The 114,996-nt window shown below is 63.7% G+C and carries 105 protein-coding genes, 4 tRNA genes and 2 pseudogenes (2 of these 111 cut by a window edge); 67 read left to right on the top strand and 44 right to left on the bottom strand.

Translation table 11 applies throughout. From position 1 onward, the window contains the following. From ABRP34_RS14245 to ABRP34_RS14230, 4 genes are all read left to right on the top strand, one after another. Positions 1-656, top strand: the 3' portion of a protein-coding gene (locus tag ABRP34_RS14245) for an MFS transporter (RefSeq protein WP_353710676.1). 625 nt of this gene lie to the left of the window's left edge; the window shows 656 of its 1,281 coding nt (coding positions 626-1,281); the start codon falls outside the window, past its left edge; the stop codon is at positions 654-656. Beyond that, positions 653-3,157, top strand: coding sequence for a glycoside hydrolase family 3 C-terminal domain-containing protein (locus ABRP34_RS14240; protein WP_353710675.1), 2,505 nt, complete (start codon positions 653-655; stop codon positions 3,155-3,157). Before ABRP34_RS14245 ends, ABRP34_RS14240 begins: the two co-directional genes overlap by 4 nt. 3 nt (positions 3,158-3,160) lie before the next feature. After that, positions 3,161-3,790, top strand: a complete 630-nt coding sequence (locus tag ABRP34_RS14235) for a TetR/AcrR family transcriptional regulator (RefSeq protein ID WP_353710674.1) — start codon at positions 3,161-3,163, stop codon at positions 3,788-3,790. A gap of 83 nt (positions 3,791-3,873) precedes the next feature. Then, positions 3,874-5,142 (top strand): MFS transporter, encoded by a 1,269-nt coding sequence (locus tag ABRP34_RS14230; RefSeq protein ID WP_353710673.1) that lies wholly within the window; start codon positions 3,874-3,876, stop codon positions 5,140-5,142. A gap of 600 nt (positions 5,143-5,742) precedes the next feature. Here ABRP34_RS14230 and ABRP34_RS14225 read toward each other — a convergent pair. Continuing rightward, on the bottom strand, positions 5,743-7,263 hold the full coding sequence (locus ABRP34_RS14225; RefSeq protein ID WP_353710672.1) for an IclR family transcriptional regulator: 1,521 nt from the start codon (positions 7,261-7,263) through the stop codon (positions 5,743-5,745). A gap of 195 nt (positions 7,264-7,458) precedes the next feature. Between ABRP34_RS14225 and ABRP34_RS14220 the strand changes: the two genes are divergently transcribed. The 5 genes from ABRP34_RS14220 (at position 7,459) to ABRP34_RS14200 (ending at position 11,778) form a co-directional block, all read left to right on the top strand. Next, a complete protein-coding gene (locus ABRP34_RS14220; protein ID WP_353710671.1) occupies positions 7,459-8,784 on the top strand; it encodes an MFS transporter in 1,326 nt (441 codons plus the stop codon). Positions 8,785-8,791: 7 nt separating this feature from the next. Then, positions 8,792-9,778, top strand: coding sequence for a hydroxyacid dehydrogenase (locus tag ABRP34_RS14215; protein ID WP_353710670.1), 987 nt, complete (start codon positions 8,792-8,794; stop codon positions 9,776-9,778). A 124-nt stretch (positions 9,779-9,902) separates the two neighbouring features. Then, the gene (locus ABRP34_RS14210; RefSeq protein ID WP_353710669.1) at positions 9,903-10,583 is read left to right on the top strand and encodes a hypothetical protein; all 681 of its coding nucleotides are present in this window, start codon (positions 9,903-9,905) and stop codon (positions 10,581-10,583) included. Positions 10,584-10,815: 232 nt separating this feature from the next. Beyond that, positions 10,816-11,094 (top strand): hypothetical protein, encoded by a 279-nt coding sequence (locus ABRP34_RS14205; RefSeq protein WP_353710668.1) that lies wholly within the window; start codon positions 10,816-10,818, stop codon positions 11,092-11,094. A gap of 144 nt (positions 11,095-11,238) precedes the next feature. Then, the gene (locus ABRP34_RS14200; RefSeq protein ID WP_353710667.1) at positions 11,239-11,778 is read left to right on the top strand and encodes a universal stress protein; all 540 of its coding nucleotides are present in this window, start codon (positions 11,239-11,241) and stop codon (positions 11,776-11,778) included. Positions 11,779-11,966: 188 nt separating this feature from the next. Here the strand turns inward: ABRP34_RS14200 and ABRP34_RS14195 are convergent, their stop codons facing one another. From ABRP34_RS14195 to ABRP34_RS14185, 3 genes are all read right to left on the bottom strand, one after another. Then, positions 11,967-12,287: an SMR family transporter gene (locus ABRP34_RS14195; RefSeq protein ID WP_353710666.1), complete on the bottom strand. Its 321-nt coding sequence runs from the start codon at positions 12,285-12,287 to the stop codon at positions 11,967-11,969. Beyond that, complete coding sequence (locus ABRP34_RS14190; protein WP_353710665.1) at positions 12,284-12,625, bottom strand: SMR family transporter; 342 nt, start codon at positions 12,623-12,625, stop codon at positions 12,284-12,286. Before ABRP34_RS14190 ends, ABRP34_RS14195 begins: the two co-directional genes overlap by 4 nt. Before the next feature lie 168 nt (positions 12,626-12,793). Further along, positions 12,794-13,432 (bottom strand): isochorismatase family protein, encoded by a 639-nt coding sequence (locus ABRP34_RS14185; protein WP_353710664.1) that lies wholly within the window; start codon positions 13,430-13,432, stop codon positions 12,794-12,796. A 135-nt stretch (positions 13,433-13,567) separates the two neighbouring features. On the opposite strand from ABRP34_RS14185, the gene ABRP34_RS14180 reads away from it, so the two are divergent. After that, positions 13,568-14,533 (top strand): helix-turn-helix domain-containing protein, encoded by a 966-nt coding sequence (locus ABRP34_RS14180; RefSeq protein WP_353710663.1) that lies wholly within the window; start codon positions 13,568-13,570, stop codon positions 14,531-14,533. A gap of 861 nt (positions 14,534-15,394) precedes the next feature. Here ABRP34_RS14180 and ABRP34_RS14175 read toward each other — a convergent pair. Next, positions 15,395-15,652, bottom strand: coding sequence for a metal-sensitive transcriptional regulator (locus ABRP34_RS14175; RefSeq protein WP_353710662.1), 258 nt, complete (start codon positions 15,650-15,652; stop codon positions 15,395-15,397). A 118-nt stretch (positions 15,653-15,770) separates the two neighbouring features. Between ABRP34_RS14175 and ABRP34_RS14170 the strand changes: the two genes are divergently transcribed. The 6 genes and pseudogenes from ABRP34_RS14170 (at position 15,771) to ABRP34_RS14145 (ending at position 20,294) form a co-directional block, all read left to right on the top strand. Further along, positions 15,771-16,409, top strand: coding sequence for a rhodanese-like domain-containing protein (locus ABRP34_RS14170; RefSeq protein ID WP_353710661.1), 639 nt, complete (start codon positions 15,771-15,773; stop codon positions 16,407-16,409). Continuing rightward, entirely contained in the window at positions 16,406-17,296 is an 891-nt protein-coding gene (locus ABRP34_RS14165) for a sulfite exporter TauE/SafE family protein (protein ID WP_353710660.1), read from the top strand. Before ABRP34_RS14170 ends, ABRP34_RS14165 begins: the two co-directional genes overlap by 4 nt. Positions 17,297-17,377: 81 nt before the next feature. Further along, positions 17,378-17,667, top strand: a pseudogene (locus ABRP34_RS14160) (rhodanese-like domain-containing protein). Positions 17,668-17,760: 93 nt separating this feature from the next. Further along, a complete protein-coding gene (locus ABRP34_RS14155; RefSeq protein ID WP_353710659.1) occupies positions 17,761-18,123 on the top strand; it encodes a thioredoxin domain-containing protein in 363 nt (120 codons plus the stop codon). 35 nt (positions 18,124-18,158) lie between these two features. Beyond that, on the top strand, positions 18,159-19,562 hold the full coding sequence (locus tag ABRP34_RS14150) for an MBL fold metallo-hydrolase (RefSeq protein ID WP_353710658.1): 1,404 nt from the start codon (positions 18,159-18,161) through the stop codon (positions 19,560-19,562). Between the two features lie 165 nt (positions 19,563-19,727). Continuing rightward, complete coding sequence (locus ABRP34_RS14145; protein ID WP_353710657.1) at positions 19,728-20,294, top strand: recombinase family protein; 567 nt, start codon at positions 19,728-19,730, stop codon at positions 20,292-20,294. Between the two features lie 38 nt (positions 20,295-20,332). Here the strand turns inward: ABRP34_RS14145 and ABRP34_RS14140 are convergent, their stop codons facing one another. Both ABRP34_RS14140 and ABRP34_RS14135 read right to left on the bottom strand, forming a co-directional pair. Next, a complete protein-coding gene (locus ABRP34_RS14140; protein ID WP_353710656.1) occupies positions 20,333-20,737 on the bottom strand; it encodes a Fic family protein in 405 nt (134 codons plus the stop codon). Next, positions 20,734-20,934 (bottom strand): ribbon-helix-helix protein, CopG family, encoded by a 201-nt coding sequence (locus tag ABRP34_RS14135; protein WP_353710655.1) that lies wholly within the window; start codon positions 20,932-20,934, stop codon positions 20,734-20,736. The genes ABRP34_RS14140 and ABRP34_RS14135 overlap by 4 nt, the downstream gene beginning before the upstream one ends. A 123-nt stretch (positions 20,935-21,057) precedes the next feature. Between ABRP34_RS14135 and ABRP34_RS14130 the strand changes: the two genes are divergently transcribed. Continuing rightward, positions 21,058-22,149, top strand: a complete 1,092-nt coding sequence (locus ABRP34_RS14130) for a tyrosine-type recombinase/integrase (RefSeq protein WP_353710654.1) — start codon at positions 21,058-21,060, stop codon at positions 22,147-22,149. 212 nt (positions 22,150-22,361) lie between these two features. On the opposite strand, the gene ABRP34_RS14125 is transcribed toward ABRP34_RS14130, so the two are convergent. After that, positions 22,362-23,564: a hypothetical protein gene (locus ABRP34_RS14125; protein ID WP_353710653.1), complete on the bottom strand. Its 1,203-nt coding sequence runs from the start codon at positions 23,562-23,564 to the stop codon at positions 22,362-22,364. A 308-nt stretch (positions 23,565-23,872) separates the two neighbouring features. Between ABRP34_RS14125 and ABRP34_RS14120 the strand changes: the two genes are divergently transcribed. The 3 genes from ABRP34_RS14120 to ABRP34_RS14110 all read left to right on the top strand — a co-directional run bounded on the left by ABRP34_RS14120 (position 23,873) and on the right by ABRP34_RS14110 (position 26,827). After that, positions 23,873-24,997 (top strand): tyrosine-type recombinase/integrase, encoded by a 1,125-nt coding sequence (locus ABRP34_RS14120; protein WP_353710652.1) that lies wholly within the window; start codon positions 23,873-23,875, stop codon positions 24,995-24,997. After that, positions 24,990-25,340 (top strand): helix-turn-helix transcriptional regulator, encoded by a 351-nt coding sequence (locus tag ABRP34_RS14115; RefSeq protein ID WP_353710651.1) that lies wholly within the window; start codon positions 24,990-24,992, stop codon positions 25,338-25,340. The genes ABRP34_RS14120 and ABRP34_RS14115 overlap by 8 nt, the downstream gene beginning before the upstream one ends. Positions 25,341-25,630: 290 nt before the next feature. Further along, positions 25,631-26,827, top strand: a complete 1,197-nt coding sequence (locus tag ABRP34_RS14110; RefSeq protein WP_353710650.1) for a Fis family transcriptional regulator — start codon at positions 25,631-25,633, stop codon at positions 26,825-26,827. 453 nt (positions 26,828-27,280) lie between these two features. Here ABRP34_RS14110 and ABRP34_RS14105 read toward each other — a convergent pair whose 3' ends face one another. Both ABRP34_RS14105 and ABRP34_RS14100 read right to left on the bottom strand, forming a co-directional pair. After that, the gene (locus ABRP34_RS14105) at positions 27,281-27,943 is read right to left on the bottom strand and encodes a DUF308 domain-containing protein (protein ID WP_353710649.1); all 663 of its coding nucleotides are present in this window, start codon (positions 27,941-27,943) and stop codon (positions 27,281-27,283) included. A gap of 289 nt (positions 27,944-28,232) precedes the next feature. Further along, a complete protein-coding gene (locus ABRP34_RS14100; RefSeq protein ID WP_353710648.1) occupies positions 28,233-28,700 on the bottom strand; it encodes an Hsp20/alpha crystallin family protein in 468 nt (155 codons plus the stop codon). Between the two features lie 1,482 nt (positions 28,701-30,182). Here ABRP34_RS14100 and ABRP34_RS14095 point away from each other — a divergent pair. The 7 genes from ABRP34_RS14095 to ABRP34_RS14065 all read left to right on the top strand — a co-directional run bounded on the left by ABRP34_RS14095 (position 30,183) and on the right by ABRP34_RS14065 (position 36,887). After that, entirely contained in the window at positions 30,183-30,677 is a 495-nt protein-coding gene (locus ABRP34_RS14095) for a proteasome activator (protein ID WP_353710647.1), read from the top strand. A gap of 74 nt (positions 30,678-30,751) precedes the next feature. Then, on the top strand, positions 30,752-30,964 hold the full coding sequence (locus ABRP34_RS14090; RefSeq protein ID WP_353710646.1) for a DUF2905 domain-containing protein: 213 nt from the start codon (positions 30,752-30,754) through the stop codon (positions 30,962-30,964). Positions 30,965-31,559: 595 nt separating this feature from the next. Further along, positions 31,560-31,850: a DUF3040 domain-containing protein gene (locus ABRP34_RS14085; protein WP_353710645.1), complete on the top strand. Its 291-nt coding sequence runs from the start codon at positions 31,560-31,562 to the stop codon at positions 31,848-31,850. 2,017 nt (positions 31,851-33,867) lie between these two features. Continuing rightward, a complete protein-coding gene (locus tag ABRP34_RS14080; protein WP_353710644.1) occupies positions 33,868-34,719 on the top strand; it encodes a trypsin-like peptidase domain-containing protein in 852 nt (283 codons plus the stop codon). Between the two features lie 179 nt (positions 34,720-34,898). After that, on the top strand, positions 34,899-35,201 hold the full coding sequence (locus ABRP34_RS14075) for a DUF4193 domain-containing protein (RefSeq protein ID WP_353710643.1): 303 nt from the start codon (positions 34,899-34,901) through the stop codon (positions 35,199-35,201). A 327-nt stretch (positions 35,202-35,528) separates the two neighbouring features. Then, the gene (locus tag ABRP34_RS14070) at positions 35,529-35,954 is read left to right on the top strand and encodes an Hsp20/alpha crystallin family protein (protein ID WP_353710642.1); all 426 of its coding nucleotides are present in this window, start codon (positions 35,529-35,531) and stop codon (positions 35,952-35,954) included. Positions 35,955-36,140: 186 nt separating this feature from the next. Further along, positions 36,141-36,887, top strand: coding sequence for a hypothetical protein (locus ABRP34_RS14065; protein WP_353710641.1), 747 nt, complete (start codon positions 36,141-36,143; stop codon positions 36,885-36,887). 167 nt (positions 36,888-37,054) lie between these two features. On the opposite strand, the gene ABRP34_RS14060 is transcribed toward ABRP34_RS14065, so the two are convergent. The 3 genes from ABRP34_RS14060 to ABRP34_RS14050 all read right to left on the bottom strand — a co-directional run bounded on the left by ABRP34_RS14060 (position 37,055) and on the right by ABRP34_RS14050 (position 38,449). Further along, positions 37,055-37,447 carry a hypothetical protein gene (locus tag ABRP34_RS14060; protein ID WP_353710640.1) on the bottom strand — a complete coding sequence of 131 codons (393 nt, stop codon included), beginning with the start codon at positions 37,445-37,447 and terminating at the stop codon, positions 37,055-37,057. Between the two features lie 37 nt (positions 37,448-37,484). After that, positions 37,485-37,898, bottom strand: coding sequence for a J domain-containing protein (locus ABRP34_RS14055; protein ID WP_353710639.1), 414 nt, complete (start codon positions 37,896-37,898; stop codon positions 37,485-37,487). A 128-nt stretch (positions 37,899-38,026) separates the two neighbouring features. Continuing rightward, positions 38,027-38,449 carry an Hsp20 family protein gene (locus ABRP34_RS14050; RefSeq protein ID WP_353713365.1) on the bottom strand — a complete coding sequence of 141 codons (423 nt, stop codon included), beginning with the start codon at positions 38,447-38,449 and terminating at the stop codon, positions 38,027-38,029. 136 nt (positions 38,450-38,585) lie between these two features. Between ABRP34_RS14050 and ABRP34_RS14045 the strand changes: the two genes are divergently transcribed. Then, positions 38,586-38,912 (top strand): MerR family transcriptional regulator, encoded by a 327-nt coding sequence (locus ABRP34_RS14045; protein ID WP_353710638.1) that lies wholly within the window; start codon positions 38,586-38,588, stop codon positions 38,910-38,912. 333 nt (positions 38,913-39,245) lie between these two features. Here the strand turns inward: ABRP34_RS14045 and ABRP34_RS14040 are convergent, their stop codons facing one another. Next, positions 39,246-39,494: a hypothetical protein gene (locus ABRP34_RS14040; RefSeq protein ID WP_353710637.1), complete on the bottom strand. Its 249-nt coding sequence runs from the start codon at positions 39,492-39,494 to the stop codon at positions 39,246-39,248. Positions 39,495-39,558: 64 nt separating this feature from the next. Further along, a tRNA-Lys gene (locus tag ABRP34_RS14035) sits at positions 39,559-39,631 on the bottom strand. A 213-nt stretch (positions 39,632-39,844) separates the two neighbouring features. Between ABRP34_RS14035 and ABRP34_RS14030 the strand changes: the two genes are divergently transcribed. The 5 genes from ABRP34_RS14030 (at position 39,845) to ABRP34_RS14010 (ending at position 44,083) form a co-directional block, all read left to right on the top strand. Next, positions 39,845-40,270, top strand: coding sequence for an Hsp20/alpha crystallin family protein (locus tag ABRP34_RS14030; RefSeq protein WP_353710636.1), 426 nt, complete (start codon positions 39,845-39,847; stop codon positions 40,268-40,270). 267 nt (positions 40,271-40,537) lie between these two features. Then, positions 40,538-40,849 carry a hypothetical protein gene (locus tag ABRP34_RS14025; RefSeq protein ID WP_353710635.1) on the top strand — a complete coding sequence of 104 codons (312 nt, stop codon included), beginning with the start codon at positions 40,538-40,540 and terminating at the stop codon, positions 40,847-40,849. Between the two features lie 25 nt (positions 40,850-40,874). Then, a complete protein-coding gene (gene ftsH, locus ABRP34_RS14020; RefSeq protein ID WP_353710634.1) occupies positions 40,875-42,980 on the top strand; it encodes an ATP-dependent zinc metalloprotease FtsH in 2,106 nt (701 codons plus the stop codon). A 174-nt stretch (positions 42,981-43,154) separates the two neighbouring features. After that, positions 43,155-43,475 carry a hypothetical protein gene (locus tag ABRP34_RS14015; protein ID WP_353710633.1) on the top strand — a complete coding sequence of 107 codons (321 nt, stop codon included), beginning with the start codon at positions 43,155-43,157 and terminating at the stop codon, positions 43,473-43,475. 50 nt (positions 43,476-43,525) lie between these two features. Further along, positions 43,526-44,083, top strand: coding sequence for an NAD(P)H-dependent oxidoreductase (locus tag ABRP34_RS14010; RefSeq protein WP_353710632.1), 558 nt, complete (start codon positions 43,526-43,528; stop codon positions 44,081-44,083). 1 nt (position 44,084) lies between these two features. Here the strand turns inward: ABRP34_RS14010 and ABRP34_RS14005 are convergent, their stop codons facing one another. Then, on the bottom strand, positions 44,085-44,492 hold the full coding sequence (locus ABRP34_RS14005; protein ID WP_353710631.1) for a DUF4913 domain-containing protein: 408 nt from the start codon (positions 44,490-44,492) through the stop codon (positions 44,085-44,087). A gap of 121 nt (positions 44,493-44,613) precedes the next feature. Further along, positions 44,614-44,910, bottom strand: a pseudogene (locus tag ABRP34_RS14000) (hypothetical protein); the annotation flags it as partial. Between the two features lie 771 nt (positions 44,911-45,681). On the opposite strand from ABRP34_RS14000, the gene ABRP34_RS13995 reads away from it, so the two are divergent. After that, complete coding sequence (locus ABRP34_RS13995; RefSeq protein WP_353713364.1) at positions 45,682-47,862, top strand: glycogen debranching N-terminal domain-containing protein; 2,181 nt, start codon at positions 45,682-45,684, stop codon at positions 47,860-47,862. 899 nt (positions 47,863-48,761) lie between these two features. Here ABRP34_RS13995 and ABRP34_RS13990 read toward each other — a convergent pair. Beyond that, entirely contained in the window at positions 48,762-49,229 is a 468-nt protein-coding gene (locus ABRP34_RS13990; RefSeq protein ID WP_353710630.1) for an Hsp20/alpha crystallin family protein, read from the bottom strand. A gap of 307 nt (positions 49,230-49,536) precedes the next feature. Here ABRP34_RS13990 and ABRP34_RS13985 point away from each other — a divergent pair, with 307 nt between their 5' ends. Further along, positions 49,537-49,626, top strand: a complete 90-nt coding sequence (locus ABRP34_RS13985; RefSeq protein WP_353713363.1) for a hypothetical protein — start codon at positions 49,537-49,539, stop codon at positions 49,624-49,626. A 23-nt stretch (positions 49,627-49,649) separates the two neighbouring features. Beyond that, positions 49,650-49,886, top strand: coding sequence for a hypothetical protein (locus ABRP34_RS13980; RefSeq protein WP_353710629.1), 237 nt, complete (start codon positions 49,650-49,652; stop codon positions 49,884-49,886). 13 nt (positions 49,887-49,899) lie between these two features. Here the strand turns inward: ABRP34_RS13980 and ABRP34_RS13975 are convergent, their stop codons facing one another. After that, entirely contained in the window at positions 49,900-50,718 is an 819-nt protein-coding gene (locus tag ABRP34_RS13975) for a universal stress protein (protein ID WP_353710628.1), read from the bottom strand. 569 nt (positions 50,719-51,287) lie between these two features. On the opposite strand from ABRP34_RS13975, the gene ABRP34_RS13970 reads away from it, so the two are divergent. Continuing rightward, a complete protein-coding gene (locus ABRP34_RS13970; RefSeq protein ID WP_353710627.1) occupies positions 51,288-51,584 on the top strand; it encodes a hypothetical protein in 297 nt (98 codons plus the stop codon). Positions 51,585-52,061: 477 nt separating this feature from the next. Here the strand turns inward: ABRP34_RS13970 and ABRP34_RS13965 are convergent, their stop codons facing one another. Both ABRP34_RS13965 and ABRP34_RS13960 read right to left on the bottom strand, forming a co-directional pair. Beyond that, complete coding sequence (locus tag ABRP34_RS13965) at positions 52,062-53,297, bottom strand: AGE family epimerase/isomerase (RefSeq protein ID WP_353710626.1); 1,236 nt, start codon at positions 53,295-53,297, stop codon at positions 52,062-52,064. 155 nt (positions 53,298-53,452) lie between these two features. Continuing rightward, positions 53,453-54,475, bottom strand: a complete 1,023-nt coding sequence (locus ABRP34_RS13960; protein ID WP_353713362.1) for a LacI family DNA-binding transcriptional regulator — start codon at positions 54,473-54,475, stop codon at positions 53,453-53,455. Between the two features lie 367 nt (positions 54,476-54,842). On the opposite strand from ABRP34_RS13960, the gene ABRP34_RS13955 reads away from it, so the two are divergent. The 11 genes from ABRP34_RS13955 to ABRP34_RS13905 all read left to right on the top strand — a co-directional run bounded on the left by ABRP34_RS13955 (position 54,843) and on the right by ABRP34_RS13905 (position 66,275). Next, entirely contained in the window at positions 54,843-55,541 is a 699-nt protein-coding gene (locus tag ABRP34_RS13955; protein ID WP_353710625.1) for a nucleoside/nucleotide kinase family protein, read from the top strand. Positions 55,542-55,643: 102 nt separating this feature from the next. Next, on the top strand, positions 55,644-56,408 hold the full coding sequence (locus ABRP34_RS13950; protein ID WP_353710624.1) for an ATP-binding cassette domain-containing protein: 765 nt from the start codon (positions 55,644-55,646) through the stop codon (positions 56,406-56,408). Next, positions 56,405-57,490: an ABC transporter permease gene (locus ABRP34_RS13945; RefSeq protein ID WP_353710623.1), complete on the top strand. Its 1,086-nt coding sequence runs from the start codon at positions 56,405-56,407 to the stop codon at positions 57,488-57,490. Before ABRP34_RS13950 ends, ABRP34_RS13945 begins: the two co-directional genes overlap by 4 nt. A gap of 64 nt (positions 57,491-57,554) precedes the next feature. Next, entirely contained in the window at positions 57,555-58,535 is a 981-nt protein-coding gene (locus ABRP34_RS13940) for an ABC transporter substrate-binding protein (protein WP_353710622.1), read from the top strand. Between the two features lie 83 nt (positions 58,536-58,618). After that, positions 58,619-60,118 carry a mannitol dehydrogenase family protein gene (locus tag ABRP34_RS13935; RefSeq protein ID WP_353710621.1) on the top strand — a complete coding sequence of 500 codons (1,500 nt, stop codon included), beginning with the start codon at positions 58,619-58,621 and terminating at the stop codon, positions 60,116-60,118. After that, positions 60,115-60,891, top strand: a complete 777-nt coding sequence (locus tag ABRP34_RS13930; protein ID WP_353710620.1) for an SDR family oxidoreductase — start codon at positions 60,115-60,117, stop codon at positions 60,889-60,891. Before ABRP34_RS13935 ends, ABRP34_RS13930 begins: the two co-directional genes overlap by 4 nt. 48 nt (positions 60,892-60,939) lie before the next feature. Further along, a complete protein-coding gene (locus tag ABRP34_RS13925) occupies positions 60,940-61,524 on the top strand; it encodes an ATP-binding protein (RefSeq protein ID WP_353710619.1) in 585 nt (194 codons plus the stop codon). Positions 61,525-61,680: 156 nt separating this feature from the next. Further along, positions 61,681-62,580, top strand: coding sequence for a hypothetical protein (locus ABRP34_RS13920; protein ID WP_353710618.1), 900 nt, complete (start codon positions 61,681-61,683; stop codon positions 62,578-62,580). Between the two features lie 299 nt (positions 62,581-62,879). Next, positions 62,880-64,007: a mandelate racemase/muconate lactonizing enzyme family protein gene (locus ABRP34_RS13915; RefSeq protein WP_353710617.1), complete on the top strand. Its 1,128-nt coding sequence runs from the start codon at positions 62,880-62,882 to the stop codon at positions 64,005-64,007. 10 nt (positions 64,008-64,017) lie between these two features. Next, on the top strand, positions 64,018-64,713 hold the full coding sequence (locus ABRP34_RS13910) for a FadR/GntR family transcriptional regulator (protein WP_353710616.1): 696 nt from the start codon (positions 64,018-64,020) through the stop codon (positions 64,711-64,713). A gap of 206 nt (positions 64,714-64,919) precedes the next feature. After that, positions 64,920-66,275: an MFS transporter gene (locus tag ABRP34_RS13905; protein ID WP_353710615.1), complete on the top strand. Its 1,356-nt coding sequence runs from the start codon at positions 64,920-64,922 to the stop codon at positions 66,273-66,275. Between the two features lie 378 nt (positions 66,276-66,653). Here ABRP34_RS13905 and ABRP34_RS13900 read toward each other — a convergent pair. Further along, positions 66,654-66,736: transfer RNA gene (locus ABRP34_RS13900), tRNA-Leu, on the bottom strand. Between the two features lie 393 nt (positions 66,737-67,129). On the opposite strand from ABRP34_RS13900, the gene ABRP34_RS13895 reads away from it, so the two are divergent. From ABRP34_RS13895 to pknB, 7 genes are read left to right on the top strand one after another with little or no spacing between them, the layout of a single operon-like run. Beyond that, entirely contained in the window at positions 67,130-67,870 is a 741-nt protein-coding gene (locus ABRP34_RS13895) for a DUF3662 and FHA domain-containing protein (protein ID WP_353710614.1), read from the top strand. Then, on the top strand, positions 67,867-68,349 hold the full coding sequence (locus tag ABRP34_RS13890; protein WP_003800263.1) for an FHA domain-containing protein: 483 nt from the start codon (positions 67,867-67,869) through the stop codon (positions 68,347-68,349). Before ABRP34_RS13895 ends, ABRP34_RS13890 begins: the two co-directional genes overlap by 4 nt. Before the next feature lie 2 nt (positions 68,350-68,351). Beyond that, positions 68,352-70,178: a PP2C family serine/threonine-protein phosphatase gene (locus tag ABRP34_RS13885; protein ID WP_353710613.1), complete on the top strand. Its 1,827-nt coding sequence runs from the start codon at positions 68,352-68,354 to the stop codon at positions 70,176-70,178. Next, positions 70,175-71,623 carry an FtsW/RodA/SpoVE family cell cycle protein gene (locus tag ABRP34_RS13880; protein WP_003800259.1) on the top strand — a complete coding sequence of 483 codons (1,449 nt, stop codon included), beginning with the start codon at positions 70,175-70,177 and terminating at the stop codon, positions 71,621-71,623. Before ABRP34_RS13885 ends, ABRP34_RS13880 begins: the two co-directional genes overlap by 4 nt. Then, positions 71,620-73,074, top strand: a complete 1,455-nt coding sequence (locus ABRP34_RS13875) for a penicillin-binding protein 2 (RefSeq protein ID WP_353710612.1) — start codon at positions 71,620-71,622, stop codon at positions 73,072-73,074. The genes ABRP34_RS13880 and ABRP34_RS13875 overlap by 4 nt, the downstream gene beginning before the upstream one ends. Further along, the gene (locus ABRP34_RS13870) at positions 73,071-74,924 is read left to right on the top strand and encodes a protein kinase (RefSeq protein ID WP_353710611.1); all 1,854 of its coding nucleotides are present in this window, start codon (positions 73,071-73,073) and stop codon (positions 74,922-74,924) included. The genes ABRP34_RS13875 and ABRP34_RS13870 overlap by 4 nt, the downstream gene beginning before the upstream one ends. 48 nt (positions 74,925-74,972) lie before the next feature. Further along, positions 74,973-76,871, top strand: coding sequence for a Stk1 family PASTA domain-containing Ser/Thr kinase (pknB, locus tag ABRP34_RS13865; RefSeq protein WP_353710610.1), 1,899 nt, complete (start codon positions 74,973-74,975; stop codon positions 76,869-76,871). Positions 76,872-76,905: 34 nt separating this feature from the next. Here the strand turns inward: pknB and ABRP34_RS13860 are convergent, their stop codons facing one another. Genes ABRP34_RS13860 through ABRP34_RS13850 form a run of 3 tightly spaced genes read right to left on the bottom strand, consistent with a single transcriptional unit; the run spans position 76,906 to position 78,517 of the window. Continuing rightward, positions 76,906-77,547, bottom strand: coding sequence for an aminodeoxychorismate/anthranilate synthase component II (locus ABRP34_RS13860; protein WP_353710609.1), 642 nt, complete (start codon positions 77,545-77,547; stop codon positions 76,906-76,908). Continuing rightward, positions 77,544-77,714, bottom strand: coding sequence for a hypothetical protein (locus ABRP34_RS13855; RefSeq protein ID WP_043418205.1), 171 nt, complete (start codon positions 77,712-77,714; stop codon positions 77,544-77,546). The genes ABRP34_RS13860 and ABRP34_RS13855 overlap by 4 nt, the downstream gene beginning before the upstream one ends. Positions 77,715-77,716: 2 nt before the next feature. Continuing rightward, a complete protein-coding gene (locus tag ABRP34_RS13850; RefSeq protein ID WP_353710608.1) occupies positions 77,717-78,517 on the bottom strand; it encodes a class E sortase in 801 nt (266 codons plus the stop codon). A gap of 172 nt (positions 78,518-78,689) precedes the next feature. Between ABRP34_RS13850 and ABRP34_RS13845 the strand changes: the two genes are divergently transcribed. Together ABRP34_RS13845 and ABRP34_RS13840 are read left to right on the top strand one after the other, a co-directional pair. Then, entirely contained in the window at positions 78,690-78,941 is a 252-nt protein-coding gene (locus tag ABRP34_RS13845; RefSeq protein WP_003800246.1) for a cell division protein CrgA, read from the top strand. Between the two features lie 10 nt (positions 78,942-78,951). After that, positions 78,952-79,548: a DNA-3-methyladenine glycosylase I gene (locus ABRP34_RS13840; RefSeq protein ID WP_353710607.1), complete on the top strand. Its 597-nt coding sequence runs from the start codon at positions 78,952-78,954 to the stop codon at positions 79,546-79,548. 206 nt (positions 79,549-79,754) lie between these two features. Here the strand turns inward: ABRP34_RS13840 and ABRP34_RS13835 are convergent, their stop codons facing one another. The 3 genes from ABRP34_RS13835 to ABRP34_RS13825 form a co-directional block, all read right to left on the bottom strand. After that, a complete protein-coding gene (locus ABRP34_RS13835) occupies positions 79,755-80,222 on the bottom strand; it encodes a carboxymuconolactone decarboxylase family protein (protein ID WP_353710606.1) in 468 nt (155 codons plus the stop codon). A 614-nt stretch (positions 80,223-80,836) separates the two neighbouring features. Beyond that, complete coding sequence (locus ABRP34_RS13830; protein WP_353710605.1) at positions 80,837-81,718, bottom strand: rhomboid family intramembrane serine protease; 882 nt, start codon at positions 81,716-81,718, stop codon at positions 80,837-80,839. A gap of 4 nt (positions 81,719-81,722) precedes the next feature. Then, entirely contained in the window at positions 81,723-82,268 is a 546-nt protein-coding gene (locus ABRP34_RS13825; RefSeq protein ID WP_003800238.1) for a peptidylprolyl isomerase, read from the bottom strand. A 156-nt stretch (positions 82,269-82,424) separates the two neighbouring features. Between ABRP34_RS13825 and ABRP34_RS13820 the strand changes: the two genes are divergently transcribed. Next, complete coding sequence (locus ABRP34_RS13820) at positions 82,425-83,387, top strand: hypothetical protein (protein WP_353710604.1); 963 nt, start codon at positions 82,425-82,427, stop codon at positions 83,385-83,387. Between the two features lie 145 nt (positions 83,388-83,532). Further along, positions 83,533-84,402 (top strand): glycosyltransferase family 2 protein, encoded by an 870-nt coding sequence (locus ABRP34_RS13815; protein WP_043418238.1) that lies wholly within the window; start codon positions 83,533-83,535, stop codon positions 84,400-84,402. A gap of 22 nt (positions 84,403-84,424) precedes the next feature. On the opposite strand, the gene ABRP34_RS13810 is transcribed toward ABRP34_RS13815, so the two are convergent. The 12 genes from ABRP34_RS13810 to dnaA all read right to left on the bottom strand — a co-directional run bounded on the left by ABRP34_RS13810 (position 84,425) and on the right by dnaA (position 97,833). Beyond that, positions 84,425-85,348 carry a DMT family transporter gene (locus ABRP34_RS13810; protein ID WP_353710603.1) on the bottom strand — a complete coding sequence of 308 codons (924 nt, stop codon included), beginning with the start codon at positions 85,346-85,348 and terminating at the stop codon, positions 84,425-84,427. Between the two features lie 117 nt (positions 85,349-85,465). Further along, positions 85,466-85,541 (bottom strand) — tRNA-Ala (locus tag ABRP34_RS13805). A 71-nt stretch (positions 85,542-85,612) separates the two neighbouring features. Beyond that, positions 85,613-85,732, bottom strand: a complete 120-nt coding sequence (locus tag ABRP34_RS13800) for a DLW-39 family protein (protein WP_217491532.1) — start codon at positions 85,730-85,732, stop codon at positions 85,613-85,615. 70 nt (positions 85,733-85,802) lie between these two features. Further along, positions 85,803-85,876: transfer RNA gene (locus ABRP34_RS13795), tRNA-Ile, on the bottom strand. Between the two features lie 97 nt (positions 85,877-85,973). Then, the gene (locus ABRP34_RS13790; protein WP_003800229.1) at positions 85,974-86,630 is read right to left on the bottom strand and encodes a DUF3566 domain-containing protein; all 657 of its coding nucleotides are present in this window, start codon (positions 86,628-86,630) and stop codon (positions 85,974-85,976) included. After that, a complete protein-coding gene (gene gyrA, locus ABRP34_RS13785) occupies positions 86,627-89,362 on the bottom strand; it encodes a DNA gyrase subunit A (RefSeq protein WP_003800228.1) in 2,736 nt (911 codons plus the stop codon). The genes ABRP34_RS13790 and gyrA overlap by 4 nt, the downstream gene beginning before the upstream one ends. Before the next feature lie 58 nt (positions 89,363-89,420). Next, entirely contained in the window at positions 89,421-91,511 is a 2,091-nt protein-coding gene (gyrB, locus tag ABRP34_RS13780; protein ID WP_353710602.1) for a DNA topoisomerase (ATP-hydrolyzing) subunit B, read from the bottom strand. Between the two features lie 429 nt (positions 91,512-91,940). Beyond that, the gene (locus ABRP34_RS13775; RefSeq protein ID WP_353710601.1) at positions 91,941-92,498 is read right to left on the bottom strand and encodes a DciA family protein; all 558 of its coding nucleotides are present in this window, start codon (positions 92,496-92,498) and stop codon (positions 91,941-91,943) included. Further along, positions 92,485-93,687 carry a DNA replication/repair protein RecF gene (gene recF / locus ABRP34_RS13770; protein ID WP_353710600.1) on the bottom strand — a complete coding sequence of 401 codons (1,203 nt, stop codon included), beginning with the start codon at positions 93,685-93,687 and terminating at the stop codon, positions 92,485-92,487. Before recF ends, ABRP34_RS13775 begins: the two co-directional genes overlap by 14 nt. A gap of 60 nt (positions 93,688-93,747) precedes the next feature. After that, positions 93,748-94,632 (bottom strand): phosphogluconate dehydrogenase (NAD(+)-dependent, decarboxylating), encoded by an 885-nt coding sequence (gene gnd / locus ABRP34_RS13765; RefSeq protein WP_003800220.1) that lies wholly within the window; start codon positions 94,630-94,632, stop codon positions 93,748-93,750. Between the two features lie 117 nt (positions 94,633-94,749). Next, entirely contained in the window at positions 94,750-95,874 is a 1,125-nt protein-coding gene (dnaN, locus tag ABRP34_RS13760; protein ID WP_003800218.1) for a DNA polymerase III subunit beta, read from the bottom strand. Between the two features lie 537 nt (positions 95,875-96,411). Next, positions 96,412-97,833 carry a chromosomal replication initiator protein DnaA gene (gene dnaA / locus ABRP34_RS13755; RefSeq protein WP_003800214.1) on the bottom strand — a complete coding sequence of 474 codons (1,422 nt, stop codon included), beginning with the start codon at positions 97,831-97,833 and terminating at the stop codon, positions 96,412-96,414. A 471-nt stretch (positions 97,834-98,304) separates the two neighbouring features. On the opposite strand from dnaA, the gene rpmH reads away from it, so the two are divergent. The 8 genes from rpmH to ABRP34_RS13715 all read left to right on the top strand — a co-directional run bounded on the left by rpmH (position 98,305) and on the right by ABRP34_RS13715 (position 104,069). Further along, complete coding sequence (rpmH, locus tag ABRP34_RS13750) at positions 98,305-98,442, top strand: 50S ribosomal protein L34 (protein ID WP_003800212.1); 138 nt, start codon at positions 98,305-98,307, stop codon at positions 98,440-98,442. 40 nt (positions 98,443-98,482) lie between these two features. Further along, entirely contained in the window at positions 98,483-98,908 is a 426-nt protein-coding gene (gene rnpA / locus ABRP34_RS13745; protein ID WP_083839604.1) for a ribonuclease P protein component, read from the top strand. Then, on the top strand, positions 98,901-99,296 hold the full coding sequence (gene yidD, locus ABRP34_RS13740; protein ID WP_003800208.1) for a membrane protein insertion efficiency factor YidD: 396 nt from the start codon (positions 98,901-98,903) through the stop codon (positions 99,294-99,296). The genes rnpA and yidD overlap by 8 nt, the downstream gene beginning before the upstream one ends. A 16-nt stretch (positions 99,297-99,312) precedes the next feature. Next, positions 99,313-100,293 carry a membrane protein insertase YidC gene (gene yidC / locus ABRP34_RS13735; protein WP_353710599.1) on the top strand — a complete coding sequence of 327 codons (981 nt, stop codon included), beginning with the start codon at positions 99,313-99,315 and terminating at the stop codon, positions 100,291-100,293. Then, on the top strand, positions 100,293-100,856 hold the full coding sequence (locus ABRP34_RS13730; protein ID WP_353710598.1) for a R3H domain-containing nucleic acid-binding protein: 564 nt from the start codon (positions 100,293-100,295) through the stop codon (positions 100,854-100,856). Before yidC ends, ABRP34_RS13730 begins: the two co-directional genes overlap by 1 nt. A 19-nt stretch (positions 100,857-100,875) precedes the next feature. Beyond that, a complete protein-coding gene (gene rsmG, locus ABRP34_RS13725; protein WP_043418200.1) occupies positions 100,876-101,526 on the top strand; it encodes a 16S rRNA (guanine(527)-N(7))-methyltransferase RsmG in 651 nt (216 codons plus the stop codon). Positions 101,527-101,611: 85 nt separating this feature from the next. Continuing rightward, positions 101,612-102,664 carry a ParA family protein gene (locus tag ABRP34_RS13720; RefSeq protein WP_353710597.1) on the top strand — a complete coding sequence of 351 codons (1,053 nt, stop codon included), beginning with the start codon at positions 101,612-101,614 and terminating at the stop codon, positions 102,662-102,664. Between the two features lie 67 nt (positions 102,665-102,731). Continuing rightward, complete coding sequence (locus tag ABRP34_RS13715; protein WP_353710596.1) at positions 102,732-104,069, top strand: ParB/RepB/Spo0J family partition protein; 1,338 nt, start codon at positions 102,732-102,734, stop codon at positions 104,067-104,069. Between the two features lie 6,964 nt (positions 104,070-111,033). On the opposite strand, the gene trxA is transcribed toward ABRP34_RS13715, so the two are convergent. The 4 genes from trxA to murJ all read right to left on the bottom strand — a co-directional run. Further along, positions 111,034-111,360, bottom strand: coding sequence for a thioredoxin (gene trxA, locus ABRP34_RS13710; RefSeq protein WP_003800194.1), 327 nt, complete (start codon positions 111,358-111,360; stop codon positions 111,034-111,036). 38 nt (positions 111,361-111,398) lie between these two features. Further along, positions 111,399-112,355, bottom strand: coding sequence for a thioredoxin-disulfide reductase (gene trxB, locus ABRP34_RS13705; protein ID WP_003800192.1), 957 nt, complete (start codon positions 112,353-112,355; stop codon positions 111,399-111,401). Positions 112,356-112,583: 228 nt separating this feature from the next. Continuing rightward, positions 112,584-114,323 (bottom strand): ABC transporter substrate-binding protein, encoded by a 1,740-nt coding sequence (locus ABRP34_RS13700; RefSeq protein ID WP_353710595.1) that lies wholly within the window; start codon positions 114,321-114,323, stop codon positions 112,584-112,586. Between the two features lie 172 nt (positions 114,324-114,495). Further along, a protein-coding gene (gene murJ, locus ABRP34_RS13695) for a murein biosynthesis integral membrane protein MurJ (RefSeq protein ID WP_353710594.1) crosses the window boundary here: on the bottom strand, positions 114,496-114,996 show its final stretch. 1,614 nt of this gene lie beyond the right edge of the window; 501 of the gene's 2,115 nt are visible here — the last part of the coding sequence; the start codon falls outside the window, past its right edge; it ends in the stop codon at positions 114,496-114,498.

Raw genomic sequence — 114,996 nt, 5'->3', positions numbered from 1 at the left:
TGCCGGACCAGCCCATGAAACGCCGACCTGCATCCGAAGGTGGCTTCCGCACCGCCTTGAAGACCTTCTGGGTCAATCCGGTCAAGCACCCGGACTTCGCCTTCGCCTGGATCTCACGCTTTCTCGTCGTCCTGGCACTGTTCATGTTCGTCACGTTCCGCCTCCTCTACCTGCAGCAGGACCTGGGCCTCTCCAAACAGGACGCAGCAGGTGCTTTGGCGACCGGTGTCCTGATTTATACCCTCGCGCTCGTTACGGCGGGCCAAATCGCCGGATGGATCTCGGACAGGCTCGGGCGTCGAAAGGTCTTCATCTGGATCTCAGCCATAATCTTCGGCCTAGGCACATGGATGCTCAGCCTGGCAGACACCACTAGCGGGTTCTACTGGGCGGAACTGGTCATCGGCATCGGCTTCGGCACCTACATCGCCGTTGACCTTGCCCTCGTCATCGATGTCCTCCCCAACCCGGATGACACAGCGAAGGACCTCGGCGTCTTCAACATCGCCATGGCCGGTCCCCAGACCCTTGCACCGGCAGTATCAGCAGCACTGCTGACAATGGGTGGAGGGAGCTACGACCTTTTGCTGGCCGTAGCAGCCGTGATCGCCCTGCTCGGTGCGCTGACCATCCTCCCGGTAAAGAAGGTCCGATGAGCGAATATCACACCCTCACGAGCACAGACAGGCAGGAGACCGCAGCAATGGACCAGGACACTGTCGGCGCCATCGAACAGGCACTTGCCACTTTGGACCTTCCTTCGAAGGTAAAGCTCCTCTCCGGGGCAAGGATGTTCAGCTTGTCCGATGAACCCGCGATCGGCCTGCGGGAGATCGTCATGTCCGATGGGCCCTCAGGGGTACGGGGGCCGCTGGTGGTCGGGGGGCGGGTCGCTTGCCTGCTGCCCAACGCAACGCTCATCGCCCAAAGCTGGGACCTGGACGTGATGCGCGAGGTCGGGAAAATCCTTGCAGACGAAGCAGAGGACCAAGAAACCCATGTGGTCCTGGGGCCCACGGTAAACCTTCACCGGACCCCTCTGGGCGGACGCCTGTTCGAATGCTTCAGCGAAGACCCTGTCCTCACGGGCCACCTCGGGGCGGCCTACGTACAATCCCTGCAGGAACGGGGGATCGCGGCGACGCCCAAACACTTCCTGGCCAACGAAGCCGAAACCGAGCGCACCACCGTGGACTCGGTGGTTCCGGAAGAGGCCCTACGGGAGTTGTATCTGCTTCCCTTCCAGATCATGGTCGAAGACGCCCGGCCCTGGACGATCATGGCCTCCTACAACAAGATCAACGGGACCACGGCCACCGAGCACGACGAACTCCTGAACCAGATCCTCAAAGAGGAATGGGGCTTTGACGGGCTGGTGATCTCCGATTGGCTCGCCACCAAAACAGCCGTGGAAAGCGCCAACGGCGGACTGGACCTCGTCATGCCCGGACCGGACACTCCCTGGAGCCGGTCCCTGGCTGCCGCCGTCCAAAAAGGTGACGTCTCCGAGGACACCATCGATGACCACCTCCGCAGACTTCTCAGGCTCGCCTCGCGGGTGGGCGCCTTCGCCGGCGGCCGAACCTGGACAAAGCATCTGCCCCGGCCCGACAGCCCGGAACGCCGCGAACAGCTGCGCCGGCTCGCCGCCCGCAGCATGGCCGTCCTTGTCAACCGCGACAACACGCTTCCACTCCGCAAGGACTCCATCGAAAGCGTCGTGGTCATCGGCCGTCACGCTATCGATACCGTGGCGCAAGGCGGCGGCTCAGCCATCGTGCGCCCGCCCCACGTAGTCAGCGCCGCCACGGGAATAGCGCGGGCCCTCGGCGAGGACCGCGTAACTGTCGTCGACGGGGTCCAGACCCGCACGCAATGGCTCGCAGCGAATCCAGAACTCCTCCGCGACCCGGAAACCGGGACCCGCGGTGCACGCGCCCGCATCTACGACAAACAAGGGAATCTGCTCGGCACCCGCCATCTTGAAGTCCCGGAGCTTGAAGTCAGTGGCGAAAGCTGGGCCTCGGGAGCGTCGTCCATCGAACTCTCAGCCGAGCTGGTACTCGATAAGCCCGCCAGGATGATGGTCGGCACCCGCGGGGCCGGCAACTGGGACATAACTGCACCCGGCAACCGCGAATCGGTACGGACCCCCTTCCACGACGGCCCCGGCGGCGGATTCTTCCGCCCCAAGAGCTACGCCTCAGCACGGGACGTCGCTCCGGGCGCGCGGATCACGGCGATCACTGATGCGGAGGACGAGAACCGCCTCATCGGCTTGGTCGCAGAACCTGCGCTGAAAAACAGCGCCGCCGCCATCCGGGACGCTGTGGCGGCCGCCGCTGACGCCGACGTTGCCGTCGTGGTCGTCGGTTACACGCAGGAACAGGAAACGGAAGGCCAGGACAAGAGCACCCTCGCCCTGCCCGGGGACCAGGATGCCCTCGTGGCAGCGGTGGCAGCCGTGGCGAAGCGGACCGTCGTGGTCCTGAACGCCGCTACACCTGTTCTCATGCCCTGGATCGCGGACGTGGACGCCGTGCTGTTTGCCGGCCTGCCGGGGCAGGAAGCGGGCGACGCCATCGCCGCGGCACTGACCGGCGATGTCGAACCTGCAGGACGCCTGGTGACCACCTTCCCTGCCCGGGACGGCCAAGGCCCGGCATGGTCAGTGACACCACGGGGCGGCAAGCTCCCGTACTCGGAGGGAACAGGAGTGGGATACCGCGGATGGAGCACCTCCGGCGAGCGGCCTCTGTTCTGGTTCGGACATGGCCTCGGCTACACCGAATGGGACTACAAGGCCGCCAAGATCACGTCCATGGAGCGGGAAGCCGTGAAGTCCGTACGCGTGACAATCCGGAACGTCGGCAACCGCGGAGGAACAGAAACCGTGCAGGTCTACCGCTTCCCCGAGCACCCCTCCGTTCCTCCACGCCTCATCGGCTGGGCGCAGCTTCACCTGGGACCCGGCGGGCAGGCAAGCATCGACGTCAGCTGCGACCCCCGCGCGCAACGGCTCTGGAACAGTACCGCGCGTCGCTGGGACGACATCGCCGGAGGCCGGATCGTCGTCGCGCGTGGACTTGGCGATGTCAGACTGGAACTGCCTCCCACAGGGCGCGAGGCCATGGCGGCCGGAACAAGCAAGGAGTAAACCATGTCGTATCCAGCCGGATACCGGATAGAGCGGGAGCACCCCCGGCGCCGCCGCAACGGCGAAACCGCAAGGCTGAAGGCAATCCAGGCCGCGATTGAGCTCTTCGCAGTGGGCGGTTACGGTGGAACGTCCATCGCCGATGTCGCGGCGAAGACCGGACTCTCGCAATCCGGCCTGCTCCATCATTTTCCGTCCAAAACGGCCCTGCTGTCGGCAGTGCTCGAACACCGCTCCAAGGAAGACGCAGACTTCCTTTTCGACGGAGAGCAGGCTCCACTGGGCTGGGCAGCCTTCGATGCCCTGGTGTCCCTGGTTGCGAGGAACTCCACCCGGCCCGACTGGGTGGGACTTTTCGTGCGGCTCTCCGCCGAGGCCACCGAACCGGGACATCCCGCGCATCAATGGCTTCTGGACCACTATTCGAGCCTGCGCCGTTGGCTTGGCGAAGCGTTGGAAGACGGGAAGGCCCAGGGGGACGTCGCACAAGACGCACCCGTGGCGGCAATCGTCAACAACACCATCGCAGTCCTTGACGGCATGCAGCAGCAATGGCTCTGCGCTCCCGGAAGTTTCTCCATGGTGGCGCAGTTCAGAACGTTCATCGAAAGCATCAAGACCACCTGGGGCTAAGGCCCGGCAGAGGGGAAGTTCCGCTTGATCCGCGGACCTTCCCCTCTGTTGCCGTGCCCGGTTCACGGAGAAAGTCGGAAAACATGGAAACTCCTGCCACACAGCAACTAGCGGTTGAAACGGACACCCCGGACCGGCACGAAAGCCAGCGGCGCACCATCGGCGTTCTTATCGCAGGACAAATCCTCGGCGGACTAGGAATGGGAGCCTCGCTCTCGCTCGGTTCCCTTCTTGCCGTCCAGGTTTCCGGTTCGACGGCCTGGTCCGGAATGGCCGCCACGATGAACACACTCGGGGCCGCCGCCTTTGCCATCCCCCTGGCCCGCGCGGCCGTAAAACGCGGACGGAGAGTCTCGCTCGCGGCCGGATCACTGACCTCCGGATTCGGTGCAGCCATCGCCATCGCTTCGGCGGCACTGTCCTCCTTCCCGGCCTTGCTGATTGGGCTCATCCTGCTTGGTGCGGGAACCGCTGTGAGCTTCCAGGCCCGCTTCGCTGCCACGGATCTGTCAACGCCAAAGACCCGTGGCCGCGACCTTTCCATCGTCGTATGGTCAACCACCATTGGGGCAGTCTCGGGCCCCAACCTCTTCGAACCCGGAGAGGCCTTCGGCGCACTGCTCCACTTACCGACGCTGACGGGCGCGTTCGCGTTCACAGTGGCAGCCCAGTTACTTGCCGCCCTGGTCTTTTATGCAGGCCTCCGGGTCAAGCCTCCAGTCGAGGGGCCCCCACCGGGAGACGACAGCGGCATCACCACCAAACCTGATTCCGGCTTCTCAATCCTTCGCCGTATTCCCGCCGCCCGTTACGCCGTTACGGCGGTGGCGCTCAGCCACGGCACCATGGTGGCACTCATGTCGATGACCCCGGTGCATCTGCACGACAACGGGGCAAGCCTCGCCGTCGTCGGCATGACCATCAGCCTCCATATTGCGGGGATGTTCGGCCTTTCGCCGCTGTTCGGATGGCTCTCAGACCGCCTTGGCCGGATTCCCGTGCTACTGACGGGGCAGGCAATGCTGCTGTCTTCCTTAGTGCTCGCCTGGCTCGCCCCGCACACCATGGTGACTCCAAGCCTGATCCTCCTGGGTCTGGGCTGGTCGGCATCAATCGTTTCCGGTTCGGCCCTGGTGGGCGACTCGGTGTCCGCAGCAGAACGGGGTCCCCTACAAGGTGTTTCAGACCTCCTCATGAACCTCACCGGAGCAACTTGCGGAGCCCTGGCAGGACCCGTCCTCGCCGCCGTTGGCTATTCCGGGCTTGGCACCGGAGCCATGGCACTGGTCGGCGCCGTCACCGTGTGGACCCTTTGGCGGTTGCTCACGGGCCGTCAGGCTCCAGCCGCCTGACCTGAGGACTGTCAGCTGTGCACCACAGGCTGAAGCAGTTGCCGGGATATTCGCAGCAGCCCAACATGATAAGGAGTTCCAATCACGCAACCTGAAAACCTGATTGCCGGTTTCTCTGCCACGGTAGCCGCCGCAGATTCTGAAGGGCTGGCGTCACTCCTTCGGGGAGCCCGCCAACGCGGAAGAACACGACGGCGGGCGGCGTCTTATTTCGCCGGACGAGGCCCTTGGCCGGCTTGCCCCCGGAGGGCGGCACGTCGTCTTCACCACAAGCAATCTCAGCCTTATGTACATCGGGCAGACGTCGAATACACGGGCACATACCAGTGCTGGACGCCGGAGACGGAACCGGAGTGCGTGCGCCTTGGCACCTTCGGCGGGCGCTTTGTTACCGGGCCTCAGGTCTGGAGATGGTCAGAGCACCTGTTTCGTTTTCCGTTCCAGTATGGCGCGCCTGGAGAGCTGTTAGGATCCCATCTGACATTCCCCTCACGGGTGGTGAGGAGTTCGTCTGGTTGAAGCACACCCCACCGTGGCATCGAACCTCTGCGCTGGCTGTTCGCTCTCGCCGTCCCCTTCTTGGGTGCCGCAGGGCAGGAATTAGGGTACGGAGAGAAGCAGCGTGAGCCGCTGGGCAGCCCGCTGGACCATATGAGCGAGTGCCTCGACGTCCAGATCGGGCAGTCGTAGCCGTGACACTGTCGCTGTGATGGAGCCAGCAATAGCGCCGTTGATGAAGTAGGGGGCACTGACGCCGAAGGCGTCTGGGATACGCTCCCCGTTGCCGGTCGCCCACCCGCGCTCCCGAATGGACCGGAGGTCGTCGGCGAGGGCATCACGGTTCGTTTGGGTGCGTTCGGTGAGGGGTTCCAGCGCGAGTTTGTCCAGTTCATCGGGCGGGCAGTGGGCGAGGATGGCCTTCCCGCCGGCACCGGCATGGAGGGGAATGGCAACGCCTGATGCAAGCCCGTAGTGCAGCGGCTGGACACCGTCTATCACCGTCGTCATCACAGCGTGTTTGGTGTCGGTGTGAAATTGGATCAGCCCGATGGTCTCACCGGATTCTTGGGCGAGGTCATGGAGGATCGGTTGTGCTGCGGAGGGGACATCGACTGTGGCACCTAGACGGGCGGCCCAGTGGAACAGGCGCGGGCCAGGGTGCAGGGTGTCCCCCTGGGCCAAAGCCAGGCCGGTGGCGACCGCGGTGGAGACCAGACGGTTGGTGGTGGCTATGTTGGCCCCGATCCGGCGCGCCAGGGCCGGCCCCATGGTGATCCCTGATGGTCCGGCGACCAGCGCCGTTACGAGCTTGATTATGCGCACCAAGGCGGTGGAGCCGGCAGGGTTTCCGATGGGCTCCGGATTCTCCGGCGACTGGGGTAATGCGCATTTGGCTTCTATTGCGTGAGCTGCGTCCTGGACCATCGGTCCGAAGCGGACCAGGTCTTCATCACTGGTGAGGAAGCGCGGACGCGTAATTGAAACAGACCCGGTCAGACCCTCGCAGTAAAAGGATGCGGCGACGCCGGCAGCCAGCGGGAACTGCTGTCCCACGCTGATCGTATATCCGGCCTTTCTGTCCTCCTGGAGCAGCTTCTCCAGTTCCGCCCGATTAATGACGGTGTCGGGAGTCGCGGCCGTGAGCGGGCGGTCGCCCAAGGCATTGATCCCAAGCCGGCCCAGGATTGCACGGCCGGTCGCTCCTGCGTGGAGGGGCAAAACCGTTCCGGGTTCAAGAAGATACTTGATGGGCCCAGGCCGGCGCCGGCAGGCGACGACGACGACACTGGGTCGGGGTGCGTCGTGCACTGCGACGAGGACCGTGGCATCGGATTCTTCGCCCAGGCGTTCGATGATGGTTTCAGCATTGCGCAGCAGCGGGTGGCGTGCGTGGAGTGCCGCAGCCAGGACGCGCAGCCGCGGTCCGACCTGATAGTTTCCGCTGCCGGTGACCGCGGCCAGCCCGTGCTCCTGCAGCCCCAGCAGGATGCGGTTTACCGTGCTGCGGCTGGCGTCCAGGGCATGAGCGAGTTCCCGTACGCCGGTCGCCTCTGCGCGGGACGCCAGGGCGTGCAGGACGTCAACAATGCGCTCGTTTCCTGCTACTGCGCTCTCGCTCACTACGGTTCCACCACTTCCTTGATATTCCGCTTCACCTCAAAGGCCCGGACTGCTTTCACCACGCTACCGTCCGCACACCACCAGTCTGAGGACCAGGACATGCGTGCACAGCGAAGCTCGCTTGACAGAAACCATGGTCCACATCACACTTAACTTACATTCTAGGACAGTGTCCCACTTTTTATAGGAGCGAAGATGCCCCAAGTCAGTCAGACCGTCCCCCCGGCGACGGATGCCCTCCATCTGAAAAAGGCGAAGAAGGCCACCGGTGTTGCAGCGTTCGGTACTTTTATCGAGTACTACGACTTCAGTGTCTTCGGCTATGTAGCCGCGACCATCGCTGTGGTGTTCTTCCCCAGCGGGGATCCTGTAGCGGGGCTGCTGAACACTTTCCTTGTGTTCGGCACGGCCTTCCTGGTACGGCCGCTGGGCGCGATTTTCTTCGGGCGGATCGGCGACCGTTACGGCCGGCGCGCCAGCCTCATCGGTTCCGTGATCCTGATGAGTGGTGCGGCCGGGCTGACCGCGCTGCTGCCGACATACGCTCAGATCGGTATCTGGGCGCCCATCCTGTTGGGCCTGCTGAGGATGCTCCAAGGCCTTTCTGCAGGCGGGGAAATCGGTGGCGCCGCGACCTACATCCGTGAGTGGGCCCCGGTGGAACGCCGGAACCTCTACATCTCCTTCATCCCCAGCGTCGGCGTGCTGGGTAAGGCAGGCGCTGCAGGAATTGCTGCACTGGCTGCCACCCTTGTGCCAGCTGCGGAAATGGAGTCCTGGGGCTGGCGGGTCCCGTTCCTCCTCGCGATCCCGCTGGGCATCCTGTGCCTGGTCATGCGGTTGAAGATCGAGGACAGCCCGGAGTTCACCCAGAGCGCGAACAAAGGACAGACGACCCGCGCCCCGATCGTTGAACTGTTCCGTAACCACCGCTCACGGTTGACGAAGGTCTTCTTCATCGCCCTCGTACAGAACATCGGCACGTACATCGGCACGGTCTACGTCGCCGTCTACTTCAGCACCGTCCTGGACTTCACCAAGGCCGAGGCAGCAACCATCGTCCTCATCGCCGTCACCGCAGCGGCACTGCTGATCCCCCTGGCCGGTCAGCTGGGCAGCCGCATTGGCAGCAAGCGCCTGCTGACGGCCTCCTACATCGCCTACATCGCGCTCACGTTCCCTTCCTTCATGCTCATGAACGCAGGCTCCCTGTCGCTGGCAATCTTCGGCCTGCTTCTTGGCATGGTGCCCTACGCCCTCTGCCAGGCAGGCACCTACGCCGCCATGCCCGAGTTCTTCCCCGTCGAGGTCCGGCACAGCGGAGTCGCATTCGGCCACAGCGTCGGAGCAGTGCTCGGCGGCGCCGGCGCCCCCTATGTCGCCACCTGGCTCATCGAGAACACCGGCAACACCATGATTCCCGCCTACATGCTGATGATCTTCGGCGCCCTGGGCCTGGCCGTGCTGCTGGGCACGGTCCGCAAAAACACCCTGACCGCTGCTTCCCATCTCTACCGCTAGGAACACCATGCCAACCTTCTACGTCTCCGACGAGATCCACGCCGACGTACTGGCAGAACTAAACACCCTAGGACAGGTCCACCTGGGCTACGGCACGGACGCCGTCCGCTACGAAGACGTCCGCACCGATATCGACGCCGTCCTGCTCCGGGCCGAACGATTCGACCGGGAAAAGATTGAAGCTTCCCCAAGGCTGCGCATCATCGCCCGCCACGGTGTCGGAACCGACAACGTCGACATCCAGGCGGCCACCGACGCAAGTGTCTGGGTGACCACAACTCCGGGCAGCAACAGCCGCGCCGTCGCAGAGCACGTCTTCGCCCTCCTGCTCTCACTGGCCAGGAAAGTCCCCTACGGAACAGCCCAAACCACCGCCGGGCACTGGGCAGCAGCCAAACCCAACATGAACGGCTTCGAACTGCACAGCCGCACCTTGGGACTCCTCGGCTTTGGCAACATCGCCCGCATGGTCGCCACCATCGCCCAAGGCTTCGGCATGCACGTCCTGGTACATGACCCCTTCGTCCAGGGCTCCATCATCCAGGCTGCCGGTGCTGCACCCGCAACACTCGATCAGGTTATTGCCGGCTCGGACGTCCTAAGCCTGCACATGCCGCTGACCGACCAAACCGCGCGGATCATCGGTACGGACGCCCTGGCCAGGATGAAGAGGGGAGCGGTGCTGATCAACACCTCCCGCGGAGGACTCATCGACGAACTCGCACTGGCCCAGGCACTGCAGAACGGGCACCTGGCCGGAGCAGGACTCGATGTCCTTGAAGGAGAGTCCATGGACATGAAAGACCCCATCGCCTATTCCAAGATCCAGATCGCCGAGGTGCCGAACCTGATCGTGACCCCGCACGTCGCAGGGCAAAGCAAAGAGGCCTTCTTCGCCGCCGGCACAGGCGCCCCGCAGGCCATCCAGCAGGCCCTCGCCGGACAGCGGCCAGACCACGCAGTCAACAACATCGCCGCCCCCGCCCCGGCATAACCAGCGGAACAAACCCCGTACCGGCTACCCCGCCCGCCGCCCCTGCCCGCAGCAACACAACACACCACCCGCAGGTGTGATGAAGCGGCACAAATACACACACTACGAGCCTCTGAAAGACAACATGTTTATCGACGCAGCAACTACTTCACTCACCGTCGGCCACCGTCCAACCAACTCCGGCATGGAGTTCGTGGAGGGTCTGAAGCAGTACCCCACAGCCAATGTCGGGGACGCCATGGACAGGCTCAACCTCATGGACACGGGCATCGCATCACAATGGGCCACCGGCCGGTGCGTCGGACCGGCACTGACAGTACTCACCCGAGAAGGCGACAACCTCGCCATCCACCGCGCCCTCGACGACGCAGAACCCGGCGACATCCTTGTCATCAACGCGCTCGGGGGAACAACCAGGGCTGTATTCGGTGACCTTTTGGCCGAAATTTGCCTCGCCGCCGGCATCGCAGGCGTCGTCATTGACGGACTGACACGGGACCGGGCAGCCATCAAGGAACTCGGCCTGCCCGTCTGGGCCCGCGGCGTATCGCCCGCCGGACCCGCCAAATACGGCCCAGGTTCCGTTTCAGTGCCCGTCGCCTGCGGCGGCACGGTCGTCAACCCCGGCGACCTCATCACCGCCGACGACGACGGCGTCGCCGTCATACCCATTCAACGCGCCGAAAGCGTGCTCCGCAGGCTCGCGGACATCGATAAATTCGAAGAGGACCTCCGCGCAAAGATCAGAAACTCCACGACGGCAACTGCCGTTGGAGCCGTGAAGCACCTGGCAAGCAGTATCTAAGAACAGGCAGAGGACGCCTGCGCCAAGTCACCATTAGTGCCACGACCAACGGATAAACGGTGACAATGCAGGCGGCAGCCGTCAGTCACTGATTCACGCAGCCCTCGCGTCCCACCGGACATGAAACGCCGCCGCCCCTGCCGGCTGGTGTGCCGTTGCCAAGCCCGATCCCCTATGGCGTCCCGATGTCCTCCGGCGCCGCTTCCGCGACTACTACTCGAGAGAACGAGAGATGATCAAGTACCGTCATGACGACTGGGACCGGCTCATCGGTGCCCCGGTTGAGATCCGAAAAGACGGCAACGTCATCAGATCCGGCAGAGTCGACGGGGCGATGCCCGACTCTTCTGTGATTTGGCTGGCGTCTGACGAGTGGGCACCCAGGGCTCTCTTTGAGGCCGCTCTGGGCTTTGAAGTGTGGGTCGAACCCCGGCAACTTGAAGGAAAGCTCTCCTACCGCATGACCACCGCCGCCCTTCATAAGGAAGACGAACGATCGGTGTGCGCTTGAACACTTCGCCTTCAAGGTCTCGTCAGGAGCGACCGCCAGGAACCGGCGGCCTAAGGCAGGCAGGCCATCGCCCGTGGTCAACTCCGTGAGGCCGCGCGGGCGGGTATCGCCAACCAGCTCAAGATCCGCTTTCAAAGGAGAAGGATGATGGACACGAAAGGAAAAGTGGTCGTCGGCGTCGACGGCTCTGAATCTTCGGTACAGGCGCTGCGGCTTGCGGCCAGATTAGCGCCTGCACTGGAAGCCGCGATTCACGCCATAGCCGTCTGGGAACTCCCGCCGGTGTACGCGGATGAGACTGGCTACGTACCGCCGGACTTCGACGTGATCGAAGCGATCGAAGCGGCTGAAGCAGCTGAAGCGAAGATCCTGGCCGAAACCGTCGCCAAGGCCTTCGGGCTGGACGTACCCAGGAATCTCAGCCAGGAACTGATCCGTGGCCCTGCACGGGACCAACTGGTGGAAGCCGGCGCCGGCGCCGCGTTGCTGGTGGTTGGGCGGCGTGGTCACGGAGGCTTTCTGGGCATGCATCTTGGGTCCGTAAGCTCGGCCTGCGTTTCCCACGCTGACTGCCCTGTGCTCGTGGTGCGTTCGGATGGTGAGGTGCACGCCGAGGGCAGCCCCCGTACACACCATCTCTGGAAGGGATCCAAGACCAAGGGCCAGAACCCGTCTACGGCATAGCTCCCAGGCGTTGTGCCTCTCACGGAACCGCCACCCGAAGTTCCAGCGGGTGGCCGTTACTTATACACATGATCAACCGACCCAGATGTCGGCCTGAGGCACACCCCAAGCTGACAGCGGAAACCACTTAGGTTGACGGAAGACCGGTTATGGGAGCTCAAGGTCGGGCCTAAACGGCTGCGGTTCTCCTAGTGGGCCGCGCCCAGTTCAATGAGTAGGACGCCGGCAATGATGAGGCCAAGACCGGCGATCATGACGGGGGTCAGGTGTTCTTTGAAGAGGATGCGGCTGGCGATCGCGGTAAGGGCGACGCCTGCGGCAGCCCAGGTGCCATATGCGACTCCGAGGTTCATGCCCTGATCCAGGGTCAGGCTGAGGAGTGTGAACGCCAGCAGGTATCCGGCGCCGACAGCGATGTACCAGATGCTTTTCCCCTGGGAGGCGAGGCGCAGGCACAGGGTGGCGCTCAGCTCGGTGAGGATTGCCGCCGTTAGTAGCAGCCACATCATGGGCCAACCTCCTTTTGGGGTTGTTTGTGGGAACAGAGTTCGACGCAGAGCACGCCGCCGATGACCAGGGTTACCCCCATGAGCATCAGTGGCGTCAGTGGTTCGCCGAAGATGGCTGCTGCCAGCAGCACGGTGAGAATCACGCCGAGAGCGGCCCAGATACCGTAGGCAACCCCCAAGGCCAGACCTGCCCGGAGGACTCCTGCAAGGAAGGCGAAAGAGGCGATGTATCCGGCCACCACGATGATGAAGAAAGCCGGATCATTCAGGGCAGCTTTCAGGGAGAGGGACGCGGCCACTTCGCTGGTGATCGCGCCGGCCAGAAGTATCCACTTCATACATTTAGTCCTTGGAAGGTCGTGGGGTAGGCAGGCTGGGAGCGCTTGCTGCGCCTTAGCGCTGCCACGGCAACAGCACCATGCCGTTAAGAGGCTGCAGGATGGTGGCTTCGGTGGCCGGCGTAGCCGGGTTCTCGGCTCCCCCGATGGAGGAGCCGGGAAAGCCGGTTACGCCCGTGCCAGGCGTGCGGCCCCGGCTATTGCCGAGCTTCCAAGATCGCTCTTTGTCAGGGCCTGCCGGGTTTCAAGGGCATCGGTCCAGGCGTCGGTGGTGCTGACGGCGGCCCAGTTTGAGTTCAACAGTGTGAGCAGGGTGGTGTGCACAGTTTTGGCCTCGGCGAAACCTGCGTCGTTGGCGAGGTTGATCGCCCCGGTGGCATCCGAGAGGACTTCGGTATTGAAGCCGAGGAATTCGGCTTCCACGGCTGAGGCGAGGACGCAGTTGTTGGTCATGTAGCCGACGAGGGTGACGGTATCGATGTCATGCTGGCGCAGCCAACCGGCGAGGTCAGTGTCTGCGTAGACGGAGCCGTACTGCTTGATGACACCCTTCCATGCATCGGTCCTGCGGCGTTCGATCTCGGGGTGAAGCTCGAAATCCGGTGTGCCGGGTGCGAAGACCGGAGCGCCCTCGCCTGCGCTGTGCTGTACGGCCACAATGGGGATGCCTGCGGCGGCCGCAGCGTCAATAGCCCGCGCGATCATCGGCAGGGACTCCTGGTGCGGCGGGTACTGGATCTCCAGAGGTCCATTGAAGTACTGCTGCTGGACGTCGATGAGGATAAGGGCGCGACGAGGGGTGTTCATGATGTTCTCCCGGATAGTGGTTCACTGGCCGCCTGCTGGCAACCCTTCCATCTTTCGCGCTGCAGCTATCGTCCACCAGTGGCACGTATGCCTGTGTACGATTGATTCAGGCCAAACTATGAAGGAGGGGGCAGGATGCGCATCGCGGTGTACGCCTTCGACGACGCGACGATGTTTCACCTTGCTGTTCCGCAGATGGTGTTTGACGAGGTCACGCGCCAGGGCCTCGCCGAATGGAAGACCGTTCTTTTCTCCGACCAGGCGGGCCAGGTTCGAACGACAGAGGGCTATCTGCTGGGAGAGGTGCAGGGACCCAAGGCCGCGGAGGAAGCGGATGTCGTCGTGGTGCCCTCCTGGTTCGATGACGGGCGCGCTCCTAGTGAATCACTGCGCCTGGTGCTTCAAATGGCACACCAGCGGGGCGCGGCTATCCTGGGGCTCTGTCTTGGCGCTATCCCCGTCGCCGATGCTGGACTGCTTTCCGGGCGCCGGGCAGTCACGCACTGGCAAGCCTTCGATTCCCTCGCTTCCCGGCACCCTGATGTTTCCCTCGATAAAACCGTGCTCTACATCGATCATGGTGACGTGCTGACCTCGGCCGGGACGGCATCGGCGCTGGATGCCTGCCTGCATCTTGTGCGGGCCCGTCTCGGGGCGGACGCGGCGAATAAGGTGGCACGCAGTCTCGTCATCGCCCCGCATCGGGAAGGCGGACAGGCCCAGTACATCGAACACCCCGTTCCCCCGCGCTCCTCAGAGGACCCGATCGCGCGCCTGCTCGAATGGGCGTTGGGCCGTCTGGGTGAGCCCCTCAGTATCGATCGCCTCGCCACCCAAGCGCACATGAGTCGTCGAACCTTCATCCGCGCCTTCCGTGCTTCAACAGGAACAACGCCGTCGGCCTGGATCCGAACCCAACGGCTCGACGCTGCCCGGCGACTGCTGGAAACCACCGACCTGTCCGTTGAGCAGGTTGCAGCTGACTGCGGCTTCGGCAGCGCGGTGACCCTCCGACAAAGCTTCGCAACAGCCTTTTCGACCAATCCGACGGAATACAGACGCCACTTCGACGCACGGCTCAGGCAGGGACCCGCACGCTGATTCACCTGAGTCCCCAGCCCGTTGCCCATCCATGCAAGCCGACACTTTGAGCTTCAATATGTCCGCTCCAGGGCTAAGAGTTAGTCAGAAAAACAGTGCTTGGATGACAGCTTCGATAACGAAGGCGGAACTGTGGCCGTCAACGCTCGCCGTCGCTTTTCATAGTGACGCTGCTGCCGCTCCCAGCCGAGGATCCGCAGCGGTGTCCGGTACGCTGCGGCGTTGGGTTTGTGTGGAGCGCGGCCGCTCAGCCTGCACGAACCGTTTCCTGTTTGCGGGCGTAGGCGCGGTCGGCCCGCTGCCTGGCGCCGCATCGGGTGGAGCACCACTGCCGCCTTGCATGTGTGCGAACCATAAATCTGTCGCACGGAGCGGACCGCGTCGAACGCCCGCTGGCCGGGCCGGGCTGCCCTCGCCCTGCCTGCCAGCTGGTGGAGTTTGGCCGCCGGGGCGTTCCCTGCGCGGGCAATGACCGAAGAGAGGGCTTGCCCGGCATCATCCAGTTGCCGGGCCCGGGCGATCGAGTGCAGGACAGTCTCGAACGTCCCTGAGGTGCTGCCCCGGTCAAGCTTGGAGTCGTACTCGACGCTGATATCGGCAAGGCATCGCCACCTCCGCCCGGCCGCAGCCCTGCCACGCATGGATTGTGCCGATGCCCGGCACCCGCCGTGAACGTCTCGCAGAGAATCAGACGTGGCCACCGCCGTGCTCGTCCGCCGATGAAACCGCCGGCCTCAATGCTGTCGCCAGCCGCGTCGGCGTGCAGGGAAACCGCTACTACAAGCTGCACAAAGGTGTCGCGGGACGATGGGGCCGCTGCCCTGCCCCTCCTCAACCGACTCTGGCAGTCAGGCGCTCGCGTCAGGCAAGGGAGAGGAAGAGCTTTTCCAACTCTTTCCTGTCCAGACTGGTGTCCTCGCGCACGATGCACTGCTCCAAACCGCTGGCAATGATAGCGAAGCCCGCCCTGTCCAGAGCTTTCGAAACAGCTGCCAGCTGCGTGACGATGTCTTTGCAGTCGCGCCCTTCCTCCAGCATGCGGGTAACAGCGGCGAGCTGACCCTGGGCACGCTTAAGGCGGTTGACCACCGGCGTCAGTTCAGTGGAATCCAGTTGCATGTGCTCTCCAATGAAGTCATTTACCCTTCCATGGTATACCCCCCGGGGTGTTTGACTACCCCCCGGGGTATCAGTAATACTCGGTGGGGTATCCAGTAGCCCATCCCGAGAGGCCCCCATGACTTCCCCTTCCACGCCCGCAGCCGCTGTTACCACCCTCGCTCCGGAGACTTTGCGGAGCTGGATCCTGGAGCATCAAGACCTCGTCGTCATCGATGTCCGCTCCGCTGCGGAGTTTGAAAGCATGCATATCCGTGGCTCCTACAACGTGCCGCTGCCGCTGCTGTCTGAGCACACGAATGACCTTGCGGCACGCCTGGGCGGCCGGGTGGTCCTGGCCTGCCAGTCAGGAGCGCGCGCCGAGCAGGCGCGCCAGCGCCTGGCCAGGGCCGGCATCGAGACCGCGTACGTTCTCACCGGCGGGGTGCCTGCTTTCGCCGCTGCCGGAGGCGACGTCGTGAAAGGCAAGAACCGCTGGGATATAGAGCGCCAGGTCCGCCTCGCCGCCGGATCCCTGGTGGTTCTGGGCCTGGCCGGAGGCAAGTTCGTCTCGCCCAAGATCCGGACGCTGGCAGGCATCATTGGCACCGGACTGACCTTCTCCGCGGCCACCAACACCTGCGCCATGGGCAAGGCGATCTCGGCAATGCCGTGGAACAGGGTCGCGAAGGAACCCACCCGCGAAAGCATGATCTTGGCCCTGCCGGTCAGCGGCGGGGCAAACACCGGAGCGAAGGCAGGAACCAAGGCGCCGTGACCGCCACGCTGATCCTTGTTCTGGCACTGTCGGTGGTCATCGGACTCTCGCTCGGTGTCCTGGGCGGCGGCGGCTCGATCCTGACTGTGCCGACCCTGGTCTACGTGGCCGGGTTCGAGGCCAAGGAAGCCATCGCGGCATCACTGTTCGTCGTCGGCATCACCTCCGCGGTGAGCATGCTCAGCCACGCCCGCGGCGGCCGCGTCATGTGGCGGACGGGCCTGATCTTCGGCGCAGCAGGCATGGCCGGCGCTTTCATCGGCGGCCTGCTCGGCGGGCACATCCCGGGCCAGATCCTGCTCATCGCCTTCGCCATCATGATGGTGGCCACCTCCGTGGCCATGCTCCGCGGGCGGAAGAAAACGGACGACGGCGCAGTGGCGGTCAAGCATGAACTACCGCTCGGCCGGGTGCTGCTGGACGGCGCCTCCGTCGGGCTCGTGACCGGTCTCGTCGGAGCGGGCGGCGGATTCCTGGTTGTCCCGGCCCTGGCACTCTTGGGGGGCCTGCCGATGTCCGTCGCGGTGGGAACCTCCCTGGTGATCATCTCCATGAAGTCCTCTGCAGGGCTCGCCGGATACCTCACGACCGTCCAGCTCGACTGGGGTATCACTCTCGGGGTGACCGCCGCCGCCATCACCGGCACCCTGGTTGGCTCCCAGCTTGCAGGACGCATCCCGGAAGCCGCCCTAAGGAAGGCCTTTGGATGGTTTGTCCTGGCGATGGGAACCTTCGTCCTGCTCCAGCAGGCTCCGGCCGACCTGCGCTGGTTCATCGCTGTCGGCACTGCGGTCCTGGCAGCAGCCACAGCCGGCATCTGTTGGTTCTTCGTCAGCTCCTGTCCGCTGCGCAACAGCTGGCACGGCAATCTGCACTCGACAGCCTGAACCTACTAGCACCGCTAAAAGGAGAACACCATGGGCCTCATCAGTTCCCCGAAGAAAGCCTTCAAGAAGCCCTGAAAATCCATCTCGGTAAGTGGGGCGAAGGAACTTCTGGCCTCAGGCGCTGCCCTGATCGATGTCCGCTCCACCCGGGAATGGCACTCCGGCCACGCATCACAGGCCAAGCACATCCCACTGGACCGGCTCCAAACCGGCACTGCCGGATCCAGAAAACCCGGCCCGTGATCGCAAAATGTGAGTCCGGAGTCCGCTCAGCCATCGCCGCCCGGCTCCTCGCCGGTCAGGGCGATCAGGCCTACTCAGTCCAAGGCGGCATGAGCGCCTGGCGCGACGCCGACGAACCCGTCAGCTAAACCACACGGCCAACAGCCAGGTAAACCCGGCTCTGATCAGACAGCACAGCCACCCCAGCATCACCGAACCCCTGGAAGGAACCCAACGAAAACATGGCAACCATCGACATCATCGGACAAAGCCTCGCTGAAACCTTGGAGAGCAACGACATAGTCTTCATAGACTTCTGGGCAGCCTGGTGCGGCCCCTGCCGAACATTCGCCCCCACCTACGGTGCCGCCTCTGACAGGCACCCGGACATCACCTTCGCCAAAGTCGACACCGAAGCAGAGCAAACCCTCGCCGCAGCGGCCGGCATCACCTCCATCCCCACCCTGATGGCCTTCCGGGATAAAACCCTGGTGTTCTCCCAGCCCGGTGCCCTTAATGCCACCGGGCTGGAGGAAGTCATCCAGAGCGTAAGAAGCCTGGACATGGAGAAGCTCCACGTCCATGGCGCAACTCAGCAGGACTAGACCGCACACACCAACCTTCAAAGAGGAGAACCCCAATGCTCATCGAGCGCATTTACGACGAAGACCTCGCCCAAGCCAGCTACCTGATCGGCTGCCAGGCCAAGGGCGAAGCGTTAGTGGTCGACGCCCGCCGCGACATTGCCGTCTACCGCGACCTCGCCGCAAAGAACGGCATGAAGATCGTCGCTGTCACCGAAACCCACATCCACGCCGACTACCTCTCCGGCACCCGCGAACTGGCCGCCGCGACCGGCGCCAAGACCTACGTCTCCGGCGAGGGCGGGCCGGACTGGCAGTACGAATTCGACGGCGAGCGGCTCTACGACGGCGATACGATCACCTTGGGCAACATCAGCATCCAGGCCCTGCACACCCCCGGCCACACCCCGGAACACCTGTCCTTCCTGGTCACCGACGGCGCATTCAGCTACCAGCCCGGCTACCTGCTCTCCGGCGACTTCGTCTTCTCCGGCGACCTGGGCCGCCCAGACCTGCTGGATGAGGCAGCCGGTGGCATCGACACCCGCATCGAGGGCGCCAAGCAGCTCTTCGCCAGCCTGCGGAACAAGTTCCTGGCCCTGCCTGACTACGTCCAGATCCACCCCGCCCACGGCGCCGGCAGCGCCTGCGGCAAGGCCCTCGGCGCCATCCCCTCCTCCACCGTCGGCTACGAACGCCTCTACGCCTGGTGGGGCCCCTACCTCGCCGCCAAGGACGAGCAGGGCTTCATCGCCGAACTCCTCGACGGCCAGCCCGACGCCCACGCCTACTTCGGCCGGATGAAGCGCGAAAACCGTGAAGGCCCGGCCATTCTGGGCGAACGCGCCCCGCTGAGGGAACTGGACCCCTCCAACGTCGCCAAGGACCTCGCCGAGGACAATCTCACCTTCATCGACACCCGCAACCACACCGACGTTCACAAGGGCACGGTGGTCCGCTCCCTGAACGTTCCCGCCGGCAAGTCCGTTGCCAGCTATGGCGCCTGGGTCGTCAACCCCGAAACCGACACGAACCCCCTGGTGCTCCTGGCTGCTGATCAGGAGGCCGCTCAGGAAATGTGGGCCCACCTCGTCCGCGTCGGCATCGATAACGTCGCCGGCTACGTCACTGGCACCGACGGTCTTCCCACTTTCACTCCCAAGCTGATCCAGCCAGCCGACCTGGCCGGTTTCGATGCCGCCATGGTGCTGGATGTCCGCAACCGCACCGAGCACACCGCCGGGCACATCCCAGGATCCCACCAGCTCAGCGGCGGCCGCGCCATGTGGCACCTCGACGAACTGCCCGCCGAAGGCACCATATTGACCTACTGCCAGTCCGGTGTCCGGAACTCTGTCACCGCCAGCGCCCTTCGCCGCGCCGGGTACGACATTGCCGAACTCGACGGCAGCTATGCCGGATGGTCCGACTGGAAGCAAGGAGCGGGAGCCGTTGAGTAACTAAACGATGCAGAAATGACGGCTGGACCACGCGCTGGCACTTCTATCTTCAGTTGTCCGGCTGAAGCACGCCCCAGCCTGACACGTAAACCCTTCGTCTCTTGACGTTTGTCTGGGAAGGCCCTAGAACTCAATCCCACGTGTGTAAGAGGGTTGGAGGCGGCGGTGGCGGGTCAACGGATTGGGTACGTGCGGGTGAGCACGCTGGACCAGAATGAGAAACGCCAGCTCGACGGGCTGGTGCTGGATCGGGTCTTCACGGACAGGGCCTCCGGCAGGGACACGGCGCGGCCGCAATTGGCAGAACTGCTGGCCTTCGCCCGGGACGGGGACACCGTCGTGGTGCACAGCATGGACCGATTAGCACGGAACCTCGATGACTTGCGCGCCCTTGTGCAACGGCTGACCCGGAAAGGCGTGCGTGTGGAGTTCGTCAAGGAGCATCTGCTCTTCACGGGCGAGGACTCCCCCATGGCAAACCTCATGCTGTCGGTCATGGGCGCCTTCGCTGAATTCGAACGCGCCCTTATCAGGGAACGCCAGCGCGAAGGCATCGCCTTGGCCAAGCAGCGAGGCGCTTACAAGGGGCGAAAGAAGATCCTCACCCCGGAACGGGCAGCGGAGCTGGTCCGGCGGGCGGCTAGCGGCATCCCGAAATCTGTTCTTGCCGGCGAGTATGGCATCAGTCGGGAGACGGTATACCAGTACCTGCGGCAGGCCACACTGTCGTAGACGTCCGAAAACCCTTGCCGGTTCCCAGACAGCTTCGGTCAGTGTCCCGGCGCCGCAGCCTGGCCTCGGTTGTCCTGCCGCGGGACCAGGTGTTCGGAGATGACGATGGCGCAGTCCTGCAATTCGATACTGCCAGCGGCGACGCCGAGGACGAGGTCAAATGCCTCGTCGGCGCTGAAGTCATGGCGATACCCGTTGATCCACAAGGTCAGCACCATGAGCGTCCAGCCAGTGCGTTTGTTGCCGTCGATGAGCGGATGAAAACGTGTGACGGATTCGAGGACAACCGCAGCCTTCAGTGCGAGCCCTGGATAGGCTTCGCCCCCCATCACCGTTGTCGCCGGCCTAGCCAGCGCCGAAGCGAGCAGGCCGACATCACGGATGTGGAACCCATAACGGTCGATCACCTGCAAAGCGTCCTCGATGTCGAGGTACGCCGTCATGCGTCTTCGAGGCGCTTCAGAAGCTCCGCGTCGTGGCCCAGCACAAAGTCCATACCTTCACGGATCTCGCGGCCCCGTGCACGCCGCTGCAACAGCAGCTCGGCGCCCTGCAATAGTAGCGCCGACTTTGACGTGTGTTCTTCCGCGGCAAGCTCGTCCAGCCTGCGATCCAGATCCGCCGGGAGACGAAGATTCATAGCCATAACCCAATGGTACCAACTTGGTACCGACTCATGGATAGGGTCATTGAGAGGCGGACGGGTCGGGCATAGCCTGTTGTGGTGGCCAGCATCACCAGTCGGCCCCGCGTGGACGGGACAATGTCGTGCATGGTCCGGTGGCGGGACCCGGAGACGCGGCACCAGCATGGACTGACCTTCCGGTCTGAGGATGAGGCGTCCGAGCTGATGCGGGCGCTCAACGCCAGCAAACAATCGCTGGCCGAGGCGTTCCGGATCATCAGGCGGCAGAAGTCGGTCGCATCAACAGTTGGTGAGGTGGTTCAGGAGCACATCGACCTTCTTGTCCGCCCTTCGCCCGGGAGCATCCGAACGTATCAGCGGATGCTGGAGCTACATATCCGAGGCACGATCGGCGCCATCGCAGTGGACGCCTTGGGTTACCGGGACATCATGCGCTGGGTCCAATCGCTGCTCCGAAAAGGGGTTGCCCCGAAAACCATTCATAACGTGCACGGCCTGCTGTCAGCAGCCATGACTACCGCGGAGATGCTCGGATACATCTCACGCAACCCCTGCCGCGGTGTCCGGCTACCCACCATCGAGCACGTCGAGGACAGCACGAGGTTCCTCACCCACGCCGAATTCTTCCTCGTCCTGAACGGCATGGATGACCAATACAAACCCTTCATCAGCTTCCTGGTGATGACAGGAACCCGGTTCGGGGAAGCCACAGCCCTGACAGTGGCCGATATCGATTTGATGTCCCAGCCATCAGCGGCTCGCATCAACAAGGCATGGAAACGCGACGGCCACTCCCAGTACTACCTGGGAGCGACAAAGACAGGGGCCGGCAAGCGCATCATCGGCCTGAACCCCACACTGGTCGAACTCCTCATCCCGATAGTGGCCAGCCGGACAGGAACCGACCTCCTGTTCACCACACCCGCCGGCAACCGCATCGCCGAAAAGCCATTCTGGGAACACTACTGGCGACCCGCCGTCCGCGCCGCCCAATCGCGAGGACTAACCAAGTCCCCACGCATCCACGACCTGCGGCACACACACGCCTCTTGGCTTATCCAGGACGGAAAAGTGCCCATATTCATCATCTCCCGACGGCTTGGCCACGCCTCGACCCGAACTACAGAAGACACTTACGGCCACCTCATGCCACAGGCGCTCCAAGATGGTGCCGACGCCATCGAACGCGCCCTCCACGGCTTCCTCTGACCACGCAAAAATCCAGACCGCCAGCAAAGAGAAGCCCAGCGCACAGGTTGACCAAAGAGAAGCCCAGCGCACAGGTTGACGGAATATCCGTTATCGGCAATCGAGGAGCCCACGCTTTGGCCCTGCAACCTCGAGTAGCCACTCACGTTTCAACACCCCTCACTGAGCAAGCTAGCGAGGGAGACCATGTACCGATCTTGATCAGCTAACCTTCAGCCTTTTTTGGGTGGAATGTCTTGCCGGTTTTCTATGTCACGAAACACGCTGGGTCGTGAGTAGATAATGGAAACATCCTTCCTAAGTCCCACTAGCGCGAGGGCAAGATAAGATTTTACGTTGGCACCGTCGAACGCTTTTCGAAGCGCATCGCTGTTAGGTAAATCAGCGATCTTCGATTCCGACACTGCAAGGAAAGTAAAAGACGATCCAGGTGCGATTGCCTCGGCACCGGCCACCGGCTGTTCTTGCCACGTTCCAGTAAAGCGAAGCCAGACGTCAACGTCATTCTCAATCTGGCCTGCTTCCCTTTTCTCCGTTACAACAGGGTGTCCCTTCAGTTGGATGAAAAGCTTGCACCGCGGCAAAGCTGAAAGCGCCCGTGCACCGGAGTTAGTGATGATCCCTTCCACCACAATTTTCTCAAATGGAATGAGGGCTGAAGTTATGGCAAGTTCAAGTTTGGAGCAGACGTCCCTCTGCTCGGATACAAGCGAACCTGCGTATGTAGCCATCTTGGATAAACCAGTTTTGTTGTCACTCCAAAGGAGTCGGCAAAGACCCACAGCTAGAACTTCGAGGTTGTCCCAGTGGTTTGGGGCCCACGATTTTGATATGGAAAAGCTGATGCTTCTGGGGCCAGGAGTGGTACGGACAACGGTTAGGCGTGGATTTGGCTTCTCCCCCTTGAAGATCTGGATGCCCTCATCAGGCTGGAGAGAGGGTTTTCCAAGCTCCAGAATTGTGGTGAGCTGGCCACCGCCATAAATGAGATGCCCCGCCAGGGCATGAAACACCCCTTCGTCAATGTCCGCGAATATGACCCGTGCATTCTCTAGCCTGCCACCGTCTACGTGGTTTTGGAAATCCTTGAGGCAGAGGCCTAGGTGTTCATAACTTGTGATCGACCTCTTTACTTGATCACGTGTTTCCATAAGTGCTCGTACGTATTCCGTCTCCGTGGGGACGGGTGGGATGCGACTCAAGGCGCTCCACTCGTACCACTTCTGCACATAATTCATCAGTTCCGGGTTGGGTTGGACGGACCCTTCGGGATCCGGGTAATCCGGCCGAAAGCTCTGAGAGTACAAAATGGCCTGCGGGCGAGCCCTTTGTAGCCAGAAGGTCAAGGTAGCGCCTATCAGTGCACCGATGACTGCGCCGGTGATTGCTGTTGTGGCTGCCTCTTGAAATGTCATGGCATCCCCCATGAATACGGGCAATGGGCCTGCGACTGGTTAGGTCATTGCACTTCATGTCACTGCGGCTGTCAAGGTCCTATTGCAATCCGACAGGTTGACAGAATCCCGGTTATCGGCTCTTAAACAACGGGAGTAGAAGTAGCTGCGAGAACTCCCGGCCCTGGACGTATTGGATGTTTTCCCAGGTCAGATGCGGTTTTGTTTTGTGGGCGAATCCAAGCGATGCTACCCAGATTTGCGGCGTTGAGCGCAGAAGCTATAGGTTTCCTGCATCTAATGCATGTTTCCATGGTTTAGGGGTTGCAGTGAGTGGTGCCGTTCCGGGTTTCGTTCCGCGGATGCTGGTGGACCCGGACATCGGGCTGTTCAGGGCCGATGAGCGTGCTTTTACGGCCATGCTGGACGGCTGGCGCGCGCAGATGCTGGCCCGTGGGCTGACGACACAGACCATCAAACAGCGCTGCCAGCTGCTGGAACGGTTCCAGAGGTTCACGGGTGAGTTTCCGTGGCAATGGGGTCCGGCCGACATCGAAGACTTCCTGGACGATCTGCGTTCTGGCGAGAAGCCGATCAGCCTGAAGACCTTGCGCTCATACAGCAACGCTGTGGCGATGTTCTGCTCCTACCTGACCCATCCGGGCTATGGGTGGGGCGAGTTCTGCGAACGGACTTTCGGTGATATTCCGAGCCAGATCTGCTTCGAGTGGAACATGCCACGGCACACCACCAATGATGCCGTCCCGGCGAAGAAGCGCTCGTTCACCAAGGCGGAACTGCAGCGGTTATTCGACTACATCGATGACCTCGTCGACCGGGAATACGCCGCCGGCAGTAAGCGCTGGCTGCCCCTGTTCCGCGACTCGGTGGCGTTCAAGGTCTGTTATGCCTACGGGCTTCGCCGGCGTGAAATGACCATGCTGGACCTGGAGGACTTCGGCCCGAACCCTCACGTCAGCGACTACGGCCGGTTCGGGGCAGTCCAGGTTCGGTTTGCCAAGGGCACCGCGGGCTCAGGACCCAGACGGCGCACCGTGTTGACCGTGCCGGAGTTCGACGGGGTCGTGGACCAGCTCAAGACATGGACATCCGGTGGATTGCGGCAGCAGTTCCCGACCGCAGAACGGTCCTCGGCGCTTTGGCCGAGTGAGCGTGGCGCCCGGATGTCCCTGGGCTCGTTCGGGGATGCGTTCGCCGCTGCGCGGGATGCCGTCGGCCTGCCCCAAGAGCTGGGCCTGCATTGCCTCAGGCATTCCTACGTGACCCACCTGATCGAAGCCGGTTACGACGCGGCCTTCGTGCAGACTCAGGTTGGCCACTCCTACGCCTCGACCACCGGGCTCTACACATCGGTATCGTCGGACTTCAAGCAGAAAACCGTGCAGCAGATGATTGCACGTCGCATCGCGAACTTGGAGGACCCAGATGCCTGAACAGCGCCGGATTGGCTACCGCTGGAACCTGCGAGCCTTGATGGCAAAACAGAACCTCTGGAAGACCACCGAATTGATGCCGCTCCTGAAATCCCGTGGCATCAACCTCTCCGAAAGCCAGGTTTACAGGCTGGTCACCTCCACGCCGGAGCGCATTCCGGCCAGGACATTCGCCGCGCTCTGCGACATCCTGGACTGCACACCAAACGACTTGTTCGAACCTTTCGTGGAAATGCGCGCAGCGGCGACAGCCAACGCCCTCAAGCGCAGCGAAGACCTCGGCATCCAACCAGGCAACCCGGTCGCTCGACGCGTCCGACTCGTTGCTCCCGAAGACGGGTGAGTAGGCCACGCAAAGCAGAGGACCCCATCCGCTGGCCGGTCCCCTGCGGCCGCTGCGGCCAGCACCACCAAACCGTCGCGCGCTGGCCCGACGGCGGAGTCTGCGGCTACTGCTACCAGCAAGCCAAACGCACTCGTGGCACCTGCGCCTGCGGCCACGAAGGCGTCCTGCCCGGAATTATCGATGACCAACCTGCCTGCCGTCGATGCTCAGGCATCCGACTCAACGTCGACTGCGAGAGCTGCGGAGCAGAAGACGAACTTCACAGCGGCGGCCGCTGCTGGAGCTGTGTGTTGGCCACCGTTGTTGATGACCTGCTCACGGACCCGTCGCGGGGAGTCATGGCGCCCGAATTGATTCCGCTTGCTGCAGCATTGAAGTCGATGAAACGCGCCAACAGCGGCATCACCTGGATCCAGCAAAAGCACGTCACCGCTTTCCTTCGAAACCTCGCCGTCACGCCAGAAATCACGCATGAAAGCTTCGATGGATTGCCCGACTCGCGGACCCGCGAATACGTCCGCGGCCTCCTCACCGAACACGGGGTGCTGCCCCGCCGCGATGAACTCCGCACGCGTTACGAGAACTGGGCAGCACAGGCCGTAGACCGGGTCAGCAACCCTGAGGACCGTGACATCATCCGCCGCTACATCCGCTGGCATCACCTACGCAGGATGAACCAGATGGACGAAGTCACCCGCGGCACCTTCCTGCGCGCCAAGCAGCAAGTGACCGTCGCCATCGACCTGCTCAACTGGCTCACCGGCCACGGCACCAGCCTTGCCGGGCTGACCCAGACTCATCTCGACCTCTGGCAGGCAGAAGGCCCCACCACCAGACGGATCGCTGAACACTTCCTGAAATGGGCCATCAAGACCAAGGCCGCTCCTGCAGGACTGGCTATCATCCCGCATCGTCGGGGAACGAGCCCCAAACTCGACAAGACAGGACAGGATGAAGCACTCAACCGCGTGTTCCAGGCCGGCGGACAAATTGAAGCACGAGATCAGGCCGCCGCGATCCTCATCCTCGTCTTCGGGCAACAGGCCGAAAACCTTGCGCGCCTAACCTGGGATGACGTGACCGTCACTGAAGAACTGGTCACCATCCAGCTGGGAACGATCCAGATCGCACTGCCTGGCCCCTTAGATGCGCCCTGGCGGGAACTCGCCGCAAACCCCGGCCACAACCTAACCGCCTCGCACCCCAACACCAACTGGGTATTCCGCGGAACCTCACCCGGCCGGCACATCCACCCAGGGCACCTCACAACACGCCTCAGCAAGCTATTCAGCACCCGAGCCGCGCGACTCGGAACTCTCCACGAGCTCACCAAACTTGCACCCGTGGCCATCATCGCCGAAACCCTCGGCTACTCCCCCACAACCATCGAACGCCACGCCACCGACTCAGCAGCCGCCTACGCCCAATACATCGCAGCAACGCGTGTATCCAGGCAGCAAGTAGCGAGCAACGCACCCGTTTAAACATCCCTGCAGGGCCGCTCGTCATTCGGCGATGCGATTGCGATCTTCCTCCCCGGGACATCCGTGAGCCGCGGATGTATGCTCCGAACATGTCAGACGCCACGGGGTCAGAGGCAGCACGCCACAAAAAGCGTCAGTTCCCAACTCTTGGGGGCGTATTTGCTGGGGTCCTCGTTTTAGTCATGGGCATCATTGCCCACTTCTCGAACCCACAACCATTCTGGGCCACAGTGAACGCTGTGGTGATCGTCCTCAGCACCGCGTTGATTCTGGCAAACCTGATTGGGATATTCGTGCTGCGAAAGCGCAAGCAAAGCTAACGACCACTCTGTCAGGGTGCCGCTGCAACTCCCGTACTGGCTGCCTACTCCCGGCCCACGAATAACCGTGCATGCCAGTTTCCAGGTATTTACGGCAGGGAGCAAAATCCTCCGCGGACGTCCTCGGGAATAATCACCGGAGCTTGCTCGATAGGAACCCGCGCCCCGAACCGCCTGTTTTACCGATACGGAGCAGCCAAAGTCCGGACACGATGATCAGTATTCCGGTAATGATAGCCATGGCCGAGAGCAGACCAAGGATGCTCAGGATGCCAAGACCCGGAAAGATCACCAGGTGCAGCCCAAACAAAGCGGTGATGACTCCGGTAATAAACCAGAGCCACCAGGGCCGGTACATTCTCCGCAAGTGAGAGCCGAATCCAATCTGGGAGACACCAAGCAGTACGGCCCAGCACCCGATCAGGAAAGTCAGCGCCAGGGCGGTGATCCCGGGCCAAAGCACGGCCACGATCCCGGCGATGATCGAGATGGCGTTTCCGGCCAGCGCCCACGGAGAACGGCGCCTGCGGCGGAACCAGTCAACGGTGCCGGCAACGCCATCGATGAGAGCGTACACGCCGAACAAGAGCACCAGCGCCAAGACGGGTACATCGGGCAAGAGTAGGACGAGGATACCGAACAGGACTGCGGCGATTCCGCGGATGATCAGGGCTGTGGCCGAGCCCCTGAAAACCTCCTCGAACAAACGGTTGGACATTTGCTCACCTCCACCTGTGGTAAGGGCCAGCGTCGCGAGAATTCTCGTCAGATTGTCCTCTGCATTAGAAAGTGTCACCCCGGTTGAGTTCGTTGGCCGCCTGGAAGTAGAGGCCATCACCGCAAGTTCCTCGCCCTCCAGCCGTAGAGGAACTGCGAAAAGGAACGGGCGTTCTGCCGGACGGCTGTGAACGGCTGATTGAGGAAGAGTTCTTTAGGCCGGTCCCGGCCGCGGTGCAGGAACCGGAGGCAGCCTTCGTAAACCACGCCCCGCCGGAGCCGGCGCTTCGGCAACCTTCATGACCTTTCTGCAGGCAGGGCAGGGTGCAACTACCCCCTACCCTGCCGCTTCATCGGGTGTCGGCAGTCTATGTTTGCGCGGCCGAGGCCCTTTCGCCCGTGCCCGAACCCGCAGCCCCCGTTGCGTTCCCGCGGGTGATCGGTATCTTCCGCGACGCCGCCTCGGCACCCTCGGGAATGGGTATCCGCACTTCAAGGACTCCGTCGTTATAGGAAGCCCGGATGTCTTTCTCGTCCACGGGCCCGGGAACCGTTACGGTCCGCGAAAAGGTGCCGTACCGGAATTCCGAACGGTATCCGCGCTTGTCCTTGTGCTCGTTCTTCTCTTCGTGGCGGACATCGATCTGCAGTTCGTTCCCGACCAAGGTGATGTCGACGTCCTTCTCAGGATTGATGCCCGGTACCTCCGCCTTGACCACCAAGGTCCCGTCCTCGCGGTATTCCTCCACCCGCAGCCAAGACCCCGGGTCCCCCTCCAGCAAACGGCGCAACGGCTCGGTGAGGTCAGAGCCTGCCCGGCGAATGATGCTGTTCATCTTTGCCACCCCTTTGTACTACCCGGTCCCCGGGAAGAGACTCCCCGGGGACCGGGAATCGGATTTCCAGCACCACCAAGATACGGCCGCAGTCCCGCGATGTTAAGGCCTTCCGGCAGAGGGCAAGGGGGCGGGGGCAGCCTTGGTCGAACCGCCCGTTGGTGCCTCAATGCTGCTGCCTGGGAGCCATTCAACGCGACTCTGCCGAGAATCCTGCCAGTGAGCCGAAAACGGCAGGAACCGACCAGAAGCCCGGTACGTTGGGCCCGACCTGGGGCGGGGAGCCAGGGAAACCATTCCCGGGCATAGTTGACGTGCCAAACTTGCGTGCGGGGCGCTCCGGGAAACAGGATGGGGAGGGACGGTCACCGAAACAGGCGGTAGCCTCTTCGGGAGGCGGAGGCCCAGTGGATCTGCGCTGCGCCCCCGGCTTCCACTTTTACCGGCTACGGGAAATGGGACTGATGGACATTCCTGATGTGGTACCCGACCGTCACCGGAACCCTCGCGCTGCTGGTCTTTGATTCCATTCTCCCCCCGCTGTGCGCATATTCCGTCCTGCAGGAAGCGGCGGTGTTCCTCCGCGTCTGGGGGGATCGGTGTGCCTCGGCCAGGGCCTTCTCGTCTTCTGCGGAAGCATCCTGGTGCGCACTGTGCGCTGGGTTCTCAGTCAGTGCCCCCAGCCCAGCAAAAGAGGTGCTGTTGTTTTGACAGTCTTGCGCTCGCGCACGCACTCTTCTCTTCTGCAGGGGCGCGTTCCCCGAAATGAGGGTCCTTGCAAGGGAATAGTAAGCCCGTTTATCTTGATGTATCGCCCGGTTCCCTGCCGTCCGGGAGGGGAACGGGGAGTTTGCTTGTGCTGGAGCCAGTGCCCTTTGGATTGGAGGAACAGCAATGACGACGGGACCCGAACCTGTAACCGGCTCCCCGGCCGGGCCCCGCAGCTCTGCTGTGCTCCGGGAGTTCGATGACTATGCCGATGCCGAGCGTGTGGTGGACAGTCTCTCGGATGTGGGCTTTCCCGTTGAACATGTCATCGTCGGGACCGGCACTGCACCGTCGCACAGGTCACGGAGTCCATGGCAACTGGTAAGGCTACCCTCGACGGTGCCGGGAGCGGGGCCTTAATGGGGCGTGTTGATCGGGATGATCTTAGAGTTGCTGACCAAAGGACCGGCTTGGATTGTCGTGTTGCTGATCCGTCTGGCAGTGGGTGCTTTCTGCGGTGCCCCTGTTCGGCTCGCGGCACACCCGGATGACCAGAGGCCAGCGTGACTTCAGCTGCATCAAGCCCTGGACGCCGAACACTACGCGGTGCTGGTTGACGACGTGCACTTGAGCGAGGCACTGCGGCTGTCCCGCGGCCGGCTCTGACCAGGAGAGAAAACAATGTGGAGGGGTAATGCCATGAGGCGGAACCGGGAACCCGAAAACCAGGCATTGGCCAATGACATTTGTGACAGCAGAGCAGGTGAGGCAGCCATGGCTAATCTGGTGGAGGAGCCGGTGAAGGTAATCCGTATCGGAAGGATGCTCCTTCAGCTTTTGGACGAAGTCCGCAGCGCCTCCCTTGATGATGCTGCCAGGGCGCGCCTGTCGGAAATCCATGAACGCTCTGTCAAAGAACTCCAGGACAGCCTCCCGCCGGAGCTGGCCGAAGAACTCTGCCGGATCTGGGTGCCCGTATCCGGTGGCTCACAGGCGTCAGGCGAAGAAGTGCGGGTCGGCCACGCCCAGCTGGCAGGGTGGCTGGAAGGACTTGTTCACAACATCCAGGCCACCATCGCCCAACAGCAGGCACTGACACGGTACCTGAGCCCGGGCATTGCTGGCAGAGTGTTCCCGGCGAACGCCGTCATCATCCCGGGATCCATACTCAGCAACAATGCCCTTCAGCACGGGATCGCAGGTCTAAAAGACCCCTGCGCCGGCGCAAGTCCCGCCGGCGCAGATGCTCCGCCGGGTCAATATCTCTGAAGATGGGGTGTTGCCAAGGGCCGCCCCTCAAGCCGTTGTGCGGGCGGGCCACGGGAGTGTAAAGGGGGCGTGTGATGGGCCGGGACTTCGGTCCGCTGTTTGTTGGTGTCGGGCTCCTGGTGGTCCTGGTGGGTGTACTGGCCTGGAATGGCTGGCTGTCCTGGTTCGGCCACCTGCCAGGGGATGTCCGAATCGATCGGGAGAACGTGCGCGTTTACTTCCCCTGGGTCTCCATGATCGTCGTTTCGGTTGTAGTCAGCCTCGTGGTTTCCCTGTTCCACCGCTGAGCCCGACAACTGTCTGCACGATCACGGCAGTTTGCCGTGGTCGGCCCCACGCAGCTGCGCACCGTGCTGATCGCCGCCTCGGACGAGGACCGTCTGACCGTGCGGCAGGGGCGGATCTACAAGTCCGCCTCGAATGACATGCATGCGACCTCAGCGGGGGCCGGAGAGGAGCGCAGGCTGTGGAGAAGAACTCCTTCACGCTGCCACGAGTGGACCGTACTGAGCAGTGCCGGCGGCAAATCCGGTTCCCCTGAACATCAGGGTTACTTCAGGTGGGACCTATCCGAGCCTGACAACCAAGGTACCCATCCTGGACGCCACAGTCGCGAACTCGGCACCGTAGCTTCCCGGCGGAAGCCTACCTCCGAGACCCAACGCGGCCAGCGTAGGGAGAGCCCTGGCCCCGCGGTAGGTCACAGACGGTGTCACCACTACTACCCCACCAACGAGCCCATCACCGGTCTGAAAACCGGTAAAATTTGGTACAACATCCGTCGAACATCTGCAGGAGACAGGGTGCGTTCGCCATCGAGGCAGCTTTGGGACGTCCCGAACGCTCATCCCCCACTGCACTTTCCCGCGCACGAAGGTACCGATGGCGCTGTCTGATGAAGAACGCAGGCGCCTCGAACAACTCGAAAAGGAACTGGCAGCGGCGCATCCGGAACTGGCCCGGAAACTGCAGTCCGGCTTCACTCACAGCAGGCCCACGTCCCGTATGATCTGCGGCATCCTAGCCGCGTTAGCCGGCTTGGCAGCACTCATTGCCGGGATCATCACTAAGCTCACAATCATCGGCGCCGCCGGCTTCGCGTTGATGGTGGCAGGCGGTTACTGGCTCCTTAACGGCATCCAGGCACAAACAGGACGCCAGCATCAGTCATGAGCATCAGCGGCGGTCAGAATGCAGAAATCTATGGCGGTGCAAACGGGGGGCAAGGCCCTCCGAGGGGACAACAGCTCGTGTTGTAAGGCCGAACTGCGTAGAAGATTCCGGGCCGCGGATCCTCGGCCCAGGATTCCTCGACGATGACGGTAGCGCTCACTCCTCGATTTTTCGCGTCTCAGGGCAGGGTTCCTTGATCCGGTCATCTCTCATAGTCCCGGAACGAAAGCCGCAAACAGGGTGGGGTCTGCCCTTCCGCTGGCTTCGTCATGGATCCCGACTAGGGCTTCCTGAATCTGCCCAACACGATAGATACGTGTGCAGACCTGATGATTACCAGCCGGATCCCCTTCTTCAGCAGGGTGGAGAATGCCGGTCGCGTCGCTAGCCTTGAGCCGGGCACCACCTGTTTGATGGTGACCCAACACCAGGTTGTACTGGTATTTAGCCTCAGATTCACGCGTCGCCGTCCGCAGGAAATCCCGCCCGAAAAGGCGCTGGTACCCCAGAGCAATGCCGTCGAATCATGCAACTGGCAGTCCCTAACTGTAGTCGCTGGATACTGAGGACATCGAAGAGCCGACGTACCCTGCCCTCGCGCTTATGTGTCCTTGTCCTTCACGTCCGCGGCCGTCCTCACTGATAGCGGTCATTCACCAGGGCCGGATGACCAGCGTGTTTGCAACGATACCTTCTATACGCAGGTGCCGGAGACTGAGGCGTGCGGTCCTTTCCTCTTAGTCCATCCGTGCGTTCCCCCGTCTGGCTAACGCAGTCTCATCAGCAGGATCAGAGCTCTTGTGGACCTGCCCGATGGTTAAACCACACACCGCCATCACCGGTGACTGGGCTTCGATGCGCGTCCGGCGCCGATCGAGCAATAGCACCCGGTTCGTTCTCTGACGTGTCCGTGTCATGAATGCCTTTGCCTTCCAGGGGCAATCCTGATTAGACCGGGTGCTGTGCAAACTATGTGTTCCGCCGGCCGGTTCCGCGCCGATTTCAGCTGATTGTGCAGACACTGTCTGCACAGAGTCTCCGGTTTCGGGTGAGCGGTTGTTCGAGGTCCGGTGCGGAGACAATCGCAGCTGATGAGGGCAGCATTCGATGCTCCCGCCACGCGCAGGGCCTCGTAGGTGTAGGAGGCGACGGCGAGAGGGGTGGGCAGCATCGTCCAGAGCGTAGCGAACCGTGCGCCCATTTTTGATTTGCAAATCAATATTAACCGACCTGACCAGTCGCCGAGGGGAGAACGCAGGCTCCGAAGTATTCGTCCGAAGCTGGGGGCGCTTGCCGGACGGTATCTTGTCAGCGGCCGAAACGGGTGCTATTAAATCTATGTCAGTGGATATAGATCGATTTGTTCATGGGCCAAGCCGGGAAGGCACCATCCTTCACATCACAAGCCATGTTGTCCACTTAGTCAGGACAGTGGCGCCGCCCTGATTCCAAACGGAGGCAAGACGAAGACGATCCAGTACATGAACAACGGTTTCGCTCCCCGTGTTGACAGGGCTTGGAACGGCAAGGTCGCGTCTTGACTCCAGCGCCGTGGGGCAGGACCCAGGGCGGGGGCGGAGAAGCACTCCACGGCTCTGGTCGAGCATATTCTCGCCTTTGGAACCTGCACGCGTCCCCGCCGTAACGGCTGACCAGCGTCTGCCGGGGCGGCCGGACACGGGGGCGCCGACCTCGGCGGATGCTTCTCGTGCCGGGGTGCGCCGCCGGCACAGGCCACATAACAGGAAAGGAAGTTCCGATGCACCCCCGGAAGCCAACACCGCCCCGTATCTCCCGCATGGGCGGGGGCATGTGTGCGGCGGCGCTACTCGCAACAATCCTATCGGGGTGCACGGCGCCCGGGCAGGTACCGGTTCCGTCATCACCGCAGTCTTCGGGCAGTGCCGAAGCCGGCGCATCAGGGAGTGCTTCGGGCGGTGCACCAGACGGCCAGATCACACCGGGCCAAGGGCAGGTCGATATTCCCACAATTGTCAGCAACGTCCAGCCCTCTGTTGTGACTGTCTTTACCGATGGCGGGCTGGGAAGCGGCGTGGTGTATTCGAAGGACGGTTTGATCCTCACCAACGAGCACGTGGTGCGCGGAAACAGCAGTGTGGAGGTGGGCTTCGCCGATGGCCGCCGGGTGGCCGGAACGGTACGGGCAACGGACCCGGTCTCGGATCTTGCCTTGGTGGAGGCAAAGCGGACGGGCCTCCCGGCCGCCAAATTCCAGTCTGCCCTGCCCCGGATCGGTGAACTGGCCGTGGTGATCGGTTCGCCGCTCGGTTTTGAGAACACCGCCACGGCGGGCATCATCTCGGGCCTGCACCGGCAGATACCGGGGTCGTCGTCCAGCAGCCAGTCCCTCGTCGACCTCATCCAGACCGATGCGGCAATCAGCCCCGGCAACTCCGGCGGCGCCGTCGTGAACAGCAGGGGCGAAGTGGTCGGAATCAGTGAGGCCTACATACCCCCGCAGTCCGGGGCTGTGGCACTCGGCTTCGCCATCCCGGCCGCCACCGCGGTGAAGGTGGCAGACCAGCTCCGCGCGGACGGAACTGCCGAGCACTCCTTCATAGGCTTGGGACTGGGCGAGATCAGCCAGCAAATCGCCGAAGAACTGGGGCTGCCGGACACCCGCGGGGCGCTGGCACTCACGGTCCAGGAAGGCGGACCCGCAGACAAGGCCGGTATCCGGCCCGGTGACGTCCTCACGAGGCTCGACGGCGCCGAGCTCGCAACCCCTGAGGACCTGCTCGCCGCGCTCAGAGGCAAGAGCCCCGGGCAGACGGTGACCGTCGAATTCCGCCGAGGAACGACCCGACAGGAGGTCAAAGTTCCGCTGGCCGCCCGCCCAGCCTCATAGGGTACACGCCTGCCTAATGGGCCGGAACGGCAATCCCAGGAACGGGCATTGCGCGGGCTGTACTGCCCGCCCCGCGTTACCGCCTGGAACGTCCCGTCCACGGGGAATAAGGCCCTTGCCCTTGAGGTTGGAACTTGGTTACGAAGCTTTGCCCATGACCAGAGGAAGGAGCATCAGGGGTGTCCATCGATTACGATGCTCCGCGGGCGACACAGGACGACGAGGCCACGGAACCGCTCGAGGAACTGAAAACCGACAAAACCGGCGCCGCAGGCGGGGCGCCCATCGACCCGGACGAGGCAGACCTCGCCGAATCCTTCGAACTGCCCGGCGCGGACCTCTCCAACGAGGAACTGCTCGTACACGTCGTGCCGGTCCAGTCCGACGAATTCACGTGCATGTCCTGCTTCCTCGTCCACCACAGAAGCCAACTGGCCCGTGAAAAAGGCGGTAAAAAGTACTGCACCGAATGCGAAGGCTGACCTTCCGGGCCGGAGTGTCCACCGGACGCACCGGCGTGACAGGTCCGTCCCGCCTGTCCGCCCGGCGACGCGCCGGCCGCGCCGCCAGCGACAACGCGTCGTTAAGACGCGGATGTCGCCCTAGCCTCCACAGGGCAACCTACACAGAGGGGAGCTCCCCTCCGCCGCCGAACGAGGTGGGACGCAACCACGCCACCCTCCTTTCCTCATTACGGGACGGAGTTTCACCCGTCCAGGCCCTTGCCAGAGGTTAACGGAAGTGGTAAATAATCTATATCAGCGGATACATATCCGCGCCCGTGAAACACGTGAACAAGGAGGTATGTGATGTTGATGATGAGCGATCCGCTCCGCCAGCTGGACCGGTTTGCCCAGCAGGTGTTCGGCACGGCCGCGCACCCGGCCGCCATGCCGTTGGATGCCTGGCGGGCGGACTCCGAGTTTGTAGTCGCGGTCGACCTGCCCGGCGTGGATGTTGACTCGATCGACGTCGACGTCGAGCGGAACGTCCTGACCGTGAAAGCCGAGCGGAAGAACACAGCTCCCGAAGGTGCCGAGCTGGTGGCAGCTGAGCGGCCCCAGGGCGTCTTCAGCCGGCAACTGGTCCTCGGCGACGCGTTGGATGCCGAAAGCGTGACGGCCAGGTATGACGGCGGGGTGCTGACCCTGCGGATCCCGGTCGCGGCCAAGGCACAGCCGCGGAAGATCGAAATCACCAGCGGCCAGGGCGCCCAACAGCAGATCAGCGCTTAGCCGACAGGGAGGAGCGCCGGACGCCATACCTCTCTGCCTGGCAGGCAGCAATAGCGGCCAGGTGCCCCTCCCCCGGCGCGGTCCCCGGTACCCGTGACCCGGGGACCGCGCCCTAGAAGACGAAGGAGACACACGACCCCGGGACCAGAAAGTTCCTGGAGTATGAGGAGGACGGGGTTCGCTGCAATGCCAGTCACACGCAATGTTGCCTGGGACAGGCGTTTGGAGTCGTTCAAAGGCAGGGACACGGTTGACTACGTGCTCACGGCTGCCTCGATGGCCAGCGCGTGCGCCGCGTGCCGGGCGCCCCTGGAACCCGGTGAGCCGCTCTCGCTGCTGGTGAACGTCACGGAAAGCACCGGGCCGGACGGCACCAATTACGTCACGTTCACCGACTGTGTGTGCCACCGCGGCTGTAGCGGTCCCGGTCTGAGTGTCCAGCGGGGCCGTTGGGCTCCCAGCGAGCTCACCCCTGTGGCGGCCCGGTTGGTCCTGACGCATCGGTCCGTTAACGGAGAGGAACGGTTGGTGCCGGTGCTGGCCTACACGCTGGTCCCGGTCGTGACGTTCCGGGAGAACGACGGCGACCTGACCTCCGCCCTCGTCTCGGTTCTGCTCTTCCATGGCTTCCAGCTGGCTCTGAGCCCGGATTTGGGCGACATCCTGGAAGGGGCCACCGCAACGTCTGCGAGCTGCAGCTTCGCCGTGACACCACAGGGCCTCATCACCCTCAGCATCCGCGGCAAAAACCTCTTCCGGGACCAGCTCCGCACGGAGCAGCCTGCCGACGCGCTGTGGCTCGAAGCCGCCCGCGGCGGCCACGTCCTGGTCATCAGCGGGGACAACCTCATCATCACACCCAATGGCCTCGACCTCCGCCACGCCGCTGCCCAGGGCACACTGGTCATCGGCACCGTCCCCGTCCACGCATAGGCCGTGAACTGCTGCCCGGTCCTGCACTGTGGACACCCGGCGCTCCTTCTCCTTCCCGCGGTGGAATAACGCCCCCGGCAACCACTATTTTTTCCGGATCGAAGACAGCCACTGCTTGTCCGGACCGAAGCTCTTCGGCTTGAACCCTGCAGGCCGGAAAACTAAGGTCACTCCACGAGCGGTGGCGGGCCGAAGAGGAATTCGTTGGCGTGGGACACGGCCTTGCGGAATGCGTCGTTGCGGAGGGCCACCAGGTGCTCGAAGTCGTCAACGCCGGGTTCAAGGAACCCGGTGAACCCTGGTCGGAGCATCCAGATGTCCCCTGCCGGTGGCAGGTAGAACACGCCAAAGGAACGGTGCTGGCTGTCCTCTTTGTCGGTCCAGATGGGGACCACGGCGAGGGCGGCACCGGTGGCGGGGTTGATCCATTGTGCGCGGGGCAGTGGCTCCTCGTGGGCCTCGGGGTCCAGGAACGGTGCTGTGCCCTTGCCCCAGCGCTGCTCGAACCGCTCGTGGAAGGCCGGGATCAGGTGTGAGTCGTAGCGGCGCCAGTCGCTCATCGTGGTGGTTCTCCTCTGGGGTCTGGTGCATGTGCGGTTACGCCCACGGTCCGCTCTCCCACCTGACCGGAGTGGCGCGAAATGGCGGTTCCCGGCGCCGGACCATCCGGACCGGAATGACCTGCGGGCGGCCGTTCCGCCTTTCTGCCCGTGGGCGCGCCCCCTGAGCGTCCGCTTCAGGATGTTCCTGAGGCCCGGTCGCCCTGGCGGGTGGAACAGATTTCCTGGTGCGGGCGGCTTCACGGTCATAGGCGCGGCGGCGCTGGGGGTCCCGGAGCACGGAGAACGCCTGCATGATGAGCTGCAGTTCGGCGGGCGCGGACTCACCGCCGGCGACATCGGGGTGGTGCCGGCGCATGAGGGCGCGGTAGGCGCGGGCGATTTCCCGTGACGTTGCGTCAGCGGAAACGTGCAGGACTGCGTAGTGGTCCGGGACAGGTCTGGTCATCATGAAGCCTGTTGCTGCTGGCAGGATTCTTTTGCGTATTGCGGTTGCAGTGGCAGCAGTAGGGGGCAGGCCTCCGGTCCCGCGCCTGGACGCGGGATTCCGGATGCCGCCCCTTCGCGTGCATCGAAGCGTTATGTTCCGATCTGTTGCTGCTGGCCTTTGCTTTCGATTTCGATCTTCCGCGGCTTTGCCTGTTCGGCAACGGGGATCCGCAGTGTCAGCACACCGACGTCGTAGCTGGCCTTGATGTTCTCGGTGTCCAGCGTGTCGCCAAGGATGAGCTGGCGGCTGAAGACGCCGCGCGGCCGCTCGGAGACCACCAGCTCGACGTTGGGCTGGGTGGCGTCCCGGCGCTCTGCCCGGACGGTAAGGACGTTCCGTTCAACGTTCAGATCCACGGCGTCGGGCGAAATCCCGGGCAGGTCAAACGCCACCACGAATTCCCCGTCCTCCTGCCACGCGTCCATTGGCATGGCCGCCGGACGGGCTGCTGTTCCGAAGACCTGCTGCGTGAGCCGGTCCAGCTCACGGAACGGGTCAGTACGGATAAGCATCATTTCCCACTCCCTTCAGCATCTAGATTCCATGGCTACCCACCGCCGGGTATCTGTGACAGTGGATATAGATTTCTTATAGCACTGGTGACAAACTGGTGCAAGAGGACGATCCATGGAAATTGACGGGAAACTCATGGCAAACCAACGCAGCAGCGGGCGCCGGCTGTACGCCATTTCAGTGGTGGCGGAACTGCTGGGGACGGGCCAGCAGAACATCCGGCTCTATGAGCGCCGCGGCCTGCTCACCCCGAAACGAACAGAGGGAGGCACCCGCCAGTACAGTGAATCCGACCTCGCGGTCCTCCGCCGCATCGGAGAACTCCTCGATGAGGGGCTCAACCTGGCGGGCGTGGCCAAGGTGCTGGAACTGGAAATGGACAACACCCGGCTCCGGCGCCAACTAAAGCGCGCCCGCACCTCCCGCCCGATCAAGGACAACGACAACAGTGACGGCGTATAAGGCAAGCAGGGGCAGGGACGGCCGGCGTACAGCCGACGGGCGCCGGCGAAGCTTCTCCAGCACGAACGCCCGAACGGCCCGGGGCTCCGGCCCCGGACGGACCGCCGGGCGGGAAGGTCAGCGACCCGCCGGCGACGGCAGAGCTCCCGCCCGGCATTCCGGCTCACTGTTCCGTGCAGAAGCGTTCCGTTCAGCGGCCAAGGATTCGAACCCGGAGCGGATAGATGACACCGTCCCGGGATTCGTCCCTGGCGGCCGCGGCTTCCATGCTCGCGCACCGGCGGGCAGCCATCTTATGGGTCTGGCTTCGGCCCGGGAGCTGAACGTCTGTCTCTAGGACAGTCCTGCGATCCCGGGTTGCTTCCAGGACGGTTCCCGTCCTGGAAGGTTCCGGCTGAGCAGCTCCAGCAGTTCACCCTGGTCCAGGCCGGTGGCCTCACTGACCTCGGCAAGGGTGGCATCTCCGGTGCGCAGCAATGCCGTGGCGGACTCCCTAAGGGTCCGGCATGCCACGTCCAGCGTGGCTTCGGCGGTTGCTATGACTGCAGCCAGCGCCCTCAGCCCCTGGAGCTCCGGATTCATCTCGTATCACCGCCCTTTCATCTGGATCCACACCGGACTGGGAGTCCGGTGCGCTGTTCAGGTGTGCACCCGGTGGGGATCGAACCCACGACCCGAGGATTAAAAGTCCCCTGCTCTTCCAGCTGAGCTACGGGTGCCCGCCGCCCTGAGCAATATCCGTCGCCTTCTCTCCCTCTCCTCATCAGGATCTATATCACCAACCATAGATTTAGTAGCACTTCCACGCCGCAGGCGCAAGATTTTTTGGGCATAAGAGCCCCCGGAAACTCTTGCACGGGGCGGCGGCCGGTGCTATTTAAATCTATGTCAGCGGATGCAGATCCGGTCGAAGATGATCAAGGAGGCATGTCATGTTGATGCTCGATCCGTTCCGTCAGCTGGACCGCCTCGCCGAACAGGTGCTGGGCACCGTGGCCCATCCCGCCGCCATGCCGATGGACGCGTGGCGGGAAGGTGAGGAATACGTCATTGCTCTCGACCTGCCCGGAGTCGAGGTCGATTCCATTGACCTGGGCGTTGACAGGAACGTCCTGACTGTCCGCGCCGAACGGAAGGACCCGGTCGGCGAAGGCACCGAGATGGTGGCAGCAGAACGCCCCCGCGGGGTCTTCAGCCGACAGCTCATCCTGGGGGACGCCATGGAGACGGAGAACATCAAGGCAGGCTACGACGCCGGCGTTCTGACCCTGCGCATTCCCGTGGCCGCCCAGGCCGCACCGCGAAAGATCGAAATCGAAACCAAGGGAGGCCAGCAGCCCCAGATCAACGCGGCTTAACAGACCGGCACGGGACGCCCGTTACACGCTAACGCTGCCTCATCGGGCGGTAGGCATTCAGAAATGCAACGCCACCGCGCCTTGTAGCGCACATGCAGCAGCAGCGCACGGGCTGTCCTAAACCGGCGGTCCCAGGTCGCGCGAGCGGCCGGGGACCGTTCCATTGGTGTCCGGCCGCAGGCGGCCGGGGACCACACAGGGATCGCCGCCCCTGTTGACCCAACCATTTCCGGCTTCACGACTGCCGACCAATGTTCCAGGAAGGGGGTGACAGCGGTGAATGATGAGGGCCGGCCGGTTGCCTACACAGCCCTGGCGAGGGGGACGCCGGTTATCTCCCGCTCCGGACGGGCGTTTGGAACGCTGGAGCGGGTCCTGGATGACAGAGGGGACATTTTCCACGGCATCGTCGTCGCCACCGGGGCGGGCCCGAGGTTCGTGCCCCGGGACTCGATTGAGCGGATGACAACCACGCAGATCCGTTGCGCCCTCACCGACGAACAAGCCGCGGAACTGCCACCGGCCACGTCTGACCGGCGCACCAGGACCAAACCATGGTTCGCCCGGAGGGTCCAGTGACGGTCAAGCCCCTCCGTTGGCGGCCATGCCAGGAAAAGTTCCTTTCCAAACAGAAGAAGTGGAGGTGTGCAGGGCTATGCCGGATCGTTCCCCGGTTGTTGATCAAAAGACCGAAGCTGATGGCCGGCCGGGTAGCGGGGCCGGTGCGGGTGCGGTTCCCTGGCGGACGGAGGGTCTGCCGGGTGGTGAGAGCGGCGCAGGCTCCCCAAAGGGTTCCAGGGGCTGGGGAGCCTGGCAGAAGTGGGCACTGTGGGCCACCCTGCTATACGTTGCTGTCTTTGCCGCGCTCTCGATTCAGGATCAGTCAGCCCGTCCCCAGCCCGTACCATACACAGAATTCAAGGCACAGGTGGCGTCCAACAACGTCTCCGAAATCTTCGCCCGGGGAAACACGATTGAGGGAACCCTGAGGCAGGAACGGCCCCTGCCCGGAGCGACAGCCAATTATCAGCAATTCACCACCGAGCGGCCGGCCTTCGCTGCCGATGACCTTCTCGGCGTTCTGGAGCGAAACAAGGTCGCAGTGCGCGCCACCCCTGCTATCCAGGAACGGGGACTGCTGCTCAACCTGCTGCTCTCCGTGGCGCCCATAGGGCTGCTCGTCCTGTTCTACCTGTGGCTGCTCAAGCGGCAATCCGGGCTGTTCGGCATGGGGGGAGGGAAGAAATTCCAGCCGGTGGACCCTGGGAAGATCCGGGTGACCTTCAAGGACGTGGCCGGTATCGATGAAGTCGAGGCCGAGATCTCCGAGGTCGTTGACTACCTGAAAGCACCCGACAAGTACCGGTTGATTGGAGCCAAACCACCAAAGGGCGTTCTGCTGAGCGGCCCGCCCGGAACAGGAAAAACACTGCTGGCCCGGGCGACGGCGGGAGAAGCCGGGGTCCCGTTCTTCCACGCCAGTTCCTCCGAATTCGTCGAAATGATCGTCGGGGTGGGAGCCAGCAGGGTCCGCGAACTCTTCCAGGCCGCCCGCGATGCGGCGCCGTCGATCATCTTCATCGACGAGATCGACGCGATCGGGCGGAAACGCAGCGGTTCCCTTGCCGTGGGCGGCCACGATGAACGGGAACAAACCCTGAACCAGATCCTGACCGAAATGGACGGGTTCTCCTCCTCCGAAGGCGTCGTCGTCCTCGCCGCCACCAACAGACCGGACGTCCTGGACCCGGCCCTGCTGCGCCCGGGCCGTTTTGACCGCTCCATCACCGTCCACGCCCCGGACCAGAAAGGCCGGGCACAAATCCTGCAGGTCCACTCCCGGACCGTCCGTCTGGGACAGGACACCGACCTCGACGCCCTGAGCCGGATCACCCCGGGCATGACAGGGGCCGAACTTGCAAACCTCATCAACGAAGCGGCCTTGCTCGCCGTCAAACGTGAACATTCCGCCGTCAGTCACCGGGACCTGCTCGACGCGCTCGAGAAGGTGCAGCTTGGCACCGTCCGCAACGTCGTCATGCCCGCGGAGGAGCGCCGGAGAACAGCCTTCCACGAGTCCGGGCACGCCCTGCTGGGCATGCTGGAGCCAGGAGCGGACCCGGTACGGAAAATCTCCATCATCCCCCGCGGCCGGTCCCTCGGGGTGACCCTGTCCACTCCCGACACGGACAGGTACGGCTACGACGAGCACTACCTTAAGGGCAGAATCGTGGGTGCCCTGGGTGGGATGGCCGCCGAGGAACTCGTCTTCGGCGTCGTCACCACCGGCGCGGAAAGCGACCTTGAAACCAGCACCCACCTGGCCCGCATGATGGTCGGGCGCTGGGGCATGTCCGAACGGATCGGCCCGGTCCAGGTCCTTCCGGAAGAAGGTGATCCACGCACCGCCGGTGTCTCCGAGGGCATGCTCGACGCCGTGGCCGATGAAGTCAGAACCTTGGTGGCCGAGTGTTACCAGCGCGCGCGCACCCTTTTGCAGGACAACCGGCGGCGGCTGGACTCTCTGGCGGAACGGCTCCTGGAAGCGGAGACCTTGGATGAACAGGAGATCTACGCTGCCGCGGGCATCGAACGGACCGGAACACCCGACGGAGCGGAACCGCGCCGGCACATGCCGGATGCGGGTCTGCCGGCCAGTGGGCCTGGTACGCAAGGATCCGGCGCCGGTGCTGCAGCAAGACAATCGTGAGGTCCAGGTCCCAGGAGGAATGAATACCAGGCTCCTGAACTTGCCCTGGCCGCCCGATGAATCCCTTGTCACCATTTGACGCCAGTGCTATTAAATCTGTGCCAACTGATGTAGATCCTTGGGAAATCGCATCGGGACGATTCCCGAAATGGAACTAGATTTGAGGAGAGAACCATGACAATCCAGTACATGGACGACGGTTTTGCCCCCCACGTGGACCGGGGAATCACCACGGCAAGGAGCCGCCTGGAGCCCAGCCGTCTGAGCCGGGATCAGGGCGGGGAGACCGAGAAGCATTCCCGGGCGATGGTCGAACACATCCTCGCCCTCGAACCCGAACGGGTGCCGGCCGTCACCGCCGAACTCTTTACGGAAGCCATCGCTATTGCCAACGCTGTCCGGAAAGCCCAGGGACGAGGACCGGTTACCTCTTTCCGGGCCAGGGACTTCTGGGAAATCCTCAAAGACCTCATCGACAGCGTTCTTGAAAAATGACCCCGGTGACATGACGCCGGGTATACCCGTTACCGGAAGGAGTGGTTCGTGTGGTGAAGATCGCCGTGGTGGTCGGCAGTACCCGGCCGGGGCGCCGAAGCAGGCAGGTGGCAGACTGGGTGATGGCCAGGGCAACCTCTCGGGGAGGTGCCGAGTTTGAGATGCTCGACCTGGCCGACTACAGCCTGCCGCTGCTGGATGAGCCCATGCCGCCGTCGCTGGGCAACTACCAGCACGAGCACACCAAGGCCTGGGCGAGGGCTGTCTCGCGATTCGACGGGTTCATTTTTGTCACGGCCGAATACAACCACTCCGTTCCCGGCGTCCTGAAGAACGCTTTGGATTTCCTTTATGCGGAATGGAATAACAAGGCCGCCGGCTTCGTCTCCTACGGAAGCGCCGGCGGCGTCCGCGCCGCCGAAAACCTGCGCCTGATCGCCGGTGAACTGCAGATGGCCGACGTCCGGGCCCAGGTGGCACTCTCCTTCGCCACCGACTTCGAAAACTTCACGAGCTTCACTCCAAGCCAAGCCGCAGAAGATGCCCTGGAGCCGCTGCTGGACCAGCTCATTTCCTGGGCAACGGCGCTCAAGTCCCTCCGCACATAAATTACGGGCGGTTCTTCGCAGGGTACAGGGGCAAGTTTGGACCGTGTCCGTCGTCCGTTGTGCAGCCCTTGAACGGCCCATCAGTGGAGAGCAGAACGGACATGTGGTGGTCTGCGTGGTCGCTCCACCACACGCTCATCCCCGCTGTGCCCTCCAGACGCAGGAACTCCCAGGCACGCCAGAGCGCTTCGAGGGGCTGATCGCTTCGGCGTGCTTTCACCACTGCGGGCACCAGGTCACACCGCCTTGCACGTTGAGCTGGCGGCGGTAAGGTGTTTGCACGCTTTTTGCTGATGAACTCGGCGACGTTGGATAGAACAGCTCGGGAGCATCCTCGCCGTTTCCTTCCCCGTTCCCCGAGATGCTCGGGACGATCTGCTGGTGAACGCCGTCCAGCTCGTCGTCGCACTCCCCAACGCCTTCACTTATCTGAGGCTCCAGCAGTGACCCACCCGGTTACGGGCGGATTCAGCGCGGTTTGCCGGGTCATGTTCTGCGATCGGTACCGGACTACTTCGGCGTGGGGGCGCTCATCCCGGCACTTCTCCAGCAGCGCGGCTGGAGCGCCGGAGGCGAACATGATCGCGCGGCCAGCGGGGGAAAGCGGCAAGATCCGAGACGTCCACCTTGCGGAATGCGTCGTTGCGGAGGGCCACCAGGCGCTCGAAGTCGTCAACGCCGGGTTCAAGGAACCCGGTGAACCCTGGTTGGAGCATCCAGATGTCCCCTGCCGGTGGCAGGTAGAACACGCCAAAGGAACGGTGCTGGCTGTCCTCTTTGTCGGTCCAGATGGGGACCACGGCGAGGGCGGCACCGGTGGCGGGGTTAGTCGTAGCGGCGCCACTCGCTCATCGTGGTGGTTCTCCTCTGGGGTCTGGTGCATGTGCTGTTACGCCCACGGTCCGCTCTCCCACCTGACCGGAGTGGCGCGAAATGGCGGTTCCCGGCGCCGAACCATCCGGACCGGAATGACCTGCGGGCGGCCGTTCCGCCTTTCTGCCCGTGGGCGGGACAGGCGGGTGCGGCCTTTGTGCTGATTCCCTGTGAGTGTGCTGCCGCCGGTGCGCGCGGGCGGGTCCTTTCAGGTTCCTTTTGAAGAAGATGCCGGTTGCATCCGGTTGCATCCGGGTCTGGCCGGGCCCACGAAAACCTGTACCAGGACCAGATCAAGTAGGGCTTGCCGTCATCTCCGGAATCGAATATCGTCCGGACTTTGAAGATCTGGCAGGCTCTCCACCCCGGATTCCGTCACTCCTGCTGGAGAGACCGCCCAGGACATGGAGTTGTACATCCCCTGAACAGTTCAGCAGGCAGGTAATTCCCCTATCACTGGCCCGTACGCTCGCCATGTGAAGGCCAGGGTACGGCTGTGGCCCGCTGCGCACGCACTGGGGGCGCTGCCAGAAGCCTGCCCTCAGGAGGGGTTCCTTGCGTAAGATTGAGTTCAGGCAGGCAGCGACCCCGGATCTTGTTTTTGGCATCCTGTTCAAGAAGACAGGGCCGCTGCGTGCAGTTCAAGAGAGCAACCCGTGAAAGAGCATCCTCCCACCCCTGAATCCTCGGACACCCGGACAGCACCCTCCCTGCAGTCACCACTCGTGGGTGGCTGGAACGCCGGTCCAGCGGCGGGACCGCCGGGCGCCGGCGCTGTTACGGTCGTTGAAGGATCCTCCTTCTGCATTTCTTCAGCCGGCGGGGACATCCTTGCCGACCTCACACAGGGCCTCTTTTACCAGGACACGCGCATCCTCTCCTGCTGGTGCCTGACCGTCAACGGCCTTCCGCTCGAGCCCCTGTTGCCCCGTGTTCTGGAACCGTACCGGGCCGTCTTCATCGGGCGGGCCCGGAGCGCACGCGGGCACGCGGACTCGCCGCTGGTGGTGGAGCGCGAACGGCTGGTCGGGGCAGGTCTGCGGGAGGACATTGTGATCCGCAACTACTCGGCGCAGCCGGTCGAGTGCGTGCTGGAGCTGCAGGTGGCGTCGGATTTCGCGGATCTCTTCGACGTGAAAATCGGCCGGACGATGTCTGATGCGCAGCCGGTACGGCGGGTCCAGGGCGATGAGCTGCTCCTCGAAGCGGTCCGTCACCGCCGCCGGCGCGGCATCCTCGTGCACGGCCGGGGTGCCGACGTGGGCGAAGGCCTGCTCCGCTTCGAAGCGCTCATTCCGGCGCGCGGAAAATGGTCCACGAACATCATTGTCACCCCGCTGGTGGAACAGGGCCTGCCCGCGGACCGGTTCGTCGCATCGACCTCCCCGTTCGAACTGGAAGCGGCACGCCGGCATCGGGCCTGGGGAGAATCAGCTCCCCAGCTGGATCTGGCCAATGACGAGATCGCACGGGTGCTGCGGCGCAGCCACGAAGACCTCGGCTCGCTGCGGATCTTCGACCCCGCCCATCCGGGGCGCGCAGTTGTCGCCGCCGGCGCGCCCTGGTTCATGGCCCTGTTTGGCCGCGACTCCCTCCTGACGGCCTACATGTCACTGCCCGTGGACCCCTCCCTGGCGCTCGGCACGCTGCAGACCCTCGCAGAACTGCAAGGCACCTCGGTCAACCCGGAGACCGAGGAGGAACCCGGACGAATCCTTCACGAGGTGCGCCTGGGCGTCGCCGCCGGAGCTGCCCTCGGTGACCACAGCGTCTACTACGGCACGGCAGACGCAACCGCCCTGTTCGTCATCCTGCTGTCCGAACTGAACCGCTGGGGAATGGAACTGGATGTCCTCCAGTCGCTGCTGCCGCACGCGGACCGGGCGCTGGAGTGGATCCGGGACTACGGGGACCGGGACGGCGACGGTTTCGTCGAATACCACAGTGCCACCCCGCACGGCCTGGCCAACCAAGGCTGGAAGGACTCCTGGGACGCAATCACCTTCGCCGGCGGAAGGCTGGCTGAGCCGCCGATTGCCCTGTGCGAGGTTCAGGGCTACGTCTACGCCGCCTACCTTGGCCGCGGCCTGCTGGCTGCCGCCGCCGGCAGGCGGGACGAGGCCGCTGAATGGGGAGTCCGTGCCACAAGATTGAAGGAGGAATTCAACAGGCGCTTTTGGCTGCCGGACAAGGGATACTACGCACTGGCTCTGGATGGCAACAAGCGCCCCGTTGACGCGTGCGCCTCGAACATGGGGCACTGCCTCTGGACCGGAATTGTGGATGAGGACAAGGCCAGCCAGGTCGCCGCACGGCTGATGTCCCCCGAAATGTTCACAGGCTGGGGAATCCGGACCCTGGCATCGGACATGGTTGCCTACAACCCGGTCAGCTACCACAACGGCTCCGTCTGGCCCCACGACAGCACCCTCGCCGCCACCGGGCTGATGCGCTACGGCTTCGTGGAAGAGGCCCGGAGACTGGCCACCGGACTCTTCGACGCAGCCATCCGCTTCGGCGGACGGCTACCCGAACTGTTCTGCGGCTTCGACCGGGACGAGTACGACCTGCCCGTCCCCTACCCGACCTCCTGCTCCCCCCAGGCCTGGGCCGCCGCCTCGCCCGTGCAGTTAATGCGCATACTTCTGCGCCTGGACCCATATCTCCCAGGCGACGAGCTATGGCTGGATCCTGTCATTCCGGCGGGTTTCGGTTCCTTGCGCGCGCAGAACCTGCTCCTGGGCAACTCCCGCATATCACTGACCGTCACAGGGGAAAACCTCAAAGTGGAGGGCCTGGCCCCCGACGTGAGACTCCGTCAGCAGCCACGGCCGGTTGTCTCGGAACTGCTGATGCTCACCGGCCGGGAAGGCGCCGACGGGACAAGCTCCTCAGATAGCAACTAGCCGATACACCGTGCGGGCTGTGATGGGATGCAACCCATCACACTCCTGCTGCTCCGCCCAAACATCAAGCGCAGACGGTGAAATCAGCCCTGATCGTCATGCCGCCCCGGGCGATCCGCGGAACCCGTACGCACACGTTGCATCAAGAGGTTCACGGTGCGACTGCCGTCAACCAGAAGTCTCTTGCACTCCAGCGCCGCCGTCAAAGGGCGTAAAACCGAGCGCTCCGGGTGTGGCCGCATCTGCAGGTGAAGACCCATGCACCGCAGATCCATCAGCCCGTCTCCCGGCCTGCGTTCTAGTCCTATCCGGTATTGATAGTCACGGTGCAGGAGACAGGGGTGCGTTCGCCATCGCAGCAGGTTGGGACTTCCGAGCCTTCAGTCACTGCTGCACTTATCGAGCGACGAATATTCCCGTGGCACTGTCAGATGAAGAGCGCAGGCGCTTGGAATAGCTCGAACGGGAACTCGCAGCAACGCATCCCGACCTGGGACGGGAATTCCAGCCCGCATTCACCCGTCAAGGAGATGCGCCGGCATGATCTACGGCGTCCTCGCCGCTTTGGCCGGGCTCGGGAGTAGTCATGTGGGAGCCGCCATGGGGCCGACCATCATCGACGCCATCGGCTTCCTAGTTCTGGTGGCAGACGGCAACCCATTCCTCAGCTGCATCCGCCGGGAACCAGACGTTTCATTGCCCCTTGTCGACCATGACGTAGGCGGCCAGCGACGGCGGGCTCATGCAGGCGGTTTCCCGCCGCCGGTACGCGTCCGACCTGTCGGAACCTCGCACCGCGCCAGCCGGAATGCTGAGGAAACCTCGTGAGCTTTACCGACAGCAAGGCAGGGCAGGTCGCGGTTCTGCCCTGCCTGCTGCTCCGCCCGGAGTTTGGGCGTCTACGTTTGCGCCGTAGACGCCTCCGTTCCGGTGCCGGAACCTGTGGCCCCGGTTCCAGTACCGCGGGTGATCGGTATCTTCCGGGCCGCTGCCTGGGCATCATCGGGAACGGGTATGCGAACTTCAAGGACCCCGTCGTCATAGGAAGCCCGGATGTCTTTCTCGTCCACGGGCCCGGGAACCGTTACGGTCCGCGAAAAGGTGCCGTACCGGAATTCCGAACGGTATCCGCGCTTATCCTTGTGCTCGCTCTTTTCCTCATGACGGACCTCGATCTGCAGTTCATTCCCGACCAAGGTGATGTCGACGTCCTTTGCAGGATCGATGCCCGGTACCTCGGCCTTGACCACCAAGGTCCCGTCCTCGCGGTATTCCTCCACCCGCAACCAGGACCCCAGGTCCCCTTCAAGGAAACGGCGCCACTGTTCGGTGATGTCAGAACCTGCCCGACGGATAATGCTGTTCATCGTTGCCACCCCCTTGTTTACTGCCCGGCCCCTACGACGGATGCGGGGACCGGGGATCGCATTTCCAGCACCACTAAGAATTCCCAGCACCATTAAGATAGGACCGGGAGGCTGCAATGTTAAGGTCTCCACGGCGGTTGCCGACACGAAATGAACGACCGCCCTTGCGGTTTCTGGCAGGGTCCCCCCACCAGCGGCGAGATGATGAGCCCCTGGCTGTTTCCGGCATGATGGCCACCGGGCAGGCCCGAAGAAAGCCTAAGAAGCACACGAAGGAGTCCTCGCGGCCACCAACAGGCCGGACGTTCTGGACCCGGTCCTGCTGCGCCCCGGCCGTTTTGACCGCTCCATCGTCTTTGTCACGGCCGAATGCAACCACTCCGTGCCCGGGTCCTGAAGAACACATTGGGATTTCCTATTATGCGGAATGGAACAATCACGCTCCGCCCAAAAACCTGCCCGATCGCCGATGAACTGCAGAAGGCCGATGTCAGCGCCACGGCGTTCTCCTTCGCCGCAGACTTCAAAAACGTCACTACCTTCACCCCCAGACAGGCCGCAGAAGATGCCCGGGACCAGCTCATTTCCTGGGCAACAGCACTCAGGTCCATCTGCACGTCATGGCCTGCCTGCGCTTTCCCGGGCTTGCTGTCCTGACGCTCATCCAGTGTCACCTGGCGATCATGACGTTGCAGCGAGCATGCGCCAGAACGGTTGTAAGTGTTCCCGGGTGCCCCTCGCGCCCATGAGCGCCCAAGACTAACAGTTCCGCCTCTCCCCCGGCAGCGATCAAGGCGCTGGTCACGGATTGTCCAGTCAGAAGCTGTTCCGTCACGGCCAGGTTGGGGTCCATCTCCTGCGCCCAGAGCATGGCGTTTCGCAGTACGTCGCGGCTGTGCGACTGTGACGTACGGTGGGGCTTCCACCGCGGCCCGGCATGCTCCACATGAACGATCCGCAGTTCGGTCTGGAGCGTTTGCGCTACACGGATCGACTGCTCCAGAACCTTGCTGCTGCGCAGGTGCCCGTCCACGCAGGCCACCACCGGCCTGCCTTCCTCCCGTTGCGCCCGCACCACGACGAGGGGGCAAGGGCATCCTCCGGCCAGGTCAAGGGATACCGAACCGACCAGTTTCCCGAGGAAACTCCCCAGCCCGCGGCTGCCAACGACAAGCAGGCTGGCATCGAGGGACTCCTGCCGCAGGATCACCCCGGGCAGGCCGGCAACCATGCGGGCATCCACCTTCAGGTCCGGTGAAATCTCTGCAGCGATATCGCACCCCTCTTTGACAATGACCTCAGCGGCGTGGCGCAGACCGCTGTCCGCTACGCCCTCTACCGGTCCAACATCCTGAGTGAAAAGCGGCCAGATCCACGCATGAACCACCCGCAGCCGGGCCCCGGAAGCGGTCGCGAAGTCCGCGGCCCACTTCAGCGCGAGCTGAGAGTGTTCGGAACCGTCATAACCCACCGCTACCATCGCTGCCATAACTACCTCCTTTCGATCGAGGGCGCCCTGATGTGCAGCAGGCCGTCACCTCCCGGTTTAATCAGAACGACAGTATTGCCCCACCCAATATTCCCCGGCGCGGCCAGACGAGACATGATGGCTCCTGAGCTGACGGGCACGGCATCACAGCTGCTCTCCCTATGCCCTACCGCGGTTCGGTGTCATCTGCAGAAGGCGTTACAAAATCCCTCGGGCGAGGCTTTCGCCGCGTTCCTCAACGCCGGCACGCGCCCGTTCGATGCCATCAACTACCGGGGCGCCCGTGGCGCAGCCCTGTTTTACAACAAACGACGGGTGGCCCGGAAACTCGAGACAACCATCAAGGCCATCACCCGCAGACTTGAACGAGGACCCAGGCGTCACTCTCACGAGCGAATGCGGGCTTGGCTGCTGCTCGGAGGCCTGGCGTGCGAGTGGGAAAGGTGCCTAATTGATCTCATCCAGCCAAACTTACTGCCCGGTAAGGCTTACTTTGGCCTGATGCAAGGAACTACCCTTTCGGGGGTGGCCCGAGGCAATAAATTGGGCCGGGAGCAGAGGATCGGTTCATGGCCAAGGCAGTGACATTTTCCATGACGGCGGTGCCCAAAAACGGTGCGCAGGGCAGCTTCCGCAACACCGTTTTGAGCCTGGAGACAGCTAACCTCAAGGACTGCTTCCTGTCCGTGTTCCACATTGGCGACTCGTACGCACTGCTCAGTGGCGAAGCCCTCCCCGCCTCACACACGACCACAAACGCCGCGCTCCGCGCGTACCTGCTCCGCGGGCTCGTAGGAAACGCCTCCGACTTGGACTTCGACGTAAAAATCGACCGGCGTTCAGAATCCACCCGCTCCCGCTCCTGATCTGATGCTCCGGCCATCGTAACGGGTGTCTGCCCCTCCTAAGAGGGCAGGCAAACCCAATAAGCGATGAGAGGCGGCTATAGCCGCTACCGTCGGCAAGCCGTTCACCGATACGGCGCGCATCCGCCCGGCAAACCGGCAGCACTCTCTTCTGAATGTCCGAGTGGCAGGTTCACGTCCGGTTGAACTACACCCTAACCTGACACCAGGGGCGATAGGTTTGAAGGACCGTTATCTGTTGTTGGAAGGGGCTCTGATTGCTCAGCCTTAAAAGCAGCCGAAAAACCCCTAAGTCTTGGGTTTCCTCTCCGTCTTGGGACGGTGTCTGGTCCTCAGGAATCGTGCTGATTGCAGGGGGCGCCGGCCACGGGGGTAAGAGCGGGCTGAGTCGCGTCGATACCGCGTAAAGCCCGGCGGCCGGAGCCGCACCCTCGGTGGAATTGTCGGTCTTCACGGGGAATCCTACTGATACGGCAATCAGCTGAAACTCGGACAGTTGTCGTTTCGAGCGGTCATGATCGCTCGCGCTGTGCTCTCAGCGACTGGCAGTTGCGGTAGGAGAATCGCTTGAAGCGTGTGGTAGATGTCTGGCTTCCCGGACCACATTGTGTAGCTTGGGCGGTTGTTGGGGTCGAGAAGGGGGTGCCAGCTGCCGTGTTCGGTGTCGATGAAGTGCATTTGGGCGAAGGTGGCCCATTGCTGCAGGTGGCCTGCGTAGCGTGCGGAGCCCGTCAGCCGTGTCCAGGTCGCTGCCGCGGAGATCGCTTCCGCTGTTACCCAGTGCGGGCGGTCACGAATGACCGGTTGCCCGTCCCAGTCCACCGTATATACGAATCCCCCTTTGCTGTCTGCAGCCCATCCGTGCTTCACGGCTGTTTCGTAAAGGCCTGCAGCTGCTTCGCGCAGCCAGGCCGGCGGCCGCTCAAATGTTGACTCCAGCTGCAGCAGGAGGCGGCTCCACTCGAACAGGTGACCGGGCGTCATTCCGTAGGGGTGGAATTCGTGGCGGGGATTGTCGGCGTTGAACTCGGGCATCGCTGTCCAGTCCGGCCCATAGTGTTCGTTAAGCCACCACTTGGCCGACCTTGCCCGGGTGTTGATGAAAGTCTCGGCGATGCGCAGCCCGAGTTCCCGCCACTCGGCGTTTCGGGTGTAACCGTAGAGTGCGAGCAGGGCTTCCAGCCCGTGCATGTTGGCGTTGGCGCCCCAGTAGGGTTCGGGTTCGGCGAACTCCCGGTCCCAGGATTCGAAGAACGCGCCAGCTTCATTCGACCAGAATCGGGCCTGGAGCACGTCTGAGACGTCCGCCGTCAGTGCTTTGGAGCCTGGAATGCCGGCGGTGGCGGCGCTGGATGCTGCCAGTGCGACGAAGCATGTGTCGTATGCTCGTTTCCGTTGCGCGGCCGGTGTCCCGTCAAGGGAGCTCACATAGCCGCCAAATGTTTCGTCCCGGAATGTGCCGGAAAGGCTGGCAACACCGTGGGTCGCGTAGCGTTCGACGTCGGGCATGCCGAGCAGGGCGGCGATGCTGAAGCAGTAGGTCATTCGGGCAGTGACAAAGCTAGCGGGTGATCGGTTCTTTTCCACGGCTCCGAAACGGTCAAGGAATCCGAAGCCGCCAGGAACGGCTGAAGCCTTGGCGAAGTCAATCAGGCGTGCCAGTTCGCGATGGCTGGTGACAGTCGTTGAGTGGGGATGGAGGAGCAAGGTCACCTCTCTGTGCTGGATATAGCCCCTAGGTGGAAGGGTTGTATCGGCGGGCGGAGTGCGGCCCCCATCTCCGGGCCCGACCAAAACGCGGTTACCGCCACTTTGGCGGCCCAGCCGTCGGGTTTGCAACGGGCCGGTCAGGGCACGAGACGGCGCAGTTAGCCAACCGTCATGAGGCTTGGTTCAGGGGGAGTCAGCGCCGGGCTGGACTGGCACGACTGCCGTTCGATGAGCTTAACGGAGAGAACGTTTTTGCGTCGGAACCTCTTGGTAGGGGCGGAAATCCGGGCAAGGACGCGTTCGGCCGCTACGCGTCCAACGTGGCGGGGGTCCTGGTCGATGACGGTCACCGAAGGGCGGAGAACATCCGCCATGGTGAAGTCGCCATAGCTGATGAGGGCGATATCGGTTCGGTTCAGTGTTTGAAGGGCTGGAAAAACGCCGATCGAAAAGCGCGCGTTGGACGAGAAGATCGCGGTTGGGGGCTCGGGCAAGGCGAGCAGCGTTTTGCAGGCCGCAGCGGCACAGTCCGCGTCGTGGGAACCGAGCATGACCAGGTCTTTGTCGACGTTCAGGCCTGCGCTGTCAAGGGCAGCCAGGTATCCTTCCAGGCGAAGCCTTGTGGTGGGCACCTCGGTGGAATCTCCGACGATGGCGATGCGCGTGTGCCCGTGTGAAATGAGGTGCTGGGTGGCTTCACGCGCTCCCCCGAAGTCGTCCTCCACAAAGTAGTCGGCGTTGAACTTCGAAGGCGTCCGGTCAATGAAGACGATCGGGAAGCTGTCCTGCCAACGCGCGAGGTAGGACTGGTCTGCGGAGATCGGGGCAATAATGAGGCCTCCGATCTGGTGGCGGACAGTTGTTTCGATGATGCTCCGCTCCAGGGATGGATCATCCCCCAGGCTGGTCACAACTATTGCCATGTCCTGTTCACGCGCAGCCAGTTCGATTTCCTTTGTGACGGCTGCAAAGAAGGGATCGGCGACGTCGGGAACTGCGATGCCTATGACAGCTGACTTGCCTTCGCGGAAGGTCCGCGCCAGCATGTTCGGCACGTACTTGAGTTCCCGCATGGCCGCCTGCACGCGTTCGCGGGTGTCTTCCGTGACATGCGGGTCGTCATTGAAAACCCTGGAAACCGTTTTGGCGCTCACGCCGGCGCGCGTGGCCACGTCCTGCATGGTAGTCACTGTTCGGCTCCTTCACCGTCCGCTTCAAACAGCCGCGTCACCCTGGCTGCCGTGACGCGGGAAATGTCTTCGCGAGCACCCTGATCATGTCATCGGTGACAATCGCCTGCGCCTCCATCCTGCCCCATGGCGGACGGAACTTCAAGCAATGGATGTCATCGATGACATGAATTTCTGCTTTTTTCTTGACATCGATGACATGAGGAATCTAGATTGCTGTCAGGCAGGTCACAACGAGCCCTCCGTCAAGCAGGCGGAGCGCGGACTTCGGTGGCCTTCCGCACTTGATTTAGACAGCGCTTCAATGGTGTAGCAGCACAGCTTCTTCACCGTGGCAGGACCATCGGAGGAGACAGCGATGACTACCGCTGAAGACCAGACGCATGCCCCGTATCGACGGGGAGAACGGCTGACCTGCACGCTGGAGGAGCTGGTGGAGCGCGCCAGGTCCCTGGCTGCCGGAGGAAACCGCTTCGTGCTGGGAATTACAGGGGCGCCCGGGGCAGGCAAATCCACGGCGGCACTAGCCATCGTCAAGGCTCTGGGTGACCAGGCAGCACTGGTGGGCATGGACGCATTCCATTTGGCCAACGGAGTCCTCGCCGGCCATGGTTCGCTTGACCGCAAGGGCGCACCGGACACCTTTGATTCCTGGGGTTACGCCCATTTGCTTTGGCGGCTGAAGTCCAACCGGGAGCCGGTGGTTTATGCCCCGGTATTCGACCGCAGCCTCGAGGAATCCATTGGCTGCGCGGTCCCCGTGGGCTGCGACGTTCCGCTGGTCATCACGGAAGGAAACTACCTTCTGCTGGATGCCGAGGGCTGGCGGGAGGGCAGGGAAGTCATAGACCAGGTCTGGTACCTGGACACAGGAAACGACGAGCGGCAGCGGCGGCTGATACGGCGCCACGAAGCCTTCGGGAAACCTGCCGCGGAGGCGGAGGCGTGGGCGCTGGGCAGCGACCAACGCAATGCCGACATTGTCGAAAGCACCCTGGAGCGGGCCGACCTGATCATCAACCTGACCGGCATCCACCGGCCGCAACCAAGCGCATGAGTGTGAAACGAGGGAGCCAAGAATGACAGCACAACGAAGTGTCCCCGGCCCGCTGGCCGCCGGGACTGAGACGACCGACCACCATCTGACAGGTACCAGACCATGACTACCATTCCGGTTCTTGAAGCACGCGGCCTGACCCGCAGTTTCGGCAACGTCCGGGCCCTCGACGGGGCCGACTTTGACGTCAACGCCGGCGAGGTCGTTGCCCTGATCGGCGACAACGGCGCCGGAAAATCGACGCTGGTCAAGGCACTCTCGGGCAATCTCGCCCTAGACTCAGGCCAGATCCTCTTCGCCGGCGGCAAAGTCGAACTCACCTCCCCCAGCCACGCCAACAGCCTGGGCATCGAAACCGTCTATCAGGACCTTGCCCTGGCACCACATCTGAACGCGGCCCAGAACATGTTCCTCGGACGCGAGATCCCCAAGCCCGGCCTTCAGGGCCGCCTCGGATTCATGGACAACAAGGCCATGCGGCTGAAGTCCCGGGAGGCGTTTGACGAACTGGGCGCCACAGTGCGCAGCCTCTCGGACCCGGTCGGCAGCATGTCCGGGGGACAGAAGCAGGCCATCGCCATCGCCCGCGCCGTAGCCTGGGCCAAAGGCGTCATTTTCCTGGACGAACCGACGGCCGCACTGGGCGTCGTGCAAACCAGGAACGTCCTCGACACCATCCGCCGTGTCCGCGACAAGGGCGTGGGCGTCGTCTTCATCAGCCACTCCATGCCACACGTCATCGACGTCGCCGACCGGGTCCAAGTCCTCCGCCTAGGGCGCCGAGTCGCGACCTACGAGGCAAAGAAAACGTCTGTGGAAGAACTAGTCGGCGCCATGACCGGCGCCCTTGACGGAGCACACTCATGACCACCACCACCGCCACACCCCGCACAGCAGGGACCGCCAGCGCCCTCACGCGCACCCATTCCCTTCGGCAGGTACTGCAGGTTCAGTCATTCCAGATCCTGCTCGTCCTGCTCGTCATCTTCCTGATCTTCGCCGCCATGGCTCCGGAGGTCTTCCCGACCTGGGGCAACGTCCGCCAGATTATCCAGAACGTCTCCATCCTCGGCGTCCTGGGCATTGGCATGACGTTTGTTATCGTCACCTCGGGCATCGACCTGTCAGTCGGTTCCAACCTCGTCTTCTCCGGCGTCGTAGCTGCCAAAGTCATGCAGTCCATGGGCGATACAGGATGGGGAACGGCCTTCGTGGGCATCATTGTTTCCGTCAGCTGCGGACTCGGATGGGGCCTGCTCAACGGCGTCCTTATCGCAAAGGCCAAGGTGCCGCCCCTGATCGTCACGCTGGGCACCCTCGGTGGAGCGCTCGGGCTCGCCCAGGTCATCACCGGAGGCGTGGACATCCGGGAAGTTCCCGCGGTTCTGCAGGACACCATCGGCTACGGCAACGTCCCCGGGACCACGCTGCCGACGATTTCCCTCATCGCGATGGTGCTCATCGTGATCTTCGGAATCGTGCTGCACCGGACCCGGTTCGGCCTCTACACCTTCGCCGTCGGCTCCAACGAAGAGTCTGCCCGTCGGGTGGGCGTGAAAGTGGACCGCCAACTGATTTCCATCTATGCACTCTCCGGGGCCCTGGCCGGCGTGGCAGGGATCCTCTCACTGGCCCAGTACGGCACTACGGCCATCGCTGGGCAGTCCGCAACGAACCTGAACGTGATCGCCGCGGTCGTGATCGGCGGAACCTCACTCTTCGGCGGAGTCGGCACCATTTTTGGAACCGTCGTCGGGCTCTTCATCCCCGCAGTCCTGCAAAACGGGTTTGTGATCGTCGGCGTCCAGCCGTTCTGGCAGCAGGTCGCCGTCGGCGCAGTCCTCGTCGCCGCCGTCTACGTCGACCAGCGGCGCCGGGCCGCGGCGGCCCGCGGCCATACCGCCAAGGACGAAGGCAAGAAATGGCTGTTCGGGCGCCGGTCCAACTGAAGTACCGGTCCAACTGATTTCACCTACACCCCCAACAGATCAAAGCAATTAGAGGAGCTAGACAATGAAGTTGACCCCTAAGATCACCCTGCTCGCTGCGGGCGTGCTCGCAGCATCGTCCCTTTCGGCCTGCGCCGGCGGCAACGCCTCCGCGGGAGCCTCCGGTTCGGCGCAGCCGAAGCTGGCGTTCATCCAGGGTGTCGCCGGCGATGAGTTTTACGTCAGCATGCAGTGCGGCATTGATGCTGCTGCCAAGTCGGCGGGGGCTGTCATCAACACCCAGGGGCCGGCCAAGTTCGACCCGACGCTGCAAAAGCCCATCGTTGATTCCGTTGTGGCCTCGAAGCCGGACGCGATTCTCATCGCACCCACGGACGTGGCGGCAATGCAGGCGCCGCTGAAGGCAGCTGCCGCGGCCGGAATCAAGGTCGTGCTGGTTGACACGACGGTCCAGGACCCGTCCTTCGCCGCGTCATCAGTCGCTTCAGATAACAAAGGCGGCGGCTTGGAAGCCTTTAAGGCGATCAAGAACCTCAACCCCAAGGGCGGCAAAGTGCTCGTGATCTCCACCGATCCCGGCGTCTCCACGGCCGATGCCCGGGTCGCAGGTTTCGAGGAGGGAGCAAAAGCGGATCCGGCATTCGAGTACCTGGGCGTGCAGTACAGCCACAACGACCCCTCCGAAGCAGCCAAGCTCGTGTCCGCGGCCTTGGCCAAAGACCCTGACATTGTCGGCGTCTTCGCAGCCAACACGTTCGCTGCCGAGGGAACAGCCACCGGTATTCGCCAGGCCGGCAAGCAGGACCAGGTGAAGATCGTCGGATTCGATGCCGGACCGGCACAGGTCAAGCAGCTCAAGGACGGTGTCGTGCAGGCACTGATCGCCCAGGAACCGGCGTCCATCGGCACCCAGGGCGTCGAGCAGGCGCTCAAAGCGGTCAAGGGCGAATCCACGCAGAAGGACATCCAGACCGGGTTCAAGCAGATCACTGCCGACAACATCAGCGGCGAGGGTGCGCAGTACGTCTACAAGTCCTCCTGCTAGCAGCCTGAAGGCCGGTGCTGTTGCCCGCACTCCAAATGGGCAACAGCACCGGCCCAAAACCTCCCATTGAAGGAAAGAATGACATGACGTCCCTGAACGAGGTGGCCCTTCCAGGACTTGCCCGGAGACTGCCGGTTCCAACGTACAACCGCTCGGCAGTCAAGACCGGCATCGTCCATTTCGGAGTCGGAGGATTCCACCGTTCCCACGAGGCCATGTTCATCGACAGGCTCCTGAACCGCGGCGGCCCGCAGGACTGGGGAATCTGCGGCGTGGGCGTCCTGCCCTCGGACGCACAGATGCGCGATGCCCTCAAAGAGCAGGACGGCCTCTACACCCTGGTGCTGAGGGCCCCCGACGGCACCGAAACCGCCCGCGTCATCGGCTCCATCACCGAATACCTGTTTGCCCCCGATGACCCCGGCGCGGTCATAGCCAAACTCGCTGATCCTGATACCCGCATCGTCTCGCTGACCGTTACAGAGGGCGGCTACAGCATCAACGACAGCACTGGGGAATTCGAGCCCCGGGTGCCGGAGGTCGTCCACGACTTGCAGCCCGACGCCGTCCCCTGCTCGGTATTCGGCCTCATCACCGCAGCCCTGGCCCTGCGGCGGGAGAAGGGCATTCCCTGCTTCACCGTCATGTCCTGCGACAACATCCAGGGAAACGGCGACACCGCCCGCAAAGCCCTGGTGTCCTTCGCCCGGCTCAAGGACGCAACCCTCGCCGGCTGGATCAACGAGAACGTCGCCTTTCCAAACTCCATGGTCGACCGCATCACCCCCGCCACAACTGACGCCGATCGCGAAGCCGTCTCCACCAACTACCACCTGACGGACGCATGGCCAGTCGTGGCCGAACCTTTCGAACAGTGGGTCCTGGAAGACACCTTCGCCAACGGCCGCCCGCCCCTGCAAGACGTGGGCGTGCAAATCGTCAACAACGTTGAACCCTACGAATTGATGAAGCTTCGGCTGCTCAACGCCAGCCACCAGGTCATGAGCTACCTCGGCTACCTCGCCGGCTACCGGTACGTCCACGAGGTCTGCTCCGACCCACACTTCGCCGAATTCATCCTCGGCTACATGGCAGAAGAAGCCACACCGACGCTGCAGCCCGTACCCGGCATTGATCTGGACGCCTACCGGACAGAACTGCTCCACCGCTTCTCCAACCCAGCCATCCAAGACACCCTCGCACGCCAAATGGTCGACGCCTCCGAAAGGATTCCCAAGTTCCTTCTGCCCGTCATCCGTGAACAGCTCCAACTCGGCGGGCCCATCGACCGTGCCGTCCTCGTCATCGCCGCCTGGTCACGGTTCCTGGAAGGCACCGACGAACACGGCGCCCCAATCGACATCACCGACCGGCGGCTCCACCAACTGCAGACAGCTGCCCATGCCGGCCAGGCCGAACCGGACGCATTCCTGAACCTGACCGAAGTCTTCGGCGAACTGGGACAGAACCCACGCTTCACCGCCGCCTACCGTCAGGCCCGCGCAGCCCTGAAACGCTCCGGCACGCTCAGCGCCGTCCGAGACCTCACTGACCAATCCGTATCAACAAGGAGAACTTCGTGAACCACCCGCCAACATCCAGCACCAGCTCCGAAGCACGTACGGCAGCGATCGACTTCAACGGCCGCACCATCCTCGTCACGGGAGCAAGCGGCGGCATCGGGGCCGCGACGGTCAGGCAGCTCACCTCCGCCGGGGCAAAGGTCATCGCCAGCGCGCGGACGCTCGACTCGCTCGCCGCCCTCTGCGACGAAACAGGCGCACAACCCCTGGCTTTCGACCTCACCGACGAGGACGGCATCAGGGACGCCATCGAAGGCCTTGACCTGTGGGGCGTCGTGAACTGTGGCGGGTTTGGCGGCGAAATTGCTACCCCGCAGGACACCGATATCGACGTTTTCGACAAGGTCATCAGTATCAACGCCCGCGGCGCCCTCCTTGTCATCAAGTACGCCGTGCCCTCCATGATCCGACAGGGCAACGGAGGCGCCATCGTCAACGTCTCCAGCCAGGCCAGCCTCGTGGCCCTCCCCGGGCACATCTCCTACGGTTCCTCCAAAGCCGCCTTGGATAACATCACGCGTGTTTCAGCGCTGGAACTGGGCAAGCACAACATCCGCGTCAACAGCGTGAACCCCACCGTTGTCATGACGCCGATGTCCGCATGGTACTGGGGAAAGCCTGAAATTGAGGGCCCCTTCCTCGACCAGATGCCTCTGGGACGCTGGGCAACCGTCGAGGAAATCGCCGCACCCATCGTCTTCCTGCTCAGTGACGCAGCCTCGATGATCACCGGTGTCTCCCTGCCCATCGACGGCGGATACTCCAACCGCTGACCGCCGCCGCCGGCAACGCAAGGCTGCAACCTGGAACGGATAACACACATGACAGAAGAAACCACTTCCGAAGCAATTATCGTCTGCGGAGTACCCGCCAGTGGCAAGACAACATTCGCCCAGGGACTCGCCCGCGAACTCCGCTGGACCTACCTCGACCTCGACACCCTGACCAATCCGTTGTTTGAATACATGGGCGGCGAGTTCCTGGTCGACGTACCCACATCGGAACCCCCCGCACGCGCAAGCGTGAACGACATCCGCTACACCTGCCTCTTCGACACAACACGGGAAAATCTTGGTCTGGGCAACAGCGTCGTAGTTGTCGCCCCGTTCACGTCCGAGCGCACCTACCCGGCGGCCTGGGCGCGACTTGTTGAACGTCTGGCAATTCCGGCCTCCCGCGTTCACCTCGCCTGGATGGACACCCCGGCGGACGAAGTCGTGGTCCGTATGCAGCTCCGAGGTGCCGCGCGCGACCTCGAAAAGGTCAAAGAACCGGAACGCTTCCTCTCCCCCGACGTGACACGTCCTCCCGGTGTCGAACACATCCGGATTGACGGGCTGCTCGCCCCGCACGACCAGATCAACCACTTCCTGCAGGACTTTGAAGTGCGCGAGGCCGTGCACTAAAAACCCGTCCCAAGCCGCCTAACTGTTCCACCAACAAAGGGGCATGCCTTAGAAAAGGCCCTCCGGTGAGCCGGCGCGCCCAAAAACAGCGCTGCGGACCGTTTTTTCGGCTCAGCCACTGCCCCACAAGACCATAACCACCAATAGGAGAACCCAGTGAACGAACTTACGACCCTTGAACGCCGTGGGATGGCAGCGATCTCGACGCCGGGCGGCAAGATGCTGATCGTCGCCGCCGATCAGCGCAACGGCATGAAGGCCGTCATGAACGACGCGCCGGACGGACCGAGCTCGATCACCGCCCAGCAGCTCTCCGACGCGAAGGCAGACTTGGTCCGCTACCTGGGCAACGCCGCACCGGCAATTCTGCTCGACCCCGAAGTCGCACTCCCCCGGGTAGCAGACGAGGGAGTCCTCTCCCGCGACACCGCACTCGTCGTCGGCCTCGACGCCTCCGGCTTCGAGACCGTCGACGGGCTTCGCTACACGAAGTTCGTCCCCGGCATGACGCCACGGAAAGTGCGCGAACTTGGCGGTGACGTCGCCAAAATGCTCTGGTACATGCGGCCCGACCGTCAGGACGCCACCTCCCGCGTCGCAGACGAAATCCGCGAACTCGTCGCCGAATGCTCCGCGGAAGGCCTCCTCCTCATCGTAGAAATCCTGGTCTACCGACTCGAGGGCGAAAGCGAACAGGACTACGCCGCAGCCTTTCCCCGGCTGGTCGCCGACGCCGCACGACTCTCCGTAGAATGCGGCGCTAAAGTCCTCAAGCTCCAGTACCCGGGATCAGCAGAAGCCAGCGCATCCGTCACCGAAGCCGCCCACGGCGTACCCTGGGCCGTCCTCTCCGCCGGCGTCGACCACGAAACCTTCATCAAGCAGGTCGAAATCGCCGTCGCAAACGGCGCAGGCGGCGCCATGGCCGGCCGCTCACTGTGGAAGGACAGCCTGGCCATCTCGGCAGAAGTCCGCGAGCAGCTGCTAACCACACGGGCGCTGCCCCGCCTGCACGAACTCGAAGCAGTAGTGGACGGCACCCTCGTCAGCTCCTAACGACCCATAGGTGCCGGCAGCTACCTAAAATACAGCAGCTGCCGGCGCCGGATTGCTTTCCCAAGAATGCCCGCTGTGCAGCCTCGGAAGCTGAACTACACCCCAACCTGACGTCAGGACAAAGCCCAAAAGGCGTCAGGATAGGGTCCGAATTCCAATTCCTTGCCACCCATTGGTCAAGGTCTAAGAGCCAAAGCTGACACTCAAGGAGGCGGACCGCGGAAGCTACTTGTACTACAAGTAGCTAACTTATATCCTAGGCGAGCGGGCGATGTTGCCCCTGATCCCCAAGGAGAACCATGAGTACCGTCGATCTCATCCGGCACGTCAAACTGTCTACCGCCCGCCTTCCGCTGGCTGTCCCGGTCAGCGACGCCAAGGTGTTCACCGGCCGCCAGAAGCCCATGACGGAGGTTGTCTTCCTCTTCGCCGAGATCACCACCGAACAGGGCCACACCGGCCTCGGCTTCAGCTACTCCAAGCGCGCCGGCGGCCCCGCCCAATACGCCCACGCCAAGGAAGTTGCCGAAGGCATCATCGGCGAGGACCCCAACGACATCGGCAAGCTCTACACCAAACTGCTCTGGGCCGGTGCCTCCGTGGGACGCTCCGGCGTCGCCACCCAGGCCCTTGCCGCCATCGACATCGCCCTGTACGACCTCAAGGCCAAGCGCGCCGGGCTCCCCCTGGCCAAGCTCCTGGGCTCTTACCGCGACTCCGTCCAGACCTACAACACCTCCGGCGGCTTCCTCAACGCCACCCTCGACGAGGTGAAGGCCCGCGCCACGCAGTCCGTCGAAGAGGGTATCGGCGGCATCAAAATCAAGGTCGGACTCCCGGACACCAAGGAGGACCTGCGCCGCGTAGCCGGCATCCGCGAACACATCGGCTGGGATGTGCCGCTCATGGTGGACGCCAACCAGCAGTGGGACCGCGCCACCGCACTGCGCATGGGCCGCCAGCTCGAAGAATTCAACCTCGTCTGGATCGAAGAGCCGCTGGACGCCTACGACTTCGAGGGCCACGCCCACCTCGCGCAGGTCCTGGACACCCCCATCGCCACCGGCGAAATGCTCGCCTCCGTAGCCGAGCACAAGGGCCTCATCGCCGCCAACGGCTGCGACATCATCCAGCCGGACGCCCCGCGCGTCGGCGGCATCACCCAGTTCCTCCGGCTGGCAGCCCTCGCCGACGAACGCGGCCTGGGCCTGGCCCCGCACTTCGCGATGGAAATCCACCTGCACCTGGCCGCCGCCTACCCGCGCGAACCGTGGGTGGAGCACTTCGACTGGCTGGACCCGCTGTTCAACGAACGCCTCGAAACCAAGGACGGCCGCATGATCGTTCCGGACCGCCCGGGCCTCGGCGTCAGCCTCAGCGACCAGGCCCGGGCGTGGACCACCGAGACGACGGAATTCGGCGCGTAACCTTGAATCCATGAGCCGGAACCTGACCGCGGACCTCGCCGCCGATCTTCGCACCCGCATTGTCGACGGCGTCATCCAGCCCGGCGAAAAGCTTCCGAGCGAAAACACCCTCATTGGCGAGTTCGGCGTCAGCCGGACGGTCGTCCGGTCCGCCCTCACCCGGCTCCAAGCCGAAGGACTCGTGGAAACCGAACGCGGGAGGGGCAGCTTTGCGCTGACCCCTCCCCCGGGAAGTCCGACGTCGGGCCAGCCCACCAGGGCTGTGGTCACCGCCGAGGACCGTCTGCATCTGCTGGAATTCCGGATCGGCGTCGAAACCGAAGCGGCAGCGCTTGCCGCCGGAAACCGGACGGAGCGGCAGCTGAACGCCATGCGGCAGGCACTGGGGGAATTCACGGACAGCGGCGAGCACCCTGCGCACGCGATGAAGGCGGATTTTGAGTTCCACAAAGCCATTGCCGCTGCCTCGGGAAACCCCTTCTACACGGACTGCCTCTCCTCGCTGGGCCAGACGATGATCGCCATGCCGCGCACCCGGCTGATGACCGGCGTCGAGCATTACGCCCGGGACCACTTCGAACAGGTGGTCCACGAACACGGGTCCATTTTTGCCGCCATCGCGGACGGTGACGGAGCCGCAGCGTCCGCGGCGATGCGCAACCACCTGGCCAACTCGCGGCGCAGGCTCCGGGCCGGTCGCGAGTAGGCGCCTCGAATCACGCCCCTCTGGACAAACTACTCTGCGAGGATGCGACAGTAGTTCCCTGCGGGTATCACGCCATGCAATATGCGTGTTGGACGGGCATGAATCCGACTGCTTACAGTTAATACGTGCTGTGGTGAGGACCACAACGGCCTGCCCCGTAGTCCCCACAGCGCGATGTTGCTGCTCTATCAAAGAGGATTCCCCCCATGCAGTCTGTAGACACCGCTGTCACGGATCTGGCTTCGGCCACGAAGAAGTTTTTCCGGCGCGTGCTGCCCATCATGCTGGTCATGCTCGTGTGCAACCAGCTGAACCGGTCCAACATTGGTTACGCCCAGGACCATCTGCAGGCTGACGTCGGCATTGGCGCCGCGGCTTACGGCTTCGGCGCCGGGCTGTTCTTCATCGCCTACGCCATTTTCGAGCTTCCGAGCAACGTCATGATGGAAAAGTACGGCGCCAAGATCTGGCTGACCCGGATCATGGTCAGCTGGGGCATCGTGTCCTTCCTCATGGCGTTCGTTCAGAACGAGATGATGTTCTACGTTCTGCGGTTCCTGCTGGGTGCCGCCGAAGCCGGTTTCTTCCCCGCCGTCATCTTCTACTTCGCCCGCTGGGTGCCCGCCGGGCAGCGCGGCAAGGCGACCGCTGTCTTCATCGCCGGATCATCGGTGGCAGCCGCCCTGTCCGGCCCCATCGCCGGCCTGCTCCTGAGCCTGCACGACGTCCTGGGCCTGCGCGGCTGGCAGTGGCTGTTCGGCTTCGAAGGCGCGCTCTCCGTCGCCGTCGGCATCACCGTGTTCTTCTTCCTCGACGCAAAGATCCAGGACGCCAAGTGGCTCACAGCCGGCGAGAAGGCGGCTCTCACCGCAACAATCGACCAGGAGGACGCCCAGCACACCAAGGCCGACGGCGGCAAGGCCAACCGCTGGAAGATGCTCCTGAACCCGCAGATTCTCCTGCTGTGCGGCATCTACTTCTCGGTACAGCTCTCCATCTACGCGAACACGTTCTGGCTGCCGACCATCGTCAAGCAGATCCCCGGCACCACGGACCTGAGCGTCGGCTTCCTTTCCTCCATCCCCTGGGTGTGCGCCGTCTTCGCCATGTACTTCGCGGCCAAATGGCAGGACAAGGCGAAGTCCAAGCGCCCGCTGCTGGTCGCAGCACTCCTCGTGGCCGCCGTCGGCACCCTCGCCGCGGCTGTCGCCACCCCGGTCCTTGCCCTGGTGTTCCTGGCCGTCGCGGCCATGGGCTTCAAGAGCGCATCACCGCTGTTCTGGACCATCCCGCAGTCGGCCCTGCACCCGCTGGTCCTCGCTCCCGCCATCGCCATCATCAACTCCCTGGGCAACCTCGGCGGCTTTGTGGCACCCTTCGGTTTTGGCATCATCAAGGAGCAGACCGGAAGCGTGGTGCCCGGCCTGTTCGCCCTGGCTGCGGCATCCACGGTGGCAGCCATCCTCGTGTACTTCCTCAAGGAACGGAAGCCGGCCCCCGACGTCGCGGAGCAGTCACCAGCCGCGGGCACAACACGGTTGGAGCCGTCAACGGCGAAGTAAGCCATCGACAGTGATCTGATCGTCCCGCCGTATTGGGACCGGATTAATCGGACGGAGCGGGGCGGGTGCCGGAATTCCGGCACCCGCCCCGGGGCGTTGCTGAAAGTCTCTGCCGTTTGCCGGGCTTCCGGGACAGGCCAGCGAAAACCCGCGGGTCAGCCGGCACAGGGAACGGGGATCCACTCGAATTGAAGGGGCAGAAAATCACGAGTGCATTGAAGCTGGTCGACGTCGCGGTGGAGGCTGACAAGTCGGTAAGTGCCCTGCAAACCCAGACCTCCCCACCGGAGAGCAGGATTTTGTGCAATAACCCGGGCGACAGCCGCTGAAACAAGAAAGAACCCCGGGAAATCATTGATTTCCCGGGGTTCTGATGCGTGCGCGAGGGGGGATTTGAACCCCCACGCCCTTTCGGACACTGGCACCTGAAGCCAGCGCGTCTGCCGTTCCGCCACTCGCGCGCAACTTCTCCCACTTGGCCCCACCGGAATCCGGTTTGCGACCTTGTAAAAGCAGCGAGATCAAGCATAACGGACACTCGCCGCAAATTCCTAATCGGCGCATCGCGGCCACTTTGCGGCACGGTTTTCCCCGGCGCCGACACGGATGACAGGATCCCCGAGGCCGCGGCCGAGGGGCGATCCCAGCTTGTGACTGCGCCCACAATAGCCAGCGGAACGTGAACGAATCGGGTTCCCGGCGCGTTGTGGATTAAGGTCTTTCGCAGACGTGGCAAGTAGTATCGGATACATAGGGGCCCGCTTCCGGCGGGCACGGTGTTTTGTTGTGACTGCGTTGCCAGAATGACTTCCACGGGACGTGCTGTCCCTCAGCAGCAAGGAAAGGAGAAGACCATGGGTTTGCTGGACAAGGTCGAGCGCGGCATTGAAAAGGCCGTCCGCGGCGTCTTCTCCACCGGCTCCAAAGCCCAGGTTGAGCCCGTGGAAATCGCGAGCCGCCTCCGCCGCGAAGTGGACCACAAGGCCATCACCATCGCGGCCGGCCGCACCCTGGTGCCCAACGTCTTCGATGTTCTCCTGAGCGACGAGGATTTCCAGCGCGCCCAGGAATGGGGAACGCCGCTTGCCGAGGAACTCTGCGACGTCGTGATCAACCACGTCCGCAGCCAGGGGTACATCCTCCAGGGACCTGTCCGCATTTCATTCCGCCGGGACGAATCCCACCGGGCTGGCGACTTTGAGATCACCTCAAAGACCGAAAAGTCCTCCGGTCCTGCGCCGGCCGCCCCGCGGGCAAACGTGCCGGCAGCGCCAAGCCGCCAGCCAGTCCGGCTGCAGCCTGTCCTGGACATCGACGGACAACGGTATTCACTCAATGCGCCCTCAGTCGTCCTGGGCCGTTCATCAGAGGCTGACATCCTGGTGGACGACACCGGAGTCTCCCGCCGGCATCTGGAAATCCAGACCCACGGCGGAACCGCCACCGCCGTCGACCTGGGATCCACCAACGGCAGCTACGTCAACGGACATAAAGTGGCCGGCAGCATGGAGCTCACCGACGGCTCCACCATCACGATGGGACGGACCAAAATCATTTTCCGCCTCCTGCCCGCCAACAATGGCGGCCGCCCATGAGCGAACTGACCATCACGGCCCTGCGCTTCGGTTTCCTGCTTCTACTCTGGGTCCTCATCTTCAGCATCGTCTCGGCCATGAGGCGTGACCTCATGATCGGCCGCAAGGCCGCCACGGGAGCCCCCACGGCACGGCAGGTGCGGAAGAATCCCGAACTCGCCGAACCGGCTCCCGCGCCGGCCAAGCAGCAGGCCCGCCAACTGGTGGTCACCGAAGGCCCGCTCAAGGGCCGTACTGTCCCCCTGGCTGCCAGTCCCATCCTGCTGGGGCGCGCACAGGAGGCCACGCTGGTACTCGAAGATGACTACGCTTCCGGCAGGCACGCCCGGCTCTTTCCACAGGGCAGCCGCTGGTTCATCGAGGACCTCGGCTCCACCAACGGCACCTATCTGGCCGACCAGCAGCTCACCAGGGCCCTGCCCGTGGACCTTGGTGTACCCGTGAGAATCGGCAAGACGGTCATTGAATTGAGGCCGTAGCCATGGCCGCTCCGGACATGCCCGCGGGCGAGGTTCCAGCCTCGCCCCGGCCCCTCATCCTGCGCTATGCGGCGCGCTCCGATGTTGGCCGCATCCGTGCGAAGAACGACGACTCCGCCTACGTGGGCCGGCACCTGGCCGTCGTGGCGGACGGCATGGGTGGCCATGCCGGCGGCGATGTTGCTTCCGCCGCCACTGTCCTGGACATGATCCATCTGGACACCGACGACTACGACGACGCCGGCACGGTCCTGGCCGACGAAATCCAGACCGCAAACTCGCTGCTCTCGGAGCTCGTCCACATCAATCCCAAGCTGGCGGGCATGGGCACCACCGTGACCGCCCTGCTGCTGGCCGGGGGCAAGCTGCATTTCGCCCACATCGGCGATTCCCGCGCCTACCGCCTGCGCGACGGCGAGTTCGAACAGATCAGCATTGACCACACGTTCGTTCAGCGCCTCATCGACGAGGGCCGGCTGCGCCCCGAAGAAGCGGAAACCCATCCCCACAAGAACGTCCTGATGCGCGTCCTCGGTGACGTCGATGCCAGCCCCGAGCTGGACCTCGCCACGATCGAGGTGAAGCCCGGGGAGCGCTGGCTGCTCTGCTCCGACGGTCTGAACTACGTGGCCGGCCACGTCGTGGAGCGCACCGTGCGGGAAACACCGGATCTCCGCGAATGCGTCGAGACACTCGTTGACCTCACCCTGGAGGCAGGCGCACCGGACAACGTCACCGTTGTCATGGCAGAAATCGTGGAGGAAACGCCCGACGACGTCAGTACCGCCGCCGTCGACATCGTCCCTGACGCCGGACAACCGGAAGCAATTACCGGAACGAAGGCTGCGGCCCCGGCTGTCGCTTCCGACGCTCCTGCCGGCGAGCCCGCCGCCGGGGCACCGGGTGCTGTGCCTGGCGCCGCGCCAGCAGCTTCGGGACCGGCAGATTCGGTGCCCGGCTCCGCGCCTCCTCCCACCCCGCCGGCCGCGGCACCCGCGTCCGCCGGCTCCCCGCCCGACCGGACAGCCGGGACCGAGGCGGCAGGAGAGGGTGCCGGCAAGCCGGACAACGAGCCGGCGACCAGCACCGATCCCCATCTGGGCGAACATCTTTCCGCGGAGGTGCTGCGCGAGGAGCTTTCCTCCCGGCCGCACATCCTCGTCGGCGCGGCCGTTGCTGCGGCCGAAACCGGTTCCATCCCCACCATTGCCGGCCGCACCGTCGCGCGCCGCGCGGCCACGGTCCTGACCCACAAGTCGGACCAGGCCCGCGAGGAAACTGAGGAATTCACGACGGCGGGGCGTCCACGCCGCTGGCTCACCCTGGGAATCGCGGGTGCGGCACTCCTGGTCCTCGCCGTCGGTCTCTGGCTCGGTTACGCCTGGACCCAGACGCGCTACTACATCGGCGAGTTCGACCAGCGGGTGGCCATCTTCAACGGGGTATCCCAGCGCCTCGGGCCCATCCAGCTGTCCACGCTGGAAGCGGTCACCGACATCAAGATGGACTCGCTGCCCCAGTTCTCGCAGCAGCGGGTCCGCCAGACGGTCCCCGCGCGGGATCTCTATGACGCCCAGCGGATCGTGAAGAACCTCGAGCGCACGGGAAGCACGGCGCCTTCGGATGAGTGCCTGACTCCGTCGCCGACAGCAACGGCTTCGGCCACAACAAAGGCGACAGCCACGGCTAAGGCCTCTGCCACCCCGAAGCCAACGGCCACGGCGTCCCCGAAGGCGACCTCAACCACCAAACCGACGGCATCACCGACCGCAACAGCCGGAGCCTCGGCCGTACCCACCCCAACCGCAACCTGTGAGGGGGGCCAATGAGCCACGCCGACACTATGCCCAAACCCCGGCGCAACGTGGAACTGCTGTTGCTCGTGCTCGCCCTGTCGGTCAGCATCGGCGCCAACGCACTGACCAGCATCGACGAACAGACGTCACTGGACACCGACTTCTGGTTCCAGTCCAGCCTGCTCGCCGTGGCATCCCTCGTATTCCACGTGGTTCTCCGGCTCCGCGCCAAATATGCCGATCCGGTAATACTTCCGCTGGTGGTTGCCCTCAACGGCCTGGGCCTGGCCATGATCCACCGCCTCGATGCCCCGGGCGACGACACCGGCAACAACCAGCTTCGCTGGACGGTCATTGCCATGGCCGTGGCCATCGCCGTGATCTGGTTCCTCAAGGACCACCGCGTGCTGCGCCGCTTCACGTACATTTCCCTGGCCGTCAGCGCCCTGCTCCTGATCCTCCCGCTGGTCCCCGGCATCTCCGCCGGCGAAATCCTCGGCGCCCGGGTCTGGATCCGGCTCGGTCCGATGACGTTCCAGCCTGGCGAGGTCGCCAAGATCACCCTCGCCATATTCTTTGCCGGGTATCTGTCCTCGAACCGTGACCTGATCATGCTGGCCGGGCGCAAGATCGGGCCTATGCAGTTCCCGCGCTTCAAGGACATGGGACCGATGATCACCGCCTGGCTCGTGAGCATCGGCGTGCTCATCTTCCAGCGCGACCTCGGATCGTCCGTGCTGTTCTTCGGCCTGTTCATCGTGATGATCTACGTGGCCACCAGCCGCATCAGCTGGGTGGTCATCGGCCTCACCCTGATCCTGGGCGGCGGCTTCGTGGCGTCCAAGGTCTTCTCGCACGTTGCGCTGCGCGTCGACAGCTGGCTCAATGCCTTCACCGAGGAAGTCTTCGGGCGGTCACCCGGCGGCAGCGGCCAGATCGTGGAAGGCCTGTTCGGCATGGCCAGCGGCGGACTCGTGGGCACCGGCCTCGGACAGGGCCGGCCCAACCTGGTCCCGTTCGCCAACAGCGACATGATCATCGCCTCCTTCGGCGAGGAGCTGGGCCTGATCGGCCTCTTCGCCATCGTGATGATGTACCTGCTGCTCTTCACCCGCGGTTTCCGCGCGGCCCTCGGCACCCGCGACGCCTTCGGCAAACTCCTGGCCTGCGGCCTGTCCTTCGCGGTGGCGCTGCAGTGCTTCGTGGTGATCGGCGGCGTCACGCGGCTGATCCCGCTGACCGGCCTCACCACGCCGTTCCTGGCCGCGGGTGGCTCCTCCCTGCTGGCCAACTGGATCATCGTGGGCCTGCTGCTGATGATCTCGCACACGGCCCGCGGCCCGGTGGACACGTCACCGATGCAGCCCGGCCGGACGCCGGAGGCCCAGAAGCCGGCGGCCCCCGCAGGAGGCCGGCAGGACCGGAACGCCACCCAGACCCTCCCAGACGCTCCCACCGAGGCGGTGAAACACCTGTGAACCAGGCCATTCGACATTCATGGATCGCCGCGATCGCCATGTTCGCCCTGATTTTCGGTGCGATCAGCTACGTCCAGGTGGTGGGCGCGGACGAGCTCAAGGCCAACGCGTGGAACAGGCGGGCCATCCTGCAGAACTACTGCAATGACCGCGGTGCGATCCTCGTGGGCGGCTCTGCCATCGCCGAGTCCGTGCCGGGCAATGAATCCTGCAAGTTCCAGCGCAAGTACAACCAGCCCGAGCTGTATGCCGGGCTGACCGGATACTTCTCCCGGAGCTACGGAGTCACCGGCCTCGAAGGCGCCATGGATGCCCAGCTGGCCGGAAGTTCGGACCAGCTGTTCTTCGACCGGATCGGGCAGCTCTTCCTGGGCAACCAGCCCAAGGGCGCGTCCGTCGAGCTGACCATTGACCCCACGATCCAGAAACTGGCGTACGACCTCATCCCGGACGGCCAGCGGGGGTCGATCGTGGTGACCGATCCCAAGACGGGCAACATCCTGGCCATGGTCAGCAAGCCGTCCTATGATCCCAACTCCATCGCTACCCAGGACATCGCCAAGGAACAGGCTGCCTACAACGAGGCCATCAAGATCCCGGGCGTCAACCTGAATCCCTCGGTCAGCGGCCCCACGGGCGCCCTGCTGGCGCCGGGCTCGGTGTTCAAGCTGGTGGACACGGCAGCAGCCCTGAACTCCGGCAAGTACAACGCCGACAGCGTGCTGCCCAACCCGGCGCAGATGAGCTTCCCGGGCATCCAGTACCAGCTGCCCAATTACGCCGGCGGCAACTGCTACACCCGGACCACGGCCAGCTTCGCGTTCGCGTTGCAGCAGTCCTGCAACACGCCCTTCGCCAGTATTGCCCGCGACCTCGGGGAAAATGCGATAGCCCAGCAGGCCAGCAAGTTCGGCTTCGGCCAGGAGCTCGGCGACCAGCTCAAGCTGGACTACGCCAAGAGCGTTTTCCCGTCGGATCTCGACGCGGCAGGACTGGCGCAGTCCGCCATCGGCCAGCGCGACGTCCGTGCGACGCCGCTCCAGATCGCACTGATGACCTCGGCCATTGCCAACGGCGGAGTGCAGATGGCTCCGAACCTCATCAAGGCAGTCCGTTCCCCGGACCTGAGGGTCATCGACGAACCGAAGCCGGTGGCTTTGCGGACCTCGACGACGCCGGAGATCGCCGGACAGATCACCGACTGGATGACCAGTGTGGTCAGCGAGGGCATCGGCTCCGGCGCCGCCGTACCCGGTGTCCAGGTCGCCGGCAAGACCGGCACCGCCGAGCTCGGGGACGGCCTGAACAACTCCTGGTTTACGGGGTTCGCCCCGGCCAACGATCCGCAAGTGTCCGTCACCGTTGTCATGCAGGGCGTGGACATCACCACCGGAGCACAGCTAACCAGTCCGAACGCAAAGAAGATTTTTGAGGCGGTGTTGAATAAGTGAGGCCTACATCGGGAATCACCCTCGGCGGCAGATTCCAGTTGACCACGCGTATTGCGATCGGCGGCATGGGTGAAGTCTGGAAGGCCAAGGACCAAATCCTGGGCCGGATCGTGGCCATCAAGGTACTCAAAGAGGAGTACACGGGCGACCCCGGCTTCCTCCAGCGGTTCCGCGCCGAAGCCCGCCACACCGCCCTCCTCAACCACGTGGGCATCGCCAACGTCTTCGATTACGGCGAGGAGGAGGGCTCCGCCTACCTGGTCATGGAGCTGGTCCCCGGCCAACCGCTGAGCAGCATCATCGAGCACGAGCAGGTCCTCTCACCGGACCGCACGCTGTCCATCATGGCGCAAACGGCGCGGGCCCTGTCCGTGGCCCACGCCCAGGGCCTGGTGCACCGTGACATCAAGCCCGGAAACCTTCTGATCATGCCGGACGGGCGGGTCAAGGTCACCGACTTCGGCATCGCGCGCCTGGCGGACCAGGTGCCGCTGACCCAGACCGGCCAGGTCATGGGTACCGCCCAGTACCTCGCCCCCGAACAGGCCACCGGCCAAACCGCCACAGGCGCCTCGGACATCTACTCGCTCGGCGTGATCGGCTACGAGTGCCTCACCGGGCACCGGCCGTTCTCCGGCGAATCCCAGATCGCCATCGCCCTGGCCCAGGTCAACGACGCGCCGCCGCCCCTGCCGGAGACGCTGCCCAAGCCGGTCCGTGCGCTCCTGATGTCCATGCTGGCCAAGGACCCGAAGAACCGTCCGGCCAACGCCATCAAGCTGTCCGAGGCCGCAGAGGCGATCCGTAACGGTGACATCTCAGCAGCCCACGCCGCTGTCCCGGGCATGCTCCTGTACGAAGGCGGCACGGGCGCCATGACGGCCCCCGTTAATATCGCCACGGCACCAACCGGCGTGATCGGTTCGGAGAAGAGCTCGACGTCGGCAACCTCCGCCCTGCCTGTGCTGGGCGCGGCGGCCGCGGGTGCTGCTGCCGGCGGAGCGGCGGCTGCAGCCGCCGGAGACCCGGATGCCGCCCCCACACGGGCGGGGAGCACGCTGTCGCGTGCCGACGCCTTGGCGGCCGAGCGCAGTTGGGACCAGGAACCGGAACAGTACGACGACGAACCCGAGGATGAGCCCGAGCGGCGGAAACGCAGCCCGTGGACGTGGCCGCTGATCGCCCTGATCCTGCTGGTACTGTTCGCCGTCGTTGGCATCCTGCTGAGCCAGGCGGGCTTCCTGTTCCCGGGCCAGGGCCCTGCGGCCACCACCTCGAGCACACCGAGCCGCAGCGTAAGCACCAGTTCCACGCCCTCACCGACCCAGACCTCGGAGACGCCGACGCCGACCCCCACACCGACTCCCACCACGGCCGCGGCCATCAACCTGATTCCGGACGCATACCTCGGCAGGCAGTACAGCGAGGTCCGCGCCGAGCTGATCGCGCTTGGCCTCCAGGTGGACGGCAAGGAAGTGTTCGACCCTGCCACTCCCGGCACGGTTACGGACCTGAATCCGACAGGCCCGGTGCAGGCGGGTCGCACCATCACGGTCACCTATTCCAAGGGACCGAAACAGATCAGAGTCCCGGACATCAGCACAGGCAGCAGCGAGGCCGAAGTCCAGTCAGCAATCGAGAAGGCCGGTCTGCGCTGGCAAAAGGGCGCCGACGAGGCCGGCGAACCCGGTCAGGACGCCGGAACGTTTGTCCGCTCCGAGCCCGAAAGCGGCCAGGAGGTCGCCGCCGGGTCGGTGGTGACCTATCACCTGTCCCAGGCGCTGATCCCCACACCATCGGACACGCCGTCAGCCACGCCAACGCCAAGCGGCTCACCGACCGGACCGTAAGCCGTGACCACGCCACGAACTCCGTCACACCGGGAAGACAACATCCCGGTGACAAGTCAGCGCGTCCTCAGCGGACGCTACGAACTTGGCGAAGTCATCGGCCGCGGCGGCATGGCCGACGTGCACCGTGGGCTGGATACCCGCCTGGGCCGGACGGTCGCGATCAAGCTGCTCCGCCCCGACCTGGCCCGGGACCCCCAGCTGCAGGCCAGGTTCAAGCGCGAGGCGCAGGCTGTCGCAGCCCTGAACCATCCCTCGATCGTAGCCATTTACGACACGGGCGAGCACGCTGTGCCAGGCGACGCGCACGACCAGGTCCGTGTTCCCTACATCGTCATGGAGTTCGTGGCCGGCAAGACCCTCCGGGACCTGATCAGGGCCAGTGACATCACCATTGACCAGGCGGTGGAGTACACGCTGGGTGTCCTGTCTGCACTGGAATACAGCCACAAGGCCGGAATCGTGCACCGGGACATCAAGCCGGCGAACGTGATGTACTGCGAGAACTCGGACATGGTCAAGGTCATGGACTTCGGCATCGCCCGCGCGGTTGCCGATTCCTCCGCGACGATGACCCAGACCCAGGCCGTGGTGGGCACCGCCCAGTACCTTTCGCCGGAGCAGGCGCGCGGCGAGGCCGTGGATGCCCGCAGCGACCTGTATTCGGCAGGCTGCCTGCTGTACGAAACGCTGACCGGCCGCCCGCCATTCGTGGGTGAAAGCCCCGTATCCGTGGCGTACCAGCACGTGCGCGAGAAGCCCGAACCGCCCAGCAGTTACAATCCGGACATCTCCGAGGCGCTGGACAGCGTGCTGGAAAAGGCGCTGCAGAAGAACCGCGCGGACCGTTTCCAGGACGCCGCGGCTTTCCGCCGTGCGCTGCGGGCGGCAAAGAACGGGATCGCTGTTCCGGCGCTGTCGCCCAGCGAAGCGCCGACGGACCCGAATGACATTCCTGAGCCGCACCGCACGCCGCCCACGGAAGCATTTTCCATGACCGGGGCCAGCTTCCTCGACGACGCTCCCGCCGGCCGCCTGCGCCGCAGTTGGGGCACTGACGATGATGAATCCGTGCTGCCGGCCGAAGCCGCGGCGGTCTACGAGACGGCCGAGCACGATGAACTTCCGCTGGGGCTTCCCCGCGAACGGGAGCGGTCGGGCCTTCAGAAGTCCCGCCGTCGGGCCTGGATCACGACCTTTGTGATCTTTACCCTCCTGGTGCTGGCCGGCGGCGGCCTGTGGTTCTACAACTTCCTCAACCAGCCGCCGGCCGAACCGGCGCGCGTCGCCATTCCCTCGGTGGAGAAGCTGTCCGAATCAGAGGCGCTGCAGACGCTCTACGACGCCAAGCTGCGTCCACAGATCAAGCGGGTCCAGCACGATTCGATCGCCAAAGGCACTGCCATTGGCACCGCGCCGCCCGCGGGATCCTCGCTGGAACCGAACTCGGAAGTGGTCCTGAACATCTCGTCGGGCCCCAGCGCCGTCAAGATCCCGGAGACGCTGCCGGGACGGACGGAGGCGGCAGCCCGCGACATCCTGCGGCAAGCGGGCCTGGTGGGCGCGCCGTCTACCACCATGGCCAACAGTTCCACTGTTCCGGCGGGCCTGGTAATCACCACCAAGCCGGCGCCAGGCCAGCAGGTGGCGGTGGGCAGCACCGTCGAGATCCTGGTGTCCACGGGCAAGGTGTCCATGCCGGAGCTTCGCGGCATGACCCGTGCCGAAGCCGAGGCGGCGCTCAAGGAACTCGGCCTGGTTGCCGTCATCCGTGAGATCGAGAACTCCCAGGTCCAGCCCGGCAAGGTGACCGGCCAGAGCGATCCGCTGAATTCGCTGGTGGAACAGGGCAAGGCCATCACCGTGACGGTGGCCACGGCCCCGGCGCCCCCGCCGGAGCCCACACCAACCCCGACGCCGACGCCGAGCGCCACCAAGGGCAAATAGAGCCCGCCGGCTCCGGGCCAGTGCCGGACCCGGGCTAGTGCTGGATGAGGGGGCTGAGCTTGGCTGCCCGTTCGGCCGCACCCTTCATGCCCAGCGACTCGAGCCAGTTGCCCAGCATCTGGTAGCCGCCCTCGGTCAGCACGGATTCGGGGTGGAACTGGACGCCGCACAGCGGTGCGGTGCGGTGCTGCAGCCCCATGATGACGCCGCTGGCGGTTTCCGCCGTGACCTCGAGGATATCCGGAATCGTGTCGCGGACAGCGGCCAGTGAGTGGTAGCGCGTGGCCGTCACGGGGGAGGGCAGACCGGCAAAAACGCTGGTCCCGTCATGCTGGACCAGGGAGGTCTTCCCGTGCATGAGCTCCGGGGCGTGGGTCACCGTTCCGCCGTACGCCTCAGCCAGGGCCTGGTGACCAAGGCAGACGCCGAACATCGGCTTCGTCTTCTCGCCGCACCAGCGGATCAGCTCGACGCAGACCCCCGCTTCGGACGGCGAACCCGGGCCGGGCGAGATGAGTACGCCGTCGCGCGTTTCCGCCATTTCGATCGCTTCGGCGAGGGTCACATCATCGTTGCGGACCACTGTTGTCTCGGCGCCCAGCTCCTGAAGGTAGCCCACCAGGGTGTAGACGAAGCTGTCGTAGTTGTCCACGACGAGAATCTTTGCTGTGCTCATGGGTTTTTTGGCGCACCAATCGTTGAGTCGGTGAATTGGGTGAACTGGGACATCCAGGGGAAAAGGAACTCGACCATCAGGAACAAGGCACCGGCAACCAGCACCAGTGACGTGAGGACGCGCAGCCAGAGCGGGCCGGGGAGATGGCGGAATATCCAGCCGTACATGCCTAGCCTTCCCCTCGTGCGCGTGCCACCTGGGCTGCGATCTCGTCGGGTGGCCCCGCCGAGGCCGGCTGCCAGTGGTCCAGCACCGAGTACGCGATAATCCGTTCCTCGGAGCCGAAGCGGGGATTGCAGCTGGTCATGGTGAGAAGTCTTTCGGTGGGGCGCACTCCGGGCTGGTTGGGCACCGGCAGGAGGACATCGGCTTCGGTCGGCAGAACGATGCGGTTGTTGCGGAAGACGTAGACGTAGTAGCCGTCCCGCGTCTGGACGTAGATCTTGTCCCCGGGGACCAGCGTGTGGATATTGTCCAGCACCGCGCCGTGCGTCTGCCGGTGGCCTGCCACGGCGAAGTTGCCCACGGCCCCGGGCATGGCGGTGTTGCCGTAGTGGCCGAGGCCCAGGGTGTCCAGGACATCCGCGCTGGTGCCTTCGACGATGGGCCGGGTGTAGTTCTCGCCGAACCGGGGGATGAAGATGATCCCGATGGTGCCGCCGTGCCCGGGAGCCTCTCCAACAACAGGCGCTCCGTAGTCCTTCGGGACGGCAGCGGCCGTGCCGCCTGTCGCAGTGGGCGTGGGTCCGGGGGTCACGGGTCCGCCCAGATCCCGGACAAAGTCCTTGACCGCGGCGGTTTGCTTGGCATCGGATTCCACGTTGGTCCACCAGAGCTGCCACGCGACAAACAGGAGCAGCACTATGCCGGCGGTGATGAGCAGCTCGCCGAAGATCTGCACGGCTTTCCGCAGGATTACGACGCCGGTCGCCGGCTTGGCGGTGGCCGTCACCTTCTCCTGCACTACCACGCGATCTCCTCCAAGGCGGTTGCGGGGCACCGGCGCGGACTGAACTACAGCTAGAATTGGCTGCTAGTAAGACTTCAGACCTGACCAAGAGCGTGCAGACCGCCGGCAATCCCCTCACAGCAGGATATCAAGCCCCGGTCCCTCCTCTTGATTCAGCCGCCAAGGAGGACATGTGCCCGAGTCAAAGCCACGTAAGAAGCCTGCCCGCCCGGCCGAGCCCGTTTCCACTCAGGCCTACAAGCCGAACCCCGTCTGGTTCAAGCCCGTCATGTTCGGCCTGATGATCATCGGCCTGCTCTGGATCATCACGTTCTACATCAGTGAGGGCCAGCTGCCTGTTCAGGCGTGGGAGTCGTGGAACATCCTGGCCGGGTTTGGCATTGCGATCGTCGGCTTCCTGATGACCACGCGCTGGCGCTCCTGAGCCGACGCCCATGACCGCAGAAGGCATCGTCATCGGCGAGGATGGCCTGGCCCGACCGCTGTGGGCTTCCTCGGATCCCCTTCTGCGCGAGTATTACGACACCGAGTGGGGCCTGCCCGTCAGGGACGAGCAGGGCCTCTACGAACGGATCAGCCTCGAGGCGTTCCAGGCGGGCCTGTCGTGGGCAACGATCCTGCGCAAGCGCCCCGCGTTCCGTGCGGCCTTCGACAACTTCCATCCCGAAACCGTGGCCGCCTTTACCGAGGCCGACGTCGAGCGCCTCCTTCAGGACCCCGGCATCGTGCGCAACCGCCTCAAGATCCGGGCCGCCATCACGAATGCCAACGCCACCATCGCGCTGCGGGACGAGGGCGGGCTCGTTGACTTTGTCTGGAAGTTCCAGCCAACCTCCACCCCTGCCCCCACCACGTACGCCGACGTGCCCACCACGTCCCCTGAGTCCATCGCCCTTTCCAAGGCGCTCAGGAAGAAGGGCTTCGCCTTCGTGGGGCCGACCACCATGTTCGCGCTGATGGAAGCCATCGGCATGGTGGACACTCATCTTGTGGACAGCCACCGCCGGGGAACCTCAGGCGTCTGGTCCTGACAACTGCCGGGCACTCTGCCGTCCCGCACGCACCGGTCCACACGTGTTGGTAAAGATATCCACAGTGTTGATAACTTTGCCGGTTGCGCACCGCGGAAAAGGCCCTGTGTGCCCGGTTGGCGCCCCCGGATGCCAGAAACTTGCATTTTCCAAGTTATTAACAGTTGTGGAAATGACTGTGGAAAACCCCCGGCATCCAGCCATGTTTACCCCTGTTCAGCCCGGACGGGATGCTGGCTGGTGATGGAAACGCGATTGAAGGCGTTCATTGCGATGGCCAGCCAGCTCACCGCCGAGTACTGCTCGTCCGTAAGGTGCTCCCGCGCGTAGGCGTCTTCCAGGCCCCGCGTGCGGGCTTCGGGGAGAACCGTGATGCTCTCGGCCAGGGCCAGCGCGGCCCGCTCGTGGTCCTCGAACACCGCAGTGTCCCGCCAGGCTGGCAGGACGGCCAGTCGCTGTGTGGATTCACCACCCTTGACCGCGTCCGTGACGTGCATGTCGAGGCAATAGGCGCAGCCGTTGATCTGCGATATCCGGACGTTGAGCAGTTCGATGAGCTTCTCATCCAGGCCTGCCTCAATCACCGCTTCCTTGGCCTTTAGCCCCAGCCCGTTCAGCGCCCGCCAGGCTGCTGGGTGGTGCTTGTCGAGGAAGATATGGCTGTGGGTACTCACGTAATTGCTCCTTGGGGGTCCGGACGGGCTCACCTCGCGGCTGTCAGTCAGAGACTACACGGGGACGCTGTGGACAGGGTGAGGGTTATCCACTTAGCAACAGGCGACTGCCCACAATTTATCCACAGGTGGGGAAAACTTGTGGGCATCGGCGGCCTGAACGGCATGATCTAGGCCTTGTGAGGCATCCGAACGGTGGAATGACGCCTCTGTGAGTTATTAACAGTGTGAATAACCCTGTTGAAACGGCACCCTCAAAACCCCCGCTCGCTCCCTCAAGTGTCCGTTTACGCCCAGAACACCCGGTCAGGGTGAAATTTGGGTGAAGTTGTCCACTTAACCACAGCGGCAGGTCCGAAAGTTATCCACAGGTGTGGACGGAAGCGTGCATATTGATCGCGAGTGGCCCAGCGGCCCGGTATCTCGGGGTCCGACCAGTGAGTTACAGCTGTGTAAGTTATTAACAGTGTGGATAACCGCTGTGGAAAACCCAACCGCTGGGTGCGATCCCGTCACCTCGTGAGGGAACTTCGCGGGGGCACAAAAATGGCCCCCGCTTCGGAAAGCGGGGGCAACGGGGGAGGGGACCGCCGGCTAGTTGCCGGACACCAGCGTCAGGCGGCTGCGAGCACCCGGTACCAGGAAGCAACCGCCAGGAGGGCCAGAACGAGCGCCAGCCCTCCGGCCTGCAGGGTGGTGCGTCGCGGGCCGCGCGGGACGTAGGCGATGGCGGCCGCGCACAGGGCGCCCGTGATGAAACCGCCCAGATGGGCCTGCCAGGCAATCTGCGGCACCATGAAGCCGATCACGCCGTTGATTGCTATCAGTACCCAGAGCTGCCTCGTCTCCCCGCCACGGTGGCGCTGCACCACGAGCATGGCGCCGAACAGCCCGAAAATAGCGCCGGAAGCACCAACCAGGCCCACGGGGCCGCCCTCGGGCAGGATCGGTGTCAACAGCAGGTAGCCCACCGACCCGCCGATGGCGGACAGCAGGTACACGGCAAGGAAACGGATCCGGCCCAGCAGCGGTTCGAGCGCCTGGCCAAAAATCCACAGCGTGTACATGTTCAGGACGATGTGGAGCAGGAAACCCTGGGAGTGCAGAAAAGCCGAGGTGAGCATGCGCCAAGGCTGGAACACCCCGTACTCGGGCGTGGCGTAAACCGACGCGTAGGCGAGGGTCCGGAACACCGCGTTTCCGGGAAGCACCCACTGCAAAACAAACAGCAGGGCGCACGCGGCGATGATTGCGTACGTCACCACAGGCTTGCCGGACGCAACGGCACCGCCGTAAACGGTCCGTGCTGTCGGCGTCGTACGCCTTGCTTCGTTGACGCAGTCAACGCACTGGAACCCGACGGCGGCCGCGCGCTGGCACTCGGGGCATGCCGGCCGCCCACAACGCTGGCAGCTGACATACGAGGGCCGGTCCGGGTGCCGGGGGCACACCGGTACCTGCGCTGACGGCTCCGCCGCCGGAGTTCCGTAGCTCATGCGGCTAGAGCTGCTCGATATCGATGCTGTTGATGGTCACATCTTCAACCGGGCGGTCGCCCATTCCGGTGCGGACACCTTCAATGGCGTCCACAACCTTCTTGGACTCGTCGTCGGCAACCTCACCGAAGATGCTGTGCTTGCCCTGCAGCCAGTCGGTGGGGATGGTGGTGATGAAGAACTGTGAACCGTTGGTTCCCTTGCCCATCTGGATGCCGGCGTTGGCCATGGCCAGCTTGTACGGAGCGCTGAAGCTCAGCTCGGGGTGGATCTCGTCGTCGAACCGGTAGCCCGGTCCGCCGGTGCCGCGGCCCAGCGGGTCGCCGGCCTGGATCATGAAGTCTTTGATGATGCGGTGGAAGATGGTGCCGTTGTACAGCGGCGTGCCGGTCTTGTCCTCGCCGGTCTCCGGGTGGGTCCAGGCCTGTTCGCCCGTGGCCAGTCCGATGAAGTTCTTGACAGTCTTGGGCGCGTGGTTGCCGAAGAGGTTCACAACGATGTCGCCGAGGCTGGTGTGGATGGTTGCTTTTGCAGTTGCTGAGGCAGTCATAGGGTCATTCTTTCACGGCGGGTCAACGCGAACCCGAGCGGAAAAGACAGTTCCGCGCTCGGTGAAATCCACCGTGAATCCGCCGGAACGATAGCAGCCCGGCTGTTCGTACACGTAGGCTAACAACAGAACCGTCACATTAATCGGGAGGTAGTTGTGAAGAAATCGGATCGTATTGCCCGCGAACTGGAGTTGTCGGTCAGTTCTGCAGTCGAGAACGCAAAAGACCGCGTGGAAGCAGCAGTGGACTGGGCAGTTCCGCGCCTGCAGCACGGCATTGATACCGCTTCCCCCAAGATCCAGGAGGGGCTCAAGGTGGCGGCACACAACCTTGCCGACGGCGTCGCCACGGTCACGCCGCGCCTCCAGGACGGCCTGGCGCAGCTTGCCCCCAAAATCCACGACGTCGTGGAGGGCGCCCCGCCGCGGCTGCACGAGGCCCTGGACAAGGCAACTCCCGTCATTGCCCAGGCCCGCGACCGTGTAGTGGTTGAGTACCTGCCCCGGCTCTCGGACCAGATCGGGACCGCCTCCGAGGCTGTCCACAGGACGCTCGAGAGCACCCCGGCCCGTGTTGACGCCGTGGCCCAGAGACTCGGCGACGTCGGCATCATCCACACCATCCAGGAACAGGCTCATGTGGCCGGCGGCCACCTGAAGTCAGCCGCCAACGAGGCCAGCCGGGCAGTGACGGGCAAGGCGCTGGTGGTGGAGCCCCAGAAGCCGAAGAAGCGCGGGCTCCTCATTGTCGGTGTGATCGCCGCGGCCGTGGCCGCCGGCGTTGCCGCGTGGAAGGCATCAAAGCCGGTTGAGGATCCCTGGAAGACCCCCGCACCCGTGACCCCCGCTCCGTCGACGCCGGCCGCAACCACCCCGGCAGCGTCCGGCACCGGTGTTGGATCGGCCGCCGCGACGCCGGCTCCGGTTCCGGCGGCAACCACGTCGACTTCCCTGGAAGAGCTGGCTTCCCTGGAAGAGGACAACGCCGAAGGCTCTGACAAGGCTAAGCACGTTGCCGAGGACACCGATACCGTTGCCGGCGAAGTCTCCACCGATGCAAAGACCGCGGTGAAGAACATCGCGTCCAACATTGAGAACGGTGCCGACAAGAAGGCTTAATTAGGGCCCCGTCAGGGCTGGTTACAGGAGGGGTTCCGCTTCGGTGGAGCCCCTCCTGCCGTCTCTGCCGGATTATCAGGACCCCTCTCCGCCTGACAGGCACGGTGCCGCCGGGATGGAAAGCATCGATGCTAAGTTTGAGGTGATGTCACCCGATAGATCCGACGAGGATGCCTTGACTGACACTGAGCCGCGCGTATCGATTGTTATTCCGGCCTACAACGAGGAAAGTGTCATCCGGCAGTGCCTGATCGCGGCGGTGTACCAGTCGGTTCCGGCGCACGAGATCATCGTGGTGGACAACATGTCCAAGGACCGCACAGCGTCGATTGTTACGCAGATGCAGCAGGAGTACCCGGAGAGCCCCATCATCCTGCTCCGCCAGGACAGGGAACAGGGACTCATCCCTACCCGCAATTTCGGCCTGGACAACGCCACCGGGGACATCCTTGGCCGGATCGACGCCGACTCCGTGGTCGAACCTGACTGGGTGGAGCAGGTGCAGAAGGCCTTCGAGGACCTGTCCACGTCGGCGGCCACCGGGCCCGTGGTCTACTACGACATGCCGATGCGGCGCTTCGGCCTCAAGGCAGATGACAAGATGCGCCAGCTGATGCTCAAGCTGGCCAAGCACCAATACCACTTCCTGTTCGGCTCCAACATGGCCCTCCGCCGCTCTGCGTGGGAGACCATCCGCAGCGAAACCTGCCGGGACGAAAGGGACGAGATGCACGAGGACATCGACCTGTCCCTGCATCTCGCGGACCACGACCTCAAGGTCCAGTACTGGCCGCAGATGGTCTCCGGGATGTCGGCCCGCCGGCTCGAGGACTCACCCCGTGACTACCGGTATTACGTGACACGCTTCGACCGTACCTACAAGGCCCACAACGTGAAGAAGATGGCCCTTAAGGCACCCATGGTGGTGTTCTTCTCGGTATATTTCCCAGCCAAGCTGCTGCGCGCCATCCACACCGTCAACACCAGCCAGCCGGTCCGCCGCGGCGGGCAGTGACCCCGGCGGGCGGCCGCCGTCGTCAGTCAGCCCCCAGCTCCGCCACCGGGCGTTCCCCGGCCGGTTTGTCCCGCCTGCCCTTGCCGTTCCGCTGTCCGGCCACCACGACGGCGAGGCCCACGAGGATGAGCGACAGTCCGGCATAGGTGCCTGCCGGCAGTGTCTCGTTCAGGAACACGGCGGCCAGCAGGGCCGCACCCGGTATTTCAAGCAGGATGATCATGGACACCAGCAGCGGGCTCATCGTGGCCAGCAGGTGGTTGAATGCCGTATGTCCCACGAGCTGGGCGCACACGGTGATGGCCAGAATTCCCAGCCAGCCACCGGCGTCGAACCCGGTCAGGGGCTGGTGGGTGAAGGCTGCCAGCACCGCTACCAGGACAGCACACATGCTGTAGCAGAGGGCCGTGTAGGTCCCGGTGGTCATGCTCTGCCGGGCCCGGCCTCCGGCCAGAGTGTAGATTCCCGCAAGGAGTCCGCCGGCCATGGCCAGGACGTCACCCAGCAGGGCGTCCGGGGAGGTGCCCATGTCGAAACCTGTGATGGCCACTACACCGCCGAAGGAGACGCCAAGGCCAACCAGGACCTGCCAGCGGTGCCGCACACCGCGGAACAGCTGGATGATGGCGATCCAGGCGGACTGCAGGCAGACGAGTGCCGTGGCGGCAGCCACGGAGGTCAGCTGCAGGGACGTGATGAAGCAGGCGAAGTGCAGGGCCAGGGCTACGGCCGCAACGAGCGACCAGCGGAACTCATAGCGCCCGATGCGGCCGAAGAGGCGCGGCTCCCGGATCAGGGTGGGGGTGGCCATGACGGCTGCCGCGATGGCATTGCGCCAGAAGGCGATGGCGAGGGCCGTGACAGTGGTGGCGCCGAGGGTGGCGGCGATGAGCGGTCCTGACGAAGCCACGCCCAGGACGCCCAGGGCTGCAAGGAAGAGATTCACGCTCCCACAGTAATGTGCAGACCGTGCCCCGCTGGTTGAGCCTGTCGAAACCAGGGTCCGAACTATGTTCCGGCAACGCGAAAGGTCCCGGCCGTTTCCGACCGGGACCTTTTCTTATGGTGGAGGCACGGGGACTCGAACCCCGAACCCCCTGCTTGCAAAGCAGGTGCGCTACCAATTGCGCCATGCCCCCATAAGAAGCAACCCGTCCATCATACCCTAGTTCCGGATCCTGGCTGACCAGCATCCGTACCGCTAACCGGGCTATTCAACCTTGTCGGTTGATTCGCTCCAGACAGTTTTCCGGGCTTCGGATTCCTGCACCTTCTTCTTGTAGAAGAGGACGCCTGCGACCGCAGCTGCAATAACCAGCAACTTCTTCACACGCACCCCGTTCCGGCTTGATTCCAGTGGAATCCAGCCTAAACCTCTACTTGAACCTGTGCAGGTTCCGTGGGCGTACCAGGACTTGAACCTGGGACCTCTTCGTTATCAGCGAAGCGCTCTAACCGCCTGAGCTATACGCCCCGATGCCTCATCGGGCCGAGACAAGACTCTACAGCACATCCCGGCCCGATCTCAAATCGAGGCATTCCTGCGGGGTTTTCCGCGGAAAGACAGGGTTTTAATCGTCCGTCAGGGTCACGCCGATGCCGCCAACAAGGGTTGCCGAAATGTTGTACAGCACGGCTGACAGCATGGACAGGGCCGTCAGCAGCACAACATTCACGACGGCGATGATCGTAGCGAACGATGCCACCTGGCCGAGCGACGCGACCTTCTTCAGTTCGAAGCCGCCGCCCTCAGACCCGGCGAGCGTTCCCAGCAGGCTGTCCACCTGGTCGAAGATGCCGGTCAGGTCCAGCACGGTCCACAGCACAATGGCGGCCACCACCGTGACGATGCCAAGCGCGACGGACAGCAGGAACGCCATTTTCAGGACGGACCAGGGGTCAACCTTGCTGACCAAGAGCCGGGCGCGGCGCACCTTGGCCTTGGGAGCCGGCTTGACCAGTCCGGGCGCACCCTGTGCGGCCTGGGGCCGCTGTCCGGGGACTGCCGGGCGCTGTGCCGGCGCGGCCGGCCTCTGTCCCTGCGGGCGCTGCCCTGCGGGCGCCGGGCGCTGTCCCGCAGCTGCAGGACGCTGTCCCGGAACGCCCGACGGCGTGGCCGGGCTCTGCTGGGGACGCACCGGGGCATTCACCCGGGGAGCGGATGCCGGCTGACGCATCCCGCCGGGACCATTACTGCTCGGCTTGGGAAATGAGTCGGAATTGCTCACTCGTTACCTCCGGTGTTGTCTTCGTTCGCCTCAGCATCGCCGGACGTTCCTTCTGCTTCATCGGCCAGTCCTGAAGCCTCCTCGGCGGATTCCTCGTCTGGTCCGGCATCTTCAGCCAACGTTACGTCATCAGCGGCGATAGCCAAGATTTCTGACGCACTGGGTTCATCGGTGTGGTCGGCCTCTGACTCCCGCTCGGCGCTGGCTTCAACTTCCTCTTCCAGGCCGCGTTCGGTATTGCGGGCAACCTCGATGATGCGGTCGTTCTTGTCCGGCTTCGCGAAGATGACGCCCATGGTGTCCCGGCCCTTGGCAGGGACGCCGGCCACGGATGACCGGACCACCTTGCCGCCGCCCATGACCACCAGGACCTCGTCTTCCTCCTGGACCACCAGGGCACCCACAAGATCCCCGCGTTCCTCGGCGAGCTTGGCTACCTTGATGCCCAGGCCGCCGCGGCCCTGCAGCCGGTATTCCTCGACGGCGGTGCGCTTGGCGTAGCCGCCTTCGGTCACGACGAACACGTAGGAGCCCTCGGCCACCACGTTCATGGCGAGCAGTTCGTCGTCCTCGCGGAACTTCATGCCTGTCACGCCGGACGTGGCGCGGCCCATGGGGCGCAGCGCGTCATCGGTGGCCGTGAACCGGATCGACTGGCCCTTGCGGGACACCAGCATGAGGTCATCCGTCTCGGAAACGAGCTGCGCGGAGACCAGTTCGTCCTCGTCCCGGAGGTTGATGGCGATGACGCCGGCGGACCGGTTGGTGTCGTAGTCCTCCAGCCGGGTCTTCTTGACCAGGCCACGCTTGGTGGCCAGCACCAGGTAGGGCGCGTGTTGGTAGTCCTTCAGGTCCAGCACCTGGGCGATGTGCTCGTCCGGCTGGAAGGCCAGCAGGTTGGCCACATGCTGGCCCTTGGTGTCGCGCCCGCCCTCGGCAAGTTCGTAGGCCTTGGCCCGGTACACGCGGCCGAAGTTGGTGAAGAACAGCAGCCAGTGGTGGGTGGTGGTGACGAAGAAGTGCTCCACCACGTCATCGCCGCGCAGCTGGGCACCCTTGATGCCTTTGCCGCCGCGCTGCTGCGAACGGTAGTTGTCACTCCGCGTCCGCTTGACGTAGCCGCCGCGGGTGATGGTGACCACCACTTCCTCTTCGGGAATGAGGTCTTCCATGGACATGTCGCCGTCGTAGCCCATCAGGATCTGGGTGCGGCGGTCGTCCCCGTGCTTGGCCACGATCTCGGCGAGTTCCTCGCTGATGATCGAGCGCTGGCGTTCCTCCGAGGCCAGGATCGCGTTGTATTCGGCGATCATCGCTTCGAGTTCGGCGTGGCGGTCCTGGATCTTCTGGCGTTCCAGGGCAGCGAGCCGGCGCAGCTGCATGTCGAGGATGGCGCGGGCCTGGATCTCGTCGATGTCCAGCAACTGCATGAGGCCATCCCGGGCTGCCTCAGTGGTGCTCGAGGCCCGGATCAGGGCGATGACCTCGTCCAGCATGTCCAGGGCCTTAAGCAGCGCACGCAGGATGTGCGCTTCTTCCTCGGCCTTCCGCAGGCGGTAGCGGGTGCGCCGGGCGATGACATCCAGCTGGTGGGTGACCCAGTGCCGGATGAAGGCGTCAAGGCTGAGAGTGCGCGGCACTCCGTCCACGATCGCCAGCATGTTCGCGCCGAAGTTCTCCTGCAGCTGGGTGTGCTTGTAGAGGTTGTTCAGCACCACCTTGGCGACGGCGTCGCGCTTCAGGACGATGACCAGGCGCTGGCCGGTGCGGCCGGACGTCTCGTCGCGGAGGTCGGCGATGCCCTGGACCTTGCCGTCCTTGACCAGTTCGGCGATCTTGATGGCCAGGTTGTCCGGGTTCGCCTGGTAGGGCAGCTCGGTGACGACGAGGCAGGTCCGTCCCTGCAGCTCCTCGACATTGACCACGGCGCGCATGGTGATGGAACCGCGGCCGGTGCGGTAGGCGTCCTCGATGCCCTTGTGGCCCAGGATGGTGGCGCCGGTGGGGAAATCGGGTCCCTTGATGCGCTTGAGCAGTTCTTCGAGGAGCTGCTCGCGGCTGGCGGTCGGGTTGGCCAGGTACCACTGGACGCCATCGGCAACTTCGCGGAGGTTGTGCGGCGGGATGTTGGTGGCCATGCCGACGGCGATGCCTGAGGACCCGTTGACCAGCAGGTTGGGGAACCGCGCCGGGAGGATCGTGGGTTCCTGGTTCTTGCCGTCATAGTTGTCCTGGAAGTCGACGGTCTCCTCGTCGATGTCCCGGACCATTTCCATGGCCAGCGGTGCCATCTTGGTTTCCGTGTACCTCGGAGCCGCAGCGCCGTCGTTGCCGGGCGAGCCGAAGTTGCCCTGGCCGAGCGCCAGCGGGTACCGCATGGTCCAGTCCTGGATCAGGCGTACCAGCGCATCGTAGATGGCCGTGTCACCGTGCGGGTGGTACTGGCCCATGACCTCGCCGACCACACGAGCACACTTGTTGAAGGCGCGGTCCGGGCGGTAGCCGCCGTCGAACATCGCATACAGCACGCGGCGGTGGACGGGCTTCAGCCCGTCCCGTACGTCCGGCAGCGCACGGCCGACGATAACGGCCATCGCATAGTCGAGGTAGGAGCGCTGCATCTCCGTCTGCAGGTCCACCTGCTCCACGCGGTCGACCAGCACGTCGCCCTCCAGCACCGGCTCCGTGCCGTCCGGAGACTCCGCCGGGACCTCGGGTGTTTCGTCACTCATAGTCTGTATTTTCCGTTTCAGGTATATGTCAGTTCGGGAATATCAAGTGCGGAATCCGCTAGATATCGAGGAACCTGACGTCCTTGGCGTTCTGCTGGATGAAGTTTCGGCGCGACTCGACGTCCTCGCCCATCAGCACGGCGAAAATCTGGTCTGCGGCGGCTGCGTCCTCCATGGTCACTTGCAGGAGGGTGCGCCGGTCCGGGTCCATGGTGGTGTCCCAGAGCTCTGTGTAATCCATCTCGCCCAGACCCTTGTAGCGCTGGATGCCGTTTTCCTTCGGAATGCGGCGGCCTGCTGCCTGACCGGAAACCAGGACGGCGTCGCGCTCACGGTCGCTGAAGACGTAGTCATGCGGTGCGTTGGACCACTTGATCCGGTACAGCGGCGGCTGCGCGAGGTAGACGTAGCCGTTCTCGATCAGGGGGCGCATGTAGCGGAACAGCAGCGTCATCAGCAGCGTGGTGATGTGCTGGCCGTCGACGTCGGCATCGGCCATCAGCACGATCTTGTGGTAGCGCAGCTTGCTGAGGTCGAAGTCCTCGCCAATGCCGGTCCCGAATGCTGTGATCATGGACTGCACCTCGTTGTTGCCCAGGGCCTTGTCCAGGCGGGCACGCTCCACGTTCAGGATCTTGCCGCGGAGCGGAAGGATGGCCTGCGTTTCGGGGTTGCGCCCGCGCTTGGCCGAACCGCCTGCCGAGTCACCCTCCACCAGGTAGACCTCGCACTTGGAGGGATCCTTCGAGGAGCAGTCCGAGAGCTTGCCAGGCATGCCGAAGGACTCCAGCGGGCTCTTCCGGCGCGCGTTGTCGCGGGCCTTGCGCGCGGCCATGCGGGCCTGGGCCGCCGAAATGGCTTTGCGGATGACGTCCTTGGCGGGGCCGGGGTTGCGCTCCAGCCAGTCGCCGAGCTGGTCGGTGACCACGCGCTGCACAAAGCCCTTGACCTCGGAGTTGCCCAGCTTGGTTTTGGTCTGGCCCTCGAACTGTGGTTCGGACAGCTTCACGGAGATGACGGCCGTCAGGCCCTCGCGGATGTCGTCACCGGTAAGGTTCTCATCTTTTTCCTTGATGATGGCCTTCTCGCGCGCATAGCGGTTGATGAGCGACGTCATCGCGGCGCGGAACCCCTCTTCGTGGGTGCCGCCCTCGTGGGTGTTGATCGTGTTGGCGTACGTGTGGACGCTTTCGGAGTACGCCGTGGTCCACTGCATCGCCATTTCGACGGCGATATGCCGCTCGGTGTCCTCAGTCTCGAAGGCGATGACGTCCTCGTGGACAACATCCACCTTCTTGCTGGAGTTCAGGTGCTTTACGTAGTCGAGGAGGCCGTCGTTGTACTGGTACACCACGGTGCGGTGCTCGGCGAGGACCTCGCCCTCGGTGAGCACGCCGTCAAGGTCCAGGTCGCCGGCGTCGTCCGTGCCGGCAGCCGTTTGGCGCTCGTCCGTCAGGGTGATTTTCAGCCCCTTGTTGAGGAAGGCCATCTGCTGGAAACGCGCGCGGAGCGTCTCGAAGTCGAACTCGGTGGATTCGAAGATGCTCGGATCCGGGTAGAAGGTCTGGGTGGTTCCGGTCTCGGCCGTTTCCTCGCCCTGGACCAGGGCACCCTGCGGCTTGCCCCCGTCGGCAAAGGACATGCGCCAGACGTGGCCCTGCCTGCGGACTTCCGTGTTCACGCGGGTGGAGAGGGCGTTGACCACGGAAATGCCCACGCCGTGGAGGCCACCGGACACGGCGTAGCCGCCGCCGCCGAACTTGCCGCCGGCGTGCAGGATGGTCATGACCACCTCAACCGTGGGCTTGCCCTCGGTGGGGTGGATGTCCACCGGAATCCCGCGGCCGTCGTCGGATACCTTGACACCGCCGTCCGCCTGCAGAACAACTTCGATGTGCGTACAGTAGCCTGCGAGGGCCTCATCCACGGAGTTGTCCACCACTTCGTACACCAGGTGGTGCAGGCCGCGCAGACCGGTGGAGCCGATGTACATGCCGGGCCGTTTCCGTACGGCCTCGAGTCCCTCAAGAACGGTGATGTCGCTGGCGCCGTACTCCCGCGGTGTGGCAGCCTCAGCCGGGGCGCCGGACGTCCGGGCATCCTCCGTTACAGGCTCCACTGCCTCGATATCTGCATTGTCGTTAGCCACAGGCGCTTTCGACTCCTCTATGTTCGATGATGGCCGGCCTCCGCCGTCCGCCGGGAAAAAGGGCGTCCGCCAAAAGGCACGTCACTGCCAGCGCCAGCTGCTGAGTTGACGCGCAGAACCGTTTTCCCGCACGGAAAAAGCGCGGGAAAACGGACTCAGTCAACGTTTCACCGGCGCCCAGTTATCTAGAGGAATTCTATCGTGAAACACGGTCGATCCCTGCATTGGCGGGGCGATGAGGCGGCTCAATGTGCCTCTCGCTGGCCATTGGCCCCGCCTGCAAGGCTCCAGCAGTCCCCTTTTTGGACTCCTATACGGCCGACGGCGGTTTGAGCGCCCTGCACGCCGTTTGGGCTTTGTTCCCGGCAGGCAGAATCGGAAGGAGACGCACCCGGCGGATCCAGTCCCGGCAGTCCCTGGTTGTGGCCGCTATCCGTAGGTGTCCCTGGGCCCGCGTCCGTTGACGGTGCGTCCACCCTTGCGCCAGCTGGGTGCTGACGGGCCCAGCACCTGGATGCTGGTGACCACGCCGTCACCGAGTTCGGTGCGGAACTTTTCGAGCAGGCTTATGCTGAGCAGCCGCAGCTGCGTGGCCCAGGCCGTGGAGTCGCACCGGACATGAAGGGTGGTGTCCGTGAAGCTTTCCGGGGTGCAGTGGGCAGCGATTTCAGGGCCCACGAGCGCCGGCCACTCGGCCATGACCGAGCCGACGGCCACCGGGGAGGTCCAGCCTCGCTCGGCAACCAGCCGGCCCACGACTTTCCCCAGTCCCAGGGGGTCGCGTCCGGTGGAGTGGAACTGGCTGAAGCCCCGCGTTCCCTGGGCTGCGGTGCGCGGTTTTTGGCTGGCGCCTGCCCGCGGCGCCTTGCGGCGGACCTCTCCACGGGCGGCCGCTGCGTCACGCATCCTGTTCAGCGCAGCCTGGGCGGCATCGATTTCATCGGGATCGCGGCCTGGCTGCAGGCCGCCGTCCTTATCCCTGTTCATCGATTCCTCCCGGGATTACCTTCACCCGCCGGCCCGCAAGCTCGTCCGGAATATCGGCGTCGACGGCGGCGGTCACCAGCACCTGCTCGGCGCCGGCAACTATTGCGGCCAGTTTACGCCGCCGCTGGACATCAAGTTCGGCGAAAACGTCGTCCAGGATGAGGATCGGCGCCGATCCTCCGGTGCGGGCGTCGTCAAGCATGACGTAGTAGGACGCCAGCCGCAGGGACAGGCACATGGACCACGTTTCACCGTGCGAGGCGTAGCCCTTGGCCGGGGCCTGCCCCAGCACCAGTTCCAGCTCGTCCCGGTGCGGACCCACCAGCGAGATGCCGCGTTCGAGTTCCTTGCGGCGGGACGCCGCGAAGGCCTGCACGTAGCGTTCGGCAAGGTCGTCCACGGACAGCGGGCGGAGATCCTCCGCCTGCTGTCCTGGCTCTGACGGTGCGGTCGAAGCGCCGGCCGGCTCGCCGTCGTCGTCCATCATGTTCTGCAGAGTTGAGCGGTAGACCGCATCCGCGGCCTTCGAGCCATCGGTGAGTTGGGCATAGGCACTGTTGAGGTGCGGCCGCAGGCGCTCTACGAGTTCCAGCCTGGCATGGAGCAGCTCCGCTCCGGCGCGAGCCATGTGCTGGTCCCAGACATCGAGGGTGGCTTCGTGGCCGGCGGTGAACTTTCCGGCCCGTGCTGACTTCAGCAGTGCGTTCCGTTGTTTAAGCACGCGGTCATAGTCGCTGCGGGTGGCGGCGTGCCGGGGAACCAGGCTCACCAGGAGCTCGTCCAGGAAGCGGCGGCGGTTCGAGGGATCGCCTTTGACCAGCGCCAGGTCCTCCGGAGCGAACAGGACCGTGTGGCAGATGCCCAGCAGATCGCGCGCACGGACGGGGTTGCTGCGGTTGATGCGGCCCCGGTTTGCCCGGCCGCCGTTGATCTCCAGCTCCAGGATGGTGGACTGTTCGCCCCGGACCAGCTTTGCCCGGATCAGGGCGCGGTCGGTTCCGAAGCGGAGCAACGGGCCGTCGGCACTGACCCGGTGTGAGCTGAGGGTTGCCAGGTAGCCGATGGCTTCCATCAGGTTGGTCTTGCCGATTCCGTTGGAGCCGACCAGAACCGTGACGCCCGGGTCAAACCGGAGATCAACCTGGGCGTAACTGCGGAAGTCGGTCAGGGACAGGTGTTCTAGGTACACGCGATCTTCGAATTCTCGGGAACCGCCGGTCCGGAAGACGGCCGGAACCCGGACACGGACTTACTTGGCCGGACGGGTGGCATGTCCGCCGAACTGGTGGCGCAGCGCGGACACCATTTTCATCGCCGGCGAGTTGTCCTCGCGGGAGGCGAAACGGGCAAAGAGTGCTGCGGTAATGGCGGGGGCCGGCACGGCATTGGCGATGGCCTCTTCCACGGTCCAGCGGCCTTCACCGGAGTCCTCGACGTAGTCGTCGATCGAGGCCAGTCCGGGATCCTCGTCCAGGGCCTTCACCATGAGGTCCAGCAGCCAGGACCGGACGACGGTTCCCTTCTGCCAGGCCCGGAAGGTTCCCGGGAGGTCCGTAACGATTTCCTTGGCGGCGAGGAGTTCGTAGCCTTCCGCGTAAGCCTGCATCAGGCCGTACTCGATGCCGTTGTGCACCATCTTGGCGTAGTGGCCTGCGCCGACGCCGCCCACGTGGACGAAGCTGTCCGCGCGGTCGCCTTCGGGTCGGAGCGCATCAAAGACGGGAAGGGCGCGCTCGATATCCTCGGCGTCGCCCCCGGCCATGAGCCCGTAGCCGTTCTGAAGGCCCCAGACTCCGCCGGAGACGCCGCAGTCAGCGAAGCGGATTCCCTTTTCGGCCAGGGCCGCCGCGTGCTTCTGGTCCTCGGTGAAGCGGGAGTTGCCGCCGTCGATCACCATGTCGCCGGGCTCCAGTTTGGCACCGAGCTCGGTGATGACGGCGTCGGTGATTTCACCGGACGGAACCATAACCCAGATGAGGCGGGGCGCAGGAAGGGCGGCGATGAGTTCGTCCGTGGTGGCGACATCGGTAACCTCGGGGTTGCGGTCGAACCCAGTGACTTCGATCCCGCCTTTGCGCAGCCGTTCGCGCATGTTGAAACCCATTTTTCCAAGGCCGATCAGTCCGATATGCACCGTGTGAACTCTTTTCTGCGCGGATGGTTAGGGATGGGCGGTCCACCCAACTAGGTAGCAGCTCAGGGCGTTCTGAACGCTGGGAAGCCCCTCAGCTGCTACCTAGTTGGGTGTGGGTTAGTTGGGGAGGCGCACCGGCATCACGAGGTAGCGGTAGTCGTCCTGGTCTTCGCCTTCGATGTCGTTCTGCGCTGTGATCATGGCGGGCTTCGGTGCCGTGGTGAAGGAAAAGCGCACAAACTTGGTTTCAATGACGCTGAGGCCTTCAACCAGGTAGTGCGGGTTGAAGGCAACGGTGATGTCTTCGCCGGACAGCTGTGCTTCGAGCTCTTCGGAGGCCTGGGCGTCCTCGCCGGTGCCGGCGTCGAGGTGCAGCTGGCCCTGGGTGAACGCGAGCCGGACCGGGGTGTTGCGTTCCGCCACGAGCGAGACGCGCCGGACGGCCTCGACGAGCTCCTGGGTCTGAACGGTGGCGTGAATCGGCGTGGAATCCGGGAACAGCGAGCGGATCTTGGGGTAATCGCCGTCGACCAGCAGCGACGTGGTGGTGCGGCCGCCGCTCTCAAAGCCGATAAGGCGGCTGTCGTCGTCGGCAATGGCGAGGTTGATGTCACCGCTGCCGCCCAAAGTCTTGGCAACCTCGTTCAGCGTCTTGGCTTTGACCAAGGCACTGGTGGAGATGCCCGGTGTGACGGGCTTCCAGGGAACTTCCCGCATGGCGAGCCGGTAACGGTCCGTAGCCAGGAGGGTGATGAGGTCGTCCTCGATCTCCATCCGCACGCCAGTGAGGATCGGAAGGGTGTCGTCCTTGCTCGCGGCGATGATCACCTGGGAGACAGCCTGGGCGAACGCGTCACCTGCGACGGTTCCGGTGATGGTGGGCAGGGCAGGCAACGGCGGGTACTCGGCCTCGGGCATGGTTGCCAGGTGGAAGCTGCTTCGGCGGCAGGTGAGCGTCACCTTGTTGCCGTCGGTTTCGATGTCCACCGGCGCTGAGGGCAGGCTGCGGCAGATGTCCGCCAGGAGGCGGCCGGAGACCAGGATGGTGCCTTCCTCCCTGATGTCGGCAGGAATTTCAAGCCTAGCGGAGGTCTCGTAATCGAAGCTGGACAGGCTGACTGTCCCGGATTCGGCCTTGAGAAGGAGGCCGGAGAGCACGGGTACGGGCGGCCGCGGAGACAACGACCGGGCTGTCCATGTGACGGCTTCTGCCAGGACGTCCCGTTCGACTCTGAACTTCACGGAAGGGTGCCGCCTTTCATTGCTGCTGCCATTTTCTGAACGGGAACTCGCAAGGAGCCCATAAGACCGTTGCCCCCAAAGCCCTTGACCTGCATGGTCCACGCATGGCCGACCGCAAACAAACCCAGGGATGGGAGCGCTGCAGACAGCTTAGCCGGAACTACAAGGATTTCCCCATCCCCGCCAGTGACGCCGGCTCTGCCAGCGGCCAAGTGGCCGGTGCTTTGGCCGGTGCGGGGAGGTCGGGGATGGAGATTGTTGTTTGAGGGACTTCAACTTTTTGGGATTAGTAGTGTTAATAACTGCTGTGGAAACTGTGGATAACCCGGTTTCGCGGTGCAGATCCGCGGTTAAGCCCTGTTCATGGACTGTGGGTTCGGCACGTTTTAAACAGGCTGTGGATGGGGACAACATTTTTGGCCCGTTGCGGTGATCCACAGACGGCTTAAGGGTTTTAAGCCCATTAACCGCGGTTGTCCCCTTAACTGTCCACAGGGTTATCCACACGCGCCTGTTAATAAGGTTAAGAACCTCGGCTCAGGAGTCGCGCTGCTGCTGCTTGATGCGGTTGGTGAGCTCAGTAACCTGGTTGTAAATCACACGCCGCTCAGCCATGAGCTCACGGATTTTGCGGTCAGCGTGGATCACGGTGGTGTGGTCGCGGCCGCCGAGTTCCTGGCCGATCTTGGGCAGTGACATGTCGGTCAGCTCGCGGCACAGGTACATGGCGATCTGCCGTGCGGTCACCAGCGTCCGGGTCCGGGACTTGCTGCAGAGCTCCTCCATGCTGAGCTTGAAGTAGTCGGCCGTCTGCTGCAGGATCTGGCCCGACGTGATTTCCTGGGCGCCGTCGTCGGTGATGAGGTCCTTGAGCACCATCTCTGCCAGGGCCACATCCACCGGCTGGCGGTTGAGGCTGGCGAATGCCGTCACCCGGATGAGGGCGCCTTCGAGCTCGCGGATGTTGCTGGCGATCTTCGAAGCGATGTACTCCAGCGCGTCGTCCGGCGCGGAGAGGCCTTCGCTGAGCGCCTTCTTCCGGAGGATGGCGATGCGGGTTTCCAGTTCAGGCGGCTGGATGTCCGTCAGCAGACCCCACTCGAAGCGGGATTTCATCCGGTCCTCGAAGCCTGCCAGCAGCTTGGGCGGCTGGTCCGAGGTGATGACCACCTGCTTGTTGTTGTTGTGCAGCGAGTTGAATGTGTGGAAGAACTCCTCCAGCGTCCGGTCCTTGCCGGCCAGGAACTGGATGTCGTCGATCAGCAGGACGTCGACGTTGCGGTACGTCGTCTTGAAGCTGGCGCCTTCATCGTCACGGATCGAGTTGATGAAGTCGTTGGTGAATTCCTCGGAGTTGACGTACCTGACGCGGATCCCGCTGTACAGGCGGCGGGCGTAGTGGCCGATGGCGTGCAGCAGGTGCGTTTTGCCCAGGCCGGAGTCACCGTAAATGAACAGCGGGTTGTAGGCCTTGGCAGGGGCTTCCGCCACGGCGACGGCGGCGGCATGGGCAAACCGGTTGGAGGATCCGATCACGAAGGTGTCGAAAACGTACTTGGGGTTGAGGCGGCCGAATTCGTGTGAGGTGCTCGGCAGCATGGGCTGCGGCTTCTGCTCAATGGACGGATCGTTTGCGAGGGAAAGCTCGACGGCGGGTTCCGGCTCCTCGTGGATGGGCACCAGATCGGTGTCCACGTCGATCGCGCAGCGGATGTCGTCCGAGAAGACGTTGCGGAGCGCGTCATCGAGAGCGTCCTTGACCTGCGTCTGGAGCACTTCCCGGGTCAGCTCGTTCGGGACTGCGACGAGAAGGGTGGAACCGATGAGGCCCTGGGCCTGCGCGAGGATGACAAAGCCGCGCTGCCGGGGCGAAACGCGGTCGTCCTGTTCGAGAAGGGTCACCACGCGCCGCCAGGAACTTCCGACAGTGTTGGCGTGGTTGGCTTCGTCTACTGTCATCAAATTTGGTTCCTCAAAGCTTGCTGCCTGCATTACATGCAGCCGCAAGCCTGGAACCAGGGTGCTGGCCCGGCTTAATCCACAGGGTTATGCACAGTCCGTGGATAATCGGCTACTGAGACACTCTAGGGGATGAAAAGCCTAGAAGATAGCTGGGAAGTGCCTTGTGGATAATTACACCGTTGTGGTTCGAAAACAGCGGTTGTGAGCCGCTTCATCCACAGGTTCTCAACGCCGTTAGCCACAGCTGGGGAAACACGCCGGGCAGCCGGCTGGTTTGACTCCCGGCGGCGTTTTGCCCTAACGTTGTGGAGTCCTTTGTGCCTGCTTTCTGACCCTATTTTGAACTTCCGGACACTCCGTGTGTTCCGGGAAATTCAGGGGAAGCAGACACATACAAAACTTAGCGTCGGCCAGTTCTTCCCCTTACTGATCGGGTGGGCGCACCTTTGATCCACTGGAGTAACTAACGTGAGCAAGCGGACTTTTCAGCCGAATAACCGCCGTCGGGCCAAGAAGCACGGCTTCCGCCTTCGTATGCGCACCCGTGCCGGCCGTGCCATTCTGGCCGCCCGCCGTGGCAAGGGCCGCACCGAACTGTCGGCCTAAATACTGACTTGTCGGTCTTCTTCCTTCTGCGAGATTAGCGGTGCTTGCCACCAGGAACCGCCTGAGGACTTCAACCGATTTTTCAACAACTGTACGTTCCGGCGTCCGCAATGGACGCCGGAACGTAGTGTTATATACGGCAACTATTGGAGCCGACGAGCCCAGCCGCATCGGGTTCATCGTTTCCAAGGCTGTCGGGAACGCTGTTGCCAGGAACCTCGTTAAGAGGAGACTTAGAGAAGCCGGCGCTGTCTCGCTGCACGAGTACGGCACCGGATTCGCTATTGTGGTGCGTGCTTTGCCCGCCTCCGCAACAGCCAGCTGGGATGAACTCCTGGCGGATTACAACGCCGCCTTGGAAAACACCATGAGGCGGCTGGCTGGCCGCCTTCCGGCGGTGACCGGAAAACGGCCAGCTGGAACGCCAACGGACGCAACAACACAGGAAGGGACACAGCGTGCTTGACCCGACTGCCGCCGTCGTCCATTCCCCCAAGTCCGCAGCAGCGGCCGCTGGCAGCTTCATCTGGAACCTGCCCCGCAATATCCTCATTCTTCTGCTTCTGGCCTACCGCAAGGTGGTTTCGCCCTTGTACGGCCAGGTCTGCCGCTTCTTTCCCTCCTGCTCGGCCTACGCGCTTGAAGCAGTCACAGTCCACGGCGCCGTTAAAGGCAGCTGGCTGGCGGCCAGGCGCCTGGCACGCTGCCATCCGTGGAACGCCGGTGGCGTGGACCATGTCCCCGCCGGCCACCGGGAATGGCCTGAAAACCGGACCCCCAGAATTGTTGTGCTGAATAACCCGGACAAGTACCTGGCTGCTCAGACTGATGGAGAAGGCCGCACTGCGGCCTGACGAATAGGGATATCGTATGGACTTCTTTGAAACAATCATGTTTCCGTTCAAGTGGCTTGTGTCCATCATCATGGTGGGCTTCCATGAGGGCCTGACTGCCATCGGGCTGCCTGCGGCCTCCGGCTGGACCTGGACCCTGTCCATCATCGGGCTCGTGCTCGTGATCCGGGCCGCCCTGATCCCCGTGTTCGTCAAGCAGATCAAGGCCCAGCGCGGCATGCAGCTGCTGCAGCCGGACCTGAAGAAGCTGCAGGACAAGTACAAGGGCAAGACCGACCAGCTCTCCCGCCAGGCCATGGCGCAGGAGCAGATGGCCATGTACAAGAAGCACGGGACCAACCCGTTCTCGGCCTGCCTGCCGATGCTGATTCAGATGCCGTTCTTCTTTGCACTGTTCCAGGTGCTGTCCGGCGTTTCGAATGCCAGCTCCAGCGGTCAGGGCATTGGTGCCATGAGCGCGAACCAGGTCCAGCAGTTCGACAAGTCCAGCATTTTCGGCGCCCCGCTGTCTGCGACCCTGCTCCACGGCACGCCCCCGGGCGGCAACGAGGTGGCCGTGTGGGTCCTGTCCATTCTGATGATCCTGGCGATGACGGCGTCCCAGTTCATCACCCAGAAGCAGATCATGGCCAAGAACATGTCCGAAGAGGCCATGGCCAGCCCGTTCATGCGCCAGCAGAAGATGATGCTGTACATCCTGCCCATCGTTTTCGGTGTGGGCGGCATTAACTTCCCCATCGGTGTCCTGATCTACTGGACCACCACCAACCTGTGGACCATGGGCCAGCAGTTCTTTGTCATTCGCCGCATGCCGACGCCGGGATCCCCCGCCGCCAAGGCCCTCGCCGAGCGCCGTGCCGCCAAGGGCCTTCCGGCCCTCCCCATCCTCGGCGGCAAGAAGGTCGACGCCGAAGCGGAAGCAGCTGCCGCCGCTGCGGTTGCGCAGGCCCGGACGCAGCGCATTCAGCCACAACGTAAGAACAGGAAGAAGAAGTAATGTCTGTTGAGAGCTCTGAACACGCACTTTCCGCTGAGGCCAGCGAAGACCAGGACTCCGTTGCCGGCACCGTGAACGCGGGCAAGGGCACGTCGGCAAGCCGCCTGGAAGAAGAGGGCGACGTGGCCGCCGACTACCTTGAGGAACTGCTGGACATTGCCGATATCGACGGCGACATCGACATTGAGGTCCGGAACGGACGCACCTACATCTCGATCGTGGCCGAGGAAGAATCCGCCGGGCTCGAAAGCCTCGTGGGACGCGACGGCGAGGTGCTGGAAGCCCTGCAGGAACTGACCCGGCTCTCCGTTCTTTCCGCGACGGAAAACCGCTCTCGCCTGGTGCTCGACATCAACGGCTACCGCAAGGAACGCGCTGGCCACCTGCAGAAAATCGCCGAGGACGCCGTCGCCAGCGTCAAGGAAAACGGCGAGGCCGTGGCGCTGGAGCCCATGAGTGCCTACGAGCGGAAGATCGTCCACGACGCCGTCGCCGACCTTGGATTCGTCAGCGAGTCCGAGGGCGAGGGTGCAGGCCGGCACATCGTCGTTTCCGCCGACTGAACCGTTGGCTGACGTACTGATGGTTGAAATGACGGCTGCCGAGCGCCTGGCGGCGGAGAAGATCTTCGGCGACCGCCTGGGCCTGGCTGAACGGTATGTCGAACACCTGGCGACGTCCGGGACCGAGCGCGGACTGATTGGTCCGCGGGAAATCCCCAGGCTCTGGGGACGCCATGTCCTGAACTGCGCGGTGATCGAAAGTGAAATTCCGCAGGGAAGCCACGTGGCCGACGTCGGAAGCGGCGCCGGCCTTCCGGGCCTCTGCCTGGCCATTGCCCGTCCTGACCTCGAGCTGACCCTCATCGAACCGCTGGAACGCCGGGTGATCTGGCTGCAGGAAGTGGTTGACGATCTGGGGTTGGGCAACGTCACGGTTATGCGCACTCGCGCCGAACTTGCCGTTGGCATGGTGACGGCCGACGTCGTAACGGCCCGGGCAGTGTCCGCACTGAGCAACCTTGCAGGCCTCACCATTCCGCTGCTCGGCGGTGAAGGTGAAGTCGTGGCCATCAAGGGCCGCAGTGCCGGCGAGGAGATCGAAAAGGCAGCCAAGGCCATCCGCAAGCTTGGCGGCGTGGAGACCTCGGTGGTCACCGTGGGCCAGGACCTGCTCGAGGAACCCACCACGGTGGTGCGGATCGTAGTTAAGAAGACCCAAAAGAGCGCCTAGCCCCGCAAGGTGCCGCGGGTCCTTAGGGTGTAGCGGTTAGGCTAGAGAACGGCAGTGAAAGCCGAACGAGAGTGAGTGTGTCCCAGTGACCAGTAGCGAAACCTCCACGCAGCGGATTCCCCCGTTCGTGTCCCTGGGGTCGGCGCGTGCCTTTGGCGTATCACCGGTCGCTACAACGGCAAATCAATTCAATCCGGTTGCTGGCACGGGAGCTGCCAAGGTTTCACGTGAAACTGCGGCCCGCGGGAACGTCTTGGACACACTGGATGACTCAAGCCCCATCGCCCGGGAACTCGCGCACGAGAACCGGCGTCGGGAGCGGCTCCTCGGCCGTAACCTGCCGAAACCGGAGAAGACGCGAATCTTCACAGTTTCAAACCAAAAGGGTGGCGTGGGTAAAACCACAACAACTGTGAACATCGCTGCGGCGCTGGCAGCGGCCGGCCTGAACGTGCTGGTCATCGACATCGACCCGCAGGGCAACGCGTCCACGGCTCTGGGCATTGAGCACCATGCCGACGTCGACAGCATCTATGACGTGCTGATCAATGATGTGGCGCTTGAAGACGTAGTGGCACAGTGCCCGGACATCAGCAACCTCATTTGCGCGCCGGCCACCATCCACTTGGCCGGCGCCGAGATCGAACTGGTCTCGCTGGTGGCACGGGAACAGCGCCTCCGCCGCGCCATCGACGTCTATGCCAAAGCCCGGCAGAAGAAGGGCGAGCAGCGGCTGGACTACATCTTCATTGACTGCCCGCCCAGCCTGGGGCTGCTGACGGTCAACGCCTTCTGCGCGGCCGGCGAAGTGCTCATCCCCATCCAGTGCGAATACTACGCACTCGAGGGCCTGAGCCAGCTGCTGAAGAACATCGAGATGATCCAGAAGCACCTGAACGCGGATCTGGAGGTCTCCACGATTCTGCTGACCATGTACGACGGGCGGACCAACCTGGCCGCCCAGGTCGCAGCGGAAGTCCGGCAGCACTTCCCGGACCAGGTCCTCGACGCCGTTGTCCCGCGCTCCGTCCGGATCTCCGAAGCGCCGAGTTACCAGCAGACTGTCATGACCTACGATCCATCCTCCAGCGGCGCGTTGTCCTACCTGGAAGCCGCAGCGGAAATCGCTGAGCGTTAGAATTTTCCAAACACAGCAACAGCCGGAGCCCGGCATAGCCGGGCTCTTCCGATGGAGGGAATCATCCATGAGCGATAAGCGACGCGGGCTCGGTCGCGGTCTTGGCGCACTCATTCCAAGTTCCGCTTCCGCAGGCGCTTCGGGTAACGGAGCAGCTCCGTCGCGCCCTGTGGATCTCTTCTTCCCGGAGGCGCGCAAGACGGCTGAACTCGTCCCTGCGGCAGAGCCGGACAAGTCTGTCCCCGACGAAGCCCCGGCTCGCCGGTCCGGCCGGAAGGCTGCGGAGTCTTCCGAAGCCCCGGAGCCGACCGAAGCGGATGCGAAGGATGCTTCGGATTCGGTGAAGGCCTCTTCTGCGAAGACCGCCGCTTCCCGGACCGGTGGCGCTTCGGGTGCCGCCGCGGATGCCGTCAAGAATGCTGTTGCGGCCAAAGCCGCCAAGGACGCTAAGAAGTCCGAGCCCGTTCGCCCGGACACGTCCGCCGTGGACGGGCCTCAGGACGACGCCGCTTCAGCCCAGGCTGCCGACGGCCGGCACGAGGCTGACTCCGCTGCTGTCCCCGACAACGGCGTCGATCTCGTCGAGGTGCCCGGCGTGCGTTTCGCTGAAATCCCGGTTACTGACATCCATCCCAACCGCAAGCAGCCGCGAACCGTCTTCGATGAGGACGACATGGCGGAGCTTGTTCACTCCGTTCGGGAAATAGGCGTCCTCCAGCCAATTGTGGTGCGTACTTCAACCGAAAAGGGTGGAGAACCGTACGAGCTGGTGATGGGTGAACGTCGGTGGCGTGCAGTCCAGGCCGCCGGACTCTCCACGATCCCGGCGATTGTCCGTGACACGACGGATGATGACCTGCTCCGGGACGCGCTTCTGGAGAACCTCCACCGCAGCCAGCTAAATCCGCTCGAAGAGGCTGCCGCGTACCAGCAGCTGCTTGAGGACTTTGGCACAACGCACGAGCAGCTGGCTGACCGCATCGGACGCTCCCGCCCGCAGGTCTCCAACACTCTGCGTTTGTTGAAGCTTCCCCCGCTGGTCCAGCGTCGTGTGGCAGCCAATGTGCTCTCGGCCGGCCACGCCCGGGCCCTCCTCTCGCTTCCCGACGCAGCCTCCATGGAACGCCTGGCCCAGAAGATCGTGGCTGAGGGCATGTCGGTCCGTGCCACCGAGGAAGCGGTAACGCTACACCGCGAACCCGCAACGCCGGCCAAGAACAACATCCCCCGCCCTGGTGCACGCCACGAGCGGTTGGACTACCTGGCCTCCTCGCTCTCGGACAGGCTGGACACAAACGTGAAAATCTCGCTCGGAGCGCGCAAGGGCCGCGTGAGCATCGAGTTCGCAAGTGTTGAAGACCTCAACCGGATCATGGATGTTCTTGCACCGGGAGCCGACAACTAAGGTACTAGTCGAAGATTGGGGTCCGTTCGAATGAACGGGCCCTTTTCTATTCCTTCGCGCGGACCCTGGCGAGGATAGTCGATGCCTTTGACTGTCTAGCTAGCCCCAGGAACGACTGCGCAGCCGGGATGGATCGCAAAACGGCTTTCGCGCTACTGGACCTGGTGTTTGGGAAGGACGGCACTGGGGGGTTGATTCCCTCCTGGGCTGTTTATGAGGCCGGCCTCCAGACGAACAGTGCTGCTCAACGGCTTTCTTCGATGCCGATGGTCGTTTCACGTGGAGACGAGAATGACTGGCTCCAGAGGTGCGGCAATGGCACGTTTTGATACCCAAGGCCAGTGCGCTCAGCTGCATCTCGCTTTGCGGGTTGTGGTTACCGCCCGATGCCCTCCCCAATGTGATCGATGCGCTGCATTAGAGGGTCTGTGGAAAACCCGGTCGTGCCGGTCGGATGATGGTGCGATGGCCGCTTCGCCGCGCCAGGTTTGAGTATTCAGACCGACGTCCGGGGTTTTGTGCGGGTTTAGGTCGACTCCTCACGGCGTCTCGACCAATTGCGGATGTTGGCCGGCACCATGCAGGCAGTCCCCTAGCAGCTCCTACCCGGGGCCCGTTCCACGTCCTCTGTGCCCTCTACGCGTCAAGGCTGGAGGGTCTTCCGCTTCCCGCACCTGCGTCGTGGGCTTGGGCCTCATGCGTTGCGGCGAATCCGAGATGGAATCATGCGTGCCTTTGTCGTCGTCATGGCCCGCACACCTGCAACTCATGATGACACTGGGTGCAGTGCAGGCTGGTGCTGTGTGTTTGCCTGGTTAGACGCAGGAGTGGCTTTGGGACTTGGTGCATGTTTCACGTGAAACTCCGGGCTAGCTGCCTGTTATAGCCTGCCTTCAAGATCCTCAACAACCGTTCCCAGAGCCTCAAGGGCCGCTCTCTCGCTGGTGCCAGTGTGGCCGGTGCAGCAGGTCCAGGATGAGCTCTTGCGGTTTGGGCCTCCGACGCTACCGGGAGTGCGCTGGATACCTGCCGGTTCTATGTTCGCTCGGTACGTTCAGTCAGGACACGTCGTCGGGTTGCAACGAAGGGAGCTGCGATTCGCATCAGAGAATGGCGTCGCATCGAGGATGCCTGCCAACAGCGCGCGACGGCGCAGCTACACAAACACCGCGGTCGTCATCTCGTGAGTCCAGGACCGGGTCTGGTGGATTCGGATCGCTTGATTTTGCATGGGTCCGATGTGTCGTTGGCCGGCTTTTGTAATGCTCCGGCGGGCCAGGTGGCATCGCATAATCCCGTTTCGTTTCACGTGAAACACGGGGTCAGGGAAGGGGCGGGGTCTGGTGCGAGTCGTGGCTGTGGTCACGGTCCACACAGGTGGGCGTGCCTCCGCCATTGGGCGCCGCTTGTTTCACGTGAAACAAGCGCAGCCACATGCTCCGGGGTGTGCCAGCGAGCGACCGACAAATGTGGATCCAACGCCAGAGCGGCCTGAGTTCGGCGGGCGCCTGCCTTGGTGTGCTGTTCCGCAGTCTGAACTGGATGACGGTATGCCGCTACGCCATTCATCGCAAGTGCGCGTAGCCAACGTGCGTATCGAGTGGACAAGGTGCTAACGGCTTCGTGGGGATGCTTAAGCTGCTCTCCTCCCCCTAGCGTCCCCGGGGTGGAGACGCAGACACGTAGCTGCAGAGGGACGCGGACTCGGTCATCAGTTGCGTCCGGCTGGCAAACGAACGACGGGGACCGAAGGAACCGCAATAGGCGGGAGTATCACCCGGACGTAGAACCGCTTCGTAGCTACAGGCTCGATGGCTGAGGGCGCTAAGGACGGGTTCCGCAGGTGCTATACAAGGTCCTGCCAGCATTCGTATCCCCCGTGTTCGCGGTCATCCGGGCATGCGGGCCTCTCCCCGCGGCCTGACAGGGTATTGTGTCAGCCCAGTGGGCGGGCACCGCAACGCACACAGCTCCTTCAAGGACAGGTCGTGCCATGCTTCGCTGATCCCCTGGCGTCTGGTTTCTTGTCCCCTTCCATGAACGATCTACGTCGAGCCTTGCAACGCGGCGTCCGTCCATCCGAGGGTGGCCATCCTCGGGCCGGCTTCCATCATGATTCGCGGCGCCTACCGCCGACGTGGCCTCGTCCCAACTGCAGCGGCTGGGCGCCGCTCTCCCGTCGCCCGGCCCGTTCCACGTTTCACGTGAAACACTCGGGCCTCGTTTCTCTGCTTTGGTAGCTGGCAGCCGGCGCAGAATCGTGAATCATCCCCAGCTGAGCCAAGTGGAGGCCAACCCTATATCCGTGGCAGCGTGGAAGCGCAGCGCTCCCTCCGAAGGGAATGTTGCTCAGGTCCACCCGAAATTCCCGGGAGCGACGGCCGACTGGGGCATGACGAGAACTCTGCAATCCCCCAACTATGCCCGGCCACATTGGGTGGCCCTGTCGCGGAATCGTGTCAGCTCTGGGTCCGATCTCGCAGATAAGGGCTTCCCGCCAGTGCACCAAGGCTTTGGTCCAGGCTGGTAAAGAAGCCCGGGCCAGTACCGACATTCTGGTCGTCCTGGCAGAATCCGGCGTATCTGGCTCGCCTCTACCCGATCTGGTGCAGCACCAGTTCCTAACCTCACCAACCCAGAATTGACCTCGCGTCCCACCGTTGTCGGCATCCGTGTGGTACAGCATCGACTCGTCAGTCACTGAAGTCATTGGCCTGGAGCGAGACCGGTTCGGCCTGTGTTTATGTTGCGGGACGACCTCCCGACGACCAGGCGTGTCGGCTAATTTCGCTGGTGACAAGCCGGTGGATAACGCTGTGGATAACCTTGTGGATAAAGCTGGGGATATGACACAGGTCGCGGGGCTCTAGTGCGATGTCGGCCAATGCGGCTAGGCCCGGGCTATGTTGGTCCTAGTCGGCATCTGACGTGGACGTTTCACGTGAAACGCATCGCCTACGCTGGGGCCGCGTTCCGCCGCGCCCCAAGGCGGCTTCCGAAGGGTGATCATCTACCTGAATCCGTAGTTTGTCCCGCGTGCGGCGCCAAAACTGGCCTGAGCCATCCCCCCGGGTGGCCGGCAAAGTTCGTGAACGCAATTTGGTGGCTCGGGCGTCCACGACTTGCGGCATCCGTGATTGTAGTCACGTATGGCCCGGTGGATCCACAGGCTGGGTGAGGAGGTTGTGGATAACCCTGTGAATTTGGCTGTGGATAAAGGTGTGAATAATGTCATGGTGAGTCTCACCATATCGGCACGTGACGTAACCGAACTGGCCTCAGCGTCGGTCGTGCCGTGAGCCTCGTCCGGAGTTCCTGACCGAGTTCGGGGGGCAAAGGCAGAACCCAGATGCCGATGGGTGCCCCACTGATGCGGTCTTGAGCGAGGTGGCGCGCGACTTTGAATTGCCAACCCAGAGCCGACGCCGGCTGGCCAGTGCTGGGAGCTGGACTTATCCAGCTCCCAGGAGCAAAGAGGGATGTGCCTTCTTGAACCACGCTGGACCTTGCTGGATTGGCTGGTGATGTCCGGAGCGCAGTTGCGATGATCCCCAGCCGCTGAGCCGACCAACCTGCGCCATCCTCAATGGTGACGGGGCGGAATTCAACGCTGCGGTCATTCGGCACTGCATGTAGAACCGCACCATCGCGTGTTGCCCTGACACTCCGGCAGTACCCGCCGCTCGTACGTTCCACGGGTACAGTGCTCCCTGGGCTCGGCTGCGTCTTGAAAATCGGCGCGAGATTGCCCTATGCGTAGCGGGTCTCGATCGACCGGCTACCCGGTCCACCACGTACTGGGACGCTGTAGCCCAGGTCCCATGGTCCGCCAGTCGCTTCTGTTGCCCCGGGCGGACGGTGCACCGGTGGTGAGAGGACAGGGTACGAACGAAGTGGGAGGCCGGGATGCTGCTGCCCCACCCCTGACTTGTCGACTTCTCTCGAGGTTCCGGCGTAAGAGGCTCCACGTGCGGCTGACTGTTGTGGGGCCGCCCAGGTGCTTCGATTCGGGATCGGGCCTGCGTACTGAATCGCCGCCAAATGCAAAGCTTGCTTTGCTTCGATTTGCATTGCGTCGGCGGCTATGGCGCGGTTGGCATCCGCAGCCTCTCAGCAGGCCAAGGCCTGTGGCCATGAAGAGCCCGTCCACACGAAGGTATCGTACGAGGTGACGCGGGAGCCGGAACCCGCCCGGCAGAATTCGGTGGAGAATCATGCTGGGGGACGTGCCGCGATATGCTCGACGCGTGGATGGCGTGGATGGCGTGGATGGCGTGGATGGATGGGGACCTGCGATGCCCTGGACGACTCTCTGGGCTAAAGACGCTTGCGACGACGGCCCTGCTTCAGCACTACTTGGCGCACACCGTTCAGTGCACCTGCGTTGTACGTCCAGCTCCTGTGTGAGCTCATCCGACGGGCTGATGCCTCGGGTCATCGTGTCTCTTCCTGTGCAGCGTCAGGTCGTGGGCCTCACAGTCCTGTCCTCACGTTTCACGTGAAACGTTGAGCCTGAGCCCAGCCGTCCCTCCCCCAAGGCGCATCGGATCGAGTATGTCACCGACCGCTGATCCGAATGCGGCTTCGCCGGGCGGTGGCCTCCGTACTCAGTGAGGCGTTCGGTGGCAGAGTCCGGTACGTAGTAGCCGGCAGGCCGGAGCGCCCTGGAACGCGAACGGACCGTTAGCACGTGCGGCTTATCAGAAGCTCAAACCAGGCGTCGCTCTAAGAACGGAGGCCTAAAGAACCCGCGCACCACCGCCCTTTTGATTCCAGGGTAGGGCGCCACTTGGCTGCCTGCGTGCCCGTGTTGGATCCGCACATCGCCGGCCTGCAGCGCTGTTTCACGTGAAACACGGACGCCGATCGATCACGTCCGAGCGGTCCGGAATGTACTCCTGCGCTCAAAATGAAGAGCACGGATCCGGCTAGACGCAGCCGGTGCTTCACACGAATGACGGTGCAGCAAGGCTTTGGCGGCGCGCCAGGATGACTAGCGAAGCCTAACGGCTACAGCAGTTGGCGGCATTCAGAATAGGCCTCCCGCCTTGTCCGTGTCGTCGAGGGCTGCAGCGTGCGCAACAAGATGCAATGAGGGCCGATCGGCAAGTCGAAGCTCTTGGGCCGGTTCCTGAAAGAGCCGCAGTCCAAGGAGCGGTGTCTCCACTGGTCCACGCGTGTATTCCGGATGCCTACCTTGCTTCGGCCGGCGACTGCTTCGGTGCACTGACGTGCTCTGCCTTAGTACACGAGGCCTTCAGTGCCCGAGCTCGATCCGGACCGAACCGATTCCGCGCTGTGTGCCAATGTCGCATTATGTACCGACGGTTCGACGAGGTGAGGCGTGTTCGTCGCTAAAAGAGGCGAAACCACGGATTCGCGGCCAGGCCGGTCTGAAGGCATCATCGACCGTAGCCAACGTTAGGCGTCTTTGTGTTCGCACGGCGGCTGGGTGTAACTCGCGGCTCGCCCTGCCCTGTTAGCAACTTGGCTACGTTGTTAGCCTGGAACGGAAGCCTAACCTGTTGTGGTTCAAGATTGCACGAATCCGATTATCTCTGAGATCCGGGTGAAGGGACGCTGCCCATTTTTGGGTCACCAGGTCAAAAGTACGGCCCACGGAAGAGTATTGCGCCGGCCCGGTGTTGGGGGTGCCCTGTCAGCCAGGCCAGGCCCGACTAGGCCGGGCCGGGAAACGCTGGGGAAGGGCGTGATTGGTGCTTCAGGATGTTCCAACCTGACGCGGGCAGGGCACTGGCGTGCTGAGCCGTCCGTGCAGGGTCGGGTCGATCTCAGATCGCGGCAGGCGCTGGTCCCTTAGGGGAGATCGAGTGGGGCTCTCTATTGCCGCCCGTGCTGGAGCCGATAACTGGCGGTAGGCGGCCGACTAATGCCCCGCGGCGATCATGTTTCACGTGAAACACGCATGCCGGAATAGGCATCCGGTCGGACATGGAGCCGGGATGGGTGGTGTCCCGGGAGGCTACGTTTGAGCCCGCCATGCTGCGTCCATGGGTAGCAGCGCAGTCACCGGTTTGCGCTGAGACTTCCAGATCTCCGCCAGGAGGCGTACCGCGGGCCAGATGGAGACGTGACTTTGATTCAGCAAATATGGAGCGCACATAATGGCGGGGCGGATGGTTTATGTTGATTAATGGTCCCTCCTCCGTATGGAACGGTGCCCGCTAACAAGGATTCCACGAGGAAGCTTGGCTACTGCGACAATCACCCCCAATGCCCGACCGTACACGTGGGAGCACGGGCCTGGTGCCGGGCCCCGGTAAGGAGCGGCGTTGTACGAAAAGAATCGATCCCGGGGATTTGGCGCGTATAGACGGAGACTTGTCATTTCTCGGCAGCGAGGCAGCGGAGGGCGGTGTCCGCGTGCTGCAGGGACGAGGGAACCCTCAGGCGGTGCGGGCAAGAACTACGGCCAAGAGTGCGCGAGACGGTCTGCGTCCCCGGAGTCAACCTGGCATGCTCCCCGCGTCCCAACAGTCGGCTGAGTCTACCCAGTTAGATAGGCCACCGCGAGTGACCCAGTTTCACGTGAAACATTGCCAGCGTACGGCTACATGCGTTTCTGGCTCCGGCTGGCATCGCGCGGCGTCGATCGCACCTGATCCGCCGCCGCCGCGACGCAAAATGCAGCGGTTCGATGGGGCGTATGGGTCAAGATCGCTTGTATCGAGACCTGTAACAGTCACAATGATTCTTGGCCAATGTATCGACAGAATGAGATTGAACCAGGTTACTTTACGACTCTCTCGAAGCCCCGCTCAGTCCAGAGGCTGGTGATGCCGCCGGCACTCAGTTGAAGGTGTCTCAAAATGAGCGAGACCCAGTTGAGTGATACCCAACAGGGACGCAAAAAGGTGGCCACCACTCCCCTGAGAGTGATGGCCACCTTTGCACGCCTAACGCCGGCGGTGCCTGTCAGGTTTCCCATCCAGGCCTGTTACGGCTAGGACAGAACGTCCGCGAATTCCTTCTCGAAGAACTGCTTCGGCTTTGCACCGATGACCGTGCTCTTCACTTCGCCGCCCTGGAACAGGTAGACGGCGGGAATGGAGGTGATGCCGTACTCCGCGGCGATCGCCGGGTTGTCATCAACATTCACCTTCACGACGTTGACCTTCTCGCCGTACTCCACCGAGATCTCATCCAGGATAGGACCCAGCTTCCGGCAAGGACCGCACCATTCGGCCCAGAAGTCAACGATTACCGGCTTGTCAGCGGCGAGTACGTCAGTGCTGAAGCTTGCGTCAGTTACATCTTTTGCGTTGCTCATAACCCTTGTCTCTCTCTTCGAATGATTTTCAGCGCCGGTCAGGCGTGAAGGTCTGCGAGGTAGTGCTCGACGTCGATCGCTGCGACACAGCCCGAGCCGGAAGCAGTGATCGCCTGGCGGTAGGTCGGGTCCACGACATCGCCGGCGGCGAAGACGCCCTTGATGCTCGTGCGGGAGCTGCGGCCTTCGACGGCGATGGTCCCGGCTTCCGTGATCTCCAGGCTGTCCTTGATGAGCTCGGTGCGCGGATCGTTGCCGATAGCCACGAAGACGCCGGTCACGGCCAGTTCTGACTCGGTGCCGTCGACCAGGTTCTTCAGCTTCAAGCCAGTGACCTTGTCTTCACCGAGGACGTCTTCAACGGCGGTATTCCACACGAAGTTGATCTTCTCGTGGGCCTGCGCGCGGTCGCCCATGATCTTGGATGCCTTCAGCGTGTCGCGGCGGTGCACCACAGTGACGGACTTGGCGAATTTGGTGAGGAAGAGTGCTTCCTCCATGGCAGAGTCGCCGCCGCCGATCACTGCGATGTCCTGGTCCTTGAAGAAGAAACCGTCGCAGGTTGCACACCAGCTGACACCGTGGCCGGAGAGCCGCTTTTCGTTGGCCAGGCCGAGCTCGCGGTACGCCGAACCGGTGGAAAGAATGATGGCGCGGGCGCGGAAGGTCTCCCCCGTCGCGATCGTGACAGTCTTGATGTCGCCGTCGAGATCCAGGGCGGTGACGTCTTCGAACTGGATCTCGGTGCCGAAGCGGGCGGCCTGCTTTTCGAAGTTCTCCATCAGGTCCGGACCCATGATGCCCTCGGGGAAGCCCGGGTAGTTCTCGACATCCGTGGTGTTCATGAGCTCACCGCCCGCAGTAACGGAGCCAGCCAGCAGCAGCGGCTTCAGGTTGGCGCGGGCCGTGTACACGGCGGCCGTGTAGCCTGCGGGGCCGGAGCCGACGATGATGACATCACGCACTTCTGACGCGCTGTTTTCTGCGGTGCTCACTGAACGGTGAACCTCTTCCTTTGTCGATGCGCCAGCCTTCCGGCCGGCCACATGGCACAACTGATTGGCAGTGTGGAATATTCCAAACGTATTTGGAGGCAGGCGAAAACACCCGTGCCTGCACGGGAACACCGCCACGGGACTTTCCACAAGGGTACCGCCTCCGGCAACCTGAGGGCATGCCGGTTACGCCGGGGAGGAACGTGACTTCCGAACGGCAGCGTTCCCTTACTGGACCTTGATCTCCGCCAGCCGCAGGCCGTAGCCAAAGCGGGTCTTCGGAGCTGCAAGCTTGGGCAGGTTCTTGATCGAGATAATGACGTACTGAGCGGTCACCGGTTCGGCAAGCGGCATAGTGAGGTCAGGCGAGGTGAAGCTGTTGGTTCCCACCTGCTTTGCACCGTCCAGCGCCGGGCGGTCGTTGGTGTAAACCGTGATGCTTCCGCCCGAGGCACCCAACTGGTTCAGGGTGATCGAGGAGACCTTGGAAGAGCTCTTGAGCTTGACCACCAGCGGGACACCCTCGGGAGCAAGGCCGCCCCAGTCCTCGGTGGCAAACTCCATGTCCGACCAGTAGCTCGCCGCGTTTCCGTCGAAGGCCTTGCCGAGGTCGTCGTCGTACGTCGCAGCGAAATCAAAGTTGCCCTGGCGGGTGATCCCCTCGATGGCCGGCGGCCCTGCCGCCGGAGCAGTGCTCTTGGCCGGCGTTCCGGTACTCGGCTGCGTGGCAGCCGACGGCGGTGCGGTGGCTCCGGGGGTCGCTTCCGTTTGCGGTGCGCTCTTGAAGAGGCTGCCGAGGTTGGTTACGGCGAAGATGAGTCCGACAATCAGGACGGCCGCAAGAAGGCCTCCGACGAGCCACCGCATGGAACGCGGCTCCTTCTGTGGCTCGTCGTCTTCATCGTCGTAATAATCGGCAGCGGGAGCGGTACCGGTTCGGGCGACGTCAGGGAAGTTCCCTGCACGGCGGTCCTGTTCGTGCGCGTTGCTGCCGTCGTCGTCGTACTCGTCTTCGGGGACGTAGTCATAGTCGTTTTCGGACCACAGCGACACCTTGGATGAGTTGTGCCCGTCACCAGAAGCAGCGGCGGCACCGGCGGCCGCTGCACCTGCGCCGGCGGCACCTCGTGCGGCGTTCCCGGAGCGGTTGTTGTCGCGCTGCAGAAGTGCCTGCTCAACGTTGTCGTGCTGCGTGGCGTCCTGCTCATAGCCCTTATCCGGCTGGATCGGCTGCGGCGCAGTAGTCTCCGGGATGCCCTGCCGGTCGCTCCGCGAACCGGTCGCGGCGGCACCGGCTGCGGCGGCACCCGCCGCGGCCGCACCTGCGGCACCGGCACGCGCGGCGGGACGGGCTGCTGGGAGCGGCGGCACGACGGGAGCCTTCCGCACCGGCGCTGTGGGTGCCTGGGCAGGCGCTTGCTGTCCGTGCCCCTGCGGAGCTGCTGCCCCGTGGCTGGAATGGCTGGAGTGGCCGGACCGGCTGGCGGCTGGCGCAGGCGCGGTGGCGGGGTACTGCCCGCCCGGCTGATTTTCGTTGTAGTTGATGTACCCGGCTTCGACCTCGTCGTCTTCGTCGTAGGCTTCGGGTTCGTGGGAGCGGGCCTGGCCGAAGATCTCGCTGCCCAGGGTGTCCGTGAAGAACGGCTCGACATAGGGCGGATTGGACGCAACCACAAGGTCCAGCAGGTCAGCGGCCGAGGTGTGGTTGGTGATCAGATACGTCGTGGCATCGCTGACTCCAAGGTCCAGGATCTGCACGTTCCCGGGGCGCTCCCCCGTCGCCACTTCGCGGGCGCTCTGGGCTACCTGGTCGGCGTTGTACGGGCCGGCCACCAGGATGCTTACCGGGCGGTTAAGCACCTGGTCCACTCCGTCCAGCACCAGATCCTGGTCATGCGAACTCAGCACTGTGGCCGTGACCTTGTAGCGGCCGCCAAGTACTGATCCGACATCGATCGGGTGGGACACGTGTTCCTCCTAGCCTGTCCGGGAATTGCTTCTGGCCCTGGCGATGCAACGCCACCGAAGGCCTCCGGCGCGCCGGCGGACCCCTTGGCCTGCAACTACCCTTGTTCCCCTCGATCCTAGCCGATGCTGTGCAACGGCCGCGGAAGACGGGGCTGGCCGGCCCCCGTCCGGGCTACTTTTTCCTCCGCCGCCGCGACGGGAAATGCGGGTTCTGGCCGGGGGTCCCCTGGTAGGTCCGGCGGCCCGGAAGCGGAATCTCCCCGCGCAAGCCGTTCCCTCGGGCCGTCCCGGGGACGTCCTCCTCGGGGAGGTAGGTGGCGCCGTCGTAATCTTCCGGTTCCGGCTGGGGCGCAGGCCCGGCACGGAAGGAGGCAGAATCGAACTCGCCGGAAATCCTGGGAATCAGGCCGGTGTCCGACGAGACCGTGGCGCGTTCCGGCGTCGGACGCCGCCGCGATGCAGTGCCGGCGGATGCTCCGGCAACCGAAGCCCCGGCGGAGGCAGGGACAGACGGAGCAGCTGCCGCTGCGCCGGAACCGCGGCCCAGCCGCCCCAGCAACGGCCGCAGCAGGTCGCGCAGCTCCGTGACCCGGAACAGCTTCAGCAGAACCAGATACGCGGCGAGCATCACGGGGCCGACGACGACGATGGTCACCAAGGCAGCGGGCCGGCT

This window comes from Arthrobacter sp. K5 (genome assembly GCF_040448525.1).
Taxonomy (GTDB): domain Bacteria; phylum Actinomycetota; class Actinomycetes; order Actinomycetales; family Micrococcaceae; genus Arthrobacter; species Arthrobacter globiformis.
This window is presented reverse-complemented; position numbering and strand designations above follow the sequence as displayed.

What these genes read in the sequence shown, in the direction of transcription:
- ABRP34_RS14240 (WP_353710675.1), top strand. Translation starts at nt 653, where the DNA reads ATGAGCGAATATCACACCCTCACGAGCACAGACAGGCAGGAGACCGCA.
- ABRP34_RS14235 (WP_353710674.1), top strand. Translation starts at nt 3,161, where the DNA reads ATGTCGTATCCAGCCGGATACCGGATAGAGCGGGAGCACCCCCGGCGC.
- ABRP34_RS14230 (WP_353710673.1), top strand. Translation starts at nt 3,874, where the DNA reads ATGGAAACTCCTGCCACACAGCAACTAGCGGTTGAAACGGACACCCCG.
- ABRP34_RS14220 (WP_353710671.1), top strand. Translation starts at nt 7,459, where the DNA reads ATGCCCCAAGTCAGTCAGACCGTCCCCCCGGCGACGGATGCCCTCCAT.
- ABRP34_RS14215 (WP_353710670.1), top strand. Translation starts at nt 8,792, where the DNA reads ATGCCAACCTTCTACGTCTCCGACGAGATCCACGCCGACGTACTGGCA.
- ABRP34_RS14210 (WP_353710669.1), top strand. Translation starts at nt 9,903, where the DNA reads ATGTTTATCGACGCAGCAACTACTTCACTCACCGTCGGCCACCGTCCA.
- ABRP34_RS14205 (WP_353710668.1), top strand. Translation starts at nt 10,816, where the DNA reads ATGATCAAGTACCGTCATGACGACTGGGACCGGCTCATCGGTGCCCCG.
- ABRP34_RS14200 (WP_353710667.1), top strand. Translation starts at nt 11,239, where the DNA reads ATGATGGACACGAAAGGAAAAGTGGTCGTCGGCGTCGACGGCTCTGAA.
- ABRP34_RS14195 (WP_353710666.1), bottom strand. Translation starts at nt 12,287, where the DNA reads ATGATGTGGCTGCTACTAACGGCGGCAATCCTCACCGAGCTGAGCGCC.
- ABRP34_RS14190 (WP_353710665.1), bottom strand. Translation starts at nt 12,625, where the DNA reads ATGAAGTGGATACTTCTGGCCGGCGCGATCACCAGCGAAGTGGCCGCG.
- ABRP34_RS14185 (WP_353710664.1), bottom strand. Translation starts at nt 13,432, where the DNA reads ATGAACACCCCTCGTCGCGCCCTTATCCTCATCGACGTCCAGCAGCAG.
- ABRP34_RS14180 (WP_353710663.1), top strand. Translation starts at nt 13,568, where the DNA reads ATGCGCATCGCGGTGTACGCCTTCGACGACGCGACGATGTTTCACCTT.
- ABRP34_RS14175 (WP_353710662.1), bottom strand. Translation starts at nt 15,652, where the DNA reads ATGCAACTGGATTCCACTGAACTGACGCCGGTGGTCAACCGCCTTAAG.
- ABRP34_RS14170 (WP_353710661.1), top strand. Translation starts at nt 15,771, where the DNA reads ATGACTTCCCCTTCCACGCCCGCAGCCGCTGTTACCACCCTCGCTCCG.
- ABRP34_RS14155 (WP_353710659.1), top strand. Translation starts at nt 17,761, where the DNA reads ATGGCAACCATCGACATCATCGGACAAAGCCTCGCTGAAACCTTGGAG.
- ABRP34_RS14150 (WP_353710658.1), top strand. Translation starts at nt 18,159, where the DNA reads ATGCTCATCGAGCGCATTTACGACGAAGACCTCGCCCAAGCCAGCTAC.
- ABRP34_RS14140 (WP_353710656.1), bottom strand. Translation starts at nt 20,737, where the DNA reads ATGACGGCGTACCTCGACATCGAGGACGCTTTGCAGGTGATCGACCGT.
- ABRP34_RS14135 (WP_353710655.1), bottom strand. Translation starts at nt 20,934, where the DNA reads ATGAATCTTCGTCTCCCGGCGGATCTGGATCGCAGGCTGGACGAGCTT.
- ABRP34_RS14130 (WP_353710654.1), top strand. Translation starts at nt 21,058, where the DNA reads ATGTCGTGCATGGTCCGGTGGCGGGACCCGGAGACGCGGCACCAGCAT.
- ABRP34_RS14125 (WP_353710653.1), bottom strand. Translation starts at nt 23,564, where the DNA reads ATGACATTTCAAGAGGCAGCCACAACAGCAATCACCGGCGCAGTCATC.
- ABRP34_RS14115 (WP_353710651.1), top strand. Translation starts at nt 24,990, where the DNA reads ATGCCTGAACAGCGCCGGATTGGCTACCGCTGGAACCTGCGAGCCTTG.
- ABRP34_RS14100 (WP_353710648.1), bottom strand. Translation starts at nt 28,700, where the DNA reads ATGAACAGCATCATTCGCCGGGCAGGCTCTGACCTCACCGAGCCGTTG.
- ABRP34_RS14095 (WP_353710647.1), top strand. Translation starts at nt 30,183, where the DNA reads ATGGCTAATCTGGTGGAGGAGCCGGTGAAGGTAATCCGTATCGGAAGG.
- ABRP34_RS14090 (WP_353710646.1), top strand. Translation starts at nt 30,752, where the DNA reads ATGGGCCGGGACTTCGGTCCGCTGTTTGTTGGTGTCGGGCTCCTGGTG.
- ABRP34_RS14085 (WP_353710645.1), top strand. Translation starts at nt 31,560, where the DNA reads ATGGCGCTGTCTGATGAAGAACGCAGGCGCCTCGAACAACTCGAAAAG.
- ABRP34_RS14070 (WP_353710642.1), top strand. Translation starts at nt 35,529, where the DNA reads ATGTTGATGATGAGCGATCCGCTCCGCCAGCTGGACCGGTTTGCCCAG.
- ABRP34_RS14065 (WP_353710641.1), top strand. Translation starts at nt 36,141, where the DNA reads ATGCCAGTCACACGCAATGTTGCCTGGGACAGGCGTTTGGAGTCGTTC.
- ABRP34_RS14060 (WP_353710640.1), bottom strand. Translation starts at nt 37,447, where the DNA reads ATGAGCGACTGGCGCCGCTACGACTCACACCTGATCCCGGCCTTCCAC.
- ABRP34_RS14055 (WP_353710639.1), bottom strand. Translation starts at nt 37,898, where the DNA reads ATGATGACCAGACCTGTCCCGGACCACTACGCAGTCCTGCACGTTTCC.
- ABRP34_RS14050 (WP_353713365.1), bottom strand. Translation starts at nt 38,449, where the DNA reads ATGCTTATCCGTACTGACCCGTTCCGTGAGCTGGACCGGCTCACGCAG.
- ABRP34_RS14045 (WP_353710638.1), top strand. Translation starts at nt 38,586, where the DNA reads ATGGCAAACCAACGCAGCAGCGGGCGCCGGCTGTACGCCATTTCAGTG.
- ABRP34_RS14040 (WP_353710637.1), bottom strand. Translation starts at nt 39,494, where the DNA reads ATGAATCCGGAGCTCCAGGGGCTGAGGGCGCTGGCTGCAGTCATAGCA.
- ABRP34_RS14030 (WP_353710636.1), top strand. Translation starts at nt 39,845, where the DNA reads ATGTTGATGCTCGATCCGTTCCGTCAGCTGGACCGCCTCGCCGAACAG.
- ftsH (WP_353710634.1), top strand. Translation starts at nt 40,875, where the DNA reads ATGCCAGGAAAAGTTCCTTTCCAAACAGAAGAAGTGGAGGTGTGCAGG.
- ABRP34_RS14015 (WP_353710633.1), top strand. Translation starts at nt 43,155, where the DNA reads ATGACAATCCAGTACATGGACGACGGTTTTGCCCCCCACGTGGACCGG.
- ABRP34_RS13990 (WP_353710630.1), bottom strand. Translation starts at nt 49,229, where the DNA reads ATGAACAGCATTATCCGTCGGGCAGGTTCTGACATCACCGAACAGTGG.
- ABRP34_RS13980 (WP_353710629.1), top strand. Translation starts at nt 49,650, where the DNA reads ATGCGGAATGGAACAATCACGCTCCGCCCAAAAACCTGCCCGATCGCC.
- ABRP34_RS13975 (WP_353710628.1), bottom strand. Translation starts at nt 50,718, where the DNA reads ATGGCAGCGATGGTAGCGGTGGGTTATGACGGTTCCGAACACTCTCAG.
- ABRP34_RS13970 (WP_353710627.1), top strand. Translation starts at nt 51,288, where the DNA reads ATGGCCAAGGCAGTGACATTTTCCATGACGGCGGTGCCCAAAAACGGT.
- ABRP34_RS13960 (WP_353713362.1), bottom strand. Translation starts at nt 54,475, where the DNA reads ATGCAGGACGTGGCCACGCGCGCCGGCGTGAGCGCCAAAACGGTTTCC.
- ABRP34_RS13955 (WP_353710625.1), top strand. Translation starts at nt 54,843, where the DNA reads ATGACTACCGCTGAAGACCAGACGCATGCCCCGTATCGACGGGGAGAA.
- ABRP34_RS13950 (WP_353710624.1), top strand. Translation starts at nt 55,644, where the DNA reads ATGACTACCATTCCGGTTCTTGAAGCACGCGGCCTGACCCGCAGTTTC.
- ABRP34_RS13945 (WP_353710623.1), top strand. Translation starts at nt 56,405, where the DNA reads ATGACCACCACCACCGCCACACCCCGCACAGCAGGGACCGCCAGCGCC.
- ABRP34_RS13940 (WP_353710622.1), top strand. Translation starts at nt 57,555, where the DNA reads ATGAAGTTGACCCCTAAGATCACCCTGCTCGCTGCGGGCGTGCTCGCA.
- ABRP34_RS13935 (WP_353710621.1), top strand. Translation starts at nt 58,619, where the DNA reads ATGACGTCCCTGAACGAGGTGGCCCTTCCAGGACTTGCCCGGAGACTG.
- ABRP34_RS13925 (WP_353710619.1), top strand. Translation starts at nt 60,940, where the DNA reads ATGACAGAAGAAACCACTTCCGAAGCAATTATCGTCTGCGGAGTACCC.
- ABRP34_RS13915 (WP_353710617.1), top strand. Translation starts at nt 62,880, where the DNA reads ATGAGTACCGTCGATCTCATCCGGCACGTCAAACTGTCTACCGCCCGC.
- ABRP34_RS13910 (WP_353710616.1), top strand. Translation starts at nt 64,018, where the DNA reads ATGAGCCGGAACCTGACCGCGGACCTCGCCGCCGATCTTCGCACCCGC.
- ABRP34_RS13905 (WP_353710615.1), top strand. Translation starts at nt 64,920, where the DNA reads ATGCAGTCTGTAGACACCGCTGTCACGGATCTGGCTTCGGCCACGAAG.
- ABRP34_RS13895 (WP_353710614.1), top strand. Translation starts at nt 67,130, where the DNA reads ATGGGTTTGCTGGACAAGGTCGAGCGCGGCATTGAAAAGGCCGTCCGC.
- ABRP34_RS13890 (WP_003800263.1), top strand. Translation starts at nt 67,867, where the DNA reads ATGAGCGAACTGACCATCACGGCCCTGCGCTTCGGTTTCCTGCTTCTA.
- ABRP34_RS13885 (WP_353710613.1), top strand. Translation starts at nt 68,352, where the DNA reads ATGGCCGCTCCGGACATGCCCGCGGGCGAGGTTCCAGCCTCGCCCCGG.
- ABRP34_RS13880 (WP_003800259.1), top strand. Translation starts at nt 70,175, where the DNA reads ATGAGCCACGCCGACACTATGCCCAAACCCCGGCGCAACGTGGAACTG.
- ABRP34_RS13860 (WP_353710609.1), bottom strand. Translation starts at nt 77,547, where the DNA reads ATGAGCACAGCAAAGATTCTCGTCGTGGACAACTACGACAGCTTCGTC.
- ABRP34_RS13855 (WP_043418205.1), bottom strand. Translation starts at nt 77,714, where the DNA reads ATGTACGGCTGGATATTCCGCCATCTCCCCGGCCCGCTCTGGCTGCGC.
- ABRP34_RS13840 (WP_353710607.1), top strand. Translation starts at nt 78,952, where the DNA reads ATGACCGCAGAAGGCATCGTCATCGGCGAGGATGGCCTGGCCCGACCG.
- ABRP34_RS13830 (WP_353710605.1), bottom strand. Translation starts at nt 81,718, where the DNA reads ATGAGCTACGGAACTCCGGCGGCGGAGCCGTCAGCGCAGGTACCGGTG.
- ABRP34_RS13825 (WP_003800238.1), bottom strand. Translation starts at nt 82,268, where the DNA reads ATGACTGCCTCAGCAACTGCAAAAGCAACCATCCACACCAGCCTCGGC.
- ABRP34_RS13815 (WP_043418238.1), top strand. Translation starts at nt 83,533, where the DNA reads ATGTCACCCGATAGATCCGACGAGGATGCCTTGACTGACACTGAGCCG.
- gyrA (WP_003800228.1), bottom strand. Translation starts at nt 89,362, where the DNA reads ATGAGTGACGAAACACCCGAGGTCCCGGCGGAGTCTCCGGACGGCACG.
- ABRP34_RS13775 (WP_353710601.1), bottom strand. Translation starts at nt 92,498, where the DNA reads ATGAACAGGGATAAGGACGGCGGCCTGCAGCCAGGCCGCGATCCCGAT.
- dnaA (WP_003800214.1), bottom strand. Translation starts at nt 97,833, where the DNA reads ATGACAGTAGACGAAGCCAACCACGCCAACACTGTCGGAAGTTCCTGG.
- yidC (WP_353710599.1), top strand. Translation starts at nt 99,313, where the DNA reads ATGGACTTCTTTGAAACAATCATGTTTCCGTTCAAGTGGCTTGTGTCC.
- ABRP34_RS13730 (WP_353710598.1), top strand. Translation starts at nt 100,293, where the DNA reads ATGTCTGTTGAGAGCTCTGAACACGCACTTTCCGCTGAGGCCAGCGAA.
- rsmG (WP_043418200.1), top strand. Translation starts at nt 100,876, where the DNA reads ATGGTTGAAATGACGGCTGCCGAGCGCCTGGCGGCGGAGAAGATCTTC.
- ABRP34_RS13715 (WP_353710596.1), top strand. Translation starts at nt 102,732, where the DNA reads ATGAGCGATAAGCGACGCGGGCTCGGTCGCGGTCTTGGCGCACTCATT.
- trxA (WP_003800194.1), bottom strand. Translation starts at nt 111,360, where the DNA reads ATGAGCAACGCAAAAGATGTAACTGACGCAAGCTTCAGCACTGACGTA.